The 115,343-nt window shown below is 42.5% G+C and carries 103 protein-coding genes, 5 tRNA genes, 1 other RNA gene and 1 pseudogene (1 of these 110 running past the window's edge); 55 read left to right on the plus strand and 55 right to left on the minus strand.

Annotated features, from left to right (window positions below):
• Positions 1 to 26: 26 nt before the first annotated feature.
• Positions 27 to 341 (plus strand): SpoIIAA family protein, encoded by a 315-nt coding sequence (locus L6E24_RS07080; RefSeq protein WP_257741294.1) that lies wholly within the window; start codon positions 27 to 29, stop codon positions 339 to 341.
• On the opposite strand, the gene L6E24_RS07085 is transcribed toward L6E24_RS07080, so the two are convergent.
• From L6E24_RS07085 to L6E24_RS07115, 8 genes and pseudogenes are all read right to left on the minus strand, one after another.
• On the minus strand, positions 310 to 1,812 hold the full coding sequence (locus tag L6E24_RS07085; RefSeq protein WP_257741295.1) for a transposase: 1,503 nt from the start codon (positions 1,810 to 1,812) through the stop codon (positions 310 to 312). The genes L6E24_RS07080 and L6E24_RS07085 overlap by 32 nt on opposite strands.
• Positions 1,813 to 1,946: 134 nt before the next feature.
• Complete coding sequence (locus L6E24_RS07090) at positions 1,947 to 2,129, minus strand: hypothetical protein (protein WP_257741296.1); 183 nt, start codon at positions 2,127 to 2,129, stop codon at positions 1,947 to 1,949.
• Between the two features lie 156 nt (positions 2,130 to 2,285).
• Positions 2,286 to 2,357 (minus strand): annotated as a pseudogene (locus tag L6E24_RS14850) (hypothetical protein); the annotation flags it as partial.
• Between the two features lie 337 nt (positions 2,358 to 2,694).
• Positions 2,695 to 3,324 carry a hypothetical protein gene (locus tag L6E24_RS07095; RefSeq protein WP_257741297.1) on the minus strand — a complete coding sequence of 210 codons (630 nt, stop codon included), beginning with the start codon at positions 3,322 to 3,324 and terminating at the stop codon, positions 2,695 to 2,697.
• Positions 3,325 to 3,407: 83 nt separating this feature from the next.
• Positions 3,408 to 3,860: a DNA adenine methylase gene (locus L6E24_RS07100; RefSeq protein ID WP_308219111.1), complete on the minus strand. Its 453-nt coding sequence runs from the start codon at positions 3,858 to 3,860 to the stop codon at positions 3,408 to 3,410.
• Positions 3,850 to 5,154, minus strand: coding sequence for a type II restriction enzyme (locus tag L6E24_RS07105; protein ID WP_257741298.1), 1,305 nt, complete (start codon positions 5,152 to 5,154; stop codon positions 3,850 to 3,852). Before L6E24_RS07105 ends, L6E24_RS07100 begins: the two co-directional genes overlap by 11 nt.
• Positions 5,147 to 5,983, minus strand: coding sequence for a DNA adenine methylase (locus L6E24_RS07110; protein WP_257741299.1), 837 nt, complete (start codon positions 5,981 to 5,983; stop codon positions 5,147 to 5,149). The genes L6E24_RS07105 and L6E24_RS07110 overlap by 8 nt, the downstream gene beginning before the upstream one ends.
• A gap of 154 nt (positions 5,984 to 6,137) precedes the next feature.
• Positions 6,138 to 6,608 carry a GNAT family N-acetyltransferase gene (locus L6E24_RS07115; RefSeq protein WP_257741300.1) on the minus strand — a complete coding sequence of 157 codons (471 nt, stop codon included), beginning with the start codon at positions 6,606 to 6,608 and terminating at the stop codon, positions 6,138 to 6,140.
• A gap of 173 nt (positions 6,609 to 6,781) precedes the next feature.
• Between L6E24_RS07115 and L6E24_RS07120 the strand changes: the two genes are divergently transcribed.
• Together L6E24_RS07120 and L6E24_RS07125 are read left to right on the plus strand one after the other, a co-directional pair.
• Positions 6,782 to 7,333 carry a C-GCAxxG-C-C family protein gene (locus L6E24_RS07120; RefSeq protein WP_257741301.1) on the plus strand — a complete coding sequence of 184 codons (552 nt, stop codon included), beginning with the start codon at positions 6,782 to 6,784 and terminating at the stop codon, positions 7,331 to 7,333.
• A gap of 119 nt (positions 7,334 to 7,452) precedes the next feature.
• Positions 7,453 to 8,394, plus strand: coding sequence for an ion transporter (locus tag L6E24_RS07125; RefSeq protein ID WP_257741302.1), 942 nt, complete (start codon positions 7,453 to 7,455; stop codon positions 8,392 to 8,394).
• A gap of 59 nt (positions 8,395 to 8,453) precedes the next feature.
• On the opposite strand, the gene ilvD is transcribed toward L6E24_RS07125, so the two are convergent.
• Positions 8,454 to 10,097, minus strand: coding sequence for a dihydroxy-acid dehydratase (ilvD, locus tag L6E24_RS07130; protein ID WP_257741303.1), 1,644 nt, complete (start codon positions 10,095 to 10,097; stop codon positions 8,454 to 8,456).
• A gap of 216 nt (positions 10,098 to 10,313) precedes the next feature.
• Here ilvD and L6E24_RS07135 point away from each other — a divergent pair, with 216 nt between their 5' ends.
• From L6E24_RS07135 to ablB, 5 genes are all read left to right on the plus strand, one after another.
• A complete protein-coding gene (locus L6E24_RS07135; protein ID WP_257741304.1) occupies positions 10,314 to 11,528 on the plus strand; it encodes a quaternary amine ABC transporter ATP-binding protein in 1,215 nt (404 codons plus the stop codon).
• On the plus strand, positions 11,528 to 12,439 hold the full coding sequence (locus L6E24_RS07140; protein ID WP_257741305.1) for an ABC transporter permease: 912 nt from the start codon (positions 11,528 to 11,530) through the stop codon (positions 12,437 to 12,439). The genes L6E24_RS07135 and L6E24_RS07140 overlap by 1 nt, the downstream gene beginning before the upstream one ends.
• 89 nt (positions 12,440 to 12,528) lie before the next feature.
• Entirely contained in the window at positions 12,529 to 13,413 is an 885-nt protein-coding gene (locus tag L6E24_RS07145; protein WP_257741306.1) for a glycine betaine ABC transporter substrate-binding protein, read from the plus strand.
• Positions 13,414 to 13,592: 179 nt separating this feature from the next.
• Positions 13,593 to 14,996, plus strand: a complete 1,404-nt coding sequence (kamA, locus tag L6E24_RS07150; protein WP_257741307.1) for a lysine 2,3-aminomutase — start codon at positions 13,593 to 13,595, stop codon at positions 14,994 to 14,996.
• Positions 14,983 to 15,828, plus strand: a complete 846-nt coding sequence (gene ablB / locus L6E24_RS07155; protein ID WP_257741308.1) for a putative beta-lysine N-acetyltransferase — start codon at positions 14,983 to 14,985, stop codon at positions 15,826 to 15,828. Before kamA ends, ablB begins: the two co-directional genes overlap by 14 nt.
• A gap of 13 nt (positions 15,829 to 15,841) precedes the next feature.
• Here ablB and L6E24_RS07160 read toward each other — a convergent pair whose 3' ends face one another.
• Positions 15,842 to 16,249 carry a hypothetical protein gene (locus L6E24_RS07160; RefSeq protein WP_257741309.1) on the minus strand — a complete coding sequence of 136 codons (408 nt, stop codon included), beginning with the start codon at positions 16,247 to 16,249 and terminating at the stop codon, positions 15,842 to 15,844.
• A gap of 185 nt (positions 16,250 to 16,434) precedes the next feature.
• Between L6E24_RS07160 and argF the strand changes: the two genes are divergently transcribed.
• The 7 genes from argF to L6E24_RS07195 all read left to right on the plus strand — a co-directional run bounded on the left by argF (position 16,435) and on the right by L6E24_RS07195 (position 24,732).
• Positions 16,435 to 17,481: an ornithine carbamoyltransferase gene (argF, locus tag L6E24_RS07165; protein WP_257741310.1), complete on the plus strand. Its 1,047-nt coding sequence runs from the start codon at positions 16,435 to 16,437 to the stop codon at positions 17,479 to 17,481.
• Complete coding sequence (arcC, locus tag L6E24_RS07170) at positions 17,478 to 18,428, plus strand: carbamate kinase (protein WP_257741311.1); 951 nt, start codon at positions 17,478 to 17,480, stop codon at positions 18,426 to 18,428. The genes argF and arcC overlap by 4 nt, the downstream gene beginning before the upstream one ends.
• The gene (locus L6E24_RS07175; RefSeq protein ID WP_257741312.1) at positions 18,425 to 19,756 is read left to right on the plus strand and encodes an arginine deiminase; all 1,332 of its coding nucleotides are present in this window, start codon (positions 18,425 to 18,427) and stop codon (positions 19,754 to 19,756) included. The genes arcC and L6E24_RS07175 overlap by 4 nt, the downstream gene beginning before the upstream one ends.
• A gap of 150 nt (positions 19,757 to 19,906) precedes the next feature.
• Positions 19,907 to 19,991 (plus strand) — tRNA-Ser (locus tag L6E24_RS07180).
• 145 nt (positions 19,992 to 20,136) lie between these two features.
• Complete coding sequence (locus L6E24_RS07185; protein WP_257741313.1) at positions 20,137 to 21,372, plus strand: SLC13 family permease; 1,236 nt, start codon at positions 20,137 to 20,139, stop codon at positions 21,370 to 21,372.
• A gap of 320 nt (positions 21,373 to 21,692) precedes the next feature.
• Entirely contained in the window at positions 21,693 to 22,946 is a 1,254-nt protein-coding gene (locus L6E24_RS07190) for a YIP1 family protein (protein ID WP_257741314.1), read from the plus strand.
• Between the two features lie 94 nt (positions 22,947 to 23,040).
• Positions 23,041 to 24,732 (plus strand): PKD domain-containing protein, encoded by a 1,692-nt coding sequence (locus L6E24_RS07195; RefSeq protein ID WP_257741315.1) that lies wholly within the window; start codon positions 23,041 to 23,043, stop codon positions 24,730 to 24,732.
• Between the two features lie 91 nt (positions 24,733 to 24,823).
• Here the strand turns inward: L6E24_RS07195 and L6E24_RS07200 are convergent, their stop codons facing one another.
• The 3 genes from L6E24_RS07200 to L6E24_RS07210 all read right to left on the minus strand — a co-directional run bounded on the left by L6E24_RS07200 (position 24,824) and on the right by L6E24_RS07210 (position 27,878).
• The gene (locus tag L6E24_RS07200; RefSeq protein WP_257741316.1) at positions 24,824 to 26,821 is read right to left on the minus strand and encodes a response regulator; all 1,998 of its coding nucleotides are present in this window, start codon (positions 26,819 to 26,821) and stop codon (positions 24,824 to 24,826) included.
• A 106-nt stretch (positions 26,822 to 26,927) separates the two neighbouring features.
• Positions 26,928 to 27,374, minus strand: coding sequence for a universal stress protein (locus L6E24_RS07205; protein ID WP_257741317.1), 447 nt, complete (start codon positions 27,372 to 27,374; stop codon positions 26,928 to 26,930).
• A 285-nt stretch (positions 27,375 to 27,659) separates the two neighbouring features.
• Complete coding sequence (locus L6E24_RS07210) at positions 27,660 to 27,878, minus strand: hypothetical protein (protein WP_257741318.1); 219 nt, start codon at positions 27,876 to 27,878, stop codon at positions 27,660 to 27,662.
• 156 nt (positions 27,879 to 28,034) lie between these two features.
• Here L6E24_RS07210 and L6E24_RS07215 point away from each other — a divergent pair, with 156 nt between their 5' ends.
• From L6E24_RS07215 to L6E24_RS07235, 5 genes are all read left to right on the plus strand, one after another.
• Positions 28,035 to 28,985 (plus strand): ATP-binding cassette domain-containing protein, encoded by a 951-nt coding sequence (locus L6E24_RS07215; protein WP_257741319.1) that lies wholly within the window; start codon positions 28,035 to 28,037, stop codon positions 28,983 to 28,985.
• A 17-nt stretch (positions 28,986 to 29,002) separates the two neighbouring features.
• Positions 29,003 to 29,842, plus strand: a complete 840-nt coding sequence (locus L6E24_RS07220; RefSeq protein WP_257741320.1) for an ABC transporter permease — start codon at positions 29,003 to 29,005, stop codon at positions 29,840 to 29,842.
• 188 nt (positions 29,843 to 30,030) lie between these two features.
• Positions 30,031 to 31,794 carry an ABC transporter ATP-binding protein gene (locus tag L6E24_RS07225; protein ID WP_257741321.1) on the plus strand — a complete coding sequence of 588 codons (1,764 nt, stop codon included), beginning with the start codon at positions 30,031 to 30,033 and terminating at the stop codon, positions 31,792 to 31,794.
• Positions 31,791 to 33,596: an ABC transporter ATP-binding protein gene (locus L6E24_RS07230; RefSeq protein ID WP_257741322.1), complete on the plus strand. Its 1,806-nt coding sequence runs from the start codon at positions 31,791 to 31,793 to the stop codon at positions 33,594 to 33,596. Before L6E24_RS07225 ends, L6E24_RS07230 begins: the two co-directional genes overlap by 4 nt.
• A gap of 10 nt (positions 33,597 to 33,606) precedes the next feature.
• A complete protein-coding gene (locus L6E24_RS07235) occupies positions 33,607 to 34,527 on the plus strand; it encodes a polyphosphate kinase 2 family protein (protein WP_257741323.1) in 921 nt (306 codons plus the stop codon).
• 117 nt (positions 34,528 to 34,644) lie between these two features.
• Here the strand turns inward: L6E24_RS07235 and L6E24_RS07240 are convergent, their stop codons facing one another.
• The 5 genes from L6E24_RS07240 to L6E24_RS07260 all read right to left on the minus strand — a co-directional run bounded on the left by L6E24_RS07240 (position 34,645) and on the right by L6E24_RS07260 (position 41,585).
• Positions 34,645 to 36,684 (minus strand): serine hydrolase domain-containing protein, encoded by a 2,040-nt coding sequence (locus L6E24_RS07240; RefSeq protein WP_257741324.1) that lies wholly within the window; start codon positions 36,682 to 36,684, stop codon positions 34,645 to 34,647.
• Between the two features lie 447 nt (positions 36,685 to 37,131).
• Positions 37,132 to 37,272, minus strand: coding sequence for a hypothetical protein (locus tag L6E24_RS07245; RefSeq protein WP_257741325.1), 141 nt, complete (start codon positions 37,270 to 37,272; stop codon positions 37,132 to 37,134).
• A 477-nt stretch (positions 37,273 to 37,749) separates the two neighbouring features.
• Complete coding sequence (locus L6E24_RS07250; RefSeq protein WP_257741326.1) at positions 37,750 to 39,171, minus strand: response regulator; 1,422 nt, start codon at positions 39,169 to 39,171, stop codon at positions 37,750 to 37,752.
• Positions 39,172 to 39,198: 27 nt separating this feature from the next.
• Entirely contained in the window at positions 39,199 to 40,563 is a 1,365-nt protein-coding gene (locus L6E24_RS07255) for a sensor histidine kinase (protein WP_257741327.1), read from the minus strand.
• 185 nt (positions 40,564 to 40,748) lie between these two features.
• Positions 40,749 to 41,585, minus strand: coding sequence for a nucleoside 2-deoxyribosyltransferase (locus L6E24_RS07260; RefSeq protein ID WP_257741328.1), 837 nt, complete (start codon positions 41,583 to 41,585; stop codon positions 40,749 to 40,751).
• A 25-nt stretch (positions 41,586 to 41,610) separates the two neighbouring features.
• Between L6E24_RS07260 and L6E24_RS07265 the strand changes: the two genes are divergently transcribed.
• Entirely contained in the window at positions 41,611 to 42,105 is a 495-nt protein-coding gene (locus L6E24_RS07265; protein ID WP_257741329.1) for a DUF367 family protein, read from the plus strand.
• An 84-nt stretch (positions 42,106 to 42,189) separates the two neighbouring features.
• Here L6E24_RS07265 and L6E24_RS07270 read toward each other — a convergent pair whose 3' ends face one another.
• Complete coding sequence (locus L6E24_RS07270; protein WP_257741330.1) at positions 42,190 to 43,992, minus strand: phospholipase D-like domain-containing protein; 1,803 nt, start codon at positions 43,990 to 43,992, stop codon at positions 42,190 to 42,192.
• On the opposite strand from L6E24_RS07270, the gene L6E24_RS07275 reads away from it, so the two are divergent.
• Genes L6E24_RS07275 through L6E24_RS07285 form a run of 3 tightly spaced genes read left to right on the plus strand, consistent with a single transcriptional unit; the run spans position 43,961 to position 45,038 of the window.
• Positions 43,961 to 44,572: an amino acid kinase family protein gene (locus L6E24_RS07275; RefSeq protein WP_257741331.1), complete on the plus strand. Its 612-nt coding sequence runs from the start codon at positions 43,961 to 43,963 to the stop codon at positions 44,570 to 44,572. The two genes, L6E24_RS07270 and L6E24_RS07275, sit on opposite strands and share 32 nt — an antisense overlap.
• Before the next feature lie 44 nt (positions 44,573 to 44,616).
• Positions 44,617 to 44,778 carry a zinc finger domain-containing protein gene (locus L6E24_RS07280; protein ID WP_257741332.1) on the plus strand — a complete coding sequence of 54 codons (162 nt, stop codon included), beginning with the start codon at positions 44,617 to 44,619 and terminating at the stop codon, positions 44,776 to 44,778.
• Positions 44,779 to 44,780: 2 nt separating this feature from the next.
• Positions 44,781 to 45,038, plus strand: a complete 258-nt coding sequence (locus L6E24_RS07285; RefSeq protein WP_257741333.1) for an elongation factor 1-beta — start codon at positions 44,781 to 44,783, stop codon at positions 45,036 to 45,038.
• 265 nt (positions 45,039 to 45,303) lie between these two features.
• Here L6E24_RS07285 and L6E24_RS07290 read toward each other — a convergent pair whose 3' ends face one another.
• The 4 genes from L6E24_RS07290 to hxlB all read right to left on the minus strand — a co-directional run bounded on the left by L6E24_RS07290 (position 45,304) and on the right by hxlB (position 48,333).
• Positions 45,304 to 46,308: a malate dehydrogenase gene (locus L6E24_RS07290; protein ID WP_257741334.1), complete on the minus strand. Its 1,005-nt coding sequence runs from the start codon at positions 46,306 to 46,308 to the stop codon at positions 45,304 to 45,306.
• A gap of 13 nt (positions 46,309 to 46,321) precedes the next feature.
• Positions 46,322 to 46,634, minus strand: an RNA gene (gene ffs / locus L6E24_RS07295) — signal recognition particle sRNA.
• 12 nt (positions 46,635 to 46,646) lie between these two features.
• The gene (locus L6E24_RS07300; protein ID WP_257741335.1) at positions 46,647 to 47,696 is read right to left on the minus strand and encodes a hypothetical protein; all 1,050 of its coding nucleotides are present in this window, start codon (positions 47,694 to 47,696) and stop codon (positions 46,647 to 46,649) included.
• Positions 47,697 to 47,718: 22 nt separating this feature from the next.
• Positions 47,719 to 48,333, minus strand: coding sequence for a 6-phospho-3-hexuloisomerase (gene hxlB, locus L6E24_RS07305; RefSeq protein ID WP_257741336.1), 615 nt, complete (start codon positions 48,331 to 48,333; stop codon positions 47,719 to 47,721).
• Between the two features lie 289 nt (positions 48,334 to 48,622).
• On the opposite strand from hxlB, the gene L6E24_RS07310 reads away from it, so the two are divergent.
• Positions 48,623 to 49,072 (plus strand): hypothetical protein, encoded by a 450-nt coding sequence (locus tag L6E24_RS07310; protein WP_257741337.1) that lies wholly within the window; start codon positions 48,623 to 48,625, stop codon positions 49,070 to 49,072.
• Between the two features lie 31 nt (positions 49,073 to 49,103).
• Positions 49,104 to 49,718 carry a class I SAM-dependent methyltransferase gene (locus L6E24_RS07315; protein WP_257741338.1) on the plus strand — a complete coding sequence of 205 codons (615 nt, stop codon included), beginning with the start codon at positions 49,104 to 49,106 and terminating at the stop codon, positions 49,716 to 49,718.
• 99 nt (positions 49,719 to 49,817) lie between these two features.
• Here L6E24_RS07315 and L6E24_RS07320 read toward each other — a convergent pair whose 3' ends face one another.
• Positions 49,818 to 50,183 (minus strand): YigZ family protein, encoded by a 366-nt coding sequence (locus L6E24_RS07320; protein ID WP_257741339.1) that lies wholly within the window; start codon positions 50,181 to 50,183, stop codon positions 49,818 to 49,820.
• Between the two features lie 288 nt (positions 50,184 to 50,471).
• Between L6E24_RS07320 and L6E24_RS07325 the strand changes: the two genes are divergently transcribed.
• From L6E24_RS07325 to L6E24_RS07360, 8 genes are all read left to right on the plus strand, one after another.
• Positions 50,472 to 50,543, plus strand: a tRNA-Ile gene (locus L6E24_RS07325).
• 265 nt (positions 50,544 to 50,808) lie between these two features.
• Complete coding sequence (locus tag L6E24_RS07330; RefSeq protein WP_257741340.1) at positions 50,809 to 51,708, plus strand: response regulator; 900 nt, start codon at positions 50,809 to 50,811, stop codon at positions 51,706 to 51,708.
• A gap of 12 nt (positions 51,709 to 51,720) precedes the next feature.
• The gene (locus L6E24_RS07335) at positions 51,721 to 52,263 is read left to right on the plus strand and encodes a DUF7504 family protein (RefSeq protein WP_257741341.1); all 543 of its coding nucleotides are present in this window, start codon (positions 51,721 to 51,723) and stop codon (positions 52,261 to 52,263) included.
• Positions 52,264 to 52,439: 176 nt separating this feature from the next.
• Positions 52,440 to 52,907 carry a MarR family winged helix-turn-helix transcriptional regulator gene (locus L6E24_RS07340; RefSeq protein WP_257741342.1) on the plus strand — a complete coding sequence of 156 codons (468 nt, stop codon included), beginning with the start codon at positions 52,440 to 52,442 and terminating at the stop codon, positions 52,905 to 52,907.
• A 51-nt stretch (positions 52,908 to 52,958) separates the two neighbouring features.
• Positions 52,959 to 53,546, plus strand: a complete 588-nt coding sequence (locus L6E24_RS07345) for a class I SAM-dependent methyltransferase (RefSeq protein WP_257741343.1) — start codon at positions 52,959 to 52,961, stop codon at positions 53,544 to 53,546.
• A gap of 23 nt (positions 53,547 to 53,569) precedes the next feature.
• Complete coding sequence (locus L6E24_RS07350) at positions 53,570 to 53,788, plus strand: flavodoxin family protein (RefSeq protein WP_257741344.1); 219 nt, start codon at positions 53,570 to 53,572, stop codon at positions 53,786 to 53,788.
• A 36-nt stretch (positions 53,789 to 53,824) separates the two neighbouring features.
• On the plus strand, positions 53,825 to 54,112 hold the full coding sequence (locus L6E24_RS07355) for an NADPH-dependent FMN reductase family protein (RefSeq protein WP_257741345.1): 288 nt from the start codon (positions 53,825 to 53,827) through the stop codon (positions 54,110 to 54,112).
• A 101-nt stretch (positions 54,113 to 54,213) separates the two neighbouring features.
• Entirely contained in the window at positions 54,214 to 54,387 is a 174-nt protein-coding gene (locus L6E24_RS07360) for a hypothetical protein (protein ID WP_257741346.1), read from the plus strand.
• An 84-nt stretch (positions 54,388 to 54,471) separates the two neighbouring features.
• Here the strand turns inward: L6E24_RS07360 and L6E24_RS07365 are convergent, their stop codons facing one another.
• From L6E24_RS07365 to L6E24_RS07380, 4 genes are all read right to left on the minus strand, one after another.
• Positions 54,472 to 55,227, minus strand: coding sequence for an ABC transporter ATP-binding protein (locus tag L6E24_RS07365; RefSeq protein WP_257741347.1), 756 nt, complete (start codon positions 55,225 to 55,227; stop codon positions 54,472 to 54,474).
• The gene (locus L6E24_RS07370; RefSeq protein ID WP_257741348.1) at positions 55,227 to 56,012 is read right to left on the minus strand and encodes an ABC transporter permease; all 786 of its coding nucleotides are present in this window, start codon (positions 56,010 to 56,012) and stop codon (positions 55,227 to 55,229) included. Before L6E24_RS07370 ends, L6E24_RS07365 begins: the two co-directional genes overlap by 1 nt.
• Positions 55,981 to 57,204 carry a type 2 periplasmic-binding domain-containing protein gene (locus tag L6E24_RS07375; RefSeq protein ID WP_257741349.1) on the minus strand — a complete coding sequence of 408 codons (1,224 nt, stop codon included), beginning with the start codon at positions 57,202 to 57,204 and terminating at the stop codon, positions 55,981 to 55,983. Before L6E24_RS07375 ends, L6E24_RS07370 begins: the two co-directional genes overlap by 32 nt.
• Before the next feature lie 158 nt (positions 57,205 to 57,362).
• Complete coding sequence (locus tag L6E24_RS07380; protein ID WP_257741350.1) at positions 57,363 to 57,929, minus strand: HEAT repeat domain-containing protein; 567 nt, start codon at positions 57,927 to 57,929, stop codon at positions 57,363 to 57,365.
• Positions 57,930 to 58,061: 132 nt separating this feature from the next.
• On the opposite strand from L6E24_RS07380, the gene L6E24_RS07385 reads away from it, so the two are divergent.
• The 4 genes from L6E24_RS07385 to L6E24_RS07400 all read left to right on the plus strand — a co-directional run bounded on the left by L6E24_RS07385 (position 58,062) and on the right by L6E24_RS07400 (position 61,686).
• Entirely contained in the window at positions 58,062 to 59,003 is a 942-nt protein-coding gene (locus tag L6E24_RS07385; RefSeq protein WP_257741351.1) for a deoxyhypusine synthase, read from the plus strand.
• Entirely contained in the window at positions 59,000 to 59,635 is a 636-nt protein-coding gene (pyrF, locus tag L6E24_RS07390) for an orotidine-5'-phosphate decarboxylase (RefSeq protein ID WP_257741352.1), read from the plus strand. Before L6E24_RS07385 ends, pyrF begins: the two co-directional genes overlap by 4 nt.
• A 768-nt stretch (positions 59,636 to 60,403) precedes the next feature.
• Positions 60,404 to 60,766, plus strand: a complete 363-nt coding sequence (nrdD, locus tag L6E24_RS07395; RefSeq protein ID WP_257741353.1) for an anaerobic ribonucleoside-triphosphate reductase — start codon at positions 60,404 to 60,406, stop codon at positions 60,764 to 60,766.
• Complete coding sequence (locus L6E24_RS07400) at positions 60,763 to 61,686, plus strand: adenosylcobinamide amidohydrolase (protein WP_257741354.1); 924 nt, start codon at positions 60,763 to 60,765, stop codon at positions 61,684 to 61,686. Before nrdD ends, L6E24_RS07400 begins: the two co-directional genes overlap by 4 nt.
• Before the next feature lie 102 nt (positions 61,687 to 61,788).
• Here L6E24_RS07400 and L6E24_RS07405 read toward each other — a convergent pair whose 3' ends face one another.
• Positions 61,789 to 61,980 carry a DUF1858 domain-containing protein gene (locus L6E24_RS07405; RefSeq protein ID WP_257741355.1) on the minus strand — a complete coding sequence of 64 codons (192 nt, stop codon included), beginning with the start codon at positions 61,978 to 61,980 and terminating at the stop codon, positions 61,789 to 61,791.
• Positions 61,981 to 62,222: 242 nt separating this feature from the next.
• Between L6E24_RS07405 and L6E24_RS07410 the strand changes: the two genes are divergently transcribed.
• The 7 genes from L6E24_RS07410 to L6E24_RS07440 all read left to right on the plus strand — a co-directional run bounded on the left by L6E24_RS07410 (position 62,223) and on the right by L6E24_RS07440 (position 69,641).
• Positions 62,223 to 63,476, plus strand: a complete 1,254-nt coding sequence (locus L6E24_RS07410; RefSeq protein ID WP_257741356.1) for a nucleotide-binding protein — start codon at positions 62,223 to 62,225, stop codon at positions 63,474 to 63,476.
• Positions 63,476 to 64,054, plus strand: coding sequence for a nucleic acid-binding protein (locus tag L6E24_RS07415; RefSeq protein ID WP_257741357.1), 579 nt, complete (start codon positions 63,476 to 63,478; stop codon positions 64,052 to 64,054). The genes L6E24_RS07410 and L6E24_RS07415 overlap by 1 nt, the downstream gene beginning before the upstream one ends.
• Before the next feature lie 374 nt (positions 64,055 to 64,428).
• Positions 64,429 to 65,784 (plus strand): nucleotide-binding protein, encoded by a 1,356-nt coding sequence (locus L6E24_RS07420; RefSeq protein ID WP_308219112.1) that lies wholly within the window; start codon positions 64,429 to 64,431, stop codon positions 65,782 to 65,784.
• Entirely contained in the window at positions 65,785 to 66,369 is a 585-nt protein-coding gene (locus L6E24_RS07425) for a nucleic acid-binding protein (RefSeq protein ID WP_257741358.1), read from the plus strand. It abuts the gene before it with no gap.
• Between the two features lie 132 nt (positions 66,370 to 66,501).
• Positions 66,502 to 66,951 carry a hypothetical protein gene (locus L6E24_RS07430; RefSeq protein ID WP_257741359.1) on the plus strand — a complete coding sequence of 150 codons (450 nt, stop codon included), beginning with the start codon at positions 66,502 to 66,504 and terminating at the stop codon, positions 66,949 to 66,951.
• A 193-nt stretch (positions 66,952 to 67,144) separates the two neighbouring features.
• Positions 67,145 to 69,154 (plus strand): methyl-accepting chemotaxis protein, encoded by a 2,010-nt coding sequence (locus L6E24_RS07435; protein ID WP_257741360.1) that lies wholly within the window; start codon positions 67,145 to 67,147, stop codon positions 69,152 to 69,154.
• Positions 69,155 to 69,167: 13 nt separating this feature from the next.
• Positions 69,168 to 69,641, plus strand: a complete 474-nt coding sequence (locus L6E24_RS07440; protein WP_257741361.1) for a chemotaxis protein CheW — start codon at positions 69,168 to 69,170, stop codon at positions 69,639 to 69,641.
• Positions 69,642 to 69,771: 130 nt separating this feature from the next.
• On the opposite strand, the gene L6E24_RS07445 is transcribed toward L6E24_RS07440, so the two are convergent.
• On the minus strand, positions 69,772 to 70,905 hold the full coding sequence (locus L6E24_RS07445; protein ID WP_257741362.1) for a cation:proton antiporter: 1,134 nt from the start codon (positions 70,903 to 70,905) through the stop codon (positions 69,772 to 69,774).
• 4 nt (positions 70,906 to 70,909) lie between these two features.
• A complete protein-coding gene (locus tag L6E24_RS07450) occupies positions 70,910 to 71,386 on the minus strand; it encodes a cation:proton antiporter regulatory subunit (protein WP_257741363.1) in 477 nt (158 codons plus the stop codon).
• Between the two features lie 140 nt (positions 71,387 to 71,526).
• Here L6E24_RS07450 and L6E24_RS07455 point away from each other — a divergent pair, with 140 nt between their 5' ends.
• The 4 genes from L6E24_RS07455 (at position 71,527) to L6E24_RS07470 (ending at position 75,566) form a co-directional block, all read left to right on the plus strand.
• Positions 71,527 to 72,318: a hypothetical protein gene (locus tag L6E24_RS07455; protein ID WP_257741364.1), complete on the plus strand. Its 792-nt coding sequence runs from the start codon at positions 71,527 to 71,529 to the stop codon at positions 72,316 to 72,318.
• 158 nt (positions 72,319 to 72,476) lie between these two features.
• The gene (locus L6E24_RS07460; protein WP_257741365.1) at positions 72,477 to 72,866 is read left to right on the plus strand and encodes a protease inhibitor I42 family protein; all 390 of its coding nucleotides are present in this window, start codon (positions 72,477 to 72,479) and stop codon (positions 72,864 to 72,866) included.
• A 170-nt stretch (positions 72,867 to 73,036) separates the two neighbouring features.
• A complete protein-coding gene (locus L6E24_RS07465; protein WP_257741366.1) occupies positions 73,037 to 73,840 on the plus strand; it encodes an ABC transporter substrate-binding protein in 804 nt (267 codons plus the stop codon).
• 301 nt (positions 73,841 to 74,141) lie between these two features.
• Positions 74,142 to 75,566: an MFS transporter gene (locus tag L6E24_RS07470; protein WP_257741367.1), complete on the plus strand. Its 1,425-nt coding sequence runs from the start codon at positions 74,142 to 74,144 to the stop codon at positions 75,564 to 75,566.
• A gap of 79 nt (positions 75,567 to 75,645) precedes the next feature.
• Here the strand turns inward: L6E24_RS07470 and L6E24_RS07475 are convergent, their stop codons facing one another.
• The 10 genes from L6E24_RS07475 to L6E24_RS07520 all read right to left on the minus strand — a co-directional run bounded on the left by L6E24_RS07475 (position 75,646) and on the right by L6E24_RS07520 (position 94,724).
• Positions 75,646 to 80,982, minus strand: coding sequence for a DEAD/DEAH box helicase family protein (locus tag L6E24_RS07475; protein ID WP_257741368.1), 5,337 nt, complete (start codon positions 80,980 to 80,982; stop codon positions 75,646 to 75,648).
• Positions 80,975 to 82,033 (minus strand): Druantia-type antiviral defence protein DruD, encoded by a 1,059-nt coding sequence (druD, locus tag L6E24_RS07480; RefSeq protein WP_257741369.1) that lies wholly within the window; start codon positions 82,031 to 82,033, stop codon positions 80,975 to 80,977. Before druD ends, L6E24_RS07475 begins: the two co-directional genes overlap by 8 nt.
• The gene (locus tag L6E24_RS07485; protein ID WP_257741370.1) at positions 82,020 to 84,506 is read right to left on the minus strand and encodes a hypothetical protein; all 2,487 of its coding nucleotides are present in this window, start codon (positions 84,504 to 84,506) and stop codon (positions 82,020 to 82,022) included. The genes druD and L6E24_RS07485 overlap by 14 nt, the downstream gene beginning before the upstream one ends.
• A 14-nt stretch (positions 84,507 to 84,520) precedes the next feature.
• On the minus strand, positions 84,521 to 86,116 hold the full coding sequence (locus L6E24_RS07490; RefSeq protein WP_257741371.1) for a competence protein CoiA family protein: 1,596 nt from the start codon (positions 86,114 to 86,116) through the stop codon (positions 84,521 to 84,523).
• Positions 86,117 to 86,565: 449 nt separating this feature from the next.
• Positions 86,566 to 87,552: a hypothetical protein gene (locus L6E24_RS07495; protein WP_257741372.1), complete on the minus strand. Its 987-nt coding sequence runs from the start codon at positions 87,550 to 87,552 to the stop codon at positions 86,566 to 86,568.
• Between the two features lie 372 nt (positions 87,553 to 87,924).
• Positions 87,925 to 88,497, minus strand: coding sequence for an RNA-guided endonuclease TnpB family protein (locus tag L6E24_RS07500; protein WP_257741373.1), 573 nt, complete (start codon positions 88,495 to 88,497; stop codon positions 87,925 to 87,927).
• Between the two features lie 486 nt (positions 88,498 to 88,983).
• Positions 88,984 to 89,057: transfer RNA gene (locus L6E24_RS07505), tRNA-Val, on the minus strand.
• Between the two features lie 115 nt (positions 89,058 to 89,172).
• Positions 89,173 to 90,402 carry an ISAzo13 family transposase gene (locus tag L6E24_RS07510; RefSeq protein ID WP_257741374.1) on the minus strand — a complete coding sequence of 410 codons (1,230 nt, stop codon included), beginning with the start codon at positions 90,400 to 90,402 and terminating at the stop codon, positions 89,173 to 89,175.
• Between the two features lie 46 nt (positions 90,403 to 90,448).
• Entirely contained in the window at positions 90,449 to 93,877 is a 3,429-nt protein-coding gene (locus tag L6E24_RS07515) for a tetratricopeptide repeat protein (protein ID WP_257741375.1), read from the minus strand.
• 13 nt (positions 93,878 to 93,890) lie between these two features.
• On the minus strand, positions 93,891 to 94,724 hold the full coding sequence (locus L6E24_RS07520; RefSeq protein WP_257741376.1) for a viperin family antiviral radical SAM protein: 834 nt from the start codon (positions 94,722 to 94,724) through the stop codon (positions 93,891 to 93,893).
• 93 nt (positions 94,725 to 94,817) lie between these two features.
• Between L6E24_RS07520 and L6E24_RS07525 the strand changes: the two genes are divergently transcribed.
• A complete protein-coding gene (locus L6E24_RS07525) occupies positions 94,818 to 95,576 on the plus strand; it encodes a hypothetical protein (RefSeq protein ID WP_257741377.1) in 759 nt (252 codons plus the stop codon).
• 100 nt (positions 95,577 to 95,676) lie between these two features.
• Here L6E24_RS07525 and L6E24_RS07530 read toward each other — a convergent pair.
• Positions 95,677 to 95,750: transfer RNA gene (locus L6E24_RS07530), tRNA-Val, on the minus strand.
• Positions 95,751 to 95,955: 205 nt separating this feature from the next.
• Here L6E24_RS07530 and L6E24_RS07535 point away from each other — a divergent pair.
• The 3 genes from L6E24_RS07535 to L6E24_RS07545 all read left to right on the plus strand — a co-directional run bounded on the left by L6E24_RS07535 (position 95,956) and on the right by L6E24_RS07545 (position 99,384).
• Complete coding sequence (locus L6E24_RS07535; RefSeq protein ID WP_257741378.1) at positions 95,956 to 97,341, plus strand: MFS transporter; 1,386 nt, start codon at positions 95,956 to 95,958, stop codon at positions 97,339 to 97,341.
• Between the two features lie 136 nt (positions 97,342 to 97,477).
• Positions 97,478 to 98,359 carry an alpha/beta fold hydrolase gene (locus tag L6E24_RS07540; RefSeq protein WP_257741379.1) on the plus strand — a complete coding sequence of 294 codons (882 nt, stop codon included), beginning with the start codon at positions 97,478 to 97,480 and terminating at the stop codon, positions 98,357 to 98,359.
• A gap of 65 nt (positions 98,360 to 98,424) precedes the next feature.
• Positions 98,425 to 99,384 carry a glycine betaine ABC transporter substrate-binding protein gene (locus L6E24_RS07545; protein WP_257741380.1) on the plus strand — a complete coding sequence of 320 codons (960 nt, stop codon included), beginning with the start codon at positions 98,425 to 98,427 and terminating at the stop codon, positions 99,382 to 99,384.
• A 133-nt stretch (positions 99,385 to 99,517) separates the two neighbouring features.
• On the opposite strand, the gene L6E24_RS07550 is transcribed toward L6E24_RS07545, so the two are convergent.
• From L6E24_RS07550 to htpX, 7 genes are all read right to left on the minus strand, one after another.
• A complete protein-coding gene (locus L6E24_RS07550) occupies positions 99,518 to 99,838 on the minus strand; it encodes an RloB domain-containing protein (RefSeq protein WP_257741381.1) in 321 nt (106 codons plus the stop codon).
• Positions 99,839 to 100,025: 187 nt separating this feature from the next.
• Positions 100,026 to 100,096 (minus strand) — tRNA-Gly (locus L6E24_RS07555).
• 16 nt (positions 100,097 to 100,112) lie between these two features.
• Complete coding sequence (locus L6E24_RS07560; RefSeq protein ID WP_257741382.1) at positions 100,113 to 100,517, minus strand: flavin reductase family protein; 405 nt, start codon at positions 100,515 to 100,517, stop codon at positions 100,113 to 100,115.
• Positions 100,518 to 100,548: 31 nt separating this feature from the next.
• Complete coding sequence (locus L6E24_RS07565; protein WP_257741383.1) at positions 100,549 to 101,346, minus strand: alpha/beta fold hydrolase; 798 nt, start codon at positions 101,344 to 101,346, stop codon at positions 100,549 to 100,551.
• Between the two features lie 325 nt (positions 101,347 to 101,671).
• Positions 101,672 to 101,842 (minus strand): hypothetical protein, encoded by a 171-nt coding sequence (locus L6E24_RS07570; protein WP_257741384.1) that lies wholly within the window; start codon positions 101,840 to 101,842, stop codon positions 101,672 to 101,674.
• 275 nt (positions 101,843 to 102,117) lie between these two features.
• Positions 102,118 to 103,647, minus strand: a complete 1,530-nt coding sequence (locus tag L6E24_RS07575) for a carboxylesterase/lipase family protein (RefSeq protein WP_257741385.1) — start codon at positions 103,645 to 103,647, stop codon at positions 102,118 to 102,120.
• Positions 103,648 to 104,185: 538 nt separating this feature from the next.
• Positions 104,186 to 105,073 (minus strand): zinc metalloprotease HtpX, encoded by an 888-nt coding sequence (htpX, locus tag L6E24_RS07580; protein WP_257741386.1) that lies wholly within the window; start codon positions 105,071 to 105,073, stop codon positions 104,186 to 104,188.
• A 139-nt stretch (positions 105,074 to 105,212) separates the two neighbouring features.
• Between htpX and L6E24_RS07585 the strand changes: the two genes are divergently transcribed.
• Both L6E24_RS07585 and L6E24_RS07590 read left to right on the plus strand, forming a co-directional pair.
• Complete coding sequence (locus tag L6E24_RS07585; protein WP_257741387.1) at positions 105,213 to 105,977, plus strand: sulfide-dependent adenosine diphosphate thiazole synthase; 765 nt, start codon at positions 105,213 to 105,215, stop codon at positions 105,975 to 105,977.
• A gap of 97 nt (positions 105,978 to 106,074) precedes the next feature.
• Positions 106,075 to 106,731: a putative phosphothreonine lyase domain-containing protein gene (locus L6E24_RS07590; RefSeq protein WP_257741388.1), complete on the plus strand. Its 657-nt coding sequence runs from the start codon at positions 106,075 to 106,077 to the stop codon at positions 106,729 to 106,731.
• A gap of 70 nt (positions 106,732 to 106,801) precedes the next feature.
• Here L6E24_RS07590 and L6E24_RS07595 read toward each other — a convergent pair whose 3' ends face one another.
• From L6E24_RS07595 to L6E24_RS07620, 6 genes are all read right to left on the minus strand, one after another.
• Positions 106,802 to 106,948 (minus strand): 50S ribosomal protein L40e, encoded by a 147-nt coding sequence (locus tag L6E24_RS07595; RefSeq protein ID WP_308219113.1) that lies wholly within the window; start codon positions 106,946 to 106,948, stop codon positions 106,802 to 106,804.
• 78 nt (positions 106,949 to 107,026) lie between these two features.
• The gene (gene rdgB / locus L6E24_RS07600) at positions 107,027 to 107,587 is read right to left on the minus strand and encodes an RdgB/HAM1 family non-canonical purine NTP pyrophosphatase (RefSeq protein ID WP_257741389.1); all 561 of its coding nucleotides are present in this window, start codon (positions 107,585 to 107,587) and stop codon (positions 107,027 to 107,029) included.
• Between the two features lie 89 nt (positions 107,588 to 107,676).
• Positions 107,677 to 108,270: a GNAT family N-acetyltransferase gene (locus L6E24_RS07605; protein WP_257741390.1), complete on the minus strand. Its 594-nt coding sequence runs from the start codon at positions 108,268 to 108,270 to the stop codon at positions 107,677 to 107,679.
• A gap of 115 nt (positions 108,271 to 108,385) precedes the next feature.
• Positions 108,386 to 109,669 carry an APC family permease gene (locus tag L6E24_RS07610; protein ID WP_257741391.1) on the minus strand — a complete coding sequence of 428 codons (1,284 nt, stop codon included), beginning with the start codon at positions 109,667 to 109,669 and terminating at the stop codon, positions 108,386 to 108,388.
• A 181-nt stretch (positions 109,670 to 109,850) separates the two neighbouring features.
• The gene (locus L6E24_RS07615; protein WP_257741392.1) at positions 109,851 to 114,047 is read right to left on the minus strand and encodes a PAS domain S-box protein; all 4,197 of its coding nucleotides are present in this window, start codon (positions 114,045 to 114,047) and stop codon (positions 109,851 to 109,853) included.
• Positions 114,048 to 114,463: 416 nt separating this feature from the next.
• Positions 114,464 to 115,343, minus strand: partial view of a bifunctional N(6)-L-threonylcarbamoyladenine synthase/serine/threonine protein kinase gene (locus tag L6E24_RS07620; protein ID WP_257741393.1) — the 3' portion only. 713 nt of this gene lie beyond the right edge of the window; 880 of the gene's 1,593 nt are visible here — the last part of the coding sequence; its start codon lies off the right edge, out of view; it ends in the stop codon at positions 114,464 to 114,466.

Raw genomic sequence — 115,343 nt, forward strand, 5'->3', positions numbered from 1 at the left:
ATAGTCCCTGCAACAATTACCACATTATGATAACCAAACTGCCTGAGAGTTCAGGAAGAAATGTGGGGTTTATGGTTCATGGGAAACTGACTGGTGAGGACTACAGGGAGACACTCATTCCTGCAATGGAAGAAGCACTTAAAAACCATGAAAAAATTAATATTCTCTTCCGGATGGAGAGTTTCAGAGGATGGACAGCCCATGCAGCCTGGGATGACTTTGTTAACTGGCCGAAAGTCCGGGCAGTCCGAAAGATGGCTATTGTATTTGACGGAGAATGGGACGAATTTATGAGCTGGCTCTTTAAATCTATGGCGTCATTATTCGGTTGGAAATATTGAATTTTGATAGCCATTTTTCAGCTGAACGTCCACCTTCAAGCAAGTTTATGAATTCTTCCAAATACTCCAATCTCTTACTGTCAGAATGTACAATTTCTTTATGTGCATATGGCCTCACCAGTTCACTTGCACTGCTGATCTCTTCAGCTGTAATATCCTGTATCTCTCGAATAAAATCTTTTATGTCATAGAGAATTTCTCTCACATAAGTTTCATTCTCAAGGTTTGAGAAAATGGCCATTAGTGCACCATATTGTGCCATTTCGTTTGTAGTTCTATTTCTTCCGGTTCGTCTTCGTATGTGCATTCTACTCCACCTATGGCCGCGTTCTTCAATATTATTATCTCTCATAATGTCAACTACATTACCAAATGTGTCTTTTACTTCCACAAAAAGTTCATCCATGTGTTTTCTGCAGTTGTTTGTTATTTGCCTTGCTCCGCGGAGTAATTCGCCCCCTTTGGTTACTCCATCTATGTCAATGGCATTCAGAATGATCTCAAAATCGTCTCTCATATTTTGAGCATTTGTGGTTATCATATCACTTCCATTTTGACTTAAGTGCCTGCCAACCCTTAAAGTAATCCTCACTTTCTCAAACCATTCCCATATCTTTTGAATTTTAGAATATTGGGAGTTTATGCCTGCATTGTTTGTGATATCATCTAATTTTTCAGAAAACTCCTTAATTTCACATACGTTAACTTTATGGGCCATATTCCATTCTAATATTTTGTGGGCCATTATTTGGACATCTAAAATTCTATTCATTATTTCAAAGTAGGGTAAACCAAATGGGTAATTTGAACTCCTTTCACGGCAGATAAGAAGATGCTCTATAGCAAGAATAATCCATTTTTGCTCTGCGAAGAATATATCTTTTTCAGAACCATGATGTTTTATTGCACTGAGGTCCCCTTTCATTTTCTTGATTTGACTTAGGATCCTCATTTTCACAATATCTTTGCGAAAAGTAGAGTATCTGGTTTTAAAAATGGTTTTACCAAGATTTTTAACGAAGTGATACTGACAAATTTGGTGCTTTACGTCAGGAAAAATCTCAAATGCTGCATCTCGAATCTGCTTGCTCATATCTCTAACAATGACTATTGGGTCCCCCAATAGTGATTTTAAGTTATTCAGGAAGATTTTAACATATTTTTTGCTCTCTGTTGGTATAATTTGGGCATCCATTGTAATTCCTGTATCCCCGTCCTTTGCCATAAAAACAATTTCATTTCCTGCTTCTCCGGTCCCATCCAGGTGAAGCTTTGCGCCACCTTCTCTCTCAAAAAAGGACTTCATTTGAGGCATATGTCTTTTGTGCAGAGCATAGAACCTTAACAAAAGCTCTTTAGACAGATTAGATATTTCACCAGTTGAAATACTAATTCCTCGAGATAAAAGAATGGTTCTTATTTCATCTCTTTGGAAATCAAAAAGAAATCGCAATAAACCAACAGCAACCATTATTTTAGTATCAAAGTTGCGTCCGGCAGGGCATATTTGATTGAAAATTGAGATTAATGGTTCATTACACGCACCATGTTCTTTACAGTATTTATAAACTATATTAAACCTGATCTCTCCCGATAATGTTTTAACTATTCTTTTAGCTGCTTTTTGGACGTAGAGTCTTTTTTTACAGACTGGGCATCTGTTATGGATTTTTTTGAGTTCTTTGGGTGGGAAAGGGAAATAGAGTACGTTTTTTTTCCAAAGTCGTAGGTAATACCTACACTCTTAAGGGATTCACGCGAGACAGGGTGTCCCATATTTTCCAACATATCTAATACCTCATTTGGAGTTAATTCTCTTTCAGTTAGTTGATTGGCTAAAAAAGAAAAATGGTCTTTATCTATAGTAAAATTATTTGGAAAAGATGGATCAGTCCCTAAAGGTCGGATGTATCGCTGGACAACTTTTCCATCAATTCGAACAGATTCAACTTCAGCAAAGTAGGTCTTAACATCTCCATTTTTGTTGTGACGAGTGTATTTCCGTATGTATGACACCCATAGTGATATATATCACCACATATATGAAACCATTGATTTAGAATTGAAAGTCAGATCAAAATTTAAAAGGAATGTAGGCTGTTTTGAGAGGGATTTAGGGAGTTATAAATCCAACTCTATTTTGACGCCATAGCTTTAAATCGTATGCTGTAGTATCTCATGTAGATATGAAATTCTATCACGGTGACCGCATAGATGAAGCATGGGAATGGATGAAAGCTGAGTGAAAACCGGATATGCAGGAATAAATGTCGATAAAAACGGGAAGAGGAAAATAAATTTTTAAGAGTGCAGGAGTGGATTTTGGATTGTAGAATCCAGGAAAATAAGCTTATTATTTATTATCCATTACTGATATAGGAATTCCAATACTATCAGTGCCACATATCCGTACACCGTTTTTTTCATCAGAACCGACTACAACCGAAATATTTGAGTTCCAGGACATATTAACTGCATTTTTATCAGGAACAAGGTCAATTAAAACAGTTCCCGTACCGCCTCCCACAGGCATAAAAGTATGATCCCTGCCAACTTCGATCATGGCACTCCACTCAGATTCATATTCCGCAGGAGTCCATGTTGCCACATAATATTCAGGAGGCATTGCTCCGGTTTTATTCTCCGGAAAACTGCTTGTTATATCTGAAATATGCCATCCGTCAGGGATATAGAAAGCAACACCGCCCCAGTCTTCCGGATCTATCTCAATCCCGGCAACAATCTGAATATTTTCAGGAATTCCTTCGCTTCCTTTGATAAATAGAGTTCCTTTGGCTGAGGTGGTTAATTCTGTAGAATCAGTATTTACACTAAATCCCCTGATCTGAATTATGTCTTTATTTTCAACCGGATTATCGCCGGAATTGTTTCCGGACAGAATGCCTGAATAAATTACAGCAACAGAAATAATTACCAGCACTACAATTACAGAAAGTATAGCATATCCGGATTTATTGTTCATATTAATCATATCTGACCATTTTACTCACAAATAGATTTTTTCAGGGACTTTAAAAATCTGACTTCCCACATAATTCTCAATGATTAAGAGAAATCCCCAGACGTTGTGTTGGCAGACGCTTTTGCTTTCTCCGTTGCAGTTACAGATTTTTTCGGCTCTTCTTCCTCCACAATTTCCGGAATTTCAGGCTTATAATTAGTTACAACAATTTCATTAATGGCACCCCTTGAACCGGCATCTGAGTTAATCATCCGCCTTGCAGGCACCCTTTCTATACTGAAATCACTGTAAAGATCGTCAAAGAAGTTGTCATCCGGAGAATTGTTCTTTGGGTCGGAATTGCTGAGCATGACCTTTGCAGACTTTTCACTGCACATCCTGAAAAATGCTGCAAGCCTTCTCTGATCGTCATCAGTAAATCCGCCCTTTGCATAGCTGTTGAAGCTTGATGTCTTATTCAGTGGGCGGTACGGGGGATCAAAATACAGAAAGGTATTCTCATCCACAAGTTTTGCAGTGCCCATACTATGAATCATTATAATTTATCAAACAAACAATCCAACTAATCCAACTTTCGACTGTAGAAGAGCGCCTAAAATAAGTAGAGTCTGAATTAATATTATATAATTTGTATTTTTTCATAAAATCTACAATTACAGATTTCTCTGGCATCTCACCTGTTTTAAAATATGATATTAATATCTCATTAAATAATTCATGAGAAAGAATACATCTTACATATTCAAGCTGCCTTTGCTTGTATGGAAGTTTTAGATAACGAAAACCTTCAGCAGTTAAAAAATATCTTCTTTCTCCATTAACCTGTTTTTTTCCAATAATTCCTAAATATCTTCCGGCATTAGTATAATAATCAGTTTGTCGATTGTCAAAGGCATATTTATTTGTAATATCTTCCTTATTGAGGTCTTCTTTCATTAGTAATTCACACAGATTGATAATACATTTGAAATTATCTGCTTGCGGAAAAGGTACCTTTGGTTCCTCAACACTCGTTACTGAAGAAGATATTTTCTCTATCTCACTTACACTAATACTCATATCCTCAATGGAGTAATCTTTCTGCTTTTTCAGTTTAAGTGAATTATAATGGTTTGGATTATCAAAGGCGTATTCGTATAAACTGAAAACACTATTGGAATAAACCAAAAAAACCAGTTTAATTTCCTTATCTACCTTATCCTTCCAGACTCTATACGGGTAATAAATCTGTCTTATTAAAAAATCATCAGATATATCACATTTTGCTTCAATAAGAGTTAGATAATTTATGCCTTCATATGCCGCATCTATCTCAATTTGTGAGTTTTCCACTTGAATTTGAACATTAGTGTCTGCTTTAATTGTACTTGAAATTTCAAAACTAAATTTATCTGTTCCCATTCTACCGCAAACAGTAGGACATAATTCAGAATCTTCTAAAAAGTCCTCAAAAACACCTGAAATTAAAGCAAAATTTAGAGCAATACTTTCACCTTTGATATTTTGAGGAGTTAAACTTTGGATATGGGATGGGACTTCTATGTGAAGAACCTCTTTTTCGATGACCTCAAACTTATGATAAGTATTGATATGAGATATTATGTAATTCCCACGAGTAATTGGCAGAATCGAAAGATTATTATTAATAAATAAATCAGGTAAATTGATACTATGGTCAAACTTTGCCATCAATCGGGGTTCTCGGAACTCACGTATCTCATCAGCAGAAATAATATATTTCCCATATCTCTCAACTTCCTGTAGGATATTATATTTTTCAAACAAATGTCCCCAAGCGATCTCGGTTTTTGTTTTCTTTGACTTAGCCATAATTTTTAATCAATACCTCCTCAATCTCACCTCTTTTTGAAGCTACAGAATTAATAACACGTTTTGCTTTCACGACATTAATATCATAATCCACATATAATTCTTTAATAAAATCAGTTGCTGAGTTTGAAAGTAAAAACTTGATTCCATTATCATTAAGATAATTACAAGCATCTCTTAACCTGATCTGCTCATCACGATCAAATCCACCCTTATTATAACCTGTAAAATTTGCAGTTCCAGACACTGGATCATATGGCGGATCCAAGTAAACAAAGGTATTTTTTGGGATATTACTTAGTACTTCAAAATAATCTTTACTTGAAAAGCAAATCTCTGATTTTTGAAAGTACTTATTTAAAGCCCTTAACACCGGCTCATTCACAATATTGGGATTTTTATACCTACCAAAAGGAGTATTGAATTCACCTGATCTATTAACTCTAAAAAGACCATTATAACAGGTTTTGTTAAGGAATATCATCCGAGAAGCTTTTTCTACATTGGATAGCTCAACATACAGATTCTTATCCCGATCCAAATCTCGAACCTGATAAAAATAGTCAGATTCATTATTATGTTTCTGTAAATCAATGATCAACTCCTCAATATCATCCATAATTACATTATAAACATTAATTAATTCTGAATTGAGATCATTAACAATTGCTTTCTTAGGTTGAAGATAAAACAAAACTGCTCCCCCTCCTACAAATGGTTCACAATATGAAACTATTCTCTTTGGCATCATCTCAGTTATTTCATTTAATAACTGACGTTTCCCTCCGACCCATTTGAGGATTGGCATTACGAGTTTATTTTTTTTCATCTCTCAAAAATCCTTTAAAATTAAACGAAGATTCTATTCTAAAATATATGAAAATCAGGAATATTAATACCTACGAAAATACAAAATTTCTCGAATAAACACATTTATATCAAACCATAAAATACTATAAATCACACCCATAGATCCCATACGTTCAGAGGGAATCCCCATTGATGCGATACAGGTACCAGTCCTGCTTCTTCCCGCCCCTGTTTTCATAGAAATCTATTGAAGGCTTATTCCATGTAAGAACAGTCCAGTCCATTCTCCCGCAGCCCCTCTCTTTTGCAACATTCCGGCAGAAATCAAAGAGCATACCACCAATACCCATCTTTCTGTAATCCTTCGATACAAATATGTCCTCAAGGTACAGGGTTGGTTTTGCAAGAAATGTCGAGTAGGTGAAGTAGAATGTGATGTAGCCCACCGGAATTTTGCCATTAAAGGCCAGATATGCCTCATATTTTGGGTTTTCTGAAAAGGCATCCTCTTTCAGGCGTAAGATCGCATCTCCATCCGGCGGAGCTAGTTTTTCGTATTCTGCAAGCTCCTTTATCAGAGATATAAAATCAGGAAAACTCTTCTCTGTTATCTTTTCTACCGCAATATGCACAATATCTGTCATCCGCTATATTGTCTGATATTGATCTCATTTAACACTGCTATTCAAAACAGATACAGCTTCTGATAAGAATGAAGAGAACAACATAAAAAAACAACTGAAACAACAACAGGCAGCACAAGGCAGCACCAGTCAACAGTCAACAGTAATAAATTCCAACCTGCACATTAATCATCATGGATGATAAAACTGAGACTGAAGATATAATCTCACATAAAAATACCGGAGAAACAATATCACAGAAAAATAGTGGTGAAATGAAATACCAAAACAGGGTTGAGAGAGCCTTAAACAACTTCTCATCCGGATATAACTGTGCACAGTCCACCCTCAGTGCATTTGCAGAGGATTTCGGCGTTAAGGAGGAGGATGCCATAAACTACGCAACAGGTTTTGGAAGCGGGATGGCAACCGGAAGAATATGCGGAGTCTGCACTGGTGCCGATATGGCTATCGGACTTTACACCAGAGATATTCCGGACATACATGAGAGAAAGAAGGTGGCATACGCACTCGCAAAGGAATTCCTGGAGAGGTTTGAAGAAGTTCACGGTGCAGTGAACTGCATAGATCTTCTTGGATATGACCATACAGACCTGGAGGAAGAAGAAAAGCAGCCTATAGAGAAGAGGCCAAAGACCGTGTGCCGGAAATTCATCGGAGATGCAATTGTAATCCTGAGTGAAATTGTTGAGAAGCATAAAGAAAGAAAAGAAGAACAGATATGATATTATTTCAGCCAGAGCATTAAAATAATTAATATAATTAAAATAATTAATATAATTAAAATAAACGAAAAGTAAACAGAGAAAATTCCGGATGACAAATAAAAATAATTCAGATTATCATGAAAGGAACCACTGAGGTAAAAAAGATACGAAGAATGGTTTACGGTGTGATGTCTGAGAGTGCACCGGAAAATCCCTTAAAGAAGATATTCAATTACCTGATGTTTCTTGTAATTACAGTCAATATTATCTTTGTAAACCTTGAAACAATTCCAAACCTCTCCTCAGCCATCCTAAACCTGTTCTATGCTTTTTACGGACTCTCAATGCTCATATTCGTTGCCGAATATATCCTGAGAGTCTGGTTCTCAGTTGAGGATGAGAGATATAAATACTCCATAAAGGGCCGGATAAAATACATACTCTCACCATATGCAATTATTGATCTCCTTGTATTAATCCCGTTCCTGATACCCGACCTAATCCCGGCAGACTACAAGACAAACGCCTTAAGGCTCTTAAAACTCTTCATAATACTCAAGCTAATCAGGTATTCACAGTCACTGCAGGGTATTACAAAGGTATTCTGCTCAAAGAAAAAAGAGCTTGCAATGCTCATCTACATGCTCTTTTTCCTCCTGGTGCTCGTCTCAACCCTGATGTACTATGTAGAAAACAAGGCCCAGCCGGAGAGCTTCTCAAGTATTCCGGCAACCATGTGGTGGGGAGTAATCACACTTACAACAGTCGGCTACGGAGATATGTATCCCATAACCCCGCTTGGAAAAATACTTGGTGCACTTGTTGCAATACTCGGAATCGGACTCTTCGCCCTTCCGGCCGGTATTCTCGCCTCCGGGTTCTATGAGCAGTTTTCAGATAAAAAAGAAGAAGAAGAAAAGATGGAAGATAATCAGGAAAATGAAAAAGACCCCGGCACCACAGATAAAGACAGATCCGGGAATGAACCTCAATACAATAATTCAGACGACCCGGATATAAATATGATTAAATGCCCGGACTGTGGTGCGGAAATCATGCTGACGGTGAATAAGAGATGAAATACTGCCAGACCACGACAAAAAGGAAAATATGCAATACTTAAAAAATATATTTTGGATTATTCAGTAACGGCTCCCTTGTCAGCCTGTCCGACCATCTTAGAATATCTGGCTAAAACACCTTTGAGATCTTTCTTTAAAGGCGTAAAATTATCAAGACGGTTCTTCATCTCATCCCCGGAAATATTCAGATCAAGCCTCCTCTCAAAGAGATCGATCTCAATCTCATCGCCTTCCCTGACAATACCAATTGGCCCACCAACAGCCGCTTCCGGAGCCACATGGCCGATACACGGCCCTCTCGTTCCGCCTGAAAACCTGCCGTCAGTAATAAGTGCAACCTTTGTATAGCCAAGACCCATCAGAGCAGACGTAGGTGAGAGCATCTCAGGCATTCCCGGCCCTCCCTTTGGCCCTTCATACCTGATAACAATGACATCTCCCTCACATATCTTCTTAGCAAGAATTGCATCCATTGCATCCATCTCGCCCTCAAATACCCTTGCCGGCCCTTTGTGCTTCCACATATCATCGTTCACAGCCGCACATTTGATGACACCACCGGAAGGTGCAAGGCTGCCTTTCAGGATTCTAAGCCCACCACCCTCATGAACCGGAGAATCAGGGCTTTTTATGACCTTTGAATCCACATATTTGACAGAATCAGCAATCGCCTGTACAGAGATACCAGACACTGTCATAGTATCCTCAAGGTACCTGTCAATCTGCTTAAAAACGCCTGGAATACCGCCTGACCTGTGCAGAGTCTGCATCGAATGCGGCCCTCCGGGCTGCATCGCACAGATATGCGGCACAACATCCCCAACCTTATTGAAATCATCAAGAGTGAACGGAAGTTTTGCCTCGGTTGCAATAGCCATAAGATGAAGAACAGTATTTGTCGAACCGCCAAGCGCCATATCAACCCTGACGGCATTCCTCATACTCTCCATCGTAATGATATCCCGCGGCTTAATGTCATCCTTCACAAGCTGAACCGATCTCCTGCCGGTCTCATAGGCAATCCTCATCTTTGCGGCATCAACCGCCGGAATTGCAGCACATCCCGGAAGGGACATACCCATAGCCTCAGTCATGCAGGCCATAGTATTGGCAGTATAAAGCCCCTGACAGCTTCCGCATCCGGGCATTGCATCGCACTCAATCTCAAAAAGCTCATCCTCAGTCATACTTCCGGCTGCGACCTTTCCGACACCCTCAAAGACATCAGTCAGCGAGACCTCACAGCCCTCATGATAACCCGGAAGCATATTGCCTCCGGTAACAACAATTGCAGGAATATTGCACCGTGCGGCTGCCATCAGCATACCCGGCACAATCTTATCACAGGTGCAGATGCAGACAATTCCGTCAAACCTGTGTGCCTGAATCATCAGTTCAACAGAATCAGCAATATTCTCCCTTGAAGGAAGTGAATACCTCATACCCTCATGGCCCATTGCAATTCCGTCACAGATGCCTATTGTATTGAACTCAAACGGAACACCGCCCTCTGCTGCAATACCCTCACGCACCCTCTCGGCAACCATCCGGAGGTTGATGTGGCCCGGAACTATGTTATTCCATGAGTTTGCAACACCAATAAACGGCTTATGCATCTCATTTTCAGTGATTCCAAGGGCACGGATCAGTGACCTGTTGGGTGCACGTGCATACCCGGATTTGACTTCGTCACTTCTCATATTCATTACCCAGTTAAAAGGTCATAATCAATAATAAAACCGCCCCGTATATGCGAATATGCATAATAAAACAGAATCTTCCGTAAGAAAACTATTTATCAATTCAGACCAATTAACCCAAATCGTAAATCCAGATATCAGCAATAAAAACTATATGACATTAAAAAAATATGTAAAACATCGGAGGATCACTTTTTTTTGATAAGAGGAAAACATATGGATGATGAACAGACAGATGATGATAAAATCATCATAAAAGCGGAGAACATTTACAAGATCTTTGGTCCAAAACCACAGAAAATATTAAAATATCTTGACCAGAAATGCTCCAAGGATGACATTCGCGAAAAAACCAACCACACCGTTGCACTAAACAACGTCTCTTTTGAAGTTATCGAAGGTGAAACATTTGTTATTATGGGTCTTTCCGGTTCAGGGAAGTCAACCCTCCTAAGGTGTATAAACAGGCTCATAGAGCCAACCAAAGGAAAGATAACAATAAAGGACAGTGACATAACCGCCATGAATGAGGACGAACTGATCCAGGCAAGACGGCATCTTATGGGCATGGTCTTTCAGAATTTCGCACTTCTACCACACAGAAAAATAATTGACAATGTAGCATTCGGCCTCGAAATACAGGGAATAAACGAGGAAGAGAGATACAAAGCAGCCGAAGAAGCCCTTTCACTTGTGGGACTTGAAGGTTACGGCGACAGTTACCCCGATCAGCTCTCAGGCGGAATGAAACAGAGGGTAGGTCTTGCAAGGGCACTTGCAAGCTCACCGGACATTCTCTTAATGGATGAGGCATTCTCAGCACTCGATCCGCTGATCAGGCGTGATATGCAGGATGAACTCATAGAACTCAGAGAAAGGCTCAATAAAACAATAATCTTTGTCACCCACGATCTCGATGAGGCACTGAAACTCGGCGACAGAATAGCCCTGATGAAAGACGGAAAGATTATCCAGATCGGAACACCTGAAGAGATCCTTACAAATCCGGAGAATGCCTATGTTGAGCGTTTTGTTGAGGACGTTGACATGACAAGGGTACTCTCTGCGAAAGATATCATGAAGAAGCCCGAACCGCTCGTCCCGATTACAGCCGGACCAAATGTCGCCCTTCACATGATGAAGGAATACGGAATATCCAGTGTATTTATAACCGGAAGAAACCGCGTCCTTGAAGGCCTGATTCTGGTGGACGACGCAGTCCGCGCGGCAAAGGAGAAGAGAGCCATTACTGAAGTAATGATACGTGACATTCCGGTTATAAAACTCGAAGAACCGGTAAATGACATAATCCCGATGATAGCAGACATTCAGTACCCTGTAGCGGTTGTGAACGATGAAAATAAAATAAAGGGAATAATTGTCAGGGGAACAGTCCTTGCAGCAATTGGCAGAAAGGAGGCTGAGGAATAATGTCTGACCAACCTGCAATACCAAAACTGCCAATAGGCGAGGCAGTTGAAGCAATCGTTGACTGGATTCAGATCAATCTGGGGTGGCTGCTTGACGGGATCACAGCTATTCTGGACACTCTTATCGGAGCAGCAGAATATATACTGACAATAATTCCTCCGGTGATAATGGCACTGTTTATATCCGGAATCATGTACTTCCTTGTCAGAAGAAAAGCCGGATTAAAGGGTGAAGCCACATCACTGAAGAATAAGAACGGGCTTAAACTCCTCCAGCTTCCGATAATGACATTGTTGTGCCTGCTTCTGATATGGGATCTTCAGCTGTGGGATGATGCCATGGAGACCCTTGCACTCGTAATTGTCTCAGCAGTGATCTCGCTTGTAATAGGGATACCAATAGGAATCCTCTCAGCAAAGAGCGAAAGGCTTGAAGGTCTTATGAGAGTATTTCTTGACTTCATGCAGACCATGCCGTCCTTTGTCTATCTAATTCCGGCAGTGATATTCTTCGGGCTTGGAGAAGTTCCGGGAGTTATCGCAACCGTCATATTCTCAATGCCGCCTGCAATCAGGCTGACTGAGCTTGGAATACGGCAGATTCCAAAGGAACTTGTCGAAGTCGCAGATGCCTTCGGCGCAAAACCAATGCAGAAACTTATAAAGGTCGAACTTCCGGTGGCGATGCCGACCATTATGGCAGGAGTTAACCAGTGCATAATGCTGGCACTCTCAATGACTGTCATTGCATCCATGATTGGAGCAGGAGGACTTGGGTACCAGGTACTGTATGGTATCCAGAGGGTGGACATCGGTACCGGCTTTGAGGCTGGACTTGCCATTGTAATTATTGCAATAATCCTTGACAGACTTACACAGAATATCATCCATGTCAGAGGACAACAGGGATAATTATATATAACATCCTAATGTGATGTTTAAACGTAAACCTGAAATTTTTGTCCAATTAGGCAAAATATTCATTTTTTGGTCGTGTATTTATGAATTTAATTAATAAAAGAATTGTTCTGGTTGCTTTGATCGCTCTTGCAGCGGTAATGATTGCAGGATGCACCAGTCAGGAAGCTCAGACAGCAGATAAAGGAAAAATAACCGGAATAGAGCCGGGCGCAGGGATCATGATGATGACCGAGAATGCCATTGAGGATTACGGCCTCGATTATGATCTTGTCTCAAGCAGCAGTGCCGGCATGGCATCCGAACTCACCAAAGCAATCAAAGATGAGAAGTGGATTGTTGTTACAGGATGGACACCACACTGGAAGTTTGCAAGATATGACCTCAAGTACCTGGATGATCCAAAAGGTGTCTATGGCGGAGAAGAGTATATCGCAACCCTTGCAAGAACAGGACTTTCAGAGGATAAACCTGATCTCTATTCAATACTTGAACGTTTCCAGTGGAATCCGGAAGACATGGGAGCTGTAATGCTTGATGCAGAGAACGGAATGAAACCCGAAGAAGCGGCAGAGAAATGGGTTGACAACAACAAGGAGACAGTCACAGAATGGATCGGAGGAGTAAGCTCTGACGGTGAGAAGGTTGAGATCGGATATGTCCTCTGGGATTCCGAGATTGCAAGCACAAATGTTGTAAAACTGGTTCTTGAACAGGCAGGATTTGACGTTGATACATCAGCTGTTGATGCAGGCCCACTCTATCAGGCAGTAGCAGACGGTGACGTTGACTTTACAATTTCATCCTGGCTTCCGGCAACCCACAAGAGTTACCTGGATAAATACGAAGACAAAATAGTAGTTGTCAGAAAAAATCTTGAAGGTGCAAAAGTCGGACTTGTTGTGCCAACATATGTCACAATTAACTCTATTGACGAACTGAACAGCGTCAAAGAGAAATTTGCGTAAATATTATTAAAGGAAAAGCCTCAATTCAGGCTTTCTTTTTTTGACGGATCTAATGGCCTGGACAGGCACATAAAATCGTACTTTTCCGGATAAACTGCACCTAAGGCAGTACAGGTATTTTAAGAGTCACGCTTTTTCAGCGGCATATGAATTCCGGAATTCAGGATCTGTATTAGCCTGTGCAGGATTTAGATACTCAAAACAGAGATTTTCCGGAAATATCAGATCTAATTATAAAAATCAGAGAAGGAGAAGAAGAGACAATGACAGTATATTCAGAAAACCAGGAAAAAATGGGCAGAATAATTGATTCAAAGGTAACAAAATCCAAGTGGAGGGACTGGAAATGGCAGATTGCACATTCAATAAAAGACCTGGAGACTTTTGAGAAAGTCACCGGTGTGAGATTCACAGATGAAGAGAGAGAGTCTTTCAAAAAGACAACAGAAAAATTCCCGTTCAGCACAACGCCATATTATGCCTCACTGATAGATGCCGATAACTTCAGAAATGATCCCGTATTTATGCAGGCCTTTCCTTCAGAATCCGAACTTATCATTGACAAAAAATGTGAGATGTCCGATCCTCTCGCCGAGGAGAAAGACAAACCTGTAGACTGCATAACCCATAGATATCCGGACAGAGTGCTCTTTACCGTGAGCAATGTCTGTGCAATGTACTGCCGTCACTGTACAAGAAAGAGAAAAGTCGGGGATCAGGACTCAGTACCGGGAAGAGATAAGATTAAGGCAGGAATTGAATATATAAGAAATAATCCGGCTATAAGGGATGTTCTGCTCTCCGGCGGGGATCCGCTCATGCTCTCTGACAGCTATCTGGACTGGATATTGTCCGAAATAAGGGCAATACCGCATGTTGAGATCATAAGAATTGGTTCAAGGGTGCCTGTTGTTCTTCCGTACAGAATTACGGAAGAACTGATCAGCGTCATAAACAGGTACCATCCGGTCTGGCTCAACACCCATTTCAACCACCCAAAAGAGATTACTGCATCGTCAAGACTGGCCTTAAAAATGCTTGCAGATGGTGGAATTCCGCTTGGAAACCAGTCAGTTCTGCTTGCAGGTATAAACGACTGCCCAAGAATTATGAAAGCCCTCAACCAGAAACTTGTGTACAACCGTGTGAGGCCGTATTATATGTACCAGTGTGATCTCTCAGAAGGGCTCACCCATTTCAGAACACCTGTCGGAAAGGGCATTGAGATAATTGAAAGCCTGATTGGGCATACAAGCGGCCTTGCAGTGCCGACATATGTTATTGATGCACCGGGAGGCGGAGGAAAAATTCCGGTTATGCCAAACTACCTCATATCCTGGTCCACCAATAAAGTTATTCTCAGGAATTATGAAGGGGTTATCACAACCTACAAAGAGCCTGACAGCTATGAGCAGATTTACTGTGACCGCAACTGTGAGGACTGCCAGCTTCAGCTGATGCTTGACGATGCAGACGAGTCAAAAGCCGTGGGCGTTGAAATGCTGCTGTCCGATTATGACAGAACCATCTCGCTTGTGCCTGAGAACAATGAGAGGATGGAAAGAAGAAATGAGACCCGATGATCTCAAAAAAATCGGAAACTCTCTCATTCAGCACGGAAAATTAAACAGCCGTGTTTATATCATGAAGATGGGTGAAGATGACCCGTCCGCTCTCATATCAAAGGTAGAGGTTCTTGCCCGTAAAAATGGTTACGGGAAGATATTCGGAAAAATTCCGGAGGAAAAAGCCGGTTATTTCAGAGATGCAGGATATATAAAAGAGGCTTTTGTCCCGGAATTTTTCAGCGGCAGGGAAAATGCCGTATTTCTCTCCAGATATCTCACTGATGAGAGAAAAATCAGTAAAACCTGTGTAACAGAAGACGAAATTCTCAGAGAATGCCTTGAGAAGAATGGGAAAAAAAGAGAGAATAAATCCCTTCCGGAAGGGCTTGCAGTCAATATTGCAGGAGAGGAGGAGATCTTACCCTTATGCAGACATTTTGCAGGTGTGTTTGAGACCTACCCCTTCCCTGTAGATGACCCTGATTTTATCAGGAAGTCCATCGATGAAGGAACAGTCTACCTCACTGTAAAAAGAGGTGAGGAGATAATTGCCGCAGCATCTGCTGAAACAGATTATGATAACAAAAATGCCGAGATGACCGACTTTGCTGTAAGCCCGTCAGCACGCGGGATGGGAATAGCAGGATATCTTCTCCAAAAGATGGAGGAGATAATGAAAGAGAGAGGCATCAGACATTACTATACAATTGCAAGGGCACTTGAGGCACCGATGAATTATACATTTGCAGGTGCAGGCTACTCATATGCCGGAAGGCTCCTCAATAACACAAATATATGCGGCAGTTTTGAGAGCATGAATGTCTGGTATAAATCAGATAGAAAATAAAATCAGTTCAATATTATCTGCTCTGTGAAACAGCAGATAAAGCCTCCCCTGCAAAATCAAAGTAGGAATGCACAAACTGGAATACAAGTGCAACTGCGTAGATTAACAGGAGAAATATTAGCATAAGAACAAGATACCATTTTTTATCCCGGACTCCGTGTATTATCTCCGAAATAAGCGGCACTGCGGGAATAGCAACAAAAACTATCAGAAATATGGCAAACATCAGAAATACACTCATCCGGGCACCAATCAGGTCAGAACCGCCATAAAGAAATTCAAACCCGGCAGCGAATATAGTCTTGTAGCTTAGTATGGTTGCAATTAATAATAGGCCAAAGAAAGAGGAGTATGACCCGACAATACCTATATCTTCTTTGTCAAGGGAGAAATTTTTTGAAAAACCCGGTTTACTTTTCATCAGATACTGTTATTTCAGCCGGAATTTAAATATTTCACGATTATAGATATAAACATACGGAGAATTCCGCCCCCGGATGATTACGATATATTTATGACTGAATTTGACCTAACCATTAAAATTAAATTCAACATTACTTTTTACAAAAAAATGCCGGAAACAGATAATGGCACCGGACAATAAAAATGTCAGAGATAAACAATACAAAAGAAAAAATCAGAGAGACTGTACGTCACCAGAGTTTTACCAAGCTTCTTGATTTCTCAGGTGAGGATATCCTTTATTTAATTGACCTTTCAAAGGAGATTAAACAGGCAAACCTTGAGAAAAAAGAGAAAAAATATCTCAGCGGCAGAAAGATTGCCCTGATATTTGAAAAAAATTCTACAAGGACACGCTGTGCCTTTGAAACGGCAGCATATGACCAGGGGGCTAATGTCACATTTTTAGGCCCGGACGCATCACAGCTTGGCAAAAAGGAGTCCATAAAGGACACCGCAAGAGTGCTGGGACGACTTTACGATGCAATAGAATACAGGGGTTTTTCACAGGAGAATGTAGAGATTTTAGCGGATTTTGCCGGAGTTCCGATCTACAACGGGCTGACAGATGAGTTTCATCCAACACAGATTATGGCAGATCTGCTTACCATTACCGAACATTCAGATAAGCCCTTAAACGAGATTAAGCTCTGCTACCTGGGAGACGGCAGGAATAATGTTGCCAATTCACTTCTGGTCGGCGGTGCGAAACTTGGCATGGACATCAGGATTTGCAGCCCGAAAACTCTGCGCCCCGCAGAATATCTGGTCGAAGAATGTTCACAGATTGCTGCATCCACCGGAGCAAAGCTTAGCCTTACAGAGAATATTGAGGAAGCAGTCAATGGTGCAGATTTCCTCTATACAGATGTATGGGTATCAATGGGTGAGCCTGAAGATGTATGGAATGAGAGAATTTCCCTTCTTCTGCCATACCAGATAAATATGGATGTTATTGGGAAGACCAATAACCCAAATGTGCTCTTTATGCACTGCCTGCCGGCATTTCATAACCGGGATACCATTACCGGGGAAGAGATCTATGAGAAGACAGGGCTTGAATGCCTGGAAGTGTCCGATGATGTATTTGAATCAGAGCGTTCCATCGTCTTTGATCAGGCAGAAAACAGGATGCACACAATAAAAGCAATAATGATTGCCACACTCTCCAATTATCCGGATATTTCATGAGAATTGTAATTGCACTCGGTGGAAATGCACTCCTGAAGAGAGGAGAACCAATGACCGCCGAAGTGCAGAGGAGAAATATCAGGGAAGCAGCAGTGGCTATTGCCCCTCTTGCAGACGAACATGAGATCATCATTACGCACGGAAACGGCCCTCAGGTAGGACTTCTTGCCCTTCAGTCAGAGTGCCTGAAAGATTCCGGCTCATACCCTCTTGATGTGATAGGTGCCGAAAGCGAGGGGATGATCGGCTATATGATAGAGCAGGAACTTGGAAATGTTCTGCCTGAAGACAAGCCGATTGCCACCATTCTAACTATGGTTGAGGTTGATCCTGATGACCCTGCCTTTCTTAATCCCACCAAATTTGTAGGTGGTATTTATTCTGAGAGCGAAGCAGCCAAAATTCCGGATGAAAAAAACCAGATCTTCAAAAGGGACGGTGATTATTTCAGAAGGGTTGTCCCGTCACCTGCACCCCTGAGAATCTTTGAGATTAAGCCGATAAGATGGCTCATTGAGAAAGGAGTTGTTGTGATCTGTGCGGGAGGAGGGGGAATTCCCACTGCCTTTAAAGACGGAAAAAACTGTCTCGCCGGTGTTGAAGCAGTCATTGACAAGGATCTTGCAGCCGAACTCCTTGCAGAGGAGATTAACGCCGATCTCCTGATTATGGCCACTGATGTCGGGAATGTCTGCATTAATTTCAGGGAGGCAGATGAAGAGAGAATCGGGTTAATCAGCGCCTCAAAGCTGAAAGAATACTCATTTCCGGCAGGATCAATGGGGCCGAAGGTTGAGGCAGCAGTTAAATTTGCAGAAAATACCGGCAGAATTGCTGTCATAGGGGCCTTAAAGGATATAGACAGAATTGCAAAAGGAGAGGCAGGAACGGTTGTTCTGCCATCCTCTGACTGCATGCCGGAATTTATTGAACATGTGGGATTATGAGGAAATTCGGAGTTTTCTCAGAGGCCGGCAGGCTCAGAAAAGTGCTTATGCACAGGCCAGATATTGCTGTATCAAGACTGACACCAAAAAATCGTGAGAGATATCTCTTTGATGAAACTTTATGGGTCAGCAGGGCCTGTGAAGAGCATGACAGTTTTGCTGCTGAGATCAAAGCCGATGGTGCGGAGGTTATGTATCTTCATGATCTTCTGACTGAAACGGTCCTAAAAAACCCTTCTGCCCGCAGCAGAATGATTGATGTAATCCTGAAGGAGGGGAATGCCGGAGTATCCATTAAGGAAAAACTGAAAGATTTTCTGCTGGATCTGGAGCCGGAGATTCTCTCAGGCCACCTTACAGGAGGGCTCATGGTCAGTGAGGCCGAGGAAGAAACAGATTGTAGTTTCAGAGAGCATTCACTTGTCGGGGCACTTAAAGGGGATGACTCATTTCTTATTCCGCCTCTTCCCAATTCACTATATACCAGAGACCCTTCAACGTGGGTTTATAGCGGAGTACTTCTCAATGTCATGAAGCACCCGGCGAGATGGCGTGAAGTGCTAAATACCGCCCTTATCTGTTATTCCCACCCGGAATTTCAGGGAGGTGGTTTTGAGGTCATATTTCCGGCGAGCAGTCCCGATCTAATATTTGAGGGTGGCAAACTCTGGAATTTTTCTGCCGAGGGCGGCGATATTATGCCAATCGGAAACCGGACTGTTCTTGCCGGAATTAGCGAGAGAACTGATACACAGATGATTGAAAGGATAGCATCGGCCCTGTTCAGGAACGGAGAAGTTGAGAGAGTAATTGCATGCAGTATCGGCAGAGACAGGTCGCACATGCACCTCGATACAGTCTTTTCAATGCTTGACTACGGGACTGTGACTGTATTTCCGGAAGTGACAGAGAGGGCAGATACGTGGATTATCACTCCTGAAAGAGAGGGTGAAGCCGGAGAAGAACCGGAATCACTGAGCAGAAATAATTCCGGAAAAGAGAGAGGCGCAGAAGGCAATGGTGAAATATTCAGGGTTGAAAAGGCAGAGAGCTTCATAAAAGCTGTTGAAGATGCCCTCGATTCCGGAGGGCTGAATGTGATACCAACAGGTGGGGACTCATTTATGGCCAGAAGGGAGCAGTGGGACGAGGGAAACAATGTCTTTGCTTTGCGCCCCGGAAAGGTGATAGCCTACGAGAGAAATGCCTCCACAAACAGCAGTTTCAGAAAGGAGGGCATTGATGTGATAGAAATTTCCGGATCAGAACTGTCAAGGGGAAGGGGCGGCACACACTGTATGACATGCCCCCTCTCAAGGGATGCTTAGAGACAGAGAAACAGGGGGACAGGAGATGATCCGGCCATCTCAATAGCGTTATCCTTATGTCAGGAGAACGCCAATATTAACTGCATAACCCAGGCAGGTTTGTCAGATAAAAAGAGATAATAACTGCATTCTGCCGGTTGTTTACTTTTTGCCGAGATTGTCTAGTCCGGAAAGGCGGGGGCCTCGAAAGCCTCTGGTGCTCTGCACCGCGAGAGTTCAAATCTCTCTCTCGGCGCTCAATTTTGAAGAATTATACCTATTCTGCCAGAGGCAATTAATTTCATCAGTCCTGAAATACCTCAGATAACCTGAAATAGATCTGAGCCTGAACTTAATTTACGACAACTCCAGCAGTAATTCCGGTTGCAGTCCTCTGTATAGTGCTTGTCCTGATCGCAGTCAGGAACACAACAGGAGAAAGATTAGGTTTTAAGCCGGGAATCTGGCAGATAATGCTTGGCGGAGCAGTTGCTGTCATCATCACAGGACAGATAAGTCCGGTTGAGGCCGCTTATGCCATAAATCCGGATGTGATGATATTTCTCTTCGGGATGTTTGTTGCAGGCGAGGCTATCTGCCGGAGCGGATCTCTGATACTGTTCTCTGAAAAATTATTCAGGAGAGAGATGAGTATGAATATCCTCATAATCATGCTCATTACAGTAACCGGTCTTCTCTCTGCCATACTGATGAATGACACAGTTGCAATTATCGGGACATCGTTTGTCCTTTATCTCTCCCAAAAATACAATATATCCCCGCCAATGCTGCTTTTAACCCTTGCATTCTCTGTCACAACCGGAAGTGTGATGAGTCCTGTCGGAAACCCGCAAAACCTGCTTATCGCGGTTGAGGGCGGCCTTGAAAATCCCTTCCTTACATTCATTGAATATCTTGCAGTCCCGTCACTACTGAGCCTCATTATAATTTTTGCAGTCATCAGACTGCTGTACCCTGAAGAGTTCAGGAAATGCATAATTCCGGTAAAATCTGACAGATCAGAATTCACTCCGGATAATCCACTTCTCCGGCTGACAAAAATCACAATCAGCCTCATATGCGGTATGATCCTTCTGAAAATCGGACTTATACTATTTAATACCGGAATTACATTGCCGCTCACTGCAATTGCAGTTGCTGCTGCACTGCCCATACTTCTCTTTTCACCGGAAAGATTCAGAATTCTCAGAAATATCGACTGGGAGACACTCATATTCTTTGCAGCACTCTTTGTTCTGATGCAGAGCGTCTGGAATACCGGGATAATTCAGAACAGTGTGGACTGTATGCCGTATTCAATCACAGAACCGGATATTATATTTCTCCTTGGCCTGACCGTAAGCCAGATCATATCCAATGTCCCCTTTGTGGCACTCACACTGCCGTTTTTCTCTGGAGAAGCAGCAACAGATGCAGGGCTTATGGCCCTTGCAGCCGGGAGTACACTTGCGGGAAATCTTCTCATATTAGGGGCTGCAAGCAACATCATAATAATACAGAATGCCGAAAAAGAAGGAAGAACACTCAGATTTATTGAATTTGCAAAGGCAGGAATTCCGCTTACAGTTCTTCAGACAGTTGTATTTTTAATCTTTTTTGCAGTAATGAGATATTGAGTTATCAGGGAACAGAACGTAACTGAAATTATCAACATGTTTATTATACCATGAGTGTTAATTTTTTTATAGCAAATGTAAAATATACATTACACATCAGAATTAACCTGTGGCAAAATGATAATTCTGCCTGAGAAGAAGGTGATGAAACGACACTTCATTTAAATGCTAATGAGTATCTAATCCTTGAAAATATAAATATTAATGTTAAAAATATTAGTTTTTGGCTTAATCTTACAGACAGAAGACTTGTTCTTATACCCGCAGGGGAGAATAAATCAGATCATATCGAAATTCCGGTTCCGGTAATATATTCAGTAATGCCCAAATCAGGAATTTACGAAGAACCGTCATTATCAGTATCATTTAATGCCCCGGACGGCTCGAAGAAGAGAATTATCCTGACTTTCCCCGGACATACCGGGGAAAATGAGAGCGCCCATCTGAAAAACGAAATTGAGAATATTATATACCATTACCGGAAGTCCGGTGCAGGAAATAATCAGATTCGCACGCCCGGTTATTCACCGGAATATTCTGTAAACCAGAGCCGGCCACGAACAGGAATGGGACAGTACAATGATGCAGACAGGCAGTACCCACATAATTACCAGAGAGATCCTTTCCAGGCAAATACAGGCGATTATTCTCCGGAACCACAATACTCCAGATCGTGTGAAATTCCCTATAATGAGAGAAGAACCGCAAATCAAAAGAATCCATCCATAAACAGAGGCCAGGCTGAAAGCTACGGCAGTTATGGCAATAAGAACCATTACTCCGGACAGACAGGGAGGGATGAGTATGATTCATATGATTACGAATCAAAGAGCAGTTCTTACGGCTATGAAAAGGATGATTATGATTATCGCACATCTGAAGAATATACCCGCCCTGCCAAAAGAACAAAGCAGAAAAAAGTAAAAACACCACGCCCAAAACGAAGAAGAAACAGAAATACGGACATTCTGGGCGGGACATATTCCGGAGGCCTTGCAGGCAGTGATTCATTAATTGGCACACTGATTGGTCTCATTATCTCCCCTGACCAGACATTCAGCAGTAACAGACGAAAGGAGCTTATTGAAGCAGTTCCGGTAATGGTAATATCACTGGGACTTTTTGCATTGCTCAGTTCAGTCATTCTTGGAATGATGGCTTCATCCTCCCCCACTGCCCATCCTGAACTGTCTGCACTTACTGACTTTGGCACACTCATATTCATTGTCATTGAAAGTGTAATATTTGGTTCTCTTGCAATATTTTTATGCGGAATAATACTGTACTTTGTTGGGTCATACGAAGGATTCAATAACGACATGCAGGATTATATTAAGGTTGCAGCATATTCATCGGCCCCGTTTGCATTAGCCGGAATAATTCCACTCTTTGGAATAATAATCGCTCCGGTCTGGAGTATTATACTTCTGATAAAAGGCCTTTGTGAGAACCATTCAATGAATCAGAACCAGGCCATGTTTGCAGTATTTATTATGATTTTAGTCTTTGCAATGTTATTCTTCATGTTCATAATTCTTGGAGAAGACAATTTCTCAGTATTCGGAAACTCATAGATTAAAAAATACTAACCACAATAATCCAACTGAATTCGGCACTAAAATCAGAATATCATATGAATAACACCATATAAAGAGGCGCAGTGAAAAAATGAAGATTAACAGAATCTATGTATTGTTCATATTCATAGTATTATCCGCAGCATTACTAATTTCCCCTGCTGCTGCGGACGGTAATGAAACAGAAACAAATACAACTGTCACAAATACAACAGTCACATCAACGATAAGTTCAGACATCTCAGCCGGGAGCACATGGGATAATTATCTTGTATTAACTTATTCCGGATCAATTAACGGTGGAACTGCTGACTCATGGGAATGGAATTTCGGTGATGACAGCGGCACTTCGACCACCCAGTCAGGCACATATACCTACTCTGAAACAGGAAGTTATACAGTTTCACTTACTGTAACATCCTCAGACAGTGAAATTACGGATGCAACCATAGACGATTCAGTTACTATCAGTGAACCTGATTTTAATGCTTCAGCAGATATAGAAATGAGCGAAAGTTCTCTCTTAATTGATTACGATAGCACAACTGAAGGAGCAGAATCATGGGAGTGGGACTTTGGGGACGGTGAAGGCACATCAACATATGAGAGCGGCTCATATACATACGATGATACGGGAACTTATCAGGTAACCCTTACAGCAACAAGTCCCGCGGGTGATACTGACACATATTATGAATATATAACCTTCAGTGCAGCACCAGAGGCCTGCTTTACGGTTGACAATACTACAGGGAGTTCACCATTATATGTCGAATTTACCGATGATTCTGAGGAAAATCCCTACACGGGTGAAGACATCGTTGAATGGTACTGGGAATTTGGTGATGACGATGGCTCATACTATCACGCCTATGAAGATGACGATGATGATCCGGACACCTCATTTACCTTTGAAGATGAGGGCACATATACCGTAACCCTGACTGTCACTGATGACGATGATGAAGAAGACACCTACGAAGTTGAGATCGTTGTTGACGACGACGTTTCACCGGAGGCCGACTTCTCAGTGGATGACGATTATGATACTGAAGGAAGTGCTCCTCTCACAGTAGCATTCGTTGATGAATCAGATGAGTCTGATGATACCGGTGCTGAAATTATTGCATGGTACTGGGTAATCTACGATGAGGACGGTGACAAGTATGACTATTCAACTGCGCAGGATCCTGAATTCACTTTTGAAGATGAAGGTGAATATACAGTCACTCTGACAGTTACCGACGAAGAAGGTATGTCTGATACCGAAACTAAGGAAGATTATATTGAAGTCACCCTGGACCTTTCTGCAACATTTACGGCCTCTCCCACATCCGGCTACAAGCCCCTGACTGTAAACTTCTACGCGACTGACGGGAGCGACAATGAATATGATATTGATTACTATTACTGGTACTTCGGTGACGGCTTAACCAATCTTGGAAGCGATGACAGCCCCAGCCACACTTATACATCACCCGGAACATATGATGTAAAACTGATTGTTATTGATGAAAAAGACAACAGATATACTTACGAAAGAGACAACTACATCGTAGTTACGGGTACAAATACAGTCACCACAACCCCGACTGCCACAGTAACTCCAACGCCCCAGGCAACGGAATCGGCAGATGATACATTACTGGCAGTCTCTTCATCAGCAGGAACAAAGATATTCGGCCTTCCCGGAACAGAATATTTCAGGACTGAAATTACCAGATTCCATGAATTTTACAGTGAATATCTCAGCCTTATCACTGGGGTCTTTGGGATGAAATAATAATTCAGTCTATTATAAATCAATTTTTAAATAATATGCTACAGACTGAAAAATAAGCGATGGCAGACCAATCTTAAGCATCGGTATATGTTCAGCAATCTTCCGGAGAGAAACAGAACCGGCATACTGTCCCGCCCTCATCCGGAGATTCAAATACCAGTTCACCGTCAAGCTGCATCCTGACGATATTTTTCACAAGGGAAAGACCAAGTGAGTTTGTATTTTCCGGATCAAATGTTTTTTTCATGCCGACACCGTCATCCCTGACTACAACACAGATCTTATCATCTTCTTTTCCGGCATAAATAGAAATAATTCCCTTTTCCCTGCCGGAAAAAGCATACTTTATTGAATTTGTGAGCAGTTCATTCACAACAAGGCTTACAGGAATTGCAGTATTAAGGGCCAGTCTTATACCGCCACAGTCAACATCAAGTGAAACAGAGGCATCAGATACATAATTACTGATTATCTCCTCACCAAGAAGAGTGAAATGCCTGTCCGCATCTATATGTGAAAAATCCTCTGATTTATACAACTCCTCATGAACAGATGAAATTGAAAATATTCTCATCTCAGCATCTTTAAGGCTGTTCTTAATGTCATTGTTCTCAACATTCCTGCCCTGCATTGAAAGAAGGGAATTGACTATTGCAAGATTATTCTTAACCCTGTGATGTACTTCCTGAAGCAGTATGGTCTTCTCATCAAGTGACCTCTTTATCTCATCACGGGCATGAATCTCATCCGTAATATCCCTTGCACAACCAAGTGTCCCGATTATATTTCCGGATGAGTCAAAGAGAGGAGACTTAAATATATCCAGATAAACAGACCTCCCCCTCAAATACCCATGATCTTCATATTTAACCGGCTTTCCGGCTTCCATAACCTCAAGATCAGTTTGTACAGTCATCTCTCCGACGGTGAACCAGTCCGGATCATCAGGCCGCTCTGCTTTCGTTCTGTCAATAAAATATGTAATCGGTTTTCCCACCGGTTCATTGGTATCTGATGCAGAGAGGTACTTATCACACAATTCCCGGTTCGCAAAGGTATAACAGTTATTTCTGTCCTTTGACCAGATCATATCCGGCACATTGTCGCACATCACCCTCACAAGATTATAGAGATATTTGTATCTCTCCTCTTCATTCCGGAGATTTTTCTCAATTATTTCATGTTTAACAGCTGAACCTATCATTGATGCAGCAGCTGTAAGTGCCTCTTTTTCAGATGACGACCATATCCTTGAGTCATGGCAGTTGTCAAAACGGACTATACCCCACCACTTATCATCCAGAAAAACAGGTGCTGCCATAAAGGAAAAATCTGCCCTGAAATCTCTCTCCCCACCCCCTGATGAACTGCATCCAGGATGATTTCCGGTTACAACCGCCCCTCTCCTTAAACCGTTAAAACTCTCCTTATAGTCTTCAAAATCAGAATGTTCTGAAAATATATAAGTATCTTTTAAATCCTCGCAACCCTCTTTATGCCAGCAGTATCCCATTTTTAAATAATGCAGATCTTCATTCCCCTCCGGAAAGACAAAAATAGTAACCCTGTCAGCGCCGCTTGCAATACCAAGATTTTTTATTGCACTCTGAATATTGGTATCAAAAATATTTTCTGAGAAGAAATTGTTTGCAGACTGACATACTGCATGAAGAATCGCGTCTTTCCTTAACAGTTCCTCTTCTGCAATTTTTGCCCTGTTTTTATTAGTAACAATCTCTATAGCAGCTCTTATGTCACGGGATTTTGCCGGCTTGGAGATGAAACCGTACGGCTCTGCCTGAAGGGATTTTCTGAGAGTGGCATCATCATCATGTGCAGAGAGAAAAATTACCGGAATGTCCCTTACCTTCTTGATCTCCTCTGCAATTGAGATCCCCTCCAGACCTCCGGATGACAACTCAATATCCATAAGAATTACATCAGGAGAATTCTCTTTGACAAGCTTTAATGCAGCAACTCTCTCAGATGCAATACCGGCGATCTGATAACCCATTGACTGAAGGATTTTCTCAAGCCCATGCGCTATAAACTCAGAATCCTCTACAATTACAACTCTTGTTTTTCCCATAAGACAACCGCCTGAAAACAGCCCGCACAATTAAAACTATAACCGGACACTACAGAAAATAATTAAACACTTCCAAAAGAGAACAGTGTTTATTGTAGATTATCACTTACTTTATCACAAGGGTGGATATTTTGCTGTGGCTTATGACATGATTACTGACACTTCCAAGAATAAGCCTCTCACCAAGACCCTTACCATATGATCCAACAACAATCAGATCTACACCAATCTCTTCAGCAGTATCCAGAATGACATGCCTTGGATCTCCTTTGAGAACATGAAGTTCATAACCGATATTCTTACCTTCACAGGCTTTATTAAGGAAGCCGACAACCTTTTCTCTCTCCTTATCAAGTAAATTCTGCCTTATTTCATATGGAGACTCAACACCATCATATCCAACTTCAGATTCAATTGCCTGATAGAGGTGTTTACTCAGTACATGGACAACATGAATCTCAGTTCCTTCCCCTGCGATATCTTCCAGTGCAATTTTAAGCGCCTTATTGGATTTTGCCGAACCATCAACGGCAACAAGAATTTTTGAGAACAAATTTATAACTCTCCGGCATAGATCTAAACCCTGACAGTATTTTATATTTGTCATAAACACAGTTACGATCTAACAGGCAGATGCTGCAAATTGGACAGTATTTACCGGAAATATCACCGGAGACAGATCTCCGGGAACTTACTGTTATGAACGAAAATCAGGATTAACATAAAGGAGAAAAGATCATAAACAAACCAGAATAAAACAATTATAGGCTGAGAAATCGGGATAAAATAACGATATATCCTGAAATAAGAAATAAGGATAAAAAGGGATATAAATTATTCAGGTTTCCCATAACTTGATTGCCTTCTGCCGAATCTGAAAGAAGGAATGCTTCAGTATATATTTTTTCACTTCATTGTCACCAGCAAACTTCAGGGCCATTTCTTCAGACTCCTTAGTTCTTTTAATCAGTTCATCCATATAACTCAGAACTTCCTTTCGCAAATCAGGAGACAGTGAATTTATATTTTCCTCCATTAATTCAGGGTAGGATGACATATTATTACATCTGATTTATCCGGATATATAATTTAACCATCAATCACTAATCCGGAAAAGAGAATGCCTGTATATCAGAAGAAATATAATTGCTCAGAAAGAATATGAAAGTACAGACACCATAAAGAACAATATAAAAATAGAGAGATGCCTGAAATGTCTGATGAGAACATAATTGAAGTCAGTGGCTTAAGCCATAGTTACGGAGATCTGGAGGCAGTACATGATGTCAGTTTTTCTGTACGAAGAGGTGAAATATTCTCATTCCTTGGGCCGAACGGAGCAGGAAAGAGCACTGCAATAAATGTCCTGATAACACTTCTCAAGATACAGAGGGGAAATGTCAGAATTTCCGGATATGAACTGTCAGAAAACCCCCAGGGAGTCAGGGAATCAATTGGTATAGTCTTTCAGGAGATAACCCTTGATCGGGATATGACTGTTGAGGAGACACTTAAATTTCACGGAAGGCTGTACTCAATGACTGCTGAAGAGATTAAAAGCAGAACTGACGAACTTCTGTGCCTTGTTGAGCTGGATGGAAAAAGAGACAGGCGCACAAAGGAATTGTCAGGAGGAATGAAAAGAAGGCTGGAGATTGCAAGGGGACTTATGACGAGGCCGGACGTTTTATTCCTTGACGAGCCGACAATAGGGCTTGATCCCCAGACAAGAAGAAAGACCTGGGAATACCTAAGGGATGTCAACCGCGAAGGCACCACAATATTTCTGACAACCCATTATATGGACGAAGCCGACGTACTCTCAGACAGAATAAGTATAATTGACAACGGGAAGATTATCATCACCGGAACTCCGGCAGAACTTAAAAATAACCTCGGTGAAGATCTCATATACCTTGAAAGTTCAGATACTAAGTGTTCAAAAGAGATTCTGACTAAATTTCCGGGGGTGAAGGAGATAAAAGAGAAGGACAAAGGAATTATCCTCTCTACATACAGAGACGGGACAAGAATACTTCCGGAACTTATTAAGGTTCTTGAAGACAGTAAAATCTCAATTGAGGCGGTAAATCTCAAAAAACCATCTATGGACAATGTATTTATGCATTACACAGGAAGGGGGCTGAGGGACGGAGCTGATTAAGGCGGGGTAAAATAAATATGGCAGATCTACGGTTCATCAATATATATAAGCGCGATATGACCCGGTATTTCCGGTTTAAAACACAGCTCATCTCATCCATGCTTATGCCGGCGTTATGGCTTGCATTCTTTGGTCTGGCAATGACAGGAAATTTTGAGAGGATTATGCCTGCCGGAGATGCAGTTACGGGTGTCCCCCAGATAGACTATCTCACATTTATGTGTGCCGGAATAATTGCTGTGACAATACTCTTCACCAATATTTATGGCGGATTTTTCTTCCTTTTTGATAAGAACTGGGGCATTTTAAGGGAGATTGTGGCAAGCCCTATGCCCAGGAAAAACCTGATACTTGGCTTTTGCATGTCAGGCATTACAAAATCCTGCATACAGGCAACGATTGTCCTTGTATTTGGAATTCTGCTTGGGGTTTCCTTCTTTGGAGGATATCCGCCGCTCAGAATAATATTCTCAGTTGCAGGAATACTTCTCTTTGTCTCCCTCTTTGCTATAGCCTTCCTGTGCATCTCGGCATCCATTGCCCTCAGGATGGACTCGGCAGAGGGATTTCAGGGAGTTACAACTCTCCTTACCATGCCACTCTTCTTCATGTCAAACGCCCTTTATCCGACAAGCGGCATGCCCGGCATTCTGGAGACGGCTTCGGATTTTAATCCGCTTACTCACCTGACAAACGGAATCAGGTATTTTGCCATAGGTGATGACTTTACAGCAATAGGGACGCACTTTGTATATTCAACAGGGGACATTATAATCTCATTTGCATTTCTGGTTGTATTCGCACTCATAATGTTTGCAATTGCCTTAAAAACGGTTGAGAGTATTATAGTGACATAAAGATCTCATCCGGCAGTATGCAGATGATATTTCAGCAATAGATATCAGGCAGTGCCGGATTGTGGATCAATATAAATACATCTTATTTTAAGTCTATACCATGGGACCAGTATTTTTCCGGGATGTAAATGTACCAGCATACCCATACCGGGGATATTTAATAAACCGTCCGTGGGGGGACGATAACAGTGGCGTTACTTCCTAATCTCCGCCGGATGATGATCATCTACAGAGGGAACTGGAAATGGATAGCCCTCTCACAGATATTTGTTCTGCTCAGTGCATTCTTCATGCTCCTGATTCCGGTTCAGATTGCAACGCTTATCAATCTCGGAGTAATCACTGGCAATATCAGCGTCATTGTGGACAGCGCACTCACCATGCTCTTTTTTGCAATTCTTGCAGGGGCTTTTGCTATGGCAAACCTCTATGTGGCAGCACTTGTAGGAGAGGGCACAGCCCATTACCTCCGGACAATAGTCTATGAAAAGATTCAGACCTTTTCTTTTGGCAATCTTGACACCTACCCGGTAGGTGAGATGCTTGTGAGGCTCACAAATGACATCTACCAGATCAATATGGCTGCCAATTATGCAACACGCTACATGCTCTACGCACCATTCATGATCCTCATAGCACTCGTCTTTGTCTATATAGGAAGTCCGTCTCTTGTCTGGATATTTCTGCTGGTTATTATTATAACAGCAGTTCTTTTCGGAGTTATATCACTGGTGCTTCAGAAACAGTACCAGGAGCGTCAGAGAACACTGGATGCAGAGAATAATGTACTGCAGGAGGATTTTGCAGGAGTCAGAGTAATCAAGTCATTTGTCATGCAGGATTATGAAAATAAACGGTTTGAAGAGAAGAACGAGAATTTCCGGCTTGCATCCCTCTCACCACTCCGCACAATGTCACTTCAGCTCCCATCAATCTTTCTGATTCTGGGACTTTCAAATGCTCTCGTCATCTGGTATGGTGGTATGCAGGTGATTGCAGGAGTCATTGAAGTAGGTGAAATTGTGGCATTTACCCAGTATTTCTTCTTCATTCTTGCCCAGCTCTGGATATTATCATATGTACTCCCACAGATTATTGCAGCGGAGGCATCAGGCGGGCGGCTGGCAGAACTGATAGATACAGTACCTACCGTTCTGAACGCACCGGATGCAGAGGCGCTCATCCCCGGAGAAATAAAAGGGCGTGTGGAATTTGAGAACGTCTCTTTCTCGTACGACGGGCCGGGCGGTAAAGAAGCAGTGAAGAATATCAGCTTCACTGCCGAACCCGGAACCACGGTTGCATTCCTCGGCCCGACAGGCTCAGGCAAATCCACACTGATCAATCTGATACCGCGTTTTTATGACACAACAGAGGGGCGTATCACGATAGACGGGCATGACATCAAAAAAATTCCGCAGGACAAACTCAGAACAATTGTAGATATCGCCCTGCAGGAATCGGTTCTCTTCTCCGGAACTATACATGAGAATATCGCCTTTGCAGATCAGGACATGACATATGAACAGGTGAGGGAAGCTTCACTGGCGGCTGATGCAGACGGTTTTGTCTCTGCCATTCCCGGAGATTATAAATCACGTGTCGCCCGTAAAGGGACAAATTTTTCCGGCGGACAAAGGCAGCGCCTCTCAATTGCCCGTGCTATTGCCCCGCACCCTAAGATCTTAATTCTTGACGACAGCACCAGTGCAGTGGATGTCGCCACAGAAAGCCGGATTCAGGCCGCCATGAGCACATTAATGAAAGAGACAACAATATTCATGGTAGCTCAGAGGATCAGCACAGTCCTGACGGCAGACACCATCATCCTGCTGGATCAGGGAGAGATTGTGGATAAAGGAAACCACTCTGAACTTATGGGCAGAAGTACACTGTATCGTGAGATATTTGAATCACAGCTCGGCGGGATACGAAAGGAGGATGTATCATGACACCTGCATCAGGGGATACACTGACATTACCAAAAGAACCTGAAGGAGCAGGGAGGATAAAATCCCTGATCCGTGTCAGCAGGTATCTCGGACTAAAGAAGATCCGTCTTGCCGCAGTGATTATCCTCTTCCTTATCGGAACAGTTTCATTCATTCTCCTTTCGGTTATGCTCGGAATTGCAGTCAATTCACTTACCGGAATAAAGACGGTGGATACCATTTATCCGGTTGTGGCAACAATGGCCGGCCTTTCAGTTCTCTCGTTCATCTGCTACTACATTGGATATTATCTCCTTGCAGATGTTATTCAGACTGCACTCTTCCGCCTGCGTCAGAACCTCTTTGAGCATATGCAGACGCTTTCGCTGAGGTTCTACGACAGGCAGCCCATCGGTGAACTTATGAGCCGGGTAACCAATGACATTGATGTTGTCACAGCCTTTTTCCAGGTGCCGCTCGGAACTCTGCTGATGGGGACATTCATGCTCATTACAACCATGGTGGCCATGTTATGGCTCAATTCATGGCTTGCCCTTGTTGCAATGGTTGCTGTTGTCCTCCTTATAGGAATTGTATGGCTTCTCGCACGGGTTGCAGGGCCGGCATTCGGGATGCTTCAGGAACGGCTGGCTGACTTAAACGGCCTGACGGAAGAGACTCTTGCCGGTGAAAAGACTATAATTGCGTACAGGCAGCAGAAAAAGATGGCAGCACGCCAGTCAGGGGTAAGTAAAGAGGCATATGAAGTTGGGGTGAAGGCACAGGTCGTTTCGCTTGTTATCAACCCGCTGACAGTCCTTGTCACAAACCTTGATGTCGGCATCGTAGCCCTCATCGGTTCGATAATGATTGTCAAAGGCGCACTGACAGTCGGAGTCCTGACGACATTTCTCTCATTAACACTGCTCTTTGTCCTTCCTATGCTCACCATCTTTGCAAATTACAACTACATCCTCTCTGCTTCTGTCAGTGCCGGACGCATATTCTCAATACTTGATGAAAAGCCCGATATTGTTGACAGACCAGGTGCAGTTGAGTTAAAGCCGGTAAAAGGGCATGTGGTCTTTAAGGATGTCAACTTCAGCTACGTTTCCGGGCGGCAAATCCTGAAAAATAATAGTTTTGAGGCTCTGCCCGGCCAGAAAATAGGGTTATGCGGACCAACCGGAGCAGGAAAGAGCACTATTATCAACATACTGACCCGGTACTATGATATCGACAGCGGCATAATAGAGATCGATGGCCAGAATATCTATGATGTAAAACAGGAGAGTCTCAGAAAGCAGATTGGCGTTGTACTACAGGAGCCGTTTCTCTTCTCCGATACGGTTATGAACAACTTAAAATACGGCAGGGACGGTGCATCCGAAGATGAATGCACTGCTGTGGCAAAGGATGCCAACTGCCACGAATTTATCACCCGCCTGCCGAAAGGCTACGATACCATCCTCTCTGACGGTGGGAGCAACCTCTCGCAGGGTCAGCGTCAGCTCCTGACGATAGCAAGAGCAATGATCGCAGACCCCCGGATACTGATACTTGATGAGGCAACAAGCAATGTAGATACCCGCACTGAGAAGAATATCCAGGCAGCACTGAGAAAATTACAGGAGGGAAGAACCAGTTTTGTGATTGCCCACCGGCTGAGCACTATAAAAGATGCACATAAGATTCTTGTCATAAACCAGGGTGAGATAGTGGAGCGTGGCACCCACGATGAGATGATGGCTGCAAAGGGATTTTACTATGATCTCTATATGAGCCAGTTCAAAGGCCGTGTTTCGGAGATTCTTTCAGAATAAAAGACAATTGATGGGAGATGAATGGATGATAAAGGAGAGAATAATAAAAAAGACGCTTGTAATACCCGGAAAAACAGTTTCTCTGAAGGATTTTGGTACAGGGTGGGCACACTACACAGAGCTGAAGGACATAACAAAAGAAGACCTGAAAAAGGCGGCAGAAGAACTGCTCGAAGAAAACCGCCAGGCTCTTGCATCTGCCCAGGAACTGTTATGGGCGAGCAATATCTACTCAGTGCTCATAGTACTGCAGGGCATGGATACTGCCGGCAAAGACGGGACAATAAGGCATGTCATGTCAGGAGTAAATCCACAGGGTGTTGATGTCAGCAGCTTTAAGGTGCCGACGCCCGAAGAGGTTGATCATGACTTTCTCTGGAGATACAGCATAAAACTGCCTTCAAGGGGAAGTATCGGGATATTTAACAGGTCTTACTATGAAGACGTGTTGGTGGTGCGTGTCCATCCGGAGATTCTTGATAGAATGAGGCTGCCACCCGGAAAAAAGAACGGTAAATTCTGGGAGGAACGCTTTGAAGATATAAATGCCTTTGAGAGGCATCTGGCTCATAACGGCACGCTGATCCTCAAATTTTTCCTGCACATTTCAAAGGAAGAGCAGAAGAAACGTCTTCTTAAACGCCTTGAAAATGTGGAAAAACACTGGAAATTCTCACAGTCAGACCTTGCTGAGCGCCAGTACTGGGACAGCTACCAGGACATATATGAAAAAATGCTTGAAAATACAAGCACAGAATATGCTCCCTGGTATGTCATACCTGCCGACTTCAAGTGGGTTGCCAGAACCCTCATCGCCGACATTATCTCAACAAAGATACAGGCCCTGGACCTTCATTATCCGGAAGTATCAGATGAGGCTATGGCAAATATCAACCGGGCAAAAACAGAGCTGAACGGTGAAAAAAAGTAATTCATAATAGCAGGACAAGTCACAATAGCCACAAAATCTCTCAAAAAAAGAGAGTTATTTTTTTACAGGACAAACTGCACCATTCCATGCCCTATAATTTTTAAAATAACATAGGAACTAAAGCCTGAATACAAAGAGATTCCAGTAATTAACCCACCATACCAGCATCAGGAGTCCAATGACAACTATGGTGTAGTGCACCCTCTGCCAGAGACTCCACCAGCGTTTCGTCCAGACCGGAATTATAAAGAGAGCTGCAATTACCGAGAGTAATGATGCAATGAGAGAAACTGTCAGAGCAGCTGCCAGGGCAGCAGGAACTGTCATGCCTTCTGCATATGATATGATTATTTCACCACTGCCCACCACCGAAGGGATGATGAAGATAATAAAGACAATGAAGAGAATGGATGCAGTTCCGGCTGTCAGACGTGCATAGAAAGGCAATGCATCACAGAGGCTCTTCTGCCCGTTTTCCTTCTCCGGTTCATCCGTATCACTCATCACAGAATTACCATCTGCATTGCCGTACGTCCGCCTGCACTCTGCCATAACAGGCCAGATCAAAGCAGTCAGAATAAGAATAAGTCCCATATTTGCCACCCAGTCAGTAAACGGAGTAGTTTCATACCAGTCCACACGCTCAAATGCAAATACCGGAATATTCTCAAGGCACATGAATTCCACATTGCCATTCTCATCCTCACGGAAGACCAAGTTGCCGGAGAATGACTTCTCACCGCCGGAGAGGGCAAAAACTCCAGGTGCCACTGCGGTGTATTCAGCCGGAGGGTTGCCGCCACGCAGCATATAGATTGAATTGTTATCTCCCGCTATGACCTCCGTCTGATCGGGCGGTGAGATGTAATATTCAAAAGTCCTGTAATTGTGCCTGGTTGACTGATAAGTTCCTGCATACTTCTGAAGGGAGGATTCAGATTCGCTCAATGTTTCATCAGCACCCTCCTCTGCCAGCCAGTAATTGTCCGCAAACGCCATCATGAGATCGTTTCTCGCCTGATTACCTCCGGGGCTATTGTAGGAGACAAAGAACCCGGCCTTTTTATCCGGATTTATGGCAATAAGGGAATGGAAAGTGTCCGTATCCCCGCCGTGGCTGATGAATCTCTCACCATTCAGCCGGGTTTCATAAAATCCAAGGCACATACTGCTGACCCTCGGATCGTTTGAAAAGGCAGGCGAGTGCATAAGAGCAGCAGTATCTCCGGAGAGTATCTCTGCACCATGCCATGTGCCGTTCTCCATATGGACTGAGATGAATTTCGCCATATCTGTCGCTGTGGAACTTATCGTCCCTGCCGGCCCTATGGTAAAGACCGTATCCGGAACAGCCACATTTTTCCCTCCCTCAAAATGATATCCGGAAGAGGTAAGTACATCATATTCAGGTGATAGAGGATAGGATATGACCGTATCATTCATCCCAAGAGGATGTAGGATATTATCGGTCACGTAACTTTTATAGGGTGTGCCGGTGACATCCTCAATGATGACAGCCGCAAGTGCTGTGCCGTAATTTGAGTATGAGGTTACTGTGCCCGGAGGATAGACCCTTGCCGGGATATTATCTCTGCAATATACCCTGAAAGAGTAAAGGTCATCTGCATCAGCAACAGACATATGAACCTCGGAGTCCTCAAAACCGGCAGAATGTGTCATCAAATCCCGCATTGTTATGGGTTCACCGGGATAGGTATCCGGAATGGAAAAATCCCTGAGATATATGTTGACATCTGCATCGAGGTCAATGACACCATCCTCAACAAGCTGCATTATAGATGTCCAGGTGAAGAGTTTGGTTATTGAACCGATATGAAAGAGTGTTTCATCAGAAATGACAGGACTTTTGCCTGCAATATCTGAATAGCCGTAACCTTTTGTGAAGACCAGTTCGCCATCCTGTACAGCAGAGACCGTTGCACCGGGGATGTTGTATTTCGCCAGCCCCACCGGTACTGCCTCGTCAAAAAATTTCTCGATATCAGTCAGACCGAAACCGGAACTGTCATTTACAGAGGGAACTGCAGCATTCACCGGGAGGCATACCAGAGAGCATATTAACAGGACAATAGCTGCAACCATGCCGGATTTTTGGAGCCATTCAGCATTATGAAATGTATGGGATAATAGAGACATCTGTATTAGTGAACTCTCTTCATTGAGAGTATTTAAAGTGTTCAGGAACTGCCCAGGCTGATATTCCGCCCCGCATAAGGAGAACAGCCTGTCCAGCGGGTTAGTTCCTCCCCTATAAGACTGGTTAGGAACTCATGAGAGAGATAAGGGTATGTGAGCAATGAAAAATAATTAAATCCTTTAGAGGCTGTTGCCCAAATTAATAAATAATATATAATCTCACAGAAATTTTATCAAAAAAAGGCTGAAAATTACTTAGTCACCAGGAACTGAACCTGCCTGAGAGAGTATAACATTCAGACAGCACCCCATAAACAGGCATACAGTTTATGGAAATAATATTGTAAATTTCGGGAAAGATTTGGGGGATGATGGAAGAACAGCCATCACCGATTGGGTTTTACTTTCCTTTTTCAATTTGCGGGCTAAAATTTAGAGGCAGGAACTTCAGTCTGCCTCATCGCGTTCCAAAACCATCATTCTGATCTCCTTTGTACCGTATTTCATAGAAGAGGAGTAATCCTGATATATACTGGTATGGTAACCAGACGGGTATTCGTCACGCTCAAGGAGATCATTGTGATCCATAGGTTTTAGAAAGCCTGAATTCTCAGATAATCCGAAATGAAACATATCCTACAAAACATAGATTTGAAAATACAGCATTTAACCTTTGTGGTAGCAGCAATCTCAGGATATGTCGCACAACCATCTAAAAAATGAATTTATTGAACCAATTCAATATTTAAGGCCTAAACACAATATTCCATCAGACAACACCACACACCATATATAGATATCCTCAGAATACAAACTCTGTAAAATTAGATGATATTATCATAAAATAAGACAGAATATGCAGATTCAATCAGATTAAATGAAATCCGAAATCTTAATCACGCGCACTAAAAAGAGATCAGCATGAAATTTACGGCAACATTCCACGTTAAAATTTAAGTCATGCCGCATCATCCGGCTGAGAAAAAATATGACTGCACAGAGAAAGGAACTGTAAATTCAGATCACGCATAAGCACAGAAGATGTTTAACAGCATGCGATATAATCTATGATTCATCAATTTTATCGAGCCTCTTCTCACTTTCATTACTAACCAGTGACTCAGTCTTATATTCGAAGAATTTTTTAATATTCTCATATTTAAGCCACATCATATCAATATCAAAGAGAATATCACCTATTTCATTACAGGACTTAAGGACATCCTTTGAATAAAATGATTTATTCATCTCAGAAATCCTCCTGATATGACCCAAAGGACCTTTAATTTTAGTGCATAGATCTGCGATCTCCTCCATATTCCTGCTGTACTCATCGACATTTTCGCTAAGAATCCTTGTTCTGTCCTCCATATCTGTCCTGAAAGTATAATCGGTGACAATGACAGCAATATGGGTCACACCGGAATTATCAGATATTGGTATAGACTCAATGGTGAGATAGCGGTTGCCCTCTCCGGTATTGAGTGTCCTCTCCCTGACAAACGTACTTCCGGTCCTGAAAGACTCAATAAGATCATATTTCCCACCAAATACCGAAGTTGGCAGAAGATCATATACAGGCTTGTCAAAATCCCTCTGATTAACACCCATAAGCCTGGAAAAAGCTCCAAAAGCCTTATTATATACAATAATTTTCAGAGAGGAATCAATTAAACAGACAGGTTCGTGGATAGCATCCGTCACAAGCCGGTAATATTTTTCAAGTTTGGACTCCCTTGATGAGAGATTGATTATCGAATCTCCGGGCACCAGTAAAATGAAGTATTCGTCATCCCTCCATTTAGAACCCGGAACAAAACCAATATTAAGTGCAACATCTATTTTTTTGCCACTTTTTGCCAGAAATTTCAGCCCGTCAATCCAGGAGAGAAGTGACTTATCATCCCCCGATTCCTTCCTTAGGGAGATCATGACCTCTTCAATCCTATCTCTGTCAAGATCAAATACAGAGAAGAAATCCCTGCCAATCGTCTCCTCACGGCTCCATCCTGTAAGTGCTTCAGCCGCAGGATTAATTCTTGTAACCGAACCATCACTCTCTATGGATATAACAGCATCAGAGACAAAGTTGAGGGTTGAGTCAACGACTTCCTCAGGTTCAACATTCTTCATAACCCTGTGCTTATGAAGGGTCATCTCAATGTTGCTGTACAGCTCCCTGTCATTGAACGGCTTTAAAATATAACCAAAGGCATTTGTCTTCAGTGCCCTTTTAAGCGTGGAATCATCCGAATGTGAGGTGAGGTAGATAACAGGGATATTATACAGAGAGTATATCCTGTCAGCTGCCTCAATACCATCCATATCCCCCTGAAGGATAATATCCATCAGAACAATATCCGGCTGAGTCCGGCCCGCAAGCTCAACCGCCTGCCTCCCTGTCTTTGCCTCTCCGACAACCTGATAGCCAAGGCCCTCAAGAGTCTCCCTTATCTCAAGTGCTACAAGACCTGAATCCTCAACCACAAGTATCTTTCTGTTGTTTATCGTATCTCACCCCTGGGGCTGGCTGTTGCTGTAATATATCTTATTTGGAAATTTAATGATAATTTCCTTATAGTCAGGCGTTATATCAAAGTCACCATTTAACTGATCAACAAGTGACGTTATTATCTTCATACCAAGGCCTGATTTCTCCTGATTAAAGATCAAATCCCTGTTTATTGTGCCATTATCAGAATAACGGTACACAAAATACTCATTATTCTCCTCTGAAAATGAGAGATTTATATCTCCTGTTTCACCCTCAGAGAAAGCATATTTTAAAGAGTTTGTCATCAGTTCATTTGTAATTAATGCAAGGGGAATGATCATATCCAGATCCATCTCAGGATCACCTTCAACATCAACCACAAGGCCGATGTTTCTGTCCGGAAGCGTGTACTGGACGATAACATCCCTGCCAAGAGTTCTGAGGAAATTTTTCACGTTTATTGCTGAGAGGCTCTCTGACTGGTAGAGATTTTCATGCACCCTTGCCATAGTATAGACACGGTTTCTGAAATCCCTTAAGATGCGGACGGTATCATAGTCATCAGTCCTTCGGATCTGAAGGCTTATCATCGCCACAATGATCTGGAGATTATTTTTAACACGGTGATGAACCTCCTTTAGGAGAGTCTCCTTCTCCCTAAGTGATGTCTCAATCTTTCTCTGTGCAGTAATGTTTTCGGTAATATCAGTCAGTGAGACAATAAAACCCTCATTTTTTCCGTCATCACTGTAAAGCGATGCAGAGAAAGCCTTGCAAAAATGGAGAACACCATTTTTTGAGACAATATTGATAAATTCCTCCTCGGAATTTTCCTTAAAACTGCTTGTAAGCCCTGATGCAACATCCTTACATTCATCCGGGATAAAAGAGAGGTTCTTAAATTCCTCTCCGGCAATCTCGTCAGCCGTATAACCAAACATTTCCGTAAATTTACGGTTGACTTCAGAGACATTCCCCCCCGGAAGAATGGTTATAAGCGGGGAGGGCGAAGTCTCGAATAAGAGCCTGTATTTATTCTCACTTCTTCCGAGTGCTAATGACACCAGAGTCACAATTCCGGCTACACCGACCATGATAATTGCATTATCCCCGGTATTTATAACCAGATAAGGGTCAGGATCAATAATACTCAGCATTGTCAGGAAAAGGGAGATAATAACAAGTGAGAAAATAAAGCCTTTTTTCCGGTAGTAAAATGCTGCAATAATAATCGGCAGCAGAAAGAGATTTGAGGCTGAATCAGTAATATCATAGAAATAGGAATAATAATTTACAACAAATGCAAGCATAGTCAGCACTATGATAAAAACTATCCATCTGGAATCCTTAGAGAGCACCATTTTTTTTGCAGATAAGATATCCATACTGCCTGAAGAGAAAATAGATCGAATAACAGATAATATTTGTTATATATGCAGATAAACCGGGAAGGAAAATTCTCCGGAGTAACAGGAATACACCGGAAAAATAATCAAAACAGAGATAAAAGGAGAATAAGCACAAATCAAAGCATTCAGAACCCAGCTTTACAAATGACCCTTCTTTCTGCTCAACCATTCAGGTTTAAAGCCGGCATGATAATACGGAGAATATCCTCCGGATGTGACACAACAGCAGAAGACTCTTCAAGCATGAGATTTACAAGCTCACAATCCCCGACAGTCCTGAAATCTGTTCTGAGCGATATTACCTTTTTGCCCTTTGCATAGGCATAACCCATCTCCCAGGCAGTGCCGGAGTCTGCATCTGCACCATCAATTACAGCCACCACAATGTCAGACTCCTCAAGGGCTGAGAGATTTCTCTCAAATATTATTCTCATTCTCTCATCAGCACGCTCTTCTCCATCATCCCCGTGCTCCTGCGGGAGGAAGACCTCACAATAGTTATCCCGGAGAATTTTTGCAACCTTCAGATTGAACTCCTGCTCCGCCTGTGAGAAGAGAGGGGCTGCAAGATATATTCTGTACTCTGCAAATTCCTTCACATCAATGGCAGGGATATCAGGAAAACGTGATAAAAACGCTCCCCTTCCGGGGATTTTTATGTCACTGTAATATGTCATATCAACCCCGCATGACGGCGATGAATCAACGCCGAGAATGAAGAGCGGCAAGCCTCTGCCCCGTATAATTTCACGGACATCCTTCTCCCTCTCATCAAGAATTTCAGAAAATTCAGCATTGTTAAGCGACTCGGAGAAGTTTGTCGGTTCCCTTCCCAGGCCCAGATATTCAGTCTCAGGGCATGGCAGAGGCACAGTCTCAATGCCAAAAGACTCACATCTCTTAAGGCAGCGTGAAAATATCCTTACATCCTCAGCGCTCGTAATGCCATTCGCTCTCAGAGAAGGATTTATTATGCAGGGGCAGACCAGAATATACATCAATAAAGTCTGGTGATACATAATTATGACAATGCCGCTTTTTGCATGGCGGGACAATTCCTGTGACCCAAAGGTATGTTCAGTGAAGAAACTCCAGCGTGCGGGCCTTATAAGGGTATTTCCGGCGATGAAAAAGATCCCAAAATCGACAATAGTCCTTGACCCGACAGCTGAACAGGCCATATCTCCGGCAGACAGAATCGCACCCTCCCTTACAGTGCTGGACTGTTCATGGGAGGTTCTGAATACATCAGAACTTGAAGGCTGGAAGAGAAGAAGGGCGCTACCGTTTCTGGTTGCGGCAAACCCCGGACATTTCGGGAGGCCGTTTATGTTAAACTCAGTTGAAGCCCTTGCCGCAGCTCTGTATATACTTGGAGAGAAGGATCAGGCAGAGACAATACTTGCAAAATTCGGATGGGGACTGAGGTTTTTAGAGGTCAATAAAGAACCGCTTGACGAATATGCACAGGCAAAGGACTCATCCGAGATAATAAAAATCCAGTCCTATTACTACTGAGCAGATGCAATTGTTCTGAATATAATACTCCGGACCAACGTTATAAATCCGGACAGAATATTCAGCCCTGCAGATACCCAGAGATCAACTTCTTTTTCTGACAACATACAGCACTATAAGAAGAACAATCAGCAGGAGCGCCACATTCTGTTTCTGAAACAACAGAACTGTAATGCCCTGATTTCCGGATGAGACCCCGCCAAAAGTATTCCCGCCCGGAGCTGTCGCGACCTCTCCGGTAAAATCCCAGTCATGATCGAAGACATCCCTGTAATATCCGGCAATACCAGTCCCTTCAGCAATAATTCCTGCTTCACGGTTCATCTGAGGGGAATTTTCATTCCAGTTCACCGAGCTTATCAGCACAGCCTCAGAGTCAACAATAACCCCTTTGTTGTGAAGCTTAACAGGCATCCCGGAACCGGATTTTAAAAGCCTGGCCTCAAGCTGTAAAGACTCCGCATCTGCAACAGAGTTGATATATGCAGCCATCTCGTCATTATCATCATCTCCATCAACATTGTAGTAATATGAATCCAGAATTATCCTGACAGAAGCGCCCCTTCTTGCAGCATCTATCGCCTCTTCAAGGTATGGGTTTTTGCCGGAAGACCAGTTTTTGATGTACGCCTGCTCAATATCAACCGACTCTTCTGCACCTGAGATCATATCCTGTATCAGATAACTTGTATCAGGAGAGATTACAGGTGTGACGGTTACACCGTCAAATGTCTGCGGTCTGAAGACGGAATTATATGTGCCATAATATCCTGATGAATCGGTCTCCTCAAAGATGCCCGTCTCCCCCTCAGGCGGCCCTGACCAGCCCCCGCTGAAGTCATATGTAAATACCTCATCAAAGTAGTCCGAGACCCCCGCATCATCAACTACAATGCCCCAGCCACGGTTGCCATTGTACCCGGTCTCCGGAAAACCTGTCTCACCGAAGTTCTCACTGGCAACCAGTACACTCTCCCCGTCAGAGACCAGATATTTGGCGTGGTCATACCTGTATGGTGCATGAGAATCTCTGTTTTCGGTCAGCATCATCCTCACTTCTCCGCCGGAATTCTGCACAACATTCACTGCCGCGTATTCAGAGTCTGAGACCCCGCCAACAGGAGAACCCTCAAGCAGCACCTTCACATCCACACCTGCGGATGATCTTTTGGAGAGCAGATCTGCAATTTTGGATTTTGCCAGTTCATAGACATTGAGACGGATGGACTCATCTGAACCGGAGATCAGGGATGCAAGAACTTCATAAGAAGAGTCAGGTGAGACAAAAGCGGTAATTGTTGTATCATAGAATGTTTCAGGCTCAAAGGAGGACTGTCCCTCATAATACACCCTCCTGTCCCATTCACCACCCGACAGTATATGCACCCGGCCTTCTCCTGTGCTGACTATTCCCGGCCAGTAAATCTCCTGAACCTCCTCTCCGTCATCAACGAGAACCAGTTCATCGGCTTTGTTTGCCATCCGGAAATTTCCGGTAGTTATCATATCAGGCACTGAAGTGTCTGTCGGAATGATCTCGTAGTCCGGATTTATGCCATAGACACTGCGGTATGCAACTGCCTCCATTGCTACAACTGTGCTTCCTGAGAGACGGGAACCACCCGGAAATCTGACACTGCCCTCATTGTCAGTTATAAAGAGACCTTCTCCCGGCCCCGTTCCGCCAACCACGAAATATTCATCCCCTTCACCTGAGAGCCATGTATCCGGACAGAAAGCTGTTATCTCAAAGCATAATCCTGAATTTACAAGCAGTGCAGAGAGCAGAAGCAGGAGGAGTGACCTTAACCTCATGGATAAGCTATTTGCATAATCAGGTATTATATCTGGCGGGATGGATGGTTTTTCAGATAAAAGTCCTGTCATTAAGATCGGGGGAAGCCTGACCGGATGTGCAGGTGAGATAATCCGGGCGATAGAGAGCAGCGGAGTCGGCGCGCTCATCGTTCCGGGAGGCGGCGAATCAGCCGACATAGTGCGCCGCCTTGATCCTGATGACGACACTGCACACTGGATGGCCATACTTGCGATGGAGCAGTTTGGATTCTACCTGTCAGGTTTTGGTGTGCCTGTGACTGTTAATCCGGAAAATAAGGATGGACTAGAGATACTCCTCCCTTACAGGATTCTTTATGATAAAGATCCTCTCCCCCATTCGTGGGATATAACATCAGACTCAGTTGCAGCCTGGGTTGCCGGATTAAGAGGTTCTGATCTGATACTTGTGAAATCTGTTGACAAAATACGATCGGACGGGGAATATGTCACTGAGATCAGTGATGGGAGCAAATTCATAAATTCGGGCGATGTGGACGAATTTTTCGTAGATTATGCCCTTAAAAATGATATAACGGTATATGTAATAAACGGACGTGACCCTGAAAAACTGAAGAATTTCCTGAAAACCGGGACCGGTTTTGGGACACGCATTATCAGAAGTTATTAAGAGTTTAAAGGATGAAATTATAAGATAATTCAGGAGATAAAATAATGTCAGTTGAAAAATGCACTTCCTGCAAAGCTCCGCTCTCTGAGCCGGGCTGGACAAAATTCGAATGCCCTAAATGCCGCGAGACCATCTACAGATGCCACAGATGCAGACACCAGAGTGTCCCATACACATGCCAGAAATGTGGATTTGAGGGGCCATAAGCATGGGTGACGTAGCAGTCATCTTCAAAGTTATGCCGGAATCACCGGATGTTGACCTTGAAGCACTCAAAGCAACAATTAAAGAAACACTTCCGGGAACACAGGACATACAGGTAGAGCCAATCGGATTTGGCCTTTCTGCACTTAAAATGATAATTGTAGTTCCTGACGGTGAAGGTACACCAGAAGACGCAGAAGCTTCACTCAAAGCAATTGAGGGAGTTGAAAGTGCAGAGATTGAATCTGTAACACTTACCTGAGTATTTTTTAATTTAAAGGAGATATTTCTCCACAGAAACATTAACAGAAAATCCTTCGGGATTTTTCAGATTTCTATTATCACGGACTTTACCGTATCTGACGGATTGTTATTTTAACCGGGTAAATCCATAGAAACAGATAACCGCATCCGGAAAACAGAATGATCTACAGCGAAGGCTAACCACTAAGAATAAAAATTACCCAAACAACAAAATTTCCGGATAAGACAGATATAAATGTAAGATCTACAGGAAAATAATTCATTCAGAATAAGAGATCATTCTTATGAACTACGTTGTTTTTCTTATCAAGTTCAGCGCTCTCGGATTTAAGATCAGATAATACCTCAGATGTTATTGACCGGATTCTGTCAACAGATCTCTGAAATCCTAAGACCTCTTCCTCATTTATCCTTATAGGCACAGGGAATACACCCTTGCGGTTGATCCTTACAGGTACGCCTATACAGACATCACCAATGTCATTCACTTCACTGCGGATATATGCAGATACAGACAAAATCCTGTCTTCATTGCCAAGAATAGTCCTTACAATCGTTGCTATGGCTTCTCCCGGACCGTAAATTGTCGCACCGCATTTATTGATAATCTCTGATCCTGCAACCTTTACACATTCAACAAAATCATCCTTTGGAAGGCTTGAAAACTCAGGCAGATTCTGAATCTGAATACCCCCTATTGTCGTTGCAGACCACAGAGGCACCATAGTCTCACCATGCTCACCGATAATCCTCGTATGAACTTCACTTACATGCACACTGAAGTGATTTGCAATGTACGATTTAAGCCTCATAGAGTCAAGATGTGTACCAAGCCCGAATACCCTTGACGGCGCAAAACCTGAACACTCAAGGGCAACTGCTGTCATGACATCAACAGGGTTTGAGACAACCATGATGATTGCATTTGGCGCATATTCTGCAATCAGTCTGGAATAGTATGCCACCACTCTTGCATTCTGCTTTGCGAGATCCAGCCTGTCCTGTCCCGGTGACCTTGGAATTCCGGATGTGATAATAACAACATCAGAACCTTCAATATCTCCCGGATTTGTCGAAGCAGAGAGCTTTACATCCCTGCCAAGGGCCGAAAATGAGTCAATAAAATCTAATTTTATGCCTTCGAGAAAGTTCTCATTGCCTTCTCTGCCAAATAATACGAGGCGTGATACAAAAGGGATCTTGGAAATTGCATACGCAGCAAACTGCCCCACCTTGCCTGATGCTCCGATAATACAAACTTTGGTCACAAAATTCACCAAAAAAGGGACGTGATCGGGGTGGGAATCGCGTGTCTTTCTTTCGCGTGATACCCTTCCTCCACCCTGCAACCCTGTGGGCACCAGATGTCTGCGGTAAGTCTGCTCCCTTCCGGGCCTGAACCGGTCTCCGCAGCTAAAAGTCGCCATCCCCTCCGGAATTTTGATGCTTTTCCACTGATCTCACAGGACAAGGCTTCGCAGTCAGGGCAGGCACGTTCCAAAAAGATCGCCAAAGCCGCTCCCGACCTATCACCCCCCGCATAACGGCGGTTTCGGGTAACAGGTGACGCCTAACCACCCAGGTTAGTCCCCAGCAATATTATCTTTCAAGGAATAAAAGAGTCACCGCCGGTCTCACCATCCCACCACCGGATAAGCTCATCTGTTCTGGCAGTATTTTCTTTGTCAAATACATCAAATACGGCAATAGGAGACGTTTTTTTGCCATCCGGAATTATTCCGGGGAGGGATCTGTAATCACCGTGTATGACCTGTACAGCCCTGTCCGCGCCAAATGCCTCAGCCACCACAACTGAAGAGTCACCGTGGTGCATGACAGGGGTCTCTGATAACTTTTTTAAGTCAGATCTGAATACCACCTCATCTATTCCAAGAAGTGTCCGGTTTGCATAGAGGTTTACGGCGGACCACCACGCAGATGAGTACCATGCGTCATTTAGAATGACATTTTCAGCACCGGTGAGGGAGGCTGCAATACCGAGTGTTCCGCATCCACAGAAGGCATCTACAAAAATTTCAGGATTATTGCGGAGAATCTTCTTCCGGACGGTCTCTATCTTTGGGTTTGAGCCTTTCGGATATTCGATATGGCAGAGGGACTGCTGCTTATAGATGATGAATTTCTTCTTCTGCACCGGAAATATGTCTCCTCTCACATCACAGCCGGAAATAAGTTCATTGCCCGCTGCACCTCCGTTTGGGCCGATTCCGGGCAGAATACCTCTGTCAAGAATGACTCCCTTTATCTCCGGAACTTCACTGTAGATCCTCTCTGCGATATGGCGGCTGACAGCTTTGGACAAGAGCACCACTGAATCATGACCTAAAAACGGTGGCCGGAGCATAAAAATTCCGGGGGACAGCAATGGCATTCCTACGGCAGAGACGGGCATGGCACTGAAACTGCCATTCTCTTCAGAGATGATGCTATGGCAGTGCGCCATAACATCATCAATAAATCTCCTGCCACAGCCAGGGCACGGCTGAGGTACATCACCTGATGGCGGGAGGCTTTTGTCACGGATGTCTGCATGGCATCTGCTACACGGCGAAAATATTTTTATTGGGTTATCCGGAATTATGTCAGTCGCTCTTATGCAGTCTCCGCCACAGACAGGGCATGAAATATTATCCATCGGTCTCCCGGAAAAATCTTATTTACTGGATATTATTCAGTCTTTCCATAACATCATTAATTCCACACTGATTTACCTCCATAATTGAAGATATGACAGCATCTGAAAATATCATGGCTGAAGTTTCAAAGAGAGTACCTATAGATGCAAGTGGCAGAGAAACTGACTTATATCCGCCTGTAATCTGCCTCACCTCAAATGTATTGGGCCATTCATTCTCAGGAGGGTTTTGAGACTGAAGTTCAACCACACAGTCTGCAATCTTTCCTATTGTTGAATTTTTATGTGAGGTTATCAGGCAGAGATACCCGCCAAGTGACTTTGCAGTCTCTGCAATATCAACAACCGAGTTAGTCTCACCTGAACCTGAGAAGATGACCACAGCATCACCCTCCCGCATAGCCGGGGTTACTGTCTCACCGACTACATAGCTCTCAAGGCCCACATGCATAAGCCGCATGGCATAGGCACGCCCGATAAGGCCGGACCTGCCCGCACCTGCAACATATATTCTTCTCTCCTTAACCATTTCAGAGAGGAAGAGATCGACATTTTCAGGCTTTATTTTATCAATAAGCATGCTTATCTCTCCTTCCATAATTCTCATATTCTCAAGAACATCGCCACATCCGGTCATTATCAGTTATTGAGTGAATATAATATTTAACAGAAAGGAAGGCCGGAGGATCTGACCACCCGGAATTATGGCAGGAATATAACTAAATTAAGAGTTTTTTGCAATTAAAGCACACTATAGTCATAAATTGCGGAAAAAACCAGAAAATGCACAAACATTTCAAATAACAGACATAAGACCCCCAAATTTAAATTAACAGACTAAACAACTACTTTTTACATTCACCCCGCGCACGGCGAGTATTAATGTAGTCCTCCGGAAATAACAGGAAACAGAGGAGGAATAACCTATGATAAACCGTGCAGGGCATGCAGTCCGGGGAAGAAATGGCGCAGCTGATGAAGACGGCAGGATTACAGAAATAATTGAGATCAATGCAGGCAGTTGTGTGCTGGGTGTTAAAACCGGAGATCTGAGGAGGACTTTTGCATCCGGAAGGCCGGCCGAGATCTGGACTATAAGGAGAGAATGGGGCTGTCACCTCGCCGAGAGGGAAGGAAAGGGAGTGGTATCACATAATAAGCGGGCCTTTAATATTGAGATGAAATCGGGAAGGAGATTTACAATATCACTTGAGAGCCTTAAAAATCTCCTGAAAGGCCACTCATCATATGCTTATGTCGGAGAGATTGTTCCTGCAAAGCGGACATACAGAAATCCTGTGGGCAGTGGAATGATACCTCCGGCTGGGAGGATGACAGGTGCCCGATTATCACCGACTGTGAATCAGGCATTATAATCACTTCCTGAAGAGAATATTTCTGTACTTCATGAAAAAGGCAGAAAACCCCTGGGAGAGCGCATATAAAAAGCAGGGGAACCTCTGGGCAGGACATCAGCATCTTCTTCCGGAGATCGAAACAGGGAGCAGAGTTCTTGAAACCGGATGCGGGAACGGTAAGACCGCAGTTCAGCTGTGCAGTAAGGCAGTGACCTGCCACGGAATGGACATATCCACCTCTGCCATCAGAATGGCAGCAGAGGCATGCAGGGAAGCTGAATTCTATGCCGGAGATATAACCGCAATTCCGGCAAAGAACGGAGTATATGATGCAGTAATATCATTTCATACTATCAGTCATCTTAATGAGTCTGAGAGACTGACAGCGGCATCTGAAATATACAGGGTTCTGAGTAAGGGAGGGAGGTTTTATTTCAGGGATTTTGGAAGAGGCGATCTGAGATGCGGGAAGGGCGCAGAGACTGAAAGGAATACATTTCGTAAAGGAAACGGGATATCCACGCATTTCTTTGAGATGAATGAACTGAATGAGTTGTTCCGGGAATTTGAGCTGATCAGTTCAGAGTATATCCGGTGGAGCATGAGAGTTAAAGGCCACGATCACCAGAGAGAAGAGATTCAGGCCGTTTTTCTGAAGGAATGAATTTAAACCGGATTATTGCCGGACAATGGAGAACTGAAGGAGGCATTCCGGGTTTAATCCGGATATAATCTGCTAAGTTATTTTCAGAGGTACTTATCTTTAAGATTCTGATATTGCATATTCAGCAGACTTTCTGAAGGCTCTTGATACGCCTCCCGGACCGAGTTTTATCCCCCCAAATATTCTTGAGACAACAATCACATGGGAATCAAGGCCATTGGCTTTCATAATCTGAAGCATACCCTTTGCAGGATGGCCTACCTCGCCGTCATTTTTAAATTCCTCGCATAAATTGCCCACGCTGTCGGTAAACCGGGCAGCAACACAGCGGTGAGCAGCTTTTTTGTACTTCTTTCTGTGTACTGTAATGATCGCTTCCAGATCTCTTTCATCAATGATTCTGTACAGGTGTGCATAGAACCGTGACTTCTTCTCCTCGTATTTTATTGCAGAGATCTCTTCCATCAGAGCACCACCCCATGCAGGGTTTATCCTGCCAGGTATTGATATGTCCGGAATTAAACAGAGTTATCCGGAGTCGCAGTACAGTTGTGTGCGCATACCTATCCTGATTATCTCAACCGGAACGATCGCAGCATTTCAATCTGTTTAACTCAGAAACAACTCAAAATCTATTTAAATCCGGAATTACAAGTTTATTTACGCAGAAGGTCATACCCGCAAGGATATCTCAATACTTATCCGGCAATGGTTAGGTTTTTTTGCTAAAAGATACAAATACTATAGTCCACAGGGCCTGTAGCTTAGTGGTGGAGCGCCCGGCTCATAACCGGGCGGTCATGCGTTCGAATCGCATCAGGCCCATATTACTGTTTTTCTCCGGCTTTATGAATACTCATAACTATCTGCTGCAATCATAGTCATCAGTTAATTTCACAGATTCATCCCCTAACACCAGTCAGTATCAGAGGAAAAAACGGCCGGCAATACGCAAAGGCGCATTAGAGATTAAATTTTTATTTGCTATTCTGTGATATTTATTTTGAGAGACTGACAGAGTACATAGCATTAAATCAGATAACTGACATTAACATATCCACCTACAGATATTATTAAAGGTAGATATACAATGCCCGGAGATACAAATCAGGATTCAGGAGACCAATTTCACATTCTTATCGCTGAAGACAGCATAACACAGCGTGAAATTTTAAAAGATGTCTTAAAAGAGCACAACTTATCTGTGACAGCTGCGGAAAACGGTAAAATTGCATTCCAGAAACTGACCGAGCAAAGATTTGACCTCGTCATCAGTGACATCGATATGCCGGTAATGAACGGATATGAATTCTGTTCAGCAATAAAACATGATGATAAATTCAGTGAAATCCCTGTTATCCTTCTCACCTCTCTCTCAGATACCAGCAATGTGGCCCTGGCTCTTCAGGCAGGAGCAGATAATTTCATCACAAAACCCTATGATTCTGAATATCTGGTCTCCCGTATCAAGCAGATGATTGCTTCGGGGAGAAGAAAACAGAGATCAGATGACCCGTCAAAATCGGTAGAGATACTGCATGGAAATCAGATAATCCGTATTGATGCAGACAGGCACAAAATAAGTGAATTCCTTCTCTCCGCGTACGATGTAGCAGTAATGAAACAACGGGATCTCATGACTGCCCAGAGAGAACTGAAAAAAACCAATGAGCATCTTAAACAGCTGAACAATAAGCTTAGCGAGTCAAAGACTGAAACCGAGATGAAACACGCCGCACTTATAGGTTACATGACCGAGTACACAGTCCGGCTAAAACAGCCTGTAGAACTGGTTCTGAATAACCTGCGGACAATGGCTGAGGATTTCCAGAAAAATGACGGTCTTGTGGACGATGAGATAATTGGCTCATTCATGCTCCAGATCAGAATAATGGAAAAGGTATTTGAAAATCTCCAGTCCCTCAATGAAGAAGTTGCAAACGAACGTGCTGATATCCCTGATGCATATAAGGAATTCTTAAAGAAATGATGTGAACAGCCCATGACATCTGAATATAATCATCAATATGAAAAAAAACTATACCTTGTGGTATCAGCTGCAAACAAACTGAGACAGAGTAATATTGAGGTCCTGCGCAATCTGATCCAGAACGATCACCCTGTTCTTATCGTAACAACCAACCAGCCATATGCCACACTCGTAAAAAACTACGAGGAAAACGGTCTTGACCTTAAGCATATTTATTTCATTGATGCAATTACCAGATACGCAACCGGAAAAATAACAGAGGGAGCTGAGAACTGCAGATTTGTAAACAGTCCGTCAAACCTGACAGATCTTGGAATAGCCATCACCGAGATGCTTGACAGTATTCCTGAAGATAAGCCCTTTATCCTCTTTGATTCTATAAGCACAATGCTCATTTACATCCCGTCCATCAACATCTCCAAGTTCTTTCACTTTGTAACAAGCAAGCTCAGGCTGATGGATTCCTCCGGTATTTTTCTTGCAGTAGAAACGGGGCTTGATCCCCTCCTGTTAAGCCAGATCACCACATTTGTGGATGAGATAATTGACATCTGATTTGGATATAAAGGCAAAATTCCATCCTTTTAAGCGGGGAGTCTTCCATCCCGAAACAGAATAAATGTTTCTGCATCAGCAGGTCACATTATCAGGAGGAAAATTCCGCAGACAATATTATATAGTTAAGTAACTTAACAATATGTGGCAGATAAAGCCGGAGTGAAAAGAGGCATATGGCAGAGAGCAGAGACTTACTGAAAATATCAGAGAAATGGATCAGAATCCTCAACAAAAACGAGGAGCATGAAAAGATCCCAAGGGATTACGGTACCGGAGATCTGCTGCACTGCTCCGAGATCCATACAGTCATGGCAATAGGCAAAAATCCGGAGATAAACGTCACAAACCTGTCACTAATCCTCGGAATTTCCAAAAGCGCCATATCACAGATGGTAAGCAGGCTGGAACGTAAAAAACTGGTTGAAAAATACCAAAATTCCGGCAATGAAAAGACAATCCTCCTCCGCCTCACACCACGTGGAAATATTGCCTTTCTCGGACATGAACAGCACCACGCAAAGATCTATGCCGCCATGCACCAAAAGCTCGGCGAAATTACCGGAGAAGAACTCTCATTGATAATCCGGTTTTTATCAGCAATTGAAGAGACCTTTGATGAATGCAGCCGGGAAGATGAGTAAATTTTTTTTCAGAGAATAAATTGTAAACAATCTTAACAAAAGGTAAAAAATATGAAGACAGTCCATAAAGGAAACAATCAGGCAGAAAAACTCTGCCGGTATTCGTTCACACATGCACATATGCTTGACAACAGTATCAGAAGGCTCTTTCAAAACCCAAAAAAGATCCTTGCACCTCACATAAAACCGGGAATGACAGTCATAGATCTCGGCTGCGGCCCCGGAACCTTCACCCGTGCAATGGCAGAACTGGCAGGTGACAAAGGGACAGCCATCGGATGCGACATACAGGATGAAATGCTTAGATGTGCAGAGGGCCGTTGCAGAAGAACAGGCCCGGAATCACGCATAATCTGGCATAAAAGTTCGCCGGAAAAAACGGGAATAAAACATAAGGCAGATTTTATCCTCTCATTCTACATGGTACATGAGGTTTCTGACCGGAATTCCTTCCTGAAGGAAATCTTTGAAATGCTAAGGCCTGAGGGAAAATACCTCATCGTGGAACCGGCATTTCACGTTACAGAAGCCGAATTTGAAAAAACCATAAAATCAGCAGCAGAGGCAGGATTTACAGTAGAGAAAAACCCGAAGATCTCATTCAGCAGGGCCGTGCTGCTTTCAAAAAGAGAAGAATAGATAAAATCCCGGGAGGAATAAATATGAAAATCCTGACATTCTGCTTTTCTGCAACAGGAAACACAGCAAAAATTGCTGATGTTATAGAGAAAAAACTCACTTTACCCGGAGCAGAGGTCCATAAAACCGACATCACAACTCACAAAGCAAGAAAAAAAGAAACCGACCTTAAGCCGTACGATGCTTTTGTATTCGGATTTCCGGAATACTCATGGCGTGCTCCAAAAGAAGCAGGAGAATGACTCAGTACACTTTCCGGGCAGAATAAAAAATGTTCAGTGTTCTTCACATACGGAGGGTTTAAAATCCACCCGGCACACCAATCAACAAGGCAGATACTTAACAGGCAGAATTTTTCTGTGGTGGCATCTGCTGAATTTCCCGGAGCACATACCTTCAACGCCGGCGGCTGGAAGGCAATGGAGAACAGACCGGACAGTTCAGATTTAAAAGTGGCAGAGGAGTATGCAGAGGCAGTTCTGAAAAGATTTACCGGAGAGGATTCTGAAATAGCTGGTGAACCGGAAAAATACTTCAGAGAGCATCAATCAGAATTCCGGACATAATCAGAAGAATTTATCATTAAAATCTGCTTGAAAGGCATCCTCACAAAAAAAGGTACAATTACAGACAGAACCGATTAATAAAACCAGAGTAAATATATTATATGAAATATTCCACGAGGGATCTCATTATTTTCGCAGGAAGTACAATTGCAGTTCTTGCAAATATCGCAAATATAGCTCTGGGGGCAACAGGAAACGGACTGTATATATCCTTATTTGTCATACTCATGTTTATCATCGTAATAATGCTGACGCTGAAAAAATGCAGGAAATAAAAAGGATTTTTCTAACAGAAACCCGTGTAAAAGCAGATTGTAGAAATGCCTGCAAAATATCCGTTAAAACAGGACTGACAAAAATCAGGACTTACCACGAATTAACCGGATTATCTCCTCACGTAATCTTATAAAGTCAGGGTTCACCGGATTTCTTGGGTGAGGAAGGTCAACAGTCAGGATATCTGACACAACAGAAGGCCGCTCAGAGAGAATAACAATTCTGTCAGCGAGATATACAGCCTCCTCAGGATTGTGTGTAACCGTAATTACGGTCGTCTTCGTCTCTTTCCGGATTCTTAAAGCTTCATCCTCAAGTTCTCTCCTTGTAAAAGTATCAAGAGCACTAAACGGTTCATCCATCAGCAGGATGTCAGGCCTGATAGCAAGCGCCCGTGCAACAGAAACCCTCTGTTTCATCCCGCCGGAGAGTTGATGGGGCAGGGAATCTGAAAATCCGTCCAGATGGGTCAGGGACAAAAGCGCTTCTGCACGCTCCTTTAACTCCTCTTCAGGCACCCTGTGTGAAGAAAGTCTAAGCCCATACACTATATTTTCATATATCGTAAGCCACGGAAAGAGGGCATGGTCCTGAAATACCATAGCAGCTGAGAGACTGCCTCCTTCATTCTCAGGATATTCACGCACAGTGCCTGAGTCTGCCTTTTCAAGTCCGTTTATTATCCTCAGCAGAGTGGACTTACCACACCCCGAAGGTCCCATAATGCAGACTATCTCATTGACACAGACATCAAAGGATATACCATCAAGAGCCGGACATATCTCACCCTCATCATGATATGCCTTTTTTATATTTACAAATGATAAAACCGGATTCATTATTCCTTCCCCTGCCAGCCGAAGAAACGGGCCTGCCCTGCCTTAAACAGAGTATCAGCACCAAGACCTATCACGCCGATGATAACCATACCTGCCCCGATAACCTGAAGCTGACCAAGATTATAGGCATACATAATCAGAAAACCAAGTCCTGCCGAAGTTCCGGGGAGCATCTCAGCAGCAACCACACACATCCACGCAACGCCAAAAGAGACCCTGAGACCTGTCCATATAACGGGCAGGGCACCGGGGATCACAACAGTGCGTATCTCTTCAAAGGGAGTTGCATGCAGCATCTCTGCCACCTCAATCCAGCGCCTTCTGATACCCTTAACCCCTTCAACAGTATTAATCAGAATAGGAAAGAATGCCCCGATCACTATGATAAACAGAACAGAATTAAAACCGATTCCAAACCATGCAATTGCAAACGGCATCCAGGCAATAGGCGGAACAGGACGGAGTATCTGAATAACCGGATTGAGATATTTCCCCGCCTCAGACGACCAGCCGATAAAAAGGCCAAGCGGAATTGCAATCGCTGCTGCACAGGTAAATCCACTGATAACCTCCTTAAGACTTACCAGAGTATTTTCAATCAGTGTTTCACCGCCGATTATCTCTTCAAACGGATGGAAGAGAACCATGAGTATGTCCATAGTCTGTGGAAGGACGTAGTTGTTCTGAATCAGATACGCCACCGTATCCCATACAGAAAGGAGAATAATTATCGCCACAAGACCTTTGGCAAATTCAGGGATATGATATTTCATTATTTGTGCCATATAACTTTACCAGAATATTTTCATATGCAAGTGCTTCCCGGATAGTATCCTCCTGAATAGAACTCTGAACAGTTGCGATGATTACCGGACATCCTTCATCTGAGCGGAGTTTTACCCAGCCAATAAAACTTTCCCAGTCATCACAGGGTGCCTCATTATCAACAACAATTCCTGTACCGCCTGTATTGATGGACTGGATAATAACTGAAGGATTCCCAAGAGCAATCTGCATTTCAGCAGGAATTGAACCTACATAAGCACCATCAAGTGCCCTCTGCCCGACAGTTGTCATAATACCGCCGCCGGACTGGCCCGGAATGAAATTTACACGGGCAACGGAATCATTCCCGGCAAGAAGCGTACAGTAAACCGGCCTTGATGACCCCGCATTATCCGGGAGAAGGCAGAAACCGTAACGGCCGCAGAAATACTGAAAATCCCTGATCATTACATAAACAGGTGCAAAATTATCTGAAGAAGGCAGATAACCGATATTCAGCTCAGGGACATCACCGGAAATTTCAGGAACAGCCGAACCGTTAAGGAACTGTTCCCCCCTTACAGTGACAGCCGGATTCATCATATCCCCAGGGTTATAACTGCCTTTACCATCCGGATCAATAAGACTGCTCACCAGACCTGACAGAGGCGGTTTTGCAGAAGAAGTAAACTCCATATTCTCAAATGACCGGTTTTCAACATCAAGTGGTTCAAGGAGACCTCCGGGAGTCAGAACAGGATTTTTGCCAAAAACCCAGTCCGATGTTATTCTTATAGCAGATTTCGGGTCTTCATTTGTCCGGTTTACAGCAGCAGTTGTAAGAGCAGAGAGGAGCCCGGATACATCCGGGTAATCGTTTATTATGTCATTTCTGAGCACAAAGACACAGCTTGCAGCATCCGCCCATTTTCCCGGGGGCGGAAGATCAGAAGGTACTGCAATCCTTTTTCCGATTCCGGATAGTTCTGCATTGGCAACCACAGGCTCCCAGATAATAAAAGAGTCAATCTGATTCGTATTAAGCAGTTGGGAGACCGAACCTGAGGAGGCATAGAGAAGATAAATAACAGGCCGGTTATCTTTACAGGAAGCAGCCTGCGGAGATAAAACAGACGGAACCAGAAACAGAGATAACAGCAGAAGAGAAAAAACAGCTACAATAAACCCCAAAACTAATTTTCGTCCCCACATAAGAGAATCCTTGGAGAGAATAATGATATTCCGGTATATAACATTATGGAAGTGAAGTGAGAGTATCACTATAGCAGACCATTAATTATTTTCAGCATCCGGACTGCTGATGAATTATCCGGAATTTTCGGAAATAATCAGGATAAACACCCAGACAGTCAGTCTGCCAGATCGCCTCTCCCAAGCATCCGGACAGCCTTTCGTGCTGAAACCCTCACCTCCGGCTCAGGATCCTCAAGAAGCGGAATAATCCGGTCAACTGCGTCCCAGTAACTGATCATTCCTATAGCCTCGGCAGCCGCGGCACGTATCTCAGGAACCTCATCTGACAACAGTTCAGAGACAGGATCAACGGCCTCACGATCACCAATTATGCCAAGTGATTTCGCGGCCCCGCGCCTCACCCATTTCTCACTGCTCTTCAGCTTTGATATCAGAGGCTGCACTGCTCTTCTGTCCCGGAGCTTTCCAAGAGAACACGCAGCCATATACACAACCTCAGTCTCAGGGTCATTCATCATACAGAAAATAAGCGGCATAACAGCCTTTTCATCACCGGAATTTCCAAGAGCCTCAGCTGCGCGGACCCTGTACGAAATGCCCCTGTGATTAAGCTGCCCGATAAACAGCTCCAGATTTTCATGGCCGCGCCTCAGTCTCTCCGCATAAACACGGTTCATTGGATCTTCCCTCTCCGTCCTCATTGAATCAAAACAACCTATCAATATCGTAGATCCCGGATCTTTTAAAGTTTTACGCCGCCGGAAAATTTCCGGACATTACCCATACATTCGGTTGAATTATTGTTGATCAGAGACAAACATTACAGCATATAATACAGGAGTAACTTCAATCCCATGACCAGTGACAATATCTGTGGAACGCCGGTAATTCAGGCAAAAGTAAGAGCCAAAATGACAGTAGGGGAACTTGTTGAGGAATTCGGCAAATCCAGGGCATATAATGCCGGTTCACTCTGGCAGGCAGTAAATATATATGAAAAGATGCTCACAGACCCCGAAGTTGTAAAATTTTTCGGTTTTTCAGGCGCGATGGTGCCCGGAGGAATGGGTGGAATAGTATCAGACCTCATAGATGCCGGACATATTGATGTCTTAGTATCTACAGGCGCAAATCTCACCCATGATGTCATTGAGGCTATCGGTTGCCACCACTATCACGGAACAGAAGTATGCGATGATGTAATGCTCAGAGAAGAGGAGGTAAACAGAATATATGATGTATTCCTGCCAAATGATGCCTTTGTACGGTTTGAAGAGTTCCTTCAGGGCGTTTTCTCAGGAATTGAGGCCGGAAAGAAGATATCCATAAGTGACTTAACCCGTCTCATAGGTGAAAACCTGGACACAGGAATACTTGCATCGGCTGCAAAAAAAGGAATACCTGTGTACTGTCCGGCAATTCAGGACTCAATGATAGGCCTTCAGTACTGGATGTTTGACCAGACATCAGGTGTGACGGTTGATGCCTTTAAGGATATGTCAGAGCTTATGGACATCTGCTTTGCCTCCAAAAAATCCGGTGCAATGCTTGTCGGAGGCGGTGTACCGAAAAATTATATATTCCAGAGCATGCTTATGACTCCAAAAGGTTTTGACTATGCTGTGCAGCTCACAGGTGACCGGCCTGACCTTGGCGGGCTTTCGGGAGCGACCCTTGATGAAGCAAAGTCATGGGGCAAGCTGACAGGAGAGGCAACCTCACAGACAGTCTACGGGGATGCCACAATAAACATGCCGCTTATTATAGCAGCAACTCTGGAGAGAATTGAGAGATGACAGAATTAATGCTTGCACTCGATGTCCTGACAAGGGCAGAGGCAATGGATATTGCGGAGAAGACACATCCGTATATTGACGCAATTAAGATCGGATATCCGCTTGTACTTGGATCAGGCCTTTCGGTTGCGAGAGACCTGTCCGAATTTGACCTTCCCCTTATAGCGGATTTCAAGGTTGCCGACATTCCGAATACTAACAGGCTCATCGCTGAGCATGTCTTTGAAGCCGGATTTTCAGGAATTATCACTCAGGGATTTACGGGCCGGGATTCTGTGTCAGCCTGCGTTGATGTTGCACACAGTGCCGGGGGTAAATGCTATGTTGTCACTGAGATGAGCCACCCCGGTGCACTTGACTTCATGGGTGAAGGAATAGCAGAGAGACTTGCAGCGTTAGCTGTAGAATGCAATGCTGACGGAATTATTGCACCTGCAACAAGACCTGAGAGGGTAAAGGCGCTAAGGGAGATTATCGGAAAGAAGAAGATCCTCTCACCGGGAGTTGGTGCACAGGGTGGCAGTGCAGAGGAGATTGCACCGCTGATAGATTCGATGATTGTCGGACGTTCAATATACAACAGTGAAGATCCGGCGAAGGCTGCACAATCCTACTCGTTTATCCGGAACTAAAGCCGGAATCCCGGAAGAATTTCCGGGGAGAGATGAAGCAGACCAAAACCCCCCCCCTAACCTCTATTCCCATTCGCCGATGATGAGTGAAACCGATCTGACCTTAATGGAAGCGATTCCAAAGAGGGATGAAGAACCCTATGAGTCACCTGAGGCGAATTACATAACACATACATAGATAAAAATAAAAAATAGCAAAAAACCGCACAACCCTCTTTTAGTCCCCAGATAACTACAGCTTAATAATTAGGACATTCTTCACCGGAATCATAACCCCGGTCAAAAGCTCCTCCTCCGGCACCTGTGCCGGGTCATTGATGTATACCTTGTCGGCCCTGCCGGAATGAGATTTTCAGAGTCAAGGTATGCAAAGAGCTTCTCATAAGCTGCCGGTACCCCTGATAAGGCCCGGTGTGAAAAACTGCTGCAAACCCCCCGCCTTCAAGATTTCTAACCTCAACTGCCGGATCGCTGATAGTAATCCTGCCGGGCACAGGTATTTCAGATTCAATATCGGTAACCTGTACATATATCCCTTTCAGAAGGCACAGGCAGGCCCTTCTCATCATAAATTCACAGCGCTTTCTGCGAGAGATGAGCGATATACGAAAATGTCCCTGTCGGAATGTTATCTCCTGTCATGGGTTACAGAATAATCTCTCCTCCCCGGATATATCAGATCATAGTCTGCCCCGGGTTAAGGAAATATCATTTCCGGGCCGGCCATCAAACAATAATTCTTATCTTCTGAGTAGCATATTCTTCTTCATGATCTGGACTGAAGAACAGTTAAAACTGTCAAAAAAATACAAAAATCTTGAGGAAATCCCTGTGGAAGAGCGGAGATACAAGTGCCACACCTGCCACCATGTGGTTACAGAAAATCCGTGCCCATGCTGCGGTGAGACAAACCTTGAGATAATGTGTCCTCTTGATCACTGCAACTGCCACCACAACATAATTGAGAAGATTGAGTACTGCCCTCTCTGCGGCCAGGCAATATGCCCCGACTGCGGAAGCCACGATGTATCACAGGTTTCACGGGTAACAGGATACCTCGCTGATGTCTCAGGATGGAACAAAGGCAAACAACAGGAATTAAAGGACAGAGCGAGATACTCTGTTGCATGAAGTATTACATAAAAAATAAAACTCTTTTTTTACGCGGAAATTTCAGGGCAGTCAGTTCAGGCGCAGGCGGCGGTCTCTCAGATGTCTCAACCATTATCAACCGGACGGTTGAGAAGAATTTCATGCACGACAGTCCTGAAACATTTATTGAGGAGATTGTCAGGGATGAGGGCTGCACAGGGGATTTTTACGGCCTGCTGACCGCCGTTGATATGAAGACTCTCTGTGTACTCATAAACCGCACCATAACAGTATTCATCACCGCCGGAGTGAGCAACCCAAACCCGGAAAATCCCAGACTTCCGGGTACGATAAACATAATTGTACACAGCAGGGACGGCCTTTATGACGAGGCAATGGCCGGACTTATCATCACTGCAACGGAGGCGAAGACAGAGGCCCTCTTCTCAATGGGCTATGACTTTGCCGGAACCACAACCGACGCAGTCGTCACATGCTGTAATAAGGAGAACCAGAAGGTACACAGATATGCCGGAAGAATGACCGGGATCGGCAAGTGGACCGCCGAAGCTGTCCTCTTCGGGGTGCAGGAAGCTATTGCAAGACACGACGGCAAAAAACCGGCAGATAAGCCCGCCCTGTATGTACTCAGCACAATCGGAGGGGACCACTGGATTGAATGGTCACCGGAAGGCTGCCCGTATTACCCCTGCCATTTCAGAGGACAGGTATGCAACTACTGTTACTGCCCGTTTTACCCGTGCAATGACGAAGAACTTGGATATTCTGTTGATACATCCACTGGCGGCACAGTCTGGGGGTGCACGAACTGCATACTGATGCACCACCCGGAGATTGTCAGCCATCTGAAGAAGAATCCTATGGCTGAAATCAGTGAACTTAAAAAAGTTGCAGAAGAGCTGGAACTCGAAATTAACGCAGAAAAACAGTCAGAATGAACAGTAATAACGCCTGAAATGGGAGTCAGTAATATCCCAGGCAAATCTCCGCGAGAGATGCCGGGCAAAAATAATTCCGGATTTAAATTCCGGACATTTACATTACTCTTCTATGCCAAGTGCATCAAGAAGTTCTGCAAGAGGAATACCATGCCCTTCTGCTGCCTGCCTGATGTTCTCTCCGCTCGCAAGGGCGCAGCCTACACAGCCCATTCCAAAACGCATCAGTATCCCTGCTGCTTCAGGTTTTTCCTGAAGAAGTTCTGACAGTAAACTGTCTGCTGTTAATACCATATTCACCTGTTTTGAATTTATTTGTAATATACATTATGATATTGCACGCATCCGGAGGAATAACTGCAATGCCTCAGAAAAAAGTGCAAAAATCAGGAAGAAAACCTGACACCACATAATAATCATACAGAATAGCAGTAATTACAAATATAAAGAAAAATTCATAGAGTTTTTACTTTCACCCCACGCGGCAACAGATTATATAGAAAGAGGTTGCTGATACTTAACCGGAGATGTTTAAAATGGACATTGATCCTGTTATTACAGAAAGAATCTCCCTTAAGATTAAGGAAAAAGGCATTGATGCCGGAGATGAAGAGATAGCCGCAAAACTTCGCATTCTTATCGAGGACTTCCATATCCCTCCGGAGGAAGCAGAAAAGACAGTTACTGACGAAATTCTGAAGGAGAATAAAATCAGGGATTTTTCCGGAGAAAAAACAGCTGAGATGACTGCCATTGCAGATGCGTTCCCGGGAGAGTGGGTGACAGTTGAAGGAAAAGTTGTATCTCTCTCAGATCACCCGTCAGAATCCATAGCCCAGTCAGGCGTAATTGCAGACAAAACAGGTGCAATGAATTTTGTAATCTGGAAGAAAGCCGGCGCAGAAGAGCTTGAGGAACTTGAGTGGTACAGGTTTGAATCTGCTGTTGTGGATGAATTCCGGGGCGCGCCGAGCCTGAAGGTTCATTCCGGAACAACAGTCACAAAGACAGAACAGGAGACACCCCTGATACCAAATCAGGTCAGAATTTCAGATTTAAAACCCGGAGTTGCAACCCTTCGTGCAAAGGTTGTCAGGGACTTTGATGCCGGACATGAGAGAATGCTTCAGGCCGGACTGTTAGGTGATGAGACCGGAACAGTCAGATTCGTGACCTGGAAAGGCGGCAATAGTGAGGTCCTTGAGGAAGATAAGATCTACACAATATACTATGCTGAAGTCAATGAATATCAGGGAAAGATCTCGCTTAATATCACCGGCTCAATGGTTCTTGAGGACGAAGATACAGAGATTGATGTATATGAAGGAGATGCAGAGACATCAGGTGTATTCATTCATATGGGTGGTGGATCAGGGCTTATCAAGAGGTGCCCGGTTGAAGGCTGCAACAGGACCCTCTCAAGGCAGAATTTCTGTACCATACATGAGGTGCAGAATGACTTCCGCTATGACCTCAGGATAACCGGAGTTATTGATGACGGAAAATCTGCAAAAAACATCATTATTCAGAGAGCAGAAGCAGAGAGGATAACCGGCATCACAATGGATGAAGCTGTAAAAACCGCAACAGACAGCCCACTGGGTTACGATGACGTAGTAATACAGATGAAAGATGCCCTGCTGGGCAGATACTTCACCTGCAAAGGAAATGATATGGACGGTACAATCCTTGTAAAATCCTGTACTTCCGGGAGATATGACTCATCCATCCATGCCGGACTCATAAACCGGACTGCGGAGATGCTTAAGGAGAATGGAGGTGACTGCTGATGAAAGAGAAAGAAGGCCAGTCCAGAAATTTTGAGAGGGAACCTGCAAAGAGAGTCTTTGCAACCGAACTCAGGGAAGCCAGGGTTCAGTTTAAGGAGAGCACAGACGATATGAGTCCTTCATATATCATGCTGCCAACCGGCGAACGGTGCAACAGAATCTTCTTCTGCGGAGAGCTTAAGAATAAAGAGAAACGCGGGGACCAGAATGTCTTCTACACAGCGAGGGTGAAGGATGCAACAGGACTCTTCTTCATAAACGCAGGAAGCTATCAGCAGGAAGCAATGCTTCAGATGACATCCCTTGAAAACGATTCATATGTGGCAGTAACCGGAAAACCGATAATAAAAGAGACGCAGGACGGCGGATTCTTTGTATCAGTCAGGGTGGAGAGCATATCAGCAGTTGATGATGAGACATACAGGCTATGGCTTGACGACACAGCCAAAGCTACCCTTGACAGAATTGAGATATTTGGTGAGACAGAGGACTCAGCAAAGGCAGGGGAATTTTACAGCACTGACATCAAAAAATACTTAAAAATAACCTACAACGCCCTTGCAGGAGAGAATTACTGAATAATAAGAGACCAGTACATTTCAGAAAACCGGATAATACAGTGCAGCACCCAAAATTTCCAAAGAAACAGTGCATTGCAATCCGGAAAACATATACACAATAAAACCTCCAAAAACAGATAAAAACCTGCAAACAGGTTTTTTTCCGGACGACAAACCTTTTTTTTAACACCATAGAACCACAATATTCCCACTTCCGCTCAGGAAATGCCGCCACATCCATATACCACCATCCATATAAATCCAAAAATAGAAAGACCCTCAATTACAACAAACGAAAAAATAAGTAACTTACAAATCCAGAATAAATAACGGTTTTTTTACAGGCTTTAAATTCCGGAAAAAAACCCGGCGGAAATGATGGTTAAAATACCATGTCACAACCGGAATTAAGTACAATTCCGGGTGCCGGCAGAGATTTAAGAAAATTACTGATAAAACAGGAGATGTTTGGTGTGGATGAATATCCGGAAATAATAAAAAGAATCTCCCAGAAGATTGAAGAAAAAGGCATAACTGCCGAAGAAGACAGAATAGCTTCCAAATTACGGCTTCTCATAGAGGATTTCCATATCCCGCCTGAGGAAGCTGAAAAGACAGTCACAAATGAGATACTGAGGGAGAATAATGTATCCACCGTATCAAGGGAACCCTCATCCGAAACCATCGGAATTGCGGATGCAAACCCCGGAGACTGGGTTACAATAGAGGGAAAAGTCGTGTCGGTATCTGCTCACCCCCATGAAGCCATTGCCCAGAAAGGAATTATTGCAGATGAATCAGGAGCAATAAGCTTCATTATCTGGGAAAAAGCCGGTGCAGAACCTCTTGAGGAACTCAGATGGTACAGGATAGAGTCCGCAGTCGTTGATGAATACCGTGGCGCACCGAGCATGAAGATTCATTCAGGAACTACGATCACAAAGTCAGAACAGGAAAAACCCCTGATGCCGACACCGGTCAAAATTGCGGATCTAAAGCCCGGAGTGGCGACAATAAGGGTTAAAATGATCCAGAACTGGGATCCCCGCCATGAAAATATGCTCCAGTCCGGACTTTTGGGTGATGAGACAGGCACTGTCAAATTCATCACATGGAAGGAGAGGAACAATGATTTCCTCGGTGAGAGCCGCGACAAACTTCTTGAAGAGAATAAAGTATATTCAATATACTACGCAGTTGTGGATGAGTACAATGGAAATTATTCACTGAATATCAGTGACTCGATGGCACTTGAAGAGGAAGGTGCCGACATTGAAATTGCATCGAATGAAACCGGAGTTACAGGTGTATTTGTGAACTTCTCACCAAATATGGGTCTTATAAAGAGATGCCCTGTCGAAGGCTGCAACAGGGCACTCTCAAGACAGAACTACTGCCCGGTGCATGAGCTCCAGAACAACTCAAAATATGACCTGAGAATAATTGGTACTATAGATAACGGAAAAGAGGCACACAATGTTATCATCCAGAGGGAGGTGACCGAAAATATAACCGGCATGACACTTGAAAAGGCAATAGAGATGGCAGAAAACAATCCGCTTGGCCTTGATGATGTGATACTGGAGATAAAGAAGGTCCTTACCGGAAGGTACTATACATGCACTGGCAGTGATATCAACGGAACAATTCTGGTTGAATCGTGCACCCCAAAGAGGTTTGATTCAATGGAACATGCAGAACTGTTAAACCGTGCTGCACCCGAAGAAGAGGCAGGAGGCGAATTCTGAATGGCAGATGAAAACAGTAACTCAGAGAGAAGAAGATATTTCAGGGAGCCGGCAAAGCGTGTTTTAGCTTCAGAACTGCGTGAGACGAGGCTCCAGTTCAAAGGCGGAGAGGATGAGTACAGCCCCACATATATTATGCTCCCGACAGGGGAGAGATGCAACAGGATCTTCTTCTGCGGAATTCTCACCAATAAGGAGAGACGAGGCGAGGATAATAACTTCATCATTGCAAGGGTGAGGGACCCGACAGGGCTTTTCTTCATAAATGCCAGTAGTTACAATGAGAATGCCATGCATGAACTCTCATCAGTTGAAAACGATGCCTATGTTGCAGTAGTAGGCAAACCTGCCATACGCCAGACACCCGATGGAGCTGTCATGGTAAATATAAGGGTTGAGACTATAGCCGAGGTGGATGAAGAGACCTGCAGAACCTGGCTTGATGACACAACAAAGGCAACCCTTGACAGGATAGAACTTTTCGGAGAGACAGAAGACTCAGAAAAAGCTTCAGAATTTTACAATACAGACCTTTCAGTGTACAGAAAAATTGTCTATGATGCACTGGCAGGACAAAAACTTTAAAAAAGGGACAGACCCTTATTTTAATAATAATTTTTGCTGTATTCAGAAAATTTACGGCAATTCTTCGGAACCGGTATAAAGTTATATCTACGGATAATCATTACTGGTACCGAGAACAGGGCGGATTAAAATATGGGGCACAAAAGAGGAATTCAGGATAAAATAAAGGCTCTCTCAGAATACCTCAATGTGAACCCGGCCAGAATTACAGAATCGGAAGGAACATTATACTCTTTTAAAGCACTCTATTACGGCCCGAATACAGCATACCTTGTCCTGACCGACATTGAGGCAAATGTCGCCGCAAGACGCGCAATAAAAAGCAGACTGTGGGTAATCACACTTGAAGCCGCCTTTGAATATTTTGGGATAGAGTCATATCCGGCAGATGCCCTTGAAAAGCTGAAACACCAGGAGATCCGGGAGATAAATGCCGGCATATACAGGCTTGTTGAGGCCACATGCGGAGCGGAGATACTCTCTGAAAAGATGCTCTCTCTTGGGAACCGGGCAAATATCCTTGCAGATTACGATCAGACAGAGAGAAAGTCCGGAGAATATTATATATACAGACTTTTCTGAAAACAATCAGAATAAGAGATGAAGCAAAGCCCTGCGAATCAACCAAAAATAATAGTAATCTGCAAAAAAATAAACCCAAAATAATTAACACACAGTTAGGAAAAAGAAATGGTTTTTATGCTCTCAATGCAATGCTTCAGATTAAAGAGATACCATAAATCTAATCTTTTGTAAATTATTCCGGGTGCATCCAATGAGCATAAGCTTAATAACAAAAATACTTAACAGGGCAATAGAGGGAGATTACTCAGAAAGGGTTGATACCAACCTTTTTGATGGTGAAGAAAGAGAACTTGCAGAGTCAGTAAATACGGCCATTGAGTTCATCATTGACAGCAGGAAAACCTGTGACAACGTAATGATGCTGATAGAGCAAAACCCCAAGCCCATGATAATTGTTGACCATAATTTTAATCCTGTTGACATGAACCGGGCATATTCAAAACTTATGGGAGCACCAAAATCAGAACTCATGCGGCAGGACACCTCGCAATATTCAATAAAAACCCTGAAAGGTGAATCTGCCTCAACACTTTTTTCAGATAAAAAAGAGACCGAATGTGAACTTGAATTTACATTAAAAGACGGAACAAAAAAGATTCTGAGGCAGTTTGGAGCACCCCTGAAGGATGAGAGGGGCAGTGTCGAGATCGGGCTATTCGTATATGATGATGTCACCATAGAGAGAGAGGAAGAGAAAGAGATTGAGAAGCAGATCCAGACCATAAAAACCCTTCAGGAGAGGTCAGAGACTATAGTTCAGCAAAACCCCATGCCAATTATTCTCTGTGACAAACAGTTTAACATCCGCGTTGTCAATGACGCTTATGCACAGTTAAGCGGAATAAATTCTGATAAACTAAGAAAGATGACACTCCGGGACTTCTCAGTTATCAGGACAGAGGGAGATGGAATAAAATATGTACTGGAGGAGAAGAACCGGAGCTATGGCGAAGTTACCGTTAAATTCCCCACCGGAGAAAAAATTCTCGAACAGTATGGAATTCCGGTGCTGAACAACGACAAAGAGATTGCAAGCATACTGATAGTCTATAATGACATCACAGAAATAAGGGAGAAGCAGCAGGAAGTCCTCAGAATGATGGAGGAAGAGAGGGCAAGGGCAAGGGTGCTCAACAAGAGTATTGGTGAAGTCGGAGAGGGCATGGAATTTCTCAGAAAGGGCGATTTTACCAGTGAGATGAAGATAATAGAGGAAGACCCACTGATACAGATTAAAAAAGACTATAATGGAACTGTAAGTGAACTCAGGAATATCTTTTCCGGAGTGGTAACGGCTATGGGCGAAGTCGGGCAGCATATGAAGGATGCCGATGGCAGTTCAGAAGAGGTTGCAAAAGCCGCCGAACAGGTAGCAGTCGGAAGCCAGAAGTGTGCTGAGCTTACAAAAACCCTTCTGGATCAGATAGACGGAATTAACAGGGACATAGCAGATCTTTCAGCCTCAAATGAAGAGATCGCAGGTACATCACAGGAAGTTCTTTCTGAAGCTGACAGGCTCTCAGATATGGGCCATAGTGCCGAATCACTGGGAAAATCTGCCAATGACAAGATGGGAGCTGTCATGGAGATAACCAGAAATACAGTGTTTGAGATGGAAGAGCTGAATGCTGAGATGCTTGAGATCAACAATGTCCTTAAGATGATCAATGAGATCACAAACCAGATCAATATGCTTGCATTAAATGCCGCAATAGAAGCCGCAAGGGCAGGTGAGCATGGGAGAGGATTTGCTGTAGTGGCAGGCGAGGTAAAAAATCTTGCAACAGATGCAAAAAAAGCCACATCAAAGATTGACAAAGTGATAGAAAATATTCAGAAGAGCAGTTCGGAAACTGTCAGTTCAATAAAATCAGCCAATGACGAAGTGGAATTAGGGGTGAATATTGTAAATGAGACAATAGCATCCCTGAATAATATCGTGACAGGCGCAAACCATGTGACAAGGGATATGGGGGAGATTGTGAGAGCCATTGAGGCTCAGGCAAATATCACAAACGAAATTGTGCATGAAACTGAAAAGAGTAATCAGGTTACAAAAGAAACACAAAGAGAGATAGAAGAACTTGCAGCATTCTCAGAGGAGACAAGTGCATCTGTAGAGGAGATTTCAGGTGCAATCAGCGAAGTCAACAGTCTTGCAGATAATATTAAACAGAATCTGAACAGGCTCAGAGTATAAGTGGCAAAAGATTATGGCAATAATAAATGTAGTGGAATTTGAGATAAACGGCGAGAGATATGCACTTGACATAGGACTATCAAGGGAGATCGTGGAGATGATACCCATAACACCTGTACCGAGGGCACCGTATCATATTGCCGGCATAATTAACCTCAGGGGAGAGATTACAAATATCATCAACCTGAACAGAATACTGGCCATACCCGATAGAGAAAACCGCGAAGAGCAGAAGATAATTGTCCTGATACCTGAGGCGGCAGAAGGATCAAATGTCGGGATTATTGTTGACAATGTCCACTCTGTTCTTCAGGTGAGCGAGGATCAGATAGAGGAGATCTCAAAGACCATCTCAAATGAAGCTTATATAAAAAATATAATTAAAATAGGTGAGGACAAAGAGGACGGAACAGAGAAGAAAAGACTCATAATGTGGCTTGATGTCGCCCAGATACTGCGGGACATCCTTGAGGCCAACAGAGCCTGAATGCAGAAATACTCCCTTCAGAAGATTATTCCGGCCATAAATGCCCAAAAGGCCACCATATAACCGGGAATATCCATCAGGAAAAACAGAAATAATTATTTTTCGCCCAAAAATCAGACATAATATCGTTTCAGGCGGAGATTTTTCCTGTTTTAAGCCTTCTTTTTTCCCTGAAAATTTTTTTAATCCGGAATGAATACCGGCCCATAAATCCGCCTGTAAAAGACGTGATCAGGACGATCATTGCCACAGTTGTTGCGATAATCGGCGTGCCGTACATCGAGGCTATGGCAAGTGAAAATTCACCTCTGGCTGTGGTCTCAGACCACACTTCAATTCCGGAATACGGATTTTTATGAACATACATGCCTATTGCCATGGATGAAATCAGCTTTGAGGCTATTGCAAGGAGTGCAAGGATCACAACCGGAATTACAGGGAAGCCATCGGTGAGATCCACTGAAATTCCGAAGAAGACAAAGAATAATATCAGGAATACATCCCTGAATGGCTTGGCATGCCTCTCAAGCATTTCGGGGTTTGTAGATGATAAAGCAGAACCAAGTGCGATTGCCGTCAGGGTTGCAGGAATCTCTAAAAGCCCCGATATTCCCGCAGCAGCAATTACAGCAGTAAATGTAAAGAGGAGAGGTATATCATCATCCCTCTCAAGCAGTACCCTGATCTTTGAACCGAGAATTCTGACCGCAATAAAGAAGAAGGCAATCACTAAAGCAGCACTCAGAAGTATCTTTGCAGGGTTTGCTGAAGCCGCCGAGAAGGCAACTATGATGAAGAGCAGCATAATATCTTCGAAGACCATCAGCCAGAGTATAGTCTCGGATTCGGGCGAGGCAAGTTTCCTGTTCTCTATAAGGGAGGATACAGCCATTGCTGAGCTGCTTATGTAAAATGCTGCGGCAATTACAAAAGCTTCATAGACAGGAAAACCGAGAAGAACGGAGGCTGCAAATCCGATGAGTATATTCACTCCGAAATCCACCAGGCCGGAGAAGAAGAAGTTGCGTTTTTTCCCGGAAAATGCTGAGGGATTTAGCTCAAGCCCCATCATAAAGAGCAGGAATAAAAGGCCGAGCTGTGTCAGGAAATCCGAGACATCAGTCTCGTGAACGATATTAAGTCCGCTCACACCGATCGCAATGCCGCCAAGCATATACATAGGTACAGGCGGGAAATTGAACCGCTTTGAGAATAATGCAAAACCCAGGCAGAGCAGAAGTGCAAGGGCTATTCCTTCCATCATATAATCAGAGAAACCTCTCTTTAAAGGATGCTATCTGCTCCTCTTCTCCAATTACAAGCACAGAATCTCCTTCTTTAAATCTGAACTCAGGAGATGGATTCAGGATGCTGTTCCCCGAACTGCTTACAGCAACAACCGTTGCTCCGGTAATACTCCTGACATTGAGATCAGATATGGATTTTCCGGACGTTTTTGAACCAAGAGTGTAGGAATGAATTTCTATCGGAAGGTCGGAGAGGGATGAGAAGACCATTGACACACCTTCATCCTCTGCCTTAAGCACAGGCCCGGCAAGGATATTTGAAACCCTTATTGACTCAGAGAGGGTTAATTCAGCAGAACCGGATTCGCCATTTCTTGAGGAGACATACAGCTGCGCACCGCCGCTTTCAAGCTGTATCACTGAGACCCTGTCACCAAAGTCGGTGTCCAGTTCATATTTTTTCCCTATGCCGGGCATTTCACGAGATCTTATGCTCATTGATGACCTATTCTGAGATGAAAGGTTAATTACATTGCGATCCTCTCCTCAATTCTGCCGGGTATTTATCCTGTAAGATGTCATATTAAAAAAGAGAGGGATTCTGTTCCCATAATATAGATCATCTTTGGTGTTTTTGAATGAAGGAGAAACCATTAAAAGCGGCAGATATTGCAAAAATATCGGGACTGAGTGAGAAGGAGATTAAATCAGTAACTGAGGAATATCATGAGATTGTTCCCTGCCGGAAATTCGGGCGGGTCAATCTGTATGAAGAGAATGCCGTATCAAAGATCACTGAAATCGTCCGGATGAAAAATGAGGGGAAGAGCAGGGATGAGATATATGCAGATTCAGGGAGGAGGCCGGATAAGAAGAGCACACATGAGAGGGTGAGGGAGAAGGTCAGAAAAGAGAGCAGCGGACTGCCCGGAAAAACCAGGCAGCCGGGAAAAACAGCCATAATTCCCGATTCATCGTCTGTAGCACGTACAGGTAAAAAGGAGAGTTCGGAGAGACTGAAGGAGCTTGCAGAATCGAGGAAAAATAGAGAAGACATTAATAATGTAGATAATATCGCCGCTCAGGCCCTTAAGACAGACCGCGCAATCGTCCGGATAGAAAAACTTGAATCAGAGATTACCTCCCTTAAAGAGAGAATTGAAAGTGACAGGGAGATAATCCGGTCGCATTTCGAGGACATTGAGAAGAAACTGAATATAATGTCGGAGTGGATGGAGTTCTTTGACGGCGAGAGAGAGAAGATAAGAGACGGAATTGAAGAGAGTCATTTAAACCGGAATTATGAACTTGATGCAATAAGAGAGGGGATTGAGAAGAGCCGTTTAAGCCACGAAGATGATATTGCAAAGATAAAAGACGAGATTGAGATACTTAAACTTCCGTGGCTGAAGAGAAGGAAATATCTGTGAGGCAGAGATCGTATTTTTCCGGTAACTTCCGGAAATCCCGAAGTCATCAGAGGATTTAAACAGGATTGTGCTCTATCTGTAGTTAAGGGGCACAGATACGAACCGGATGTAATCCGGAATTCAGAAGTGCCACAGTATTACAAAGGAGATGAGAAATTATGAAAATAACAGTAATAATGGTCGCAGGTATTGCGCTGGCTCTTGCACTTGTTGCCGGATGTACAGGCACATCCATCCAGTGGCTTTATGAAGGGGACAATGGCAGAACTGTTGATGTGCCTGCCGGAACTGAAATTATAATTTCACTGCCGGAAAACCCGACAACAGGGTATTCATGGGAGATGAACGGCGGCGGACTTACAGCAACCGGAGATGAATATTATCCTGACAAGGTTCCGGAAGGAACTGTCGGCAGTGGCGGCACCCATGAATGGAAATACAAGGCAGAGAATGCCGGAACATATACAATAGAAGGTATATACAAGAGAGCCTGGGAAGAGACTGCCACAGATGACAAACGGTGGCAGGCAACCATCGTTGTAAAATAATCTTATTTTTCAGGGCAGGGTGTGACCAAATCTCACCGTTGCCCCTTTTCCTGCAGACATTGTGCTCAGCAATTTCAGGAGATACTATCCTGAACCAATCTCCCGGAGAGCGGAATTCACTTGAAAATCATTTCATAACAGATAAATTCTAAACAGTTCAAAATCTCGCTATGGACAGAAGATTGTTATCCGTTCTGGTATTACTTGTTGCTGTTATTGCAGTGAGCATTGCAGGATGTACCGGAAGCACTCCTGCTGAAAGCACACAGCAGACTGCTGATACAGCAACAGAGCTTTACAAAGTTGGTATTGATGGAGGCCCATACCCGCCATTTACAATGATCGATGATCAGGGTAAGGCAACAGGTTTTGATGTTGAATCAATGAAATGGATCGCAGAAGACCAGGGATTTGAAGTAGAGTTCAATCCGATCTCATGGGACGGAATTATTCCTGCACTTCAGGCAGGAAAGATAGATATGGTCTATTCAGGGATGACCATAACTGACGAGCGTAAGGAGAAGGTTAACTTTTCAAAACCATACTGGACTGTAAATCAGGCAGTTGTTGCAAGGAAGGACTCCGGTGTAACCGTTGATGATTTAAAGGCAGGAAAATATGCAGTAGGTACACAGAGAGGATGTTCAGCAGGGATCTGGATGGAAGAGAATCTTGTAAATGAGGGCATCATGTCTGAAGACCAGATCAAATCATATGACAACACACCTCTGGCAGTAAATGATCTCGAAGCAGGAAGGATTGAAGCTGTAATGTATGACAGCACAGTGATGAGAGACATCATCGACGGCAAGGAGAACCTTGAGATCGTCGGATATATTGAGACAAACGAGGAGTTTGGAATTGCTGTCCGCAAGGATGATACAGAACTTCTCGGAAAGCTCAATGCAGGACTTGAAAAACTCATGGCATCTGACGACTGGCAGGAGCTCATTGATAAGTACAAGATGAAATAGATTCCAAACTTTTTTAAAATCTTTTTTTTTTAATTAAAAGGGAATGTCCCCTTTACCATTCCGCATCCGGCTGGGGTCATACACCGGATTTTAACACGTGAACTACCTCTGGGCTAAAGACCAAGGGGATTTACTCTAAATTTTTAAAGCCGGTTATCAGATGTTGCAGAACCGGCCGGATATCAGAAACGGTTATCCGCAGAATTTCAGAATACAAAGGATAATGTTGACAGAAAGCACAGGTATATGAATCTTTTAAAACCGGAATTCCGGAAAAATAAAAGGTCTTGAGGCATTAATATTGAGGGAAACAGAAGATGAAAGCAGAAATAACAGCAGATACTATAACACTGCCTTAGTCCTCTTCTGTCTCTGTATTATCATACCTATGATAAGTGAGACTATGCTCATCGCGGCCCTGCCGGTTATTGAACATGAGTTCTCAGCTACAGGAATACTTGGCGCATGGATTCTGCCGGTAGTCCTGCTTGTCGGTGCGGCGTTTGCACCATTTGCCGGGACACTGGGGGACTGTTTCGGCCGTAAGAAGGTACTCTGCATATTTCTCTCATTTTATGTTGCAGGGACATTTATGGGAGGTTTTGCCTGGGACATCTGGTCTCTGCTCTTCTTCCGGTTTTTGCAGGGTATAGGGATTGCAGCGTCACCTATTGCCTACGCACTGGTATCAGAACAGTTTCCACTGCATAAGGTTCCGATGGGGATTGCTTTTCTTGCGGCCTCATATGGTGCAGGGGCACTGACAGGTGTGCTATTCGGAGCTTATATTATTGACTTCTTCGGCTGGAGGGCAACATATTACATATTATCTCCTGTCGTGGCGGCACATTTTATTGCAATGTTATGGTACATCAGGCCGTCATCTGAGACAAATTCCGGAGGTATAGACTGGAAGGGAACGCTATGTCTCTTTGTGTCGCTTCTCTCCCTGATGGTTTCGGCGACAGTTCTATATGACAGCGGAAAAATCGATCTATGGTCACTGTCTGCAATAGCGGTCTGTCTCATCTCCGGGCTGCTCTTCTTTTACATTGAAAAGAGAACGGATTTTCCGGCGATAAACCTCTCAATGCTTAAATCCCCGTTGATGATAACGATATCGGCATCTGCGGTGCTTGTCAATATGCTCACATACCTGCTGATTCAGACTATGCCGTTTATCATTCAGAGTCCGACCGGACTTATGCTGGATGCAAGGTTTGTCGGACTTGTGATGATGCCCGGTGCTGTTGCAGATATGGTTGCAAGCCCGGTTGCCGGACGATGGATGAGGAAAAGGTCTGCAAAGGTTCCGATCTATCTTGGTGCGGTTATGATGGCTGCCGGATGTATGCTCTATTTTGTGCTGCCCCAGTCGATAATCTCCCTTGCTGTCATCTGGGTGCTCTTCTCCGGAGGAATGGGTATTGTTGCAACATGCTATATGATAATTATGATTAATTCTGTCCCGAAGGAGAGGACAGCCGGGGCTACCGGGCTTTTGCACAGTTCAATAAATGTCGGAGGGATGGCAGGGCCGATGATTGCCGGAATTTTCCTTGCGGCATATACGATGAACTTTACAATAGGCGGTGAAGTCTGGACCCTGCCGACAGAGCAGGCATTTGAACTTTCGTTTGGTTTTGGGGTTGTTGTTACGCTTGTAATCCTTGCCCTTATCTATCTGATCTGCCGTTTTTCCGGCCTGAATAAGACTCAGATTTGAACTGAAAAATAGAAAATAGTAGTATCAAAAAGTGCTCAGACAGATTATTATGGCCCATTCAATATACTAATCACTCGCTTCAATGGGGACTCAAATTCCTAATAAATTTATCAACTTCATCGAATGCTTTTGGAAGCGCTCTAATTACCATTTTATCTGACAAATAAAAAGTATTTGATTGATTTCCTGGAAGAACCCACATCGCAGGACACACCACAAATTCAATTGATTTATTTGGTAAAATCATTGAGATACAAGTACTATCACATTTAAATTTAATTCTTGGATGATCATCAACAATCAACCTTTTGAGTGGATAGATTAGATCAGACTGCTTATCAACACTCAATGGTTCCGGCAGATCTCCATACATACCCCAGTTAAGGAGATCAAATGCAGCAAAACGATCTAATTTATCATGAACTCTCTGGTTCCAGTAATGTTTAAGACATGTGTGACACGCTGTATTACAAGGATTTTCTTCATCACAATTCAAAACATCCTGAACATTCTCAAGTAACGGGTCGATCATTTTCCAAAGGCCAGTTGCATATCCTGCTCCACTTGACAGACTATCATAAATGTAAATATCAACAAAGGTTGTAGATCCAGTTCCGTGAATTCTGTGACCACCTTTAATATCTTTGAAATCAACATCCAGAGTACGACTTGCAGCAAGTAAAAACGCCTCTGCAAGTGTTGTTGCAGCGTTTGAAATCCACATGCCAAGGGGATTTGTATTAATTCGAGACTTATCCAACTCAAACTCAAAGACAATCATATCTGTTGCAAAGGTGTGCCCAAGATACAGATTTATTGGATTATGAGAACACTTCTTTGAAGTCACACCCGGGATTGCGTATGGTCGATCAATATCTTCCAACATTTTCGATCCGGAACCTTCACCAGTAAGTTGTTCTGCAACCTCTGCTGCACCACACTTCTGACATACATTAAATCCACGTCCTTTTACACCCTTGTTAATGATCCTGATCTTATCTGAACGAACTGCTGCCATTATGTGCTGACAACCAATATCCTTCATGTCCCTACGGTCAGGTGTTGCAAAGTAACATGGCTCTTCTGCATAAGACTGTTCAAATTCTGCGTGTGCTTCAGGAATTGGCCTTCCATTTACGGGAGCAAAACCCCACGGTCGGAGCAACTTCTGTTTTTTGTTTTCAGAGACAGGTTTTCCACAGAATGGGCATACCCCATCCATTGGATAGTCTGTATCAGTCCATCCACAATACGGATCAGGACAAAGATACAAATCCGAAAGATAATTTGGATCCTCAAAATATGGTTGTGCCTGATTCTCACGTTTATTGCCTTTTCTAAACTTTGAGTGAAAACTGTAAATTCCACCAACTTTGTAGGTTTCCTTGTTTACAACGAGAACTTTCCCCGGAGCATACTCACTAATCGCAATGTCAAGTGAGCGGTCTGGTCTTTGGAGAATTTTACTTCCATATCTGTCCTCAATAAAGAATCCTACTACATCTTGTGGGAAAGAGTAGGTTGGCAAGATTCCCTCAAAACTCAAATGATCAAGAAGACTTATTTTATGTCCTTTTTCAACCTGCGCCTCATACAGTTCACGATTTTGGAGCACATCATCCCGGATTCTCTGTAATTCAGGTGTAAGACCATCTACTATATTTTTATAATAAATGTCATCTATTTTTTTAGCAGAAAAAATGGTTGCCTCAAGGTCTGGTTTAAACCGGAATGTATTCAGAAAATCGATGAAATCATCATAGAAATTATCAAAGAACGATAATACCGGATATTCATACAAGTCAGTCCTATTTTCACTCAAAAATTCACTTAAGATAAGCAAATTGACATGCCGCTGAAGTAATGTGAAATTATCTACATCAATCCATGGACTACTGGCATCTCCTGAAATTATTTTATCGGGATGAGTGAAGTACCACCCATCATGGGGACCATTATGAGCATAGGTTACAATGGTTGAAATTGATGTTCCGCGTCTTCCCGCACGTCCGGCTCTCTGTTGATAATTCTCCCGCATCGGGGGAACATTTCGAAGGCTGATGGCAGTCAAAGAACCGATATCAATACCAACTTCCATCGTTGTTGTACAGCTCAATACATCAACTGGGTAATCATCATCAAATAGAAGATTCTGAAACCCCATCTCATAACTTTCCGTCGTAGACCAGATGTCAAACTGTTGATCTTTGTAGGAAAGTTGTGCTGTGTGTTCTTCGGTATTAATGGTACGAATTGATTTCCCTGAACCTTCAGTGATCGCATCAATAACTGGTTCTCTCCAGAACTTGTATCGTTCAAGATCCTCCTCACCCATATCATAGATGTCAGAGGAACCACAATCAGCACATTTTCCAAACAGGGTATATGGAAAAATATTAGAACATGTCTTACAACGGTACCAGTTATGGTTGTCCCGGTATTTTAACGCAATTTTATCTAGGACAAGAAAATAGCTGCCATTTTCCTCACCTCTTCCGCGACGAAGGAACGTTTTGAACAATTTAAGCAAGATCAGATCAATCTGTTTCGAAGTATATTTTTCCTTCAAAACATTCTTGAATCGTGAGGGTAGTTTATTTTGATCTTTCTCTTCTACACCAAATCTGCCATATTTACGAAGGGCAATATTATACCTAATCTGATCGGAAATCAGGGTTCCAATAGCATATGAGTTTGTACAATGATACTGGGCCCATGCAGCAAAAAGAGCAATGAACTCCCCTTCAGACATCTCAATATCATGTTCCTCAAATGATTCAAGACATTCTTCAATATCATCTTTGTAGCAAGGTTCCATCCAACCCAGTCCAAGATCTGTCAAAGACCTGAAGGACGAGCAGAGATTTTTCAGGAGTTGTTCTGAAAACAATCCCGGTATATCATCAAAATCTTTGACAAGCCGATCGTATTTTAATGATTGGTTACGTTTTTCTGCTTTTTTGATAGCAACTTTGATGATTTCCAGATCTTCTTTAAAGCGAGCCTTGTTCCCCCCATAGAACAGGCGTAAATGATTGTGAGATGCGATCTCCAAAAATGCAGGGTAAAGCATCTCAAGTGTCACAATATTCCCCGTATCTTCAGCCCACTCCTGCAAATGGATAGCTGCCAGAACCAAAACAGCTCTTGCAGCATAAGCATCTGCTGCCCGGGTCATATCTTTGGCAAGTAAAGCAGCTCTTTGCCTGCTGTCAGAAAATACCAGTACTTTTCTCCCGGCATTTGGTTGTTGTTTGATTTTTTCTTCATCAAATATTGTAGGTGGCTGTACGGACAATTGTGATGAAACAATGTTGTAAAATGGTTCATTTCCTTTTGTAGAAAAATCCGAAAAAGAGTAGTACGTCAGTCTTTTTTTACATTTTGGACATTTACTAAATGTAAACTGATCCGGTTTTCCTTTTACCGGATTAAGAGAATAACAAACCTGTAGGAATTCATCTTCTTCAGCATGAATATTGTTGAAATGGATGAAACCAGTCTTTGTATCAAGCCATCCATTACGAATATTCTCCTTCCCCATATTCCCGGACCAATTCTTAGGGACAACGTAAAGATGTACTTCCTTCAATTCATCTCCAAATACCTCGCCCGGAGTTTTCCAAAGGTATTTTTTCTCCACAAAATTTTCTGCATTATGCAAATATCCTTTGATGAACAGGGCTCCACATCTTCTATCGTTGATTAACTCATAGATTTTCCCACCACAAGAACAAGTATCCCGTCCATTGTCTGAGTAGATCTTCCCAAGTGTGATACCGTCACCGGTGTGTTTTTCAGAACATTTCGGATTTGTACAGGCGTACAACCCCTGTAGGCCACGGAAAAACATGTGAAGTCGTGCAGGGAAAAGAACCTGCCCATCTTTTTTGGCAAGTGGTAGAAGCGAGAGAAGAACCTGAGTTGCGGGGAGTGCAGTTTCGATGTCATAATCGGGGAAAACAATTCCTGCAAGTTCATTGATCTCGGTAGCGTTTCCAGCGGTTTGATTTATTATCCGTTGAACTGGACCATATTTTGGCAATGTTTCAAACAACCATGCTTCCAGTTCTTTGATTGTATCATACGGTGGTCTGGTTCCGTCAAGTAACCGGAAAAATTTGTGGACTGCCAATATCTTTGTCGTATTATCCAATTGGAAATCATCGAGAGGGAAGTCACGAATCTTTTTTGCGGAAATATCAATCGAATTAGGAGAATTATACTCCTTATTTTCTCCAACAATTATCGAGAATGTATCTTCTTTGCATGAAGTGATTTCCCTGAGAAAATGTTTAAGTTCAATTTTACTGCCCTCATCATCAGCCGGAATACTGGCACTGGTGAGGATAAACCGAACTTTATCACGTGTAATTCCCAACTTGTACATTAACCGACGAATGAGAAGGGCAACCTCTCCCCCGGCAGAACCGTGATACATATGTGCTTCATCAATGACTAACAGAAGTTTGTTATCGGGAAACTCGTTCAACCAATCGCGGGTATTCGACCAGAATGGCTGTTCAATCTGCCGAATCAGCATGTACTGAAGCATCGAATAATTTGTGACAAGAATATCAGGACAATTATCCTGCATCTCTTTACGTGTGATTAATTCCGCATCTTGTAACGTTGTTTTATGGTTACCCTCATTCAGATTTGCAATATAGGTTTCCAGATTATATTTTGAAGGATACTTCCCCATTGATTTGAGTTCCGCAATCAACTCAGGGCTATGGTTGATTAGATTACATTCCAGTGTTTTTGCCAGATTTACATCCTTCTTTTTCACAGGCTGACCCGGATAAGGTGTTCTGCCGGTATACATCCCAAACTGGGGAGAACGGATGTTTATATCACCCGTATACTCTGTAAAGAGTGTGTGAAAATCTCCATCATAATCCCCAATCATTTTACGCAAACGGCCGATCTGATCCGCGACCAGTGCATTCATGGGGTAAAGTAACAACGCCCTGACACCTCGTTTTTTCCAAGAATCAGGATGTGTTTTTGCTTCATTTGCAAGGTTTGCAATAAGGGGCCACATGAAGCACTCTGTCTTTCCAGAACCGGTGCCTGTCGTTACCAGAATGTCATTCCCATGATAAAAATCCTCAAGTGCTTTAACCTGGTGACAGTAGGGATTTTTGAAAACACCTAAATTTTTGTCACTCATCTGGCAAAGGAAATCTTTGATTTTTTCCGGGATATTAGCATCAACCAGTCCGTTTTTTTGTAAGTGGTATGTCTGATTTGATTCAATATAGGGATCCCTGTAGATAGAATTTTTTTCATCCAGAAGATCTTTACATGCACCCAAAAGAAGATCATTTTCACCAAAGTATTGTGCCTGAATGTAGTCTTTCAGTTTTTCCACAAGTTCACGGTGTGTACTTTGAACGCTGTATTCAGCCATTTTGTAACACCTTAATGTTCAAATTTTCCAGAAGTTCTATAATAATTAGAAGAAAAACCGGTGATGTAATAAATTCAGTTCTGTCCAGAATATTACGAACTGGCCAAGTTATCATGTAGAACAACATTCCCTCCCTTCCTGGAAGAAAAGAGTTCAATTTGATTTTGATTGCATCGTTGTAGATTGTTATTTTGGCATGTTCCGAATTTTGACTCAGATACCGAAGACCATACATAAATCTGCGAACATCCTGCAGCTTTATGATATGATCCGGAAATGCAAGTGTGTATATCTCTCCGTTTTCTTGTTTAGCAAGTCCATAATCAAACAAATTATTCCGATACACAGTTAGTTCCCAAGGATGACAAAGCAATTGTTCCCATGACTCAGAAAAAACCCGCCTTGATAATGGATCAAAATACCTTTGGACATCAGATATAACAGAATTCAGTGTGAATTTTCCCTCCGCAAATCTGCTGTACTCAAGGACAGTATCTTTTGCATCAATTTGCGGAATCAAAAAAAGTTCTTCAAGAGAATACGCATTCTGTTCTGAAATCCTATTGACATACCATCCGAGACCATGTATTTCCCCATCTTTACCAAATGATGTTCCACGTAGCAAATATAAGTCTTCAGAAACTTTTGCGTATTTATCAGGGGGTAACTGAATGATATTTTCAGGTCCGGGAACAATAAATCCAGAGAATTCCAGTCTTTCCTGAATTACTTTTGTTGGCTGAATTTCTGGTTCATCCTTGGGATAAAACCACTTTTTCACATCCGGATAGATATCTAAATATGCGGAAAGGATGAGATTACATTTTCTGGTCACGTGATGTTTTGTGTAACGTATATTTCCTGCATCCCAGTTCTCACTTTCAATATCAATACTTCGATCCAAGACAGTTGTTTTTGTCCACTCGGAAATGGCAGAGTAAAGTATTCGGGCAATATAGGCATTCTCGTCTTCACAGGAAAAACGTGACATCCCCATCCCCTGTGCCATAATTTCATGGGGGTCTTGCCCCATGAAGTTATTTCCCTCCAAGAAGTTTCTCTACGATCTCTTTGAGGTCTCCTCTACTAAGATATTCTAATCTTTGATTCAGTTCATCCGCAGTTCCCAGTAATTTACAATAAGTTCCAAGCTCCAGAATCAGCGCAGCATCTTCATTATTTCTGTCCTTCTTTGCAACCGCCGAAAATATCGCCGCTCTGGTTAGATTATAACCATTTGTTACACTAGTACCACGTGAAAGATCAACAATCCTCCCGTATAGAGTCTTTACTTCCTCTAAGTTTCTTTCAACAGGTACAGCTATAGCACAGTTACCAGGATCCAAAATTTCTGTTTTAATAGAAGTAATAACATCCTCAGAATTGATGAGGGCCATGTATCCCAGTACACTTGAAGGAAGTATTCGTATGTTTTCTGCGAAATCAAGTGAGAATATAATATATTTTTCGGGATTTTCATCATGAATATCTCTTGCAAGATGTGTATAGCAGTATTCATCAATGGATCCAATTACATTTTGAAGAATTACAACATTACCGCAAGCATTTTTCACGATATTTATAAGAGAAGAATAGTCGTTGTAGCCAGTTGGAACTGATATAACTTCAGGAGTTTGTGAGCAAAGAGTAACTGAGATTGCCTGAGCCATGAGATTTGCATTACATCCTGTTAGGAGGAGTGGAGTTCTCGTGAAATATGCTCCTGCAATGAACTCAGCAAGGATTCCAGAATATTCGTAACTTACTCCAATGTTCAAGAGATTATCAATCAGATAATCTATCAATTCCTTAGGATTAATAATTTCAGACGGATCTGAACCATATTTTTTTGCTGATTGAACAAAAAGATTTGAATTTGGTGATGAGGCAACACTTGTTTTTTCAGGCACTCCGGATTGCATCAGACCTTTGAATAATGCCAAATCTCCAAGGAATTCCCCAGGATTCTCCTGAATATTCCTGAGTTTCAGCTCACAAGAGGACTTTAATTGCTCATTTATTTCTTCTAAAGTACTTTTATTCTGCTCAAGTTTAGATAATTCTTCCCGAATGTATTGATTATCAGATATATCATTCTGCAATTGTTCTTTGGAAACCCTCAATAAGGCTATGTCATTTTGGACATTGTCATATTCCTCACGGAGAAACTTAATATCATTCAGGATGATATTACGTTGATCAGCTCTAAATTCTTCACACTCTTTATCGAGTGCCTGCATTTGTTCCTTTTTTAAGGTCTCAATTTCTCCAACAGCACTCTTTTTTAGATCTTTTTCAAACTCTTTTAGTTCCTGTTCAATCTGGATCTTTAAAGCTGCTCTTTCTCGATCGCCTTCAGATTCAACAGTTTTTCTGAGTGATTTTAAGGCATCAGTTTCAGCGGTTTTTTCCGCTTTGATTACAAGAATTTCTCCATTAAGTTCATCTATTGCAACATTAAGGTTAGAAATTTCACTTTCTAAAGCCACTTTTTGCTCAAGCAATACTTGGTTAAGTTCAGGTTGCATTTTGGCAACATATTCTTCATTGATCTTCGGGAAGTGAGTAATTACTCCGCTTACAAACTCCTCAACTTTATCGTCTGTGTTAAGATACGAGTTTATAATCTTTATTTGATATTCAAGCCGTTGCTTATTTTCTGTTGATTCTGTCAAAATGGGTTGTAATTTTAAATTTGATAGGGCTTCAGTGGTTATTTTATTTACTAATTTTTTCTCATTTTCTGAATAGTTCAAGCGAGTGGCAATATGGTAAAAATATCTTGCAAAACGGGCTGAATCAGTATGGAGGGATAAAGAATCCAACTTATCATTTTGACTAATTTTCATCTTGGTGTAGATGAGTCTTCGGTTCAGATCTACGGAATTTTCAGATAATAAATCATTATATTTCGGATCAAACGAATCAATAACATCAGTTCTTTTGATATTGTATCGATTCAATGACTTTTTATCAATTACAAAGAGCAACTGATTATATCGTATACAGGACGTTGCTTTATTAATTTCAACACAGAAGAAATCTTCTTCATTGTAATCGTAGATTACAAGGAGGTTGTCTGAAAACGTATCCGGAACAACAATCCCATTTTCCAGTACACGTGCAAACTCATCATCAGAACCCACCAATAACCTCAGATTTTCTGGTGATTCCGGAGTTTTTAAGAAGATGAGTTCATAATAAGTGTATTTGAAATTAATTTTTTTATGAAGGACTGAATAAGGGACTGCATCATAACCCTCAGAACTATCATTTTCTTTCCACACCCAGAGGCCAACATTGTCATGGTCAGATTGAACAGGGGTTTTCTCCATATTAACTGGTATGAGCATGGTTCCCCCATCTGGATCAGTGTAGATTTTACCAATGGAATTCACTCTGTTTTTATTCCAATCTGCTGTAGAAATATCTGCAATTCTTAAAATTTTGATGTCATCGTCACTAAACTTCACCGGAATTCCGATGCAGCAATGTAAATTGGAATATTTTTTTAAATTAGTCATTACTTTTCAACTCTTCAGAATAATTCAGAGATAAGATAATCATATGCGTGTTTTGGTATTTTCCCAGATTTTAGTGTTTGACGGAGATAGCTACTGACTTTAGGATACTTCCCCAGATCACTCAGAATATACTTAATTTTTACAGGCGTTGCTATAAACGTGCCCCCCAACAGAACAAGTATATTATAGAGATCATCTTCGTTATTTACTGATCCACTTATTTGTTTTGGAATTTGTTTTGGAATGCCTACCTGATAGACTACATCCATCCCATGAAGGACACAAATCCAGTCTCCTTTAGAAAGGCCAAAAAATTCAAGAATAGACATTTCATTCCAGTGAATGTTTTTCAGTTGCCTTTCAGAATAGTGATAAATGTTACACTTAATGTCCGATTTGAATGATAAATATGGTTTTTCTTTGAGGAGGAAGAGTTCACCATTTTCAAGGGGTTTTTTTTCGTACTCCAGTGTTATTTCCGGGGGGAAATATTGGAAGATTTCTTCAGGACATTCACATGTGAGGTGTGATTCATATTCTCCAAAAGAAGATGTTATGCGTATTGGACTCTTAACAGAGAGAGATAGTAACCATCCATCATTAATTTGAACTTTTGGAATCGATCGAGGCGTTTGTGTATCTGTTTCCTGAAAATAAATAGATTCATCGGATTTTGCTGCAAGATTGAGGACTTTTGTTGGCATACTATAAATTTGCCTGTCTCCAAACTGCACATGAGGAGGCCAAAGAGGAATTAATGGAGGGTGCCATTCAATAAGTTTGACTCTCATTAAGTCTGCAAATTCATGGGCATTTTCTGTGACTTTAGTAAACTGTACTCGATAGATCATCCATTTAGATTCATATCCAATGGTTCTACCCTCCAGTTTTCCCACAAACTCATAATCGAGAAAATCGTTATAGCTATCCGGAATTTCAGTGGCTGTTGCAAAATAATAGTATTTGTCTGGGGTAATTACTCCATAATCAGATATACTCCGAGCATAATCTTTGCTGTATGCAAACAATGCACCAGATTCTGGAAGTCCCAATAGATCTTCATCCCAGATTTTTATTATATCATTGCTGACTGAACATTCGCTATATTTTAGAGAATATTTGTCATATATCCACATTAACCGAATGAAAGTGGTTTCTCTTGGAATTACCTGATTAATGAGAATTTTGTTTTCTTTGATTTCTGCGTCGTTTGGATTAATGATTTGTATTACAAGGTTTTCCTTTCTGGCGGCTACAACAGTCTCCTCATCTAATGGAGGAAAACCAAGAAAAAGCCCAAAGGTCCCCCCACCCTTTGAAATATAAATCCACTTTGAACTTAGACCAAATTTGCGCGACTCCTGCTGTTGCCGATATTGCTCCGCGTATTTGCTATCTGAATAGTTGGGACAATCATGAGTATTAGGATTATTTGGTGAATGCCTAAAATAGATTCTATCAGGTCCACCTATGAATATAACCTCTTCTTTACATACAGGACAAATAAGTCTATAATTTCGAATAGAGTGCTCATCCACATAATTTACAAATTCTTTCGCGTAGACAAGCTCTTCAAAACCGGAAGTACACTTTTTTAATGCAAAATCCATTTAATCCCCTATAATAATATTGTTCTTAAGGAAAGATATTATTTTAGGCATATTTATTTGTCTCAAGAGATTGTTGCAAGAATGAAATTATCCTATAACCCTATGAAAAATAGTCACGCAATAGCCACAAATCATCCCATTTAACCAGTAAAAGTGCCAAAAATACATCCATCATCAGAATAAAACTGAAATTCAGATCTTAGACCTGAAATTATTCCAGTAACCGTTTGAATAAAATGCCATAATCCTTCCCGTGCTATCATAAAAACCGTCTCTATTAACGGCACTGTCTGAAAATCCAGTTATGACTGATCATTTATACTGACCAGTTCCTTTTCCGGTTAATTTGGGCAGGCATAATCAGTTTCCTACTTATGCATCACTGAAAAATCCGCCTGTGCCCTATTAACACAGGAGGAAATTTCCGTTTTGAAAATTAAAACAAGGATTTAAAGGTCTTTTAAGACCTCTTCAAGCAGTTTGTCATAAGCCATCGTCAGACTGTCAACCTCCTTTTCAAAGGCATCCAGTGCGTTTTCTGAGACCATTCCATCGATCTCAAACTCGGCAAACATAACATATGCAGCATTCTCCATTCTGCCCTTAGCACTCATTACACTTGTGTATGCCGCAAGTTTGGCTTTGTTCTCATATTCACCAAGATAATCATCTATAACAAAGGCATTTGCAGCATCATCGAACTTCTCTATATTTGCTGCAAACTCCTCCTTCTCAATAGATTCATTGAGCAGCACATAGCCAAAGGCCTCCTCAACACTCTCTATCATATAGTGGTGCATAGAGAGCAGATCAAATGCAGCAGCTGCATGTCTGTTGTTATCCAGGTCTTCCTTACTGACCATTGCAAAATAATTCTTCGTAAACGGCCCGAATTCTGATGTGAAACCATCAATGGAATCTTCAAAGACAATCACATCTTCGTATATGACTGTACCGTTCTTCTCATATACAGCAAAAAAGTTCATGGCATCTGCAACGAGATCATTCTTCTTTGAGATTATGGATTCATACGAAGCTTTCAAATCTGCATTTTCAGGCCTGTCAAGTCCGGCCTGTTTCTCAAACATAATGGCAAGAAGATCAAAATCCTTTATTTTGGACTCAAAATCAGCCTTCTCTACGGGGTCTTTCAATACCGGATACGCAAGTGCCTCTTCAATTGCCTCCAGCATAACACCGTGCATCCTGCCAAGAGTAAACGTAGAATCTATATAATTCATAGCCCTTTCAGGAGTCTGAACAGCAGTCGGCGAAACAGTCTGAGAAGAAACCACAGTTGCCATCGGTGTTGCTGCCGGAGTAGGTGCCGCCGTCACCGCCGGAGTTACCTGTACTTCAGGTGTGGTTTCCGTGCATCCTGCAATCAAAACCAGACCAACCAAAACCAGAGAAATAAATAAAATCAGTGAACGCATATCTCACATCCCCTATGAAAGATACTATACAACCAGACCAGATAATAATTCCGCCAATGAATTGGCAGGATGAATAAAAAATATAAATGCATTTTAAATTATACTACTTTAAAAATAATATGGGCTATTATCGCATATCTCCGGCACAGGCACAGACACCTTCACAGAATGCCTGAAAACTAAGAGAATTATTTCTTTCTGCAACCATGTGACGTGAAATCCTGCCCGCAACCTCCAGTTTTGGCAGTCTTCCGGAATACTCTTTTCGTGAACTACCTCTGGGCTAAAGACCCAGAGGCTTCCTGCTTCATACCCCGAATCATTGTTCGTAAGTCCACAGGCCCTTCCCCTCGTTCCAAGGGTGCAAAGATATTATATTCCAATTAGATTCTGTCTATCTAAAGCAAATTTCCTGATATTTATTGCGGCATTTATATCCCGGTCATGATGTATCCCACAATCCGGACAAATCCAGTCTCTATCAGATAAAGTCAAATCCCTGTTGTAATATCCACATTCACTACAGATTTTTGTAGATGGTTCAAATTGTCCTATCTGTAAGATAATTTTACCTTGTTTTTGTGCCTTATATTCCAATTGAGTAACAAATGAACTCCATGATGCATCAGCAATATGTTGTGCCAGTTTATGATTTTTTAGCATCCCTTCAACATTCAAAGTTTCCAGTGCAATTGCTTGGTTCTCGCATACTAATCTAAAAGATAGTTTGTGCTGGAAATCGCTTCTTTGATTATGAATTTTTTCATGGATTTTTGCTACTGCATTTTTTGCTTTATTTCTGTTGTTAGAACCTTTTTGTTTTCTACTCAATCGTTTTTGCAACACTTTCATTCGGAGAATTGACTGTTTCAAATATCGGGGATTCTCAATCTTTTCCCCATTGGAAAGTATTGCAAAATCTTTGATACCTACATCAACACCCATGGTTGTATTTACATCAAAAATTGTTGATTTGCCGCTTCCATTAGGACCAAGAAAAACCGTAAAAGGGGGTGAGTTCCTTCAGTTCAAGATCACGCAAAGCACGATAATTTTTTACGGTAAGTTCCTCAATTCGTGGAACGGATAATTCCGGATTCATTACAATTCCCTTTAATTATCTGATAGATATCAGACAATTGTCTGCATTTATATAAATAAACTATTGGGTTTGAAAATACCTGCTCCCGATGGTAAAATGGGAATTACAGATGTTGCCAACGCAGAACAGCTTTTTTAGCTTATTCAGTCAGTACCATCACCAAAAGCCAAACCCTTCAAAATCTGGCTTGCAGAAGTTGGAAACGAGAGAGTAAATGAAATTGCTGATCCAGAACTAACTATTGACAGAGCACCATGTACATATCGAAAAAAGGTCACTCTAAAAAGATTACAATACGGAGGCTAAATTAAAAAATAAAACTAAAATAATGGACTCGTCGAGATTCGAACTCGAGACCTCTGCCGTGTGAAGGCAACGTCATGACCAGCTAGACCACGAGTCCCATTAAATATTCAGCCAGGATAAAACCATGGCTTTCTTCGGAGATCAGACAGATGTTCCCTGCCGGAATTATCCAGATACTATTGCCTCCCATTAAATATTAAGTAGCTGTAATTTTATAAGTCGTCCACGACATAGTAACATTCATCCTTTGGAGCAATAGTATAATTCCATTCACCATGAAATTGATTTGGGAGAAGGAACAATTCGTTCATCTCTTCTTTTGATACTTTCCTTCCAAGAGGATATGAATTGTTATCAACACAACATTGAACCGTCAATCCCTTAGATGTTCTTGTATTGGCGATTAAATTTACTATTGTCTCCATATTAATCAATGGTCTTCCTCTCCAATTTTTAGAGATTGCAGAAAATAAGCGATGCTCAATTTTATTCCACTTGCTTGTTCCTGGCGGAAAGTGGCAGACTGACACCATAAGGTTAAATTCGTCACAAAATTTTTGCAATTCAACTTTCCATGCTTTTCTCCTATAACCATTACTACCTCCAGAATCTGCTGTTATAAGAAGAGATTCTGCATTGGGGTATATTTCCTGACCCATAGTTATCCACCATCTCCTGATGCTTTCAACTGCAAATTCTGATGTTTCATGATCTACACCTACATTGACCCAACCGGAGTTATTGCTGATATCATAAATTCCATATGGTATTGCTTTCCCAAGTTCTTTATCAATAAAATCATGATCCTTGACTTTGACAGGCTTACCCTTAGGACGCCATTCCTGCCCTTTATTTGTGTAATTCCCAATATTTTCCTTCTTTTTGCAATCAACAGAAATTACTGGTTGGTTATGGGTCTGATACTTTTTGACAAATTCATTAATGAATTCAAATTGTTTGTTTCTGTCCTCATGGGATTTGCCTTCTTCAGTTTTCCTTGGTGCCTGAAGGCTGTAACCCGAATAATTCAATAGCTTTGAAACACAAGTATGGCTTACATTATGCCCTTTATTTATTAATTCCTCAGCTAAATTCCTTGTACTTAGACATGTCCACCTTAGAGGTGATTCGGGATCTCCTCTCGAAGTTGGCTCAATAAGAAAGTCTAGATCATTAATTAATTCAGGATCAATCTCTGTTATTTTTTTCCTTCCAGCTCCTTCAGATCTAACTTTGTCATATGGATAAATCTCTCCAGAATCTAATTGTTTTCTTCCAATATTTATTGTAGATCTTGACATCCCTGTTATTTTAGAAACATTTGTAACTCCACCACGACCATATGAATTAGCCATAGTTGAAGCAAAGATCCTTATTTGCCTCTCATTTAGATGAGGTGTTAGGTCCTCGTAAATATTTGCAATGAAAGCATCCAGATCCATATATTATAATGATGCACATAATAAATTAAATGATCGGTTTATTAATTTACGATGCCTTAGGTTCAGAGAATTTATGAGAAACTTCCGGAAGCAATTCTGCCAGATAATATCCATAACGATAATCTTCTCCTAACAAATGATTAAAAATACGTTTTTTTAGGTATATTGAAGATCTTGAAAGATCTTCTTTTTCGAAAATACCCAGATTCAATAAAATATTATATGCTTTTTTGAAGTTTCCAGTATGATAATTCAGGATCGCAAAATGCCTCAAAAGGTTTTCATTGTTTTCAAAGCCAATATGAGTACCATTGCTAACCTGAATCAGAACCTCTCTTAATTCGGTTTTAGCTGCCTCTAACTTGATAATTGCATTTTCTCTTTCTTTATTTATCATTGAGATAAGATTTGGATCTTTTTTTATAATCCGCGAGTTTGTTAGTTGACAATATTTTTCAACAGCTAAAGAATAATTCCCTTTTTTAAATGAATCTCGTGCTAAATTTAGCAACTCTGAGTGGGGCCTATATTTTTTTATTTTCTTCAAAGTTGCAGAATATGCCTTCTCAGATTTTAGCTCCTTGTGAAGAGAACCGAGCAACAGATATGCATTGATATTTAATTGGTCGGATTTTATCGCCTGATTACATAACCACCTTGCGCGACTCGTTTGTTTTTTCTTAATAGAAATTTCGGCTAGTTTAGTTAATACATCGGAATCCAGAGGCAATATTTCATCAGGAGATAGCAATGTGTTAAAAAGTAATTTGAGCAATTGGTTAACCAAATCTACTGCTGAATTCCATTCAGATCTTAATTCAAATTGATTAATTATCCGTCCATGGGAAACTGAATTACGAGTATAAGCAATTTTATTTAATACTTCCCCTATTTCAGTAAGGGTTTCCAGAGGATATTTTAAAAGAAGTGCATCAGTGAATAATTGAAAATTTTTCTCCGGAACATGCATGTCCCTTAAAACATATCCTGCAAACTGACCAGAAGACATTGTTCTCTTATTATTATCCAGCCAATTATTAATAAAAAAAGGTAAATCGTTTGGAGAATAAGTTTTCCTTAATTTTGAACCAATTTCAGATTTAACAGGATCCATAATTAATTTATTAACTAAAAGTTCTACTCCTTTCCCAATCATAGTCAAAACTGGAGAGTAATCAAATTCCTCCGACCTATCAAATTCTTTTGTAAATTTCAATTGCAGAGTTTCAGCTGTAAAAAATGCTGTTTTAGCATCATCACAATTAACAATGAGATCACTTTGAATATGGGATTGAGACAAATAGTCTTCTACTACAATAAATGTCTCAAAAACGTCTGAATATTCACCCCTATGTATTTCAGAATAATTTAAAACATATCCATATTTTCCAAGTTTATTCAGACTCTTTCGGACTCCTGAAAAATCTTTAATTTCAAGCAAAGCATTAGTTTCATTTATCAAAAGAGTATCCTGGTCACTCCAATCTTCTGCATAAAGATCAGGCAGACCCAACAAATCCTTTTCACTGAATATCTCCACATATGAACCATTTACTGCCGAATTTACGGGAAATGGGGGAATAAAGTTTATAAGCATATCATGACGATATATTTCTTCAGCCATATTTTGAGCATCACTAAAAGCAGTAAGTGCGTCCTCTGTTTTACCTTCTAAAAATTCCAATTTCCCTTTTGCCAGAATAAGAGAGGCCTTCTCATAACTGTCTTTAAGTTTTGATATATTTTCATCGCACCATATTCTCCCATCATTAAATAAAGCAAGTTCAGCATAAATGCCAATTATCTTTTGCAAATTTTTCGAAGAATCTAAAAATAGATGTGTACAAAGCGGGTTCAGATATTGGATAGGATCTTTTTCAAGAGTGATCAATTCATATCCAAATATCTTTAAAAATTCAATATCAGTAAGTTTATTGTTCTTTATGGAAGAACATAAATCAGTGATAATATCAAGTCCTTTTTCACTATCCAATGCAATATAACTCAAAGCATGATAAATTAAAAACTGAAAATATTCAGGTTTAAGCTGATACTCTGAAAATGATTCATTAAAACTCTGGATCGCACCATCATAATCACCGGTATAATATTGAAAAACACCAACATATGCCCCAATTTTTTTATCATTCTTTTGTTTTATGCTTATTTCATTGAGTTGGTGTGCAAACTGCAATTTATTTTCAAACTGGAAATCCCTGATAATTTTGGACGGTGGAGTATCAAATCTTTTTAAAACATCATCATATTTTCTCTCAAAAAAAGTGCCAGACAACACACAATCACAATATTCCTGATACAGATCATTGAAATATTGTGCATCAGGCAAACCACTTTCTATAAAATTTAAAGTTACTGGCAAGTCATGCTCAACACAGTACTGATATAAGGGTTTTGTATCGACAATCTGACGATTTCCATCAGTTATTGCTATATCAATAAGGGCCTTTGGCATGTCATCCAAAAGATCATTGTCATATCTGAATGGATAGGATTTGTTTAATAGTTTACATCTTTCATCGTGGTTAAATTGAGAAAACCATAATTCACAAAGTATAGAAAGTGTATGTGTTGAAAATGCCAAATCCTGAAGATTTCTGGAATTTACTTCCATAGTACAGGAATCAGGATTACTCTCAGACCATATTGAATCATAAATCCATTTGTTTTCGGGAAAACCGCAATTAAAACTCTCATTTATTTTTTTTCGGAGATCCTTCAGGAAAGGAATATTGCCTTGATGACCAGCAATTTTTTTATCAAAAGGTTCTTTTTCGCCAGTATCTTCCCTGCGCTGATTCTTATTGTACTCAATAAATGGTGAGGATACAGCGTTTAAAGGATAGTAATTGTAAAGACGGACAATATTTTGAAGGGAATAGTTAATCCATTTCTTTTTAAAAGTATGGCTGAATCCTACATCATAAGCGGAGAGCAAAAATTCATCTCCACCAGGAGATTCATGTCTGATCAAATATGTTGCCGCTTTTTTATTCTCAAAATCTTCTTTCGAATTGATAAAAGAATAATTAATAGCTTTTTTTAGGATCCCATCACCAAATGGCCGAAGGTAATAATATCCAAACCTGAACTTCTCAATTTCATCATTATTAATTTCCGAGATAACTTCATTTGGGACCATATCTGATGATGATTTCAAAGAGAACTTATATAGACCTGAATAATTAAAGCACCATTCTGATTTTAATGCATGGACATATTCAATAGCAGATGAAATTAACTTCTCATCTTTCCTTATTTCATCAAGGACATAGCGACAAAACCCAGGATCCTGCCGCATTCTTATTATAAATAGAGATAATAAATTAGCATCACGATAAAATTCCCATTTTTCTTCATCACTCCATTTAGAAACCTCATGACCAAATGTAATAGCCTTTTTCAAACGGTGAATATCATATACACACAGATAAAAAATTGATTCTGGTAATTTCATATTAGATTTCCCCTTATGCCCAGTTATAGATGGCTCCTCGTCCCTGGTATTTCATCTCTGAAATAAAATTGTCTATTCCAATTGAAACAACCTTTAAAAGAGGAGTTAAAGTTATTTTTCTATCCTTATCGGTTTTCACCATGCCGCTAGGAGTAAGCATAAAATATGAACATTCCATATCTTCTGCGGATTCAAAAACAGGTGAAGTAAAGTTTTCAAGAACTACATTTCTATGCCGTTCTACAAAATATCTGAAATCAGAATGAGATATTTCCAGATCCCTTGCAAAATCGTTTTCCCCATCAATGTGCATCATCTGTAAAACCTTCCACCGATCAGGATTTAACATTCTAATCAAGGGAATCATATTCTCCTGATAAGTCAGTGAATTTACACAGGTATTAACTTTAAGTTTTATTCCGACCTGATGGATATAATAAGCTGATTCAAGACTTTTAGTGACATGATCCCCTAAACCTCTGCCAAGTTTCCGCTCAATTTCATCAAGACAAGAATCAATCGAAAGACCAATCCAATCTACACTTCCAATCATATTTCTGATTAAATCTTGTGTGAGTTTAGAACCGTTTGTTGTGATTGAAACTGTAAATCCAAGTTTTTTCGCACATTTACAATAATCCAGAATATTCGGATGAAGAAGAGGTTCTCCCCCGGCAAAATTAATTTTGGTCATACCCATTTCTGCAAGAATTTTTAGAATTTCAACGCCTTTTTCAAACTTTATTGGTTTATCAGGGAAGTTTTGAGCAAAGCAAAATCTGCAACGATAATTACAATATGGTGTAACATGCCAATTGACCGATTTGATGACAGGCTCTTTGAACATGAATCATAGGTCAACAAGCGAAGTGATAACTGTATTTTGTAACCGTTACAGAATTTATGATACTATTTTTGTGTGTGGAGCTAATATTAAGATATGCCTGATCATCGCCAGGAGCATTTGCTGATCATAAGTGCAGGTGAACACATCCATAACACCTATTCAATTACTGTCCAAAAATACGACCCTTCACATGTTTTCGTATTAGTCGAAGATGAAATACTTAATAATCATAAAGATGATTCTGAAATCCTAAAAAAGAGAAAAGCTAACATTAAAAAATCAATTGCAGAAGTGAAAAATCGCGTTGACTCTGATAACCGGAGAGAATTTAAACTCGTTCGTCTTTCAGAACTTCATCAGGATGTAATTCGAGATACTATCCTTAAGATTCGCAATGAACACAGGGATGCAGCTTTTTCATTTAATGTCACTGCCGGAACTGCCCTTTTTTCCACAAGTCTCTTTCTAATGGCTGTATGGCTTGGAGGAAATGTTTGTATTACCAGAACTTCTGATTCTCTGATTGAATTAAAAATTCCTAAAATGTCAGTTACTGAACTGGAAAATTATCCGAATCTTATAAGAGTTGTACTGGTACTTGGAAAAAAAGTCCGTAACAAGAACGATGATATCAGTGACGGATGGATAAAAAACAAGGATATCTTAATCAAGCTTGGTGTGATTAAGTCCAGTTCGGATCGCCCGAGTGGTAGTGACAAGGTAAACCAATCACGAGATATGAAGAGGCTCAAATCATGGGATCTCGTTGAAGAAAAAAGATCGGGAAGAGATGTTCTGTACCGGCTTACTTCCAATGGGATATTTGCATATAATATCTTTAAAGAGCAGTGATAAGAGGTTCAAATATTATAATTAGTCCTAATTTATAGAGAATACCTTTAAAAAACTCAGAACAAAATTAGACCATATATTCAAAAATACAAAAAAATAATGGACTCGTCGAGATTCGAACTCGAGACCTCCGCCGTGTGAAGGCGACGTCATGACCAGCTAGACCACGAGTCCAGATAGATATATAAGCCTGCATCAGGCATTTCCGGAATTTCTGCGGCATCTTCTTAGCCTGAAATACCCAGATAGTATTGCCTCTATCAAATATTAAGGCTTCTTAATCTTACCTGCCCGGGCAGCAGTCCATTCTCCTATGATCCTTGTAAATACCCTCCTCTCAGAAGACCATTTATATAAAAGCCGGATTCAATCTGTTAGTATGGGCGACAAACAGGTAGGTATAGACAGAAGAATTATTCTTCTGATAACCTCCCTTGGATCTTTTCTTACACCCTTTATGGGTTCATCAATAAATATTGCAATACCTGAGATTGGATCAGAGTTTCTCTCCGATGCCATACTCCTCTCATGGGTTCCAACGGCCTACCTTCTTGCATCTGCTGTAATGATAGTCCCGATGGGCAGGCTTGCTGATATGAGGGGCAGGGCTAAGATCTTCCTCGCCGGAATTATAATCTACACCATTGGCTCGCTCCTCTCAACAATGGTGCCCTCAATAGAAGCCCTGATAATGTTCAGAATCTTTCAGGGAATCGGTGGCGCTATGATATTCGGAACATCAGTTGCCATAATCACAAGCGTATTTCCGGCAAGAAAAAGAGGTTGGGCAATTGGCATCAATGTCGCGTTTGTGTACTCCGGACTGACAGTCGGACCTGTGGTAGGAGGACTTCTGACAGAGTTCTTCGGATGGAGAAGTATATTCTATGCAAATGTAATAATCGGACTATTCATCATAATTGCCGGGTTAAAATACCTTAGAATAGAAGAGATTACCGACAGTGAAGCAACATTTGACATGCTGGGTTCTGTCCTGTATGCTGCAACAATATTTTTTGTGATGCTCGGATTTCAGGAGTTATCAGAAACACCCGGAATTATCCTTATCACTGCCGGAATAATATCAGCAGGCATCTTCTTCATGTGGGAGAAGAGGACAAAACATCCGGTATTCAACATAACCCTCCTAACCGAAAACAGGGTCTTTGCCCTCTCAAGCCTTGCAGCGTTCATAAACTACAGTGCGACCTTTGCAATCGGATTTCTGCTCTCGATTTACCTTCAGTTAATCAGGGGATTTTCACCACTGAGCGCCGGACTTATCCTGATAGCTCAGCCGCTCTTACAGGTTATCCTCTCACCAACAGCCGGAAAACTCTCTGACAGAGTTGAGTCGAGGATTCCTGCCACCATAGGAATGGCAATGATAACTGCCGGGCTGTTATTATTCACCTTCTTATCAGATGAAACTCCGGTTATGATAATCATTGCAAACCTTGCATTCTTAGGTATTGGTTATGCACTCTTCTCATCACCAAACACCCACGCAGTTATGGACAGTGTCAGCGAGAGGTATTATGGGGTTGCATCCGGAATGCTAGGCACGACAAGGCTCTGTGGAATGATGGCATCCATGGGAATATCAATGATGGTCTTTGCAATTATCATGCAGAGATTACCACTTGCGGAAGTAGCACCTGAACTTATAACAGAATCGGTAAACCTTGCGTTTATGGTGTTTGTCATCCTCTGTGCCATAGGTACGGTTGCATCCTACATCAGAAATCCGAAAAAAACTGAATAAAATTCACAGCTCCACATATCCCCAATTAACACCGGGAATCAGGCAGCAAAGGATAAATATCCGGTAATTTTTTCGGAAAACTATCAGACAGTTACATTAAATAACCGTAAAATTCAATTTTCATTAGCTGATTCCTATGAAAACAGAACACTTCACCTTAAAAGACGGACGGACAATTGCATACAGTGAATTCGGATATCCGGATGGAACACCGATATTTCATGCACACGGGGGCCCTGGTTCACGAGTGGAGGGCAGAATTTTTGATGAAACTGCAACAAAGAGAGGGTACAGAATTATTGCAACAGACAGGCCGGGAATGGGTGAATCAACATACCTTAAAGGGCGAAAACTCCTTGATTATCCGAAGGATATTGCAGAGCTTGCAGATGCCCTGAAAATAGATAAATTCGGTGTTACAGGCTGGTCAGGTGGCGGTGCACACACAACAGCCTGTGCCTATGCAATTCCTGAGAGGCTATTGTTCAATATGAGCTTTGCAGGGTACACAAATTTTGCAGAGATGCCCGGCGCTGAGAAGTATCTCAGATCAAAGATGGACCAGACATCAGTAAGTCTTTCAAAGAGCCATCCGGGGATGTTTAAATTCTTCTTTGACATAATGGGTGTTAGTGAAAAGTATATGCCTGAAACATTCTACAAAGCCATGATGAAAGAACTCTGTGAATCAGATAAAAAGATCTCAGCAGATCCCGCGTTCAAAGAAATCTTCATGGAGGAAGGAAATGAGGCATTCAGGCAGGGCAGCCAGGGTGTCACCACCGATGCAGCAGTGCATTATGTGGACTGGGGATTCAGGCTGAAAGAGATAGAATGTAAAGTGCACGTATTCCACGGCACAGAAGATCATCTGGTTCCGTTTGAATACGGAAAGCATCTCGGGGAAAACATACCCAAATGCAGACTTCATGTCCTCGAAGGTGAAGGGCATCTCTTCCCGTACAAATACCAGGATCTCATCTTCGACACTGCTGATGAAGAAATGAACAGAAAATAATGTTTTCACCCGACAGAAGATATAAGTAAACATGACTATCAATATAAACTTATGGAGCTGTTTTAATGGAAAAATTACAGAACAAAGTGCACTGTAAATCTGCCCTATATTTCCTGACTTCGCTGATACTTGCTGCATGTCTTCTTTCAGCAGGTTGTACTGATGGTACAGCCACTGTTCAGGAACAGGAACCGGGTGCTGTAGAAACGGTTGGTGCCACTCCCGGTACAGATAAGGAAAAAATCGCGCTTGGCATGCCCAACTGGCCCGGCGTGACGGTCAAAACCCATGTGGTAAAAAATATCCTTGAATCTGAAGGTTATGATGTAGAAATTGTCACCCGTACAGACCCCGGCCTGATCTATACATCTATGGCTGAGGGTGACGATGTGGATGTCCTCCTCGGTGCCTGGCTGCCAACTACACAGAAACCATATTGGGATAAATACCAGGACAAACTCGAACTGATCAGCATCAATGTCAATGAGACCTGGCTGGGCCTTGGTGTACCCGATTATGTCTATGAGGCCGGCATCCATTCCATTCCCGACTTAAAAGATTATGCCGATGAATTTGGCGGAGATATCGTGACGCTTGAAGCCGGTAACGGGATGACTATAGCGTCCGAAAACTCCATTAAAGAATATGGTCTCGAAGGCTTTACAACCCAGATCAGCAACACCTCTGCCATGCTCGATGAAGTGATGAAAGCCGAGCAAAGCGGTGACTGGATCGTGTTCTGCGCATGGGAACCACATTACATGATGAACGACTACAAGGTAAAAAAACTCGAAGATCCAAAGGCCCTCTTCGGCAATAATGAAGATGTCGTCTACACCGTCGCACGCAAAGACTTTGGTGACGATTATCCATGGGTCTATCAGTTCCTGAAGAAGTTCCAGATCCCGGTCGAGGAGCAGAGCCTTTGGATCGCGGAATACGGCAAGAACGAACGTGACCCTGATGATGTGGCGAAAGAATGGATCGAGAACAACCCCGGGCTCGTGCAGAGTTGGATGCCCTGATCACCCCGGTACCTGAACAAGCCGCCAAAATGATGTGGCTCTTCAAATCCGACTAAACTTTTTTGATAGTCTGATTAACTGTCCATAACGTTGCATGCATTTTTTCAGCATTTTACAGAACAACATAATATTATCAGGAACATCCTTTTTTTAGTTCTGTCAGCAGCAGACCAACATTTGAACCAAGATTAAATTCAAGTTCATCCGGATTTTCACAAAATAAATGCTCATTGATAATAGCATCTTCAACTTTGTCTATCAGTCTCTCAAATGGCAGATTATTCTTCCTGTATTCCGGAAGTTCTTTTTTCACTTCAGCTTCCAGAAAACATTTATTTCTGTTAATTTTCCTGTTCTCATACATCTTATTCCGGTCAAGTTCATGAATTACCGATAAATGCATCAGAATCCATAATTCAAAGCAGGGATTTGAGACATATAACTGCCATTTCACTGATCCGGGATCCTAAATTAGAGATTGATACAAATGTCCTAATTTGCCACACATTTCACCCAAAAAAGATATCAGATTTCCAGAGGTGAGAAGTAAAACCAGAACACCTCTAAAAAGACAAAAAAAGAATCTCTACCAAAAATCATAAACAGCACTAGAAATAACAAAAAAATATCAGAAAAACGAGTGCACCGACCGGGAATTGAACCCGGGCTATTGGCTTGGAAGGCCAAAGTCATGCCACTAGACCATCGGTGCAGGACACATAGTCGTGCTATATTAGATTATCACTAATCCTTATTAAGAATAGTGATATGGATCTGTGGCTGATCCTTCTCATCCCATCCGGACATCTCTGAATAAGATGCAGTCCGCCCGCCGCATACAGGTTTCGGGTAAGGATCCTATCATTCCCGCAGAGCATACATAGAGGTTCTGCCTTATCAGAATCAGGATCTCCGTCAGCAGATACAAACTCATCATTCATCGCCACATAACTCACTTTACCGATTGTAATGGAAAAATTCTCCCTTAAAATCTCCTCCTCTAAAAAGCATTCAGTCCAGCCGCCAGAACCCTCAGTTCCCGGCGGTGAGACCGTCTTTGAAGCCCTATTCAAAAGCCCGGCATTCTCAAACTTATCAGTTTCCGGAGGATAACGCCCTGAACATAACATCACCTCCTCAATAATCAACGCGGGAGAAATATTACTATTTTACGTAAACTCCCCCGTCTAAGAAGAATTCAACAATTCTCACAAACTCCGCCGGGTACTGGTACATCAGTCCGTGCCCGCTGTCCGGCACCTGAATTACCCATGCACCGGGGATTTTTTCGCCGAGAATAAATGAATTTGCAGGAGGAGTGAGAATATCCTCTGCTCCGGTCAGTAGAAGTGTCGGGGATTCAATCTCGGAAAGGCGGGAGTATGTTCCGTTCCATGAGACCATTGCCTCAGTCTGACGTTCATAGCTTTCTGTTGTCGATGTTTCCTTAGGAATCGGGAAGTATGTCATTGGATTTGGATTTTTACTGAACCAGTCTGCCGGGAATAAAAGTGAGAGAAGCCTCTCACCCTGTTCAGCTGCCGATCCTGAATTATCTGTGAGCTTTTCGAGAACTTCAGGCGAGGATAAAATGCTCTCATTCCCGCCGCATGAACTGCCATAAAGGATGAGTCTGCCCACCTTGTCCGGATGCCTGATTGCAAGTTCCTGTGCGGTATCGGCACCCATCGACCAGCCAAGAACGTCTGCCCTGTCGATATCCAGGGCATCAATTAATCCTGCCGTGTCATCTGCAAAAAGTTCAAGTGAGAAAGGTTTGTCCGATGACGTTGTAAGCCCCATCCCGCGGTTATCAAAGATTATTACACGGTATTTTGAAGAGAGATTTAAGAGAACCTCCGGCGGCCAGAGATCCATTGTTGATTTGTATCCCATGATGAAGATGAGAGGCTCTCCTTCTCCGAATTCCTTATATGCAATTTCAATGTCATCAACCTGCACAGTTTTGACCGGGATCTCATCAATAAGGTTTTGCGGAGATTCAGAGTTATTAAGAATGTTTCCGGATGAAGATTGGATTATATTCTCAGATTGTGGCCCGGATGTGGTACAGCCCGGAATAATAATGAACAGAGCAAGGATGATGATGATTGCAAAGGGTAGGAGTAAACGCATATAGCACTTATAGACACAGTAGAATAAATAATAATGTATATTTTAATAAAAAAGAGGCACTTTTAAAATATTCATTGCTAACCATTGGATTCTTCAGATTTTTTTGCCCCGATATACTCATATCAAAAGCAGCAACAGAGACAAATTAAATTTAAGTACATGCTATTTCATCAACGGTATACATTTTAAAAAACACTATCTCAGATTGCCGGCTATTCTTATGGCATTTGTAGTCCTGAGAGCAGAGGTGTACAGGAACGACTCCTGCAACACCGGTCAGAGCTACAGAAACTGTCTCACCTGAGATCACATCTTCATCCATCCCTGAACCTGTCGGAGTCTGAACAGGAACAGTAAAAACCGTGGATTTATCGATTCCGGCTCACCATGGTGGAACATAACAGAACAGAAAGGACAGGCTTTCACCGGTTATAGAAAGTATACCGGTACGGACGGAACAGAGGTAAAGGAGAATTTTTCCGGTGTTATTTCTCATATATCCTCATAATTTATCTTACCAGATAAAAGATCTGATACACTCTTTTTTTGATTTTATAATTATTCTGTTGTAGTTTTAAGACAGAAAAAAAGAGTGATTTAATCACTCTTCACCGTCATTGTCTCATTAATGTCGAGATACAGGCCACTCTCACCGGTGTACTGCGGCCATGTCATATCCATCCCGCCGTTCGGGTTCCCCGTTTTTGCAAATCGTGTCCAGAGATCTATCAGGTTATCGGCAACCAAATCAGTCGCCTGATCACGTGGTATGGGAACCCCGAATAACAGCAGGGTTTCACTGCCGTGGAATGCCCCGTACGGCTGTCCGGGAAGTACATAAGAATACCGGTACAGGTAGGTATCCGGTTCGAGTTCTGCCATCGATCCCGCCACAAACTTTGATGCATCAGAGAAGTCATAGTCGGTCATTATCTGCTCAAGCCGGAGCTGAACTTCTTCAGTAGAACTGGCAGGATATTGTGCAAGAACCGCATCTGCATCCTCACCAAACCGGTTCTGGAGATATGTTTTGTATTCCGGAACTGTCATGTTCGCATCCGCAGCAAGTGTTGTTCCGTCATCAGCGTTGTTTCCGATGATAAGGGGAACCGGATTCTCCTGGTGTTGGAGAAACAGTTTGTCCGGTGAGTCAGGGATTACCCAACCGTCAATAGTAGGCTCGAAATGTCTGGAGTTCACCATCTTAAACGGGGATGTCGGCCAGGGTGTGGCATTGACAATCTCCTGGTAACTCAGTTTTCGCATCTGTGTAATCGCATCCGGACCTGAGTATCCGAGGCTCTGTGCGAAAGTTACTCCCAGCTTTTCGGCGTCGGCTTTTGAATTGAGTGCATCTATCTCCGCTCCGTTTGTCCAGAAAGTACCGCTTTCAGAAATTGCCTGGCTGTAGAGTCCTTTGCTTTCAGGACTGACAAGATGTATAAGAACACTCTCCGCTCCTGCGGACTGCCCGAATATGGTCACCCGGTCCGGGTCGCCGCCAAACGCCCCGATGTTTTTCCGGACCCACTGCATAGCGGCAATCTGATCGAGAAGTCCGTAATTTCCAGAGCTGTTATGTGGAGACTCTGCGTCCAGCTCCGGATGGGCAAGGAACCCAAGAGCACCGACCCGGTAATTGGCCGTAACAACGATGACTCCTTTCTCTGCAAGGGCTGTACCGTTATACAGCTGCATGGAGCCGGCAATCTTTCCAAATGCCCCTCCATAGAAAAAGATCATTACCGGCAGTTTTTCGTCAGCACTCTTTGCCGGTGTCCAGACATTGAGGTACAGGCAGTCCTCACTCATATTGAGAGAAACTCCGGGATCCGCAGCAGCCGGCTGAGGACAGGCCGGTGAGAACACCCTTGTCTCCTTAACGCCTTCCCATGGCTCCACAGATGCAGGCGGTTTCCACCGCAGATCTCCGGTCGGAGGAGCCGCAAACGGGATACCGAAGAAAACCCGGAGTTCGTCCTGCTGTAGTCCAGAAACATATCCGGCGTCAGTATTTACAACATCGGATTCCGGTTCCTGCTGGGTACATCCTGCAAGAAAAGAAAATCCGATGAGGACCACGCAGATTACCAGTATATTACGTATTACTTTACCCTTTTTTTGCATACGATTTCATCTCCATTTGCCTTTTTGACAAAAAACCGGGTTCCCAAAAATGAAAGGCCGATCATTATAGAATCCGGCATCTCCATCTCATCCGGGTATACACCTGAGAAATTCAGTTAATATTATTCTATAATGGTTTAATGCTATGTACCTTCCTCAATCTGACGAAAGACTCACCGCTATTCTTTCTGTATATCTCACAAAAGATCTCTCTGTTGCTTCGTTCTTCCCTTGTTTATATTTAAGGAAAGCCCGCCTCCACTCTCCCGTTTTCCGGGCATACCCCTGGCCGGGAAAGAACGGACCACGGTTGCCGGATGTCCAGAGTGAGATGCCTGAATGGGCAAAGAAGAAATGCGTAAGTCCTATTTAAAAAACTGAGAATAGAACACTTCCGATTTTATTTGGAACTATCGACAATAACACATTAATTTTGGAATTTATGACCGGATTGTGCCCATATAGATATGGAACCACCATAGGGCACCTGACCGGTCATTAAAAAACATAATAAGAAAAATAAAATTAAAAAAATGGATTAATATCCTTTTAATTCACTCTCAAACTTCTCAAGAGCTGCAATTCTCTTCTCAAGAGGGGGATGTGTAGCAAGAAGCTCAGTTAAGCTCTTACCTGAAATTGCCGGAATGATATAGAAAGCGTTTGCACCCTCAATCTCCTGCTTCTTCTTTGGATTTACGTATTCCATCTTTCCGCTGATCTTCTTTAAAGCCGAGATAAGCGCCTGTGGATTATTGGTTATCATCGCACTGCCACGATCAGCCGCAAACTCACGGTATCTTGAGAGCATAAGCATCAGCAGAGTTGCTGCAATCCATACGACAATTGATACAATCCAGATTACAATCCATGCACCATTGTTCTCCCTTCCGTCAAAGAGATTCATAAAGAGCGCATTCTGCATAATCATGGACGCAAGCATTGCAATGAAACTTGCAACCGTCATAGTCAGAATATCCCTGTTTTTAACATGCGAAAGCTCATGCGCAAGGACAGCCTCAAGCTCTTCCTTATTCAGCGTACTGACGATAGAGTCAGTCACCGCAACCACTGCATGATTAGGGCTTCTTCCGGTTGCGAAAGCATTAGGAACCGGAGAAGGCATAACAGCAATCCTTGGCTTTGGCAGATTTGCCTCCGCACAGAGCTTCTCAATCATCGCATGGAGTTCAGGCTCTTCATCCTCGGCAACAATCCTTGATCTTGTGGTCGCAAGAACCAGCCTGTCAGAGAAGAAATACTGGCCAAAGGCGAAGAGAAATGCCAGCCCCGCAAGCATATAGAAATATCCGGGGAAAAAGAAATTGAGGATACCGAAAAATATCAGATATACCGCAAGAAGCAGCGCCCAGGTGATAAATACCCTTCCGGTAAGACCCCAGTCTCTCTTCCATTTTGTGATCATTAACTTGTATTATACGCAATCCAGAGATAAAAATATCGCCCATCCGGAAAGTTGGATGAAATAACTTCCCGGTTACACAGGAGCGTTTCAAGACCGGTTAATAGAGATGGAAACAAAGATGTAAGAGAGTGAAAATAAGATGAAACTCGATGAAGTTACGATATCAAGGGCCATAGTCTCCGAACAGAGCAGAATAATGCTTGACTATTATGACCTTGACTGCGCCATAGTCGGTGCCGGTCCTTCAGGACTCACCTGCGCCGCACTGCTTGGAGAAGAAGGACTTAAAGTCGGGGTAATCGAGAAGAAACTGTCAGTCGGCGGAGGCATGTGGGGCGGAGGTATGATGTTTCCGAGAATTGTCGTTCAGGAAGAGGCACGCCGCCTTCTCGACCACTTTGATATAAAATACAAAGAGTATGAATCAGGCTATTTCGTCTCATCCTCAGTTGAAGCTGTCGCAAAGATAACATCCGCCGCCTGTGATGCCGGTGCGGAATTCTTCAACCTGACCTATGTCGAAGATGTCGTGATAAAAGGCGACAACAGGGTAAGCGGACTTGTTATCAACCAGACACCCATCCAGATGACCGGACTGCATATAGACCCCCTCACACTTGCCACAAAGGTCACCATTGATGCAACAGGGCACGACTCCGTTGTCGCACACCTTGTCAGAGACAAAGGCGGCAGTGTGGATATAAAAGGTGAGGGTTTCATGTGGGCTGACCGTGCGGAATCCAACATCCTCAGCCACACAAAAGAGATCTTCCCCGGACTTATCGTAACCGGAATGGCGGCAAACGCAGTCGGCGGTGAGAGAAGAATGGGGCCGGTGTTTGGCGGAATGCTCCTTTCCGGAGAGAAAGCCGCAAAGCTAGCCAAAGCAATGCTCAAAAAATAAACCCTTTTTTATCGGAAATAATCCAGAAACCCGGTCAGGAAAAAATCCCGACAGCAAATAATAAATTATTATTGCAATATCTGTGAATAAAGATATTATGACTGAAGAAGATGCCCCTGAAGATGCACTCAGGGAAGCCGCACATGGTATCTTCGAGATAATCCTGAATAAAGAGCTTAAGAGGAGAGGGAGTTATCTCTTTGAGAGAGTTGAGAACGGGGAGGACTTTTCAGAGGACTTTAAGGAGATATTCTCAGAATTTTCAGCAGACTATCCCGAACTCGCCGGAGCACTGAATAGTTGTTCAACTGTTACAGACAGGATATACACAAAGATCTGCGAAGGTGAAGGTGTTTTTCCGACAAAGACTGAATTAATGTACTGGATTGTACAGGACAGACCTGGATATATACCAGCACCTGATGAAGATGAGAAGGCCGGAAAATGGCTCATATTCCTTGAAAAGGAAGAAACTGACGGGATATGGATTAAAATCCGGAACGCCACAACAGAGGGTCTGCTTGGATTCTCATCAAAAGTCAGCACAGCAAAGGAAAATCCTGATTCACGTGATGAGCGGTTTGTGATCTACATATATACTCCGGACTGGAGCAATGAAGAAGATGTCATGAATATCCGCGAAGAACTGAAAAAACTTGGTGTAAAGCAACGCATAGGCTATAAGAGAAATATAGAAACATACCACGGCGATTACAGCACCACCGGAAACAAAGTCACCTATTACAGCGTATAAAAAGAATTCCGGCATAAAATATTCAGATATTCTGAATATTAAATCGTGCATAAAACACGAAAAGAAAATATTATCCTTTTCTTTCCTTTGATTTCGGTCTTAACTGAGACGAACCGCATTTGCGGCACTTACTTGCGCGAACAGCGTTCCTAGCATTGCATGTCATGCAAATCTTAACATTGAGGTTTCTTGCTTCTGCCTCTGCGAATCTTGCCATTTTGTAATACCCCTGAATATCAGTTCTATATACGTTGATGTCTGCAATATTAAGATTTTGGATTGTAACCCGGCCGGATCAGAAACCGTGTTCATACCTGAACCAGTCAGAAAAAGCCAGAAGTGCCAGTCCCCTGTGAGAAATCTTTGACTTCTCCTCAATCAAAATCTCAGCAAAGGTCCTGCCTTCAACCTCGAATATCGGGTCATAACCAAATCCACCATCTCCTCTGGCACTTTCAGTGATCAAACCGTCAACACGCCCTCTAAAAAGCCTCTCAACATCCCCACTCTTATAAGCAATGGCAGTCTCAAAATATGCACTCCGGTCAGAGACACCACTCATAAGTTTCAGTATCCCGTCCATTCCTATTGTATCAAGAACATATGCAGCATATGCCCCCGGAAAACCATTTAAGGCAGCGATATAAAACCCGGTATCATCCACAATAACCGGTCTGCCTACTGCCTCATACGCAGCCTCTGCCTTCAGGGCGGCAATTTTACCCACATCATTATCCCGGTATTCAGGAAGATCAAGTTTCACATGAGCCACATTCACCTGATCTCCAAAGAATGCCGCAACCTCTTTTGCCTTATTTGGATTTCCGGTGACAACCGTCAGATCAGCCTCGGCCATAATAACAGTAATTATTCATATTAAGTTATATTAGTAATACCCACATAACAACAAAAACAGAGAGAGAGAATCTAAAAGAAGAATAACTGTCATTCAGACCATTTTTCATTCAGATATGTGGCGTAATGCTCATCCAGAGAGTCCTTTAACAGACCGTAGAGAACCTGATCATAATACCCAATGCGTGCATGCCAGTACTTCTTTCTGCGCCCCTCAAAAGTAAAACCACACCTCTCCATGATCTTCCATGAAGAAGAATTTTCATAGACGGCATCCCCGTTTAAGCGGTAAGCACCGGCACAATTAAACGCATAATAGACGAGAAACTCACATGCCTCAGTGCCAAAACCCAGGCCCTGAAAACCATCATCAATCTGATACCCTATGAGATATGCGCCCGGACTGAAGTCCACCGGAAGAATGGCACACTGCCCTGCGAAATCACCGGTCTCCTTTGAGCGGATTGTAAATACAGGGGATTCAGGAATTTCACAGTCAGACAACCCCTGCATTACTGACTCAATGAGCGGCGTGAAATAGACTTCCGTCACCTCATAACTGTTAGGGCCAAAAAATAGCCACCTGCATACCGACTCCTTTGCAAGCATCTCACATATATCCCCAAGATCCTCCATGGCAATATATGAGACTGTTATCTTCTCACCTGACCATTCCTTCTTCATATCTTTCACCAGGAATAATTATTCAACAGTTAATAACCAGACAGGATAAAAATTCCGGAGAGAAACAAAATTTCCAGCCAGAAATACAGGGGCTTAACAGGGCACAAATCCCCGGTCATACGTCTCCAAAATATTTAGCGCCTGCAAAAGCAACAGCAGTCATAATAACCCCAATCATGAGAATTACAGGGTCCATCTGAAACAGAAAGAAGAGACAGGCTGCAATACCCATAACAGGAATAAAGGGAAGTCTGCCAAAACTGAGAGGCACTTTAAAAGGCCTTCTCCTCTCAGGAATCCTGAATCTTAATGCAATAACTGAGGCATTGATGACTGTAAAGGTAAAATAAAGCGTAAAATTCGTAACAGAAGCAACGTCCCTGATATTTCCCAGTGACAGAAAAATAAGAGAGAGAAAACCCGCTACAAGAACAGCATAAGCAGGAGTCCTTGTTCTCTCATGTACACGGCTAAGAACCGCAGGCAGGCGGCCCTCCTTTGCCATGCCATAGATTATCCTTGATGAGGAGAGAAGCATCAGAAGGACTGTATTTGCGGTTGCGAAAAGGGCAATGACAGTAAAGACCTGATAACCACCATCAAAGACCTCACCGGCGATCATGGCAAAAGGGTTTTCTGAACCGGCAACTGCCTCCCAACCGGAGATACTCACAACCGAGACTGAGACGAGAACATAAAGCAGAATTGTCACAGAGAGTGCAATAAGGAGTCCCAGAGGTATAGTATTTTCAGGGTTCTTCGTCTCCTCTGACAATTTCACAATCTCCTCAAAACCCTGGTATGCAAAAAATATCAGTGCCGCTGCCTGAAAGACACCCGCCATTCCAAGCGGCATATAAAAGTAATCAACCGAACCGATATAGGGCAGGCCAATAAGTATAATCCCGACAAGACCGCCTGCCTCAATGAGAGTAAAAACAATTGCAACCATAGCCGACTGTTTTATCCCAACAAAGAGAAGGGCCGAGAGTAGCAGAATCAAAACAGTTGAGATCAGGAGAACGGGCAGATCAAAGATGCCCCTGAAATACCCGGAAAAACCAAGAGCAACGGTTGACGCACCGACAATTCCGGAGAGTATGACCATAATTCCGGTCATAAAAGCGAGATTACTGCCGAAAGAATGCTTTGTATATTCATATTCCGCACTTGCCCGCGGAAACATTGACGACAGTTCCATATATGACAGGCCGGTAAACGAGGCAATCAGGGCAGAGAATACAAAAGAGAGCCAGAGTGCATCTCCGGCAGTAGCTGCCGCCTCACCTATAAGGGCATAGATTCCTGCACCAAGAATTACCCCGATTCCTGAGAGAACGACCTCAGGCAGTGAGAGTGTCCTCATAAGCTTTGTATCGCCCCTGTCATCACCTGTCATTTCAAAGAATCCACGCGTTAAAGATGATATACCCTTCCGGAGTTAAAAAATAGCGTGAAGCAGAGCAATGCCGGAAAAATAACGGACAAAAAAATTCCTGTTTTCAGCAGAACGCGGATTTGGGTTTTTTACCCACGATGACTGCACATCACTGATCAGCCCGATATGCGGTAAACTGACTTCATAAACAGTAATCTTCCGAATATCTCCATTTACCTTTGGGGACAGAGATCTCAAACCTTGCACCCTCTCCATAAATACCATTCTCCTCAACCAAAATTCCGGTAATATCCAGAATCTCCTTAGTCAGGAAGAGGCCAAGTCCGGTATTGCTGCCAACACCTTTGTAAAAGATCTTCTCTTTCATATCAGGAGAAACACCGCAACCGTCATCGGTATATATTACCTTACAGAGATCACCGTCATCAATACACCGGACTGAAATTTCAGAGACTTCTCCACCGTGCCTCAGGGAATTGTCAATAAGATTGAAGAATATCTTCTCAAACATAGGATCTGCCAGAACTTCCAGACGGCAGCAGAGATCAGAACCAACAACAGATACAGAAGATATTCCGGCATTTAAACCCGCATTATCCAGCACAGTGCCGACATTCTGCCACTGCGGACTTTTAAGCCCCAAGTCCTGATAGTCTTTTGTAAAGGATATCTGAGTTGTGACATCATTCACCGATTTTTCCATGAAATTAAGATACTCCGTCACCTTATCGTCACCTTCGCACAACTCCCTAATCATTTCCAGATACATCAGCGTAGGAGTTACCCGGTTTAAAATATCATGCCTTGTAATACTTGAGAGGAGATTCAGTTTTTTATTGGCCATTATAAGGGCAAGCTCACCCTCCTTTGATTCAGTGATGTCCTGAATAACGCCTGCAAGATGTGTCGCAAAGCCCTCATCATCCCTCTTTTTCGCCTTACCAAGAACCCTTATCCATCTCCATTCACCACCGGCAGACAGAATCCTGTATTCATTTGAATAATAATTCTCACTGCCGATGATAGTGAGACTTAATTTATCCCTCCTCTCATTCCGGTCTTCGGGATGAATAAGGGACTCCCACCAGACTGAATCAACAGTATTGCCGCAGGAGTATCCAAGACCTTTCAGCAGGTTATGGTCCCAGAAAACCTTATTTTCCCCGACCATATACTCCCAGACAAACAGTTCAGCGCTCTTCAGTGCAATGTTGAGCCTTTCCCCTGATTCACGCAGTGCCTCCTCGGCAATAACTCTTGAAAGTGTATTTCCAATGAGATCATTTACCGATTCAAGAATATCCTTTGAAAACAGTGTGACTTCCGGGTCATCGCGTGAAAAGAGGAAATAGGCCCCGATAATTTCCGCACCGGCAACAATAGGAAGATAAGCAAAGGATTTAATCCCTTCATGCCGGGAGATATCCTTCAGGTTCGGACTTATATCATCAAAAACACCATATACAGGTTTTTTATGAGCCAGACGACCAAAACACGGACTTTCAGGCCTGATACTGCTCACAGCTGATTTATATTCCCCGGAGATGCCTCTGTGCAGGGTCAGTGACAGTCCGCCGTTCAGCCTGTCACTCAGATAGAGCATACCCGAGTTCATCCCTGAAGTACCCGTCAGACTCTCAAATATCATCTTCAGGGCATCCTGCAGGGAGGACGTTGCACTTAACTTCTCAGCAAGATTATGCTGAAACACCGTTCTTCTTTCGGACTGCCTGCTGCTGGTAACATTTCTGGTCATCTCAACAACTGAAGAATATCTCCCTGAATAATCCTTTATCGGGATAGATGTCTTCTCCCAGTAACTGTCACCTACACCCGCAACACCCCTGTGGAAGATAGTCTTACTCCTAATCTCGCCGGACTCCATAGATTTTAAGGCATTGCAGTCATCGCAGACTTTCTCACAACCCAGAAATGCTTCATAACAGGTCTTACCGACAATATCCGGATTCATCTTTTTTGCAGTAGCATTTGCCCACAATATCCGGAGTTCAGGATCTTTGTGAACAACAACATCAGGAAGACTGTCAAGTATTGTTTTTAATTTATTTTCGCTCTCACTGAGTTGCCTCTGGACCGTCTTCTGGGCAGTGATATCAATTAAATTGCAGACAACATTGCTGCTCCCCACAATACGTTCAAATATTAAAAGAATATCATGAATTCTGCCGGAGCGGTCAACAAACCTGAACTCATAGGAGTCATGGTAAAATTCCCCGCCTTTTGGTCTCCGGGAATATTTATCAAGCATAAAACTGAGATCGTCCTCATGAACAAAATCAGTCCATCTCATCCTGCCTTCAACTTCAGCCCTGCTGTAGCCGGAGAGTTTTTCATACCCGGAATTTACAAGGAGGAGGATATTGTCAGGGCCGTAAATCACAGTTGCAGCCCCTGTGGAGTTAAACAGTGCCCGGTATCTGGCTTCAGAGTCCTTCAGAAGCTTCTCGGATTTCTTCCTCTCCGAAATCTCCCGGAATACAATTACGGCACCATTTATCTTTCCGTCAAATCCGACAATAGGGGCACCACTGTCATCAATGGGCCAGATTTCACCCGATTTTCCGGTGAGAACCGTATGGTTTGCAAGCCCCACAACCCTGCCTTCCTTAATTACCTTCTCAGCCGGACTTTCAACAACATCTCCGGTTGATTCATTTGTAATATTAAAAATTTCACTAAGGGGTCTGTTCTTTGCCTCCTTAAGGCTCCATCCGGTCAGGTGCTCAGAGACAGGATTCATGTATGTAACATTGCAGTCACGATCAGTTGCAATGATTGCATCGCCAATGCTCTTTAAGACAGTTGAATTCCACTCGTAACTCTCCTTCAGCTTATGTCTGGACTTAATAATATCACTAACATCACGTGATATGGTTGAAATACCGGTTATTTTGCCATTAATATCAGTAATTGGCGAAATTGTCAGAGAAACATCAATAATCTGTCCATCTTTTCTCATCCTGCGGGCCGTATGATGTTTAATCTTTTCTCCCAGGCTGATTTTATCCATAATCGATTTGAGATCATCTGCATCCTCTTCCAAAACCAGCAGATTGATCTTCTTTCCAACAACCTCCTCTTCAGAATAACCAAAGATCTCCTCCGCACCTTTATTCCAGCTTGTTATAGTGCCATCGGTATTTTTGCTGATTATTGCATCATCCGCCGAATCAATAATAGAAGCAAGCCTCATCTGGTAATCCTGCGCCTCTTTCTCCTTTGTAATGTCGCGGAAGACAATTACTGATCCCCGAACCTCCGAATTCTGATCCTTAATCGGTGCGGCACTGTCCCCGATGATATATTTTGAGCCGTCTTTTGATTCAAGCTGAATATTATCGGAGAGGTTCACTATTTTTCCTGACCGGATGGCTTCCTCAGCGGGATTTACCCTAACCTCTCCGGTGAGAAGATCTGACAAACTGAATACATCAAGAACATGCATGCCCTTTGCATCATCTTCCCTCCACCCCGTAAGTTCTTCTGCAACACGGTTCAATGCAGTGATATTTGTATGCTCATCTGTTACTATCACACCATCTCCGATCGATTTGAGAGTGACATCCAGATGCTCCTTCGCTGCTGCAAGAGAATCCTCAGCATTCTGCTGAGCAGTTATATCCTTTGAAAAAACTGCATATGAAACAATATTCCCGGAAATATCCGCCAAAGGACTTATTGTATTATTATAGTATCTGCCTTTGGAGATCTCTTCATAGAACAACTGCCCGGAACTATCAGAAGAGGAGGAAAAAATAATCTCTTGCAGATTAAAAAGCCCCAAAGGCAGGGATTCAAATGCACTGGCACCAAGAAGGAATTTGGGATCCCTTCCAAACCGCTCTGCCATAAGACTGTTTATTGCAAGTATCCCCCCTTCCGGCGATATAAGCATCTCTGCCTCACTTGCAGCATTCAGAAGTGCAATCATCTGTTTCTTTCCGGCTTCGATCTCAGATTCAGCTTTCTTTCTTCTGACAGCCTGGCTTATTTTACTGGTAAGTTCAGCAAACTGGGCTTTCGGCTGACCACCCTTCTGAAGGTAAAAATCCGCACCGTTATTCAGGGCATCTATAACAACATCTTCACGCCCTCTTCCGGTAAAGATGATAAACGGGATATCGTTACCTGTGGATCTCACTTTGCTTAAAAACTCAACGCCGTTCATCTCAGGCATTTCATAATCGGAGACAACTGCATCATAATTATTACCATATATTTTATTCAGCCCCTCATCTGCTGAAGATGCTGTGTCAACCACAAACTCTCCGGAATGTTCCAGATATAGCTTAGTCGCGGTTAAGAGAATCTCTTCATCATCAACATAGAGAATATTATACATATTATTTGCAGCCATCCGATTACCAGACATACAGTTTGAAATCCGGAACATATATATATGCCGACACAGGACAAAAAATATAATAAGCCAACAATAGAGAATTTAAATCAAAATAAAGATGAATAAGAGAGATTCATATGTTGAGGAACAGATTAAGCACAACACATAAGCACAACATACCTGTATATTGATGTACACACCAATAAGGAGGAGATATGCCCCACCCTTATCCCACAATATATCAGATCAGTGGGACAGACAGAACGGACAATCTTTTGGAGTCTGCGCAAACCCGGAGTTACAGAAAGTGCCTGCATACGAAAGACAGCCAAATCAGGGTCAGAAAAAACAGCACAATATTTAAAAACAAATATTGTTTGAAGCGACACACAATATAATATTATATTTATGAAAAAAAGAGCAGATGGTTATCAGTGAAGATAACGGCCCCGGAGCCTTATCTCCTCAACCCTCTCCAGAACCGTGTCGCCCTCTGCAAAACTCTCTTTATATCCGGTGCAGAAGGCATCCCTCAGTTCATAATGGTCAGGTGCAGTGCTCTCAAGGGTCTGGAAGAAGACATGCAGGTCCACGCCCCTTGACTCCACCTCCGATGATATATATGCAAGACCGAAGTCAATGAGCACACACCTGCCATCAGATTCACGGACCATAATATTGGAGGTCGTCAGATCACCGTGGATGATTCCGGCATCATGGAGCCTGCCGACAATTCTTCCGGCATCCATGACATTGTCTGCATTGAGCAGATGCTTCAGCATCAGACCTGTTACCTTCTCCATAACAACAGAATCACTGGTTATGTCATAGATCACAGGCGTAGGCACACCTGACCTCCGGGAGAGGGAGATTAACCTCGCCTCTGCCTTTGTACGCTCAGATATAAGCCTCTTATCAAGAGAAGGAGAGCGGTATCTCTTGGAGAGGCGCTTCTTAATCACATAATCGCCCCTCTCACTGACAAGTGCCTCCGCCCCCCGTGCAAAACCGTCAGAGAGCATATTGGCAGACCTGTATGGCAGGTCCCCTGTATCCTTCCGCCATAAAACCTCCACCTCATCAGAACGGAAGGAAGGGTTAACAGCCGAATCTTTAACAGCTATCGTCTGACCTGCCTCAAGCATGATCTTTCCGGTCAGCGCGATCATAGCACCATTATCCCCGATATACTGCCTCTCAGGTACAAAGAATTCAGCTCCCCTCTCCTCACACATGCACGCAAGCATCTCGCGGAGGCGTGTATTCGCACCCACACCTCCGACAAGCAAAACCTCATTCTTTCCGGCATGC

It is taken from the genome of Methanoplanus endosymbiosus (assembly GCF_024662215.1).
In the GTDB taxonomy this organism is placed as follows: domain Archaea; phylum Halobacteriota; class Methanomicrobia; order Methanomicrobiales; family Methanomicrobiaceae; genus Methanoplanus; species Methanoplanus endosymbiosus.

What these genes read in the sequence shown, in the direction of transcription:
- L6E24_RS07475 (WP_257741368.1), bottom strand. Translation starts at nt 80,982, where the DNA reads ATGGCTGAATACAGCGTTCAAAGTACACACCGTGAACTTGTGGAAAAA.
- L6E24_RS07300 (WP_257741335.1), bottom strand. Translation starts at nt 47,696, where the DNA reads ATGGATAATATTTCATGCCCTGTCTGTGGCGGAGACTGCATAAGAGCG.
- L6E24_RS07615 (WP_257741392.1), bottom strand. Translation starts at nt 114,047, where the DNA reads ATGGCTGCAAATAATATGTATAATATTCTCTATGTTGATGATGAAGAG.
- L6E24_RS07525 (WP_257741377.1), top strand. Translation starts at nt 94,818, where the DNA reads ATGCCTGATCATCGCCAGGAGCATTTGCTGATCATAAGTGCAGGTGAA.
- L6E24_RS07265 (WP_257741329.1), top strand. Translation starts at nt 41,611, where the DNA reads ATGACAATGCCGCTTTTTGCATGGCGGGACAATTCCTGTGACCCAAAG.
- pyrF (WP_257741352.1), top strand. Translation starts at nt 59,000, where the DNA reads ATGACAGAATTAATGCTTGCACTCGATGTCCTGACAAGGGCAGAGGCA.
- L6E24_RS07435 (WP_257741360.1), top strand. Translation starts at nt 67,145, where the DNA reads ATGAGCATAAGCTTAATAACAAAAATACTTAACAGGGCAATAGAGGGA.
- L6E24_RS07175 (WP_257741312.1), top strand. Translation starts at nt 18,425, where the DNA reads ATGAGGAAATTCGGAGTTTTCTCAGAGGCCGGCAGGCTCAGAAAAGTG.
- L6E24_RS07085 (WP_257741295.1), bottom strand. Translation starts at nt 1,812, where the DNA reads ATGGTTGCTGTTGGTTTATTGCGATTTCTTTTTGATTTCCAAAGAGAT.
- L6E24_RS07610 (WP_257741391.1), bottom strand. Translation starts at nt 109,669, where the DNA reads ATGACAGGTGATGACAGGGGCGATACAAAGCTTATGAGGACACTCTCA.
- L6E24_RS07310 (WP_257741337.1), top strand. Translation starts at nt 48,623, where the DNA reads ATGATAAACCGTGCAGGGCATGCAGTCCGGGGAAGAAATGGCGCAGCT.
- L6E24_RS07095 (WP_257741297.1), bottom strand. Translation starts at nt 3,324, where the DNA reads ATGAACAATAAATCCGGATATGCTATACTTTCTGTAATTGTAGTGCTG.
- L6E24_RS07575 (WP_257741385.1), bottom strand. Translation starts at nt 103,647, where the DNA reads ATGCAAAAAAAGGGTAAAGTAATACGTAATATACTGGTAATCTGCGTG.
- L6E24_RS07490 (WP_257741371.1), bottom strand. Translation starts at nt 86,116, where the DNA reads ATGGATTTTGCATTAAAAAAGTGTACTTCCGGTTTTGAAGAGCTTGTC.
- L6E24_RS07385 (WP_257741351.1), top strand. Translation starts at nt 58,062, where the DNA reads ATGACCAGTGACAATATCTGTGGAACGCCGGTAATTCAGGCAAAAGTA.
- L6E24_RS07540 (WP_257741379.1), top strand. Translation starts at nt 97,478, where the DNA reads ATGAAAACAGAACACTTCACCTTAAAAGACGGACGGACAATTGCATAC.
- L6E24_RS07335 (WP_257741341.1), top strand. Translation starts at nt 51,721, where the DNA reads ATGACATCTGAATATAATCATCAATATGAAAAAAAACTATACCTTGTG.
- arcC (WP_257741311.1), top strand. Translation starts at nt 17,478, where the DNA reads ATGAGAATTGTAATTGCACTCGGTGGAAATGCACTCCTGAAGAGAGGA.
- rdgB (WP_257741389.1), bottom strand. Translation starts at nt 107,587, where the DNA reads ATGGCCGAGGCTGATCTGACGGTTGTCACCGGAAATCCAAATAAGGCA.
- L6E24_RS07270 (WP_257741330.1), bottom strand. Translation starts at nt 43,992, where the DNA reads ATGACAGGACTTTTATCTGAAAAACCATCCATCCCGCCAGATATAATA.
- L6E24_RS07200 (WP_257741316.1), bottom strand. Translation starts at nt 26,821, where the DNA reads ATGGGAAAAACAAGAGTTGTAATTGTAGAGGATTCTGAGTTTATAGCG.
- ilvD (WP_257741303.1), bottom strand. Translation starts at nt 10,097, where the DNA reads ATGAGAAGTGACGAAGTCAAATCCGGGTATGCACGTGCACCCAACAGG.
- L6E24_RS07455 (WP_257741364.1), top strand. Translation starts at nt 71,527, where the DNA reads ATGAAGGAGAAACCATTAAAAGCGGCAGATATTGCAAAAATATCGGGA.
- L6E24_RS07425 (WP_257741358.1), top strand. Translation starts at nt 65,785, where the DNA reads ATGGCAGATGAAAACAGTAACTCAGAGAGAAGAAGATATTTCAGGGAG.
- L6E24_RS07230 (WP_257741322.1), top strand. Translation starts at nt 31,791, where the DNA reads ATGACACCTGCATCAGGGGATACACTGACATTACCAAAAGAACCTGAA.
- L6E24_RS07420 (WP_308219112.1), top strand. Translation starts at nt 64,429, where the DNA reads ATGTCACAACCGGAATTAAGTACAATTCCGGGTGCCGGCAGAGATTTA.
- L6E24_RS07210 (WP_257741318.1), bottom strand. Translation starts at nt 27,878, where the DNA reads ATGTCATCCTACCCTGAATTAATGGAGGAAAATATAAATTCACTGTCT.
- L6E24_RS07350 (WP_257741344.1), top strand. Translation starts at nt 53,570, where the DNA reads ATGAAAATCCTGACATTCTGCTTTTCTGCAACAGGAAACACAGCAAAA.
- L6E24_RS07450 (WP_257741363.1), bottom strand. Translation starts at nt 71,386, where the DNA reads ATGAGCATAAGATCTCGTGAAATGCCCGGCATAGGGAAAAAATATGAA.
- L6E24_RS07360 (WP_257741346.1), top strand. Translation starts at nt 54,214, where the DNA reads ATGAAATATTCCACGAGGGATCTCATTATTTTCGCAGGAAGTACAATT.
- L6E24_RS07400 (WP_257741354.1), top strand. Translation starts at nt 60,763, where the DNA reads ATGAAGTATTACATAAAAAATAAAACTCTTTTTTTACGCGGAAATTTC.
- L6E24_RS07255 (WP_257741327.1), bottom strand. Translation starts at nt 40,563, where the DNA reads ATGGATATCTTATCTGCAAAAAAAATGGTGCTCTCTAAGGATTCCAGA.
- L6E24_RS07320 (WP_257741339.1), bottom strand. Translation starts at nt 50,183, where the DNA reads ATGGAAGAGATCTCTGCAATAAAATACGAGGAGAAGAAGTCACGGTTC.
- L6E24_RS07120 (WP_257741301.1), top strand. Translation starts at nt 6,782, where the DNA reads ATGGATGATAAAACTGAGACTGAAGATATAATCTCACATAAAAATACC.
- L6E24_RS07285 (WP_257741333.1), top strand. Translation starts at nt 44,781, where the DNA reads ATGGGTGACGTAGCAGTCATCTTCAAAGTTATGCCGGAATCACCGGAT.
- L6E24_RS07110 (WP_257741299.1), bottom strand. Translation starts at nt 5,983, where the DNA reads ATGAAAAAAAATAAACTCGTAATGCCAATCCTCAAATGGGTCGGAGGG.
- L6E24_RS07495 (WP_257741372.1), bottom strand. Translation starts at nt 87,552, where the DNA reads ATGCGTTCACTGATTTTATTTATTTCTCTGGTTTTGGTTGGTCTGGTT.
- L6E24_RS07240 (WP_257741324.1), bottom strand. Translation starts at nt 36,684, where the DNA reads ATGTCTCTATTATCCCATACATTTCATAATGCTGAATGGCTCCAAAAA.
- L6E24_RS07585 (WP_257741387.1), top strand. Translation starts at nt 105,213, where the DNA reads ATGAAACTCGATGAAGTTACGATATCAAGGGCCATAGTCTCCGAACAG.
- L6E24_RS07280 (WP_257741332.1), top strand. Translation starts at nt 44,617, where the DNA reads ATGTCAGTTGAAAAATGCACTTCCTGCAAAGCTCCGCTCTCTGAGCCG.
- L6E24_RS07370 (WP_257741348.1), bottom strand. Translation starts at nt 56,012, where the DNA reads ATGGCACAAATAATGAAATATCATATCCCTGAATTTGCCAAAGGTCTT.
- L6E24_RS07410 (WP_257741356.1), top strand. Translation starts at nt 62,223, where the DNA reads ATGGACATTGATCCTGTTATTACAGAAAGAATCTCCCTTAAGATTAAG.
- L6E24_RS07590 (WP_257741388.1), top strand. Translation starts at nt 106,075, where the DNA reads ATGACTGAAGAAGATGCCCCTGAAGATGCACTCAGGGAAGCCGCACAT.
- L6E24_RS07125 (WP_257741302.1), top strand. Translation starts at nt 7,453, where the DNA reads ATGAAAGGAACCACTGAGGTAAAAAAGATACGAAGAATGGTTTACGGT.
- L6E24_RS07515 (WP_257741375.1), bottom strand. Translation starts at nt 93,877, where the DNA reads ATGAAATTACCAGAATCAATTTTTTATCTGTGTGTATATGATATTCAC.
- ablB (WP_257741308.1), top strand. Translation starts at nt 14,983, where the DNA reads ATGAGACCCGATGATCTCAAAAAAATCGGAAACTCTCTCATTCAGCAC.
- L6E24_RS07160 (WP_257741309.1), bottom strand. Translation starts at nt 16,249, where the DNA reads ATGAAAAGTAAACCGGGTTTTTCAAAAAATTTCTCCCTTGACAAAGAA.
- L6E24_RS07465 (WP_257741366.1), top strand. Translation starts at nt 73,037, where the DNA reads ATGGACAGAAGATTGTTATCCGTTCTGGTATTACTTGTTGCTGTTATT.
- L6E24_RS07415 (WP_257741357.1), top strand. Translation starts at nt 63,476, where the DNA reads ATGAAAGAGAAAGAAGGCCAGTCCAGAAATTTTGAGAGGGAACCTGCA.
- L6E24_RS07145 (WP_257741306.1), top strand. Translation starts at nt 12,529, where the DNA reads ATGAATTTAATTAATAAAAGAATTGTTCTGGTTGCTTTGATCGCTCTT.
- L6E24_RS07140 (WP_257741305.1), top strand. Translation starts at nt 11,528, where the DNA reads ATGTCTGACCAACCTGCAATACCAAAACTGCCAATAGGCGAGGCAGTT.
- L6E24_RS07430 (WP_257741359.1), top strand. Translation starts at nt 66,502, where the DNA reads ATGGGGCACAAAAGAGGAATTCAGGATAAAATAAAGGCTCTCTCAGAA.
- L6E24_RS07135 (WP_257741304.1), top strand. Translation starts at nt 10,314, where the DNA reads ATGGATGATGAACAGACAGATGATGATAAAATCATCATAAAAGCGGAG.
- L6E24_RS07500 (WP_257741373.1), bottom strand. Translation starts at nt 88,497, where the DNA reads ATGGGTGTTGATGTAGGTATCAAAGATTTTGCAATACTTTCCAATGGG.
- L6E24_RS07215 (WP_257741319.1), top strand. Translation starts at nt 28,035, where the DNA reads ATGTCTGATGAGAACATAATTGAAGTCAGTGGCTTAAGCCATAGTTAC.
- argF (WP_257741310.1), top strand. Translation starts at nt 16,435, where the DNA reads ATGTCAGAGATAAACAATACAAAAGAAAAAATCAGAGAGACTGTACGT.
- L6E24_RS07340 (WP_257741342.1), top strand. Translation starts at nt 52,440, where the DNA reads ATGGCAGAGAGCAGAGACTTACTGAAAATATCAGAGAAATGGATCAGA.
- L6E24_RS07190 (WP_257741314.1), top strand. Translation starts at nt 21,693, where the DNA reads ATGCCCAAATCAGGAATTTACGAAGAACCGTCATTATCAGTATCATTT.
- L6E24_RS07375 (WP_257741349.1), bottom strand. Translation starts at nt 57,204, where the DNA reads ATGTGGGGACGAAAATTAGTTTTGGGGTTTATTGTAGCTGTTTTTTCT.
- L6E24_RS07195 (WP_257741315.1), top strand. Translation starts at nt 23,041, where the DNA reads ATGAAGATTAACAGAATCTATGTATTGTTCATATTCATAGTATTATCC.
- L6E24_RS07260 (WP_257741328.1), bottom strand. Translation starts at nt 41,585, where the DNA reads ATGTATATTCTGGTCTGCCCCTGCATAATAAATCCTTCTCTGAGAGCG.
- L6E24_RS07100 (WP_308219111.1), bottom strand. Translation starts at nt 3,860, where the DNA reads ATGATTCATAGTATGGGCACTGCAAAACTTGTGGATGAGAATACCTTT.
- L6E24_RS07535 (WP_257741378.1), top strand. Translation starts at nt 95,956, where the DNA reads ATGGGCGACAAACAGGTAGGTATAGACAGAAGAATTATTCTTCTGATA.
- L6E24_RS07570 (WP_257741384.1), bottom strand. Translation starts at nt 101,842, where the DNA reads ATGGATGAAGATGTGATCTCAGGTGAGACAGTTTCTGTAGCTCTGACC.
- L6E24_RS07545 (WP_257741380.1), top strand. Translation starts at nt 98,425, where the DNA reads ATGGAAAAATTACAGAACAAAGTGCACTGTAAATCTGCCCTATATTTC.
- hxlB (WP_257741336.1), bottom strand. Translation starts at nt 48,333, where the DNA reads ATGACCGGATGTGGCGATGTTCTTGAGAATATGAGAATTATGGAAGGA.
- L6E24_RS07090 (WP_257741296.1), bottom strand. Translation starts at nt 2,129, where the DNA reads ATGTTGGAAAATATGGGACACCCTGTCTCGCGTGAATCCCTTAAGAGT.
- L6E24_RS07605 (WP_257741390.1), bottom strand. Translation starts at nt 108,270, where the DNA reads ATGAAGAAGGAATGGTCAGGTGAGAAGATAACAGTCTCATATATTGCC.
- L6E24_RS07460 (WP_257741365.1), top strand. Translation starts at nt 72,477, where the DNA reads ATGAAAATAACAGTAATAATGGTCGCAGGTATTGCGCTGGCTCTTGCA.
- L6E24_RS07365 (WP_257741347.1), bottom strand. Translation starts at nt 55,227, where the DNA reads ATGAATCCGGTTTTATCATTTGTAAATATAAAAAAGGCATATCATGAT.
- L6E24_RS07080 (WP_257741294.1), top strand. Translation starts at nt 27, where the DNA reads ATGATAACCAAACTGCCTGAGAGTTCAGGAAGAAATGTGGGGTTTATG.
- L6E24_RS07105 (WP_257741298.1), bottom strand. Translation starts at nt 5,154, where the DNA reads ATGGCTAAGTCAAAGAAAACAAAAACCGAGATCGCTTGGGGACATTTG.
- nrdD (WP_257741353.1), top strand. Translation starts at nt 60,404, where the DNA reads ATGATCTGGACTGAAGAACAGTTAAAACTGTCAAAAAAATACAAAAAT.
- L6E24_RS07445 (WP_257741362.1), bottom strand. Translation starts at nt 70,905, where the DNA reads ATGATGGAAGGAATAGCCCTTGCACTTCTGCTCTGCCTGGGTTTTGCA.
- L6E24_RS07115 (WP_257741300.1), bottom strand. Translation starts at nt 6,608, where the DNA reads ATGACAGATATTGTGCATATTGCGGTAGAAAAGATAACAGAGAAGAGT.
- L6E24_RS07485 (WP_257741370.1), bottom strand. Translation starts at nt 84,506, where the DNA reads ATGACTAATTTAAAAAAATATTCCAATTTACATTGCTGCATCGGAATT.
- L6E24_RS07315 (WP_257741338.1), top strand. Translation starts at nt 49,104, where the DNA reads ATGAAAAAGGCAGAAAACCCCTGGGAGAGCGCATATAAAAAGCAGGGG.
- L6E24_RS07245 (WP_257741325.1), bottom strand. Translation starts at nt 37,272, where the DNA reads ATGGATCACAATGATCTCCTTGAGCGTGACGAATACCCGTCTGGTTAC.
- L6E24_RS07520 (WP_257741376.1), bottom strand. Translation starts at nt 94,724, where the DNA reads ATGTTCAAAGAGCCTGTCATCAAATCGGTCAATTGGCATGTTACACCA.
- L6E24_RS07440 (WP_257741361.1), top strand. Translation starts at nt 69,168, where the DNA reads ATGGCAATAATAAATGTAGTGGAATTTGAGATAAACGGCGAGAGATAT.
- L6E24_RS07330 (WP_257741340.1), top strand. Translation starts at nt 50,809, where the DNA reads ATGCCCGGAGATACAAATCAGGATTCAGGAGACCAATTTCACATTCTT.
- L6E24_RS07595 (WP_308219113.1), bottom strand. Translation starts at nt 106,948, where the DNA reads ATGGCAAGATTCGCAGAGGCAGAAGCAAGAAACCTCAATGTTAAGATT.
- L6E24_RS07405 (WP_257741355.1), bottom strand. Translation starts at nt 61,980, where the DNA reads ATGGTATTAACAGCAGACAGTTTACTGTCAGAACTTCTTCAGGAAAAA.
- L6E24_RS07345 (WP_257741343.1), top strand. Translation starts at nt 52,959, where the DNA reads ATGAAGACAGTCCATAAAGGAAACAATCAGGCAGAAAAACTCTGCCGG.
- L6E24_RS07510 (WP_257741374.1), bottom strand. Translation starts at nt 90,402, where the DNA reads ATGGATCTGGATGCTTTCATTGCAAATATTTACGAGGACCTAACACCT.
- L6E24_RS07235 (WP_257741323.1), top strand. Translation starts at nt 33,607, where the DNA reads ATGGGAGATGAATGGATGATAAAGGAGAGAATAATAAAAAAGACGCTT.
- L6E24_RS07275 (WP_257741331.1), top strand. Translation starts at nt 43,961, where the DNA reads ATGGATGGTTTTTCAGATAAAAGTCCTGTCATTAAGATCGGGGGAAGC.
- htpX (WP_257741386.1), bottom strand. Translation starts at nt 105,073, where the DNA reads ATGATCACAAAATGGAAGAGAGACTGGGGTCTTACCGGAAGGGTATTT.
- L6E24_RS07220 (WP_257741320.1), top strand. Translation starts at nt 29,003, where the DNA reads ATGGCAGATCTACGGTTCATCAATATATATAAGCGCGATATGACCCGG.